Annotated in this window: 108 protein-coding genes and 2 riboswitches (1 of these 110 cut by a window edge); of the genes, 59 read left to right on the forward strand and 49 right to left on the reverse strand. The window is 69.3% G+C overall.

The window, feature by feature from the left end:
- From AWC24_RS21950 to AWC24_RS22245, 6 genes are all read left to right on the forward strand, one after another.
- Window positions 1-281: hypothetical protein (locus AWC24_RS21950; protein WP_207568336.1), on the forward strand; the 281-nt coding region annotated here is incomplete at its 5' end.
- A 68-nt stretch (window positions 282-349) separates the two neighbouring features.
- Window positions 350-1,972, forward strand: a complete 1,623-nt coding sequence (locus AWC24_RS18745) for a DUF7159 family protein (protein WP_207568337.1) — start codon at window positions 350-352, stop codon at window positions 1,970-1,972.
- 29 nt (window positions 1,973-2,001) lie between these two features.
- Window positions 2,002-2,763 carry a maleylpyruvate isomerase family mycothiol-dependent enzyme gene (locus tag AWC24_RS18750; RefSeq protein ID WP_085087912.1) on the forward strand — a complete coding sequence of 254 codons (762 nt, stop codon included), beginning with the start codon at window positions 2,002-2,004 and terminating at the stop codon, window positions 2,761-2,763.
- Window positions 2,764-2,792: 29 nt separating this feature from the next.
- Window positions 2,793-3,152, forward strand: a complete 360-nt coding sequence (locus AWC24_RS18755) for a nuclear transport factor 2 family protein (protein ID WP_085087915.1) — start codon at window positions 2,793-2,795, stop codon at window positions 3,150-3,152.
- Window positions 3,153-3,183: 31 nt separating this feature from the next.
- A complete protein-coding gene (gene rfbA, locus AWC24_RS18760) occupies window positions 3,184-4,050 on the forward strand; it encodes a glucose-1-phosphate thymidylyltransferase RfbA (RefSeq protein WP_085087917.1) in 867 nt (288 codons plus the stop codon).
- A 269-nt stretch (window positions 4,051-4,319) separates the two neighbouring features.
- Entirely contained in the window at window positions 4,320-4,601 is a 282-nt protein-coding gene (locus AWC24_RS22245; protein WP_133055737.1) for an Mtp family mycobacterial-type pilin, read from the forward strand.
- On the opposite strand, the gene AWC24_RS18770 is transcribed toward AWC24_RS22245, so the two are convergent.
- The 4 genes from AWC24_RS18770 to AWC24_RS18785 all read right to left on the reverse strand — a co-directional run bounded on the left by AWC24_RS18770 (window position 4,589) and on the right by AWC24_RS18785 (window position 10,110).
- Window positions 4,589-5,893 carry a pyridoxal phosphate-dependent aminotransferase gene (locus tag AWC24_RS18770; protein ID WP_085087920.1) on the reverse strand — a complete coding sequence of 435 codons (1,305 nt, stop codon included), beginning with the start codon at window positions 5,891-5,893 and terminating at the stop codon, window positions 4,589-4,591. The two genes, AWC24_RS22245 and AWC24_RS18770, sit on opposite strands and share 13 nt — an antisense overlap.
- 64 nt (window positions 5,894-5,957) lie before the next feature.
- A complete protein-coding gene (locus AWC24_RS18775) occupies window positions 5,958-8,855 on the reverse strand; it encodes a (Fe-S)-binding protein (RefSeq protein ID WP_085088171.1) in 2,898 nt (965 codons plus the stop codon).
- A 225-nt stretch (window positions 8,856-9,080) separates the two neighbouring features.
- On the reverse strand, window positions 9,081-9,671 hold the full coding sequence (locus AWC24_RS18780; protein WP_085087923.1) for a hypothetical protein: 591 nt from the start codon (window positions 9,669-9,671) through the stop codon (window positions 9,081-9,083).
- 67 nt (window positions 9,672-9,738) lie between these two features.
- Window positions 9,739-10,110: a DUF3054 domain-containing protein gene (locus AWC24_RS18785; RefSeq protein ID WP_085087926.1), complete on the reverse strand. Its 372-nt coding sequence runs from the start codon at window positions 10,108-10,110 to the stop codon at window positions 9,739-9,741.
- On the opposite strand from AWC24_RS18785, the gene AWC24_RS18790 reads away from it, so the two are divergent.
- On the forward strand, window positions 10,109-10,624 hold the full coding sequence (locus AWC24_RS18790; RefSeq protein ID WP_085087929.1) for a hypothetical protein: 516 nt from the start codon (window positions 10,109-10,111) through the stop codon (window positions 10,622-10,624). The genes AWC24_RS18785 and AWC24_RS18790 overlap by 2 nt on opposite strands.
- 237 nt (window positions 10,625-10,861) lie before the next feature.
- Here the strand turns inward: AWC24_RS18790 and AWC24_RS18795 are convergent, their stop codons facing one another.
- The 3 genes from AWC24_RS18795 to AWC24_RS18805 all read right to left on the reverse strand — a co-directional run bounded on the left by AWC24_RS18795 (window position 10,862) and on the right by AWC24_RS18805 (window position 13,232).
- On the reverse strand, window positions 10,862-11,419 hold the full coding sequence (locus AWC24_RS18795; protein WP_109560562.1) for a hypothetical protein: 558 nt from the start codon (window positions 11,417-11,419) through the stop codon (window positions 10,862-10,864).
- Window positions 11,420-11,553: 134 nt separating this feature from the next.
- Window positions 11,554-11,733, reverse strand: a complete 180-nt coding sequence (locus tag AWC24_RS18800) for a hypothetical protein (protein WP_085087931.1) — start codon at window positions 11,731-11,733, stop codon at window positions 11,554-11,556.
- Window positions 11,734-11,750: 17 nt separating this feature from the next.
- Window positions 11,751-13,232 (reverse strand): amino acid permease, encoded by a 1,482-nt coding sequence (locus tag AWC24_RS18805; protein ID WP_085087934.1) that lies wholly within the window; start codon window positions 13,230-13,232, stop codon window positions 11,751-11,753.
- Between the two features lie 133 nt (window positions 13,233-13,365).
- Here AWC24_RS18805 and AWC24_RS18810 point away from each other — a divergent pair, with 133 nt between their 5' ends.
- From AWC24_RS18810 to AWC24_RS18830, 5 genes are all read left to right on the forward strand, one after another.
- A complete protein-coding gene (locus AWC24_RS18810) occupies window positions 13,366-14,667 on the forward strand; it encodes a cytochrome P450 (RefSeq protein WP_085087937.1) in 1,302 nt (433 codons plus the stop codon).
- A 148-nt stretch (window positions 14,668-14,815) separates the two neighbouring features.
- A complete protein-coding gene (gene dnaK / locus AWC24_RS18815) occupies window positions 14,816-16,663 on the forward strand; it encodes a molecular chaperone DnaK (protein WP_085087940.1) in 1,848 nt (615 codons plus the stop codon).
- The gene (gene grpE / locus AWC24_RS18820) at window positions 16,660-17,292 is read left to right on the forward strand and encodes a nucleotide exchange factor GrpE (protein WP_085087943.1); all 633 of its coding nucleotides are present in this window, start codon (window positions 16,660-16,662) and stop codon (window positions 17,290-17,292) included. The genes dnaK and grpE overlap by 4 nt, the downstream gene beginning before the upstream one ends.
- 23 nt (window positions 17,293-17,315) lie before the next feature.
- The gene (dnaJ, locus tag AWC24_RS18825) at window positions 17,316-18,503 is read left to right on the forward strand and encodes a molecular chaperone DnaJ (protein WP_085087946.1); all 1,188 of its coding nucleotides are present in this window, start codon (window positions 17,316-17,318) and stop codon (window positions 18,501-18,503) included.
- Complete coding sequence (locus AWC24_RS18830; RefSeq protein WP_085087949.1) at window positions 18,500-18,877, forward strand: heat shock protein transcriptional repressor HspR; 378 nt, start codon at window positions 18,500-18,502, stop codon at window positions 18,875-18,877. The genes dnaJ and AWC24_RS18830 overlap by 4 nt, the downstream gene beginning before the upstream one ends.
- 20 nt (window positions 18,878-18,897) lie before the next feature.
- On the opposite strand, the gene AWC24_RS18835 is transcribed toward AWC24_RS18830, so the two are convergent.
- From AWC24_RS18835 to AWC24_RS18845, 3 genes are read right to left on the reverse strand one after another with little or no spacing between them, the layout of a single operon-like run.
- The gene (locus AWC24_RS18835) at window positions 18,898-19,800 is read right to left on the reverse strand and encodes an aldose 1-epimerase (protein WP_085088176.1); all 903 of its coding nucleotides are present in this window, start codon (window positions 19,798-19,800) and stop codon (window positions 18,898-18,900) included.
- Between the two features lie 2 nt (window positions 19,801-19,802).
- Window positions 19,803-20,963, reverse strand: coding sequence for an FAD-binding oxidoreductase (locus AWC24_RS18840; RefSeq protein WP_085087952.1), 1,161 nt, complete (start codon window positions 20,961-20,963; stop codon window positions 19,803-19,805).
- A gap of 35 nt (window positions 20,964-20,998) precedes the next feature.
- Window positions 20,999-21,670, reverse strand: a complete 672-nt coding sequence (locus tag AWC24_RS18845) for a GAP family protein (protein ID WP_085087954.1) — start codon at window positions 21,668-21,670, stop codon at window positions 20,999-21,001.
- A gap of 98 nt (window positions 21,671-21,768) precedes the next feature.
- On the opposite strand from AWC24_RS18845, the gene AWC24_RS18850 reads away from it, so the two are divergent.
- The 10 genes from AWC24_RS18850 to AWC24_RS18895 all read left to right on the forward strand — a co-directional run bounded on the left by AWC24_RS18850 (window position 21,769) and on the right by AWC24_RS18895 (window position 32,676).
- The gene (locus AWC24_RS18850) at window positions 21,769-22,233 is read left to right on the forward strand and encodes a hypothetical protein (protein ID WP_234807437.1); all 465 of its coding nucleotides are present in this window, start codon (window positions 21,769-21,771) and stop codon (window positions 22,231-22,233) included.
- Window positions 22,234-22,361: 128 nt separating this feature from the next.
- Window positions 22,362-24,908: an ATP-dependent chaperone ClpB gene (clpB, locus tag AWC24_RS18855; protein WP_085087957.1), complete on the forward strand. Its 2,547-nt coding sequence runs from the start codon at window positions 22,362-22,364 to the stop codon at window positions 24,906-24,908.
- A gap of 167 nt (window positions 24,909-25,075) precedes the next feature.
- Window positions 25,076-26,296 carry a PecA family PE domain-processing aspartic protease gene (locus AWC24_RS18860; protein ID WP_085087959.1) on the forward strand — a complete coding sequence of 407 codons (1,221 nt, stop codon included), beginning with the start codon at window positions 25,076-25,078 and terminating at the stop codon, window positions 26,294-26,296.
- A gap of 151 nt (window positions 26,297-26,447) precedes the next feature.
- Window positions 26,448-27,641: a PecA family PE domain-processing aspartic protease gene (locus AWC24_RS18865; RefSeq protein ID WP_165757767.1), complete on the forward strand. Its 1,194-nt coding sequence runs from the start codon at window positions 26,448-26,450 to the stop codon at window positions 27,639-27,641.
- Window positions 27,642-27,727: 86 nt separating this feature from the next.
- Window positions 27,728-28,624, forward strand: a complete 897-nt coding sequence (gene ttfA, locus AWC24_RS18870; protein WP_085087961.1) for a trehalose monomycolate transport factor TtfA — start codon at window positions 27,728-27,730, stop codon at window positions 28,622-28,624.
- Between the two features lie 38 nt (window positions 28,625-28,662).
- The gene (locus AWC24_RS18875) at window positions 28,663-29,448 is read left to right on the forward strand and encodes an SDR family NAD(P)-dependent oxidoreductase (protein WP_085087964.1); all 786 of its coding nucleotides are present in this window, start codon (window positions 28,663-28,665) and stop codon (window positions 29,446-29,448) included.
- Window positions 29,435-29,983 (forward strand): orotate phosphoribosyltransferase, encoded by a 549-nt coding sequence (gene pyrE, locus AWC24_RS18880; RefSeq protein WP_085087967.1) that lies wholly within the window; start codon window positions 29,435-29,437, stop codon window positions 29,981-29,983. Before AWC24_RS18875 ends, pyrE begins: the two co-directional genes overlap by 14 nt.
- An 8-nt stretch (window positions 29,984-29,991) precedes the next feature.
- Complete coding sequence (locus AWC24_RS18885; RefSeq protein WP_085087970.1) at window positions 29,992-30,885, forward strand: hypothetical protein; 894 nt, start codon at window positions 29,992-29,994, stop codon at window positions 30,883-30,885.
- Window positions 30,870-31,538 (forward strand): TrmH family RNA methyltransferase, encoded by a 669-nt coding sequence (locus tag AWC24_RS18890; protein WP_085087973.1) that lies wholly within the window; start codon window positions 30,870-30,872, stop codon window positions 31,536-31,538. Before AWC24_RS18885 ends, AWC24_RS18890 begins: the two co-directional genes overlap by 16 nt.
- A gap of 16 nt (window positions 31,539-31,554) precedes the next feature.
- Entirely contained in the window at window positions 31,555-32,676 is a 1,122-nt protein-coding gene (locus tag AWC24_RS18895; RefSeq protein ID WP_085087976.1) for a glycoside hydrolase family 76 protein, read from the forward strand.
- 9 nt (window positions 32,677-32,685) lie between these two features.
- Here the strand turns inward: AWC24_RS18895 and AWC24_RS18900 are convergent, their stop codons facing one another.
- A complete protein-coding gene (locus AWC24_RS18900) occupies window positions 32,686-33,384 on the reverse strand; it encodes a DedA family protein (RefSeq protein ID WP_085087979.1) in 699 nt (232 codons plus the stop codon).
- 84 nt (window positions 33,385-33,468) lie between these two features.
- Here AWC24_RS18900 and fbaA point away from each other — a divergent pair, with 84 nt between their 5' ends.
- Entirely contained in the window at window positions 33,469-34,500 is a 1,032-nt protein-coding gene (gene fbaA / locus AWC24_RS18905; protein ID WP_085087981.1) for a class II fructose-bisphosphate aldolase, read from the forward strand.
- Window positions 34,501-34,582: 82 nt separating this feature from the next.
- On the opposite strand, the gene AWC24_RS18910 is transcribed toward fbaA, so the two are convergent.
- Entirely contained in the window at window positions 34,583-35,464 is an 882-nt protein-coding gene (locus AWC24_RS18910; protein ID WP_109560563.1) for an Rv0361 family membrane protein, read from the reverse strand.
- A gap of 108 nt (window positions 35,465-35,572) precedes the next feature.
- Between AWC24_RS18910 and AWC24_RS18915 the strand changes: the two genes are divergently transcribed.
- On the forward strand, window positions 35,573-35,989 hold the full coding sequence (locus AWC24_RS18915) for a DUF3151 domain-containing protein (protein WP_085088186.1): 417 nt from the start codon (window positions 35,573-35,575) through the stop codon (window positions 35,987-35,989).
- Between the two features lie 21 nt (window positions 35,990-36,010).
- Here the strand turns inward: AWC24_RS18915 and AWC24_RS18920 are convergent, their stop codons facing one another.
- From AWC24_RS18920 to AWC24_RS18930, 3 genes are read right to left on the reverse strand one after another with little or no spacing between them, the layout of a single operon-like run.
- A complete protein-coding gene (locus AWC24_RS18920; RefSeq protein ID WP_085087984.1) occupies window positions 36,011-36,898 on the reverse strand; it encodes a cation diffusion facilitator family transporter in 888 nt (295 codons plus the stop codon).
- Between the two features lie 44 nt (window positions 36,899-36,942).
- Entirely contained in the window at window positions 36,943-37,728 is a 786-nt protein-coding gene (locus AWC24_RS18925) for a site-2 protease family protein (RefSeq protein WP_085087987.1), read from the reverse strand.
- A gap of 27 nt (window positions 37,729-37,755) precedes the next feature.
- Window positions 37,756-38,445, reverse strand: coding sequence for a peptidase M50 (locus AWC24_RS18930; protein ID WP_407663475.1), 690 nt, complete (start codon window positions 38,443-38,445; stop codon window positions 37,756-37,758).
- A 54-nt stretch (window positions 38,446-38,499) separates the two neighbouring features.
- On the opposite strand from AWC24_RS18930, the gene AWC24_RS18935 reads away from it, so the two are divergent.
- The gene (locus AWC24_RS18935; protein ID WP_085087992.1) at window positions 38,500-39,798 is read left to right on the forward strand and encodes an adenylosuccinate synthase; all 1,299 of its coding nucleotides are present in this window, start codon (window positions 38,500-38,502) and stop codon (window positions 39,796-39,798) included.
- Entirely contained in the window at window positions 39,795-40,433 is a 639-nt protein-coding gene (locus AWC24_RS18940; protein WP_085087995.1) for a PaaI family thioesterase, read from the forward strand. The genes AWC24_RS18935 and AWC24_RS18940 overlap by 4 nt, the downstream gene beginning before the upstream one ends.
- On the opposite strand, the gene AWC24_RS18945 is transcribed toward AWC24_RS18940, so the two are convergent.
- Entirely contained in the window at window positions 40,413-40,799 is a 387-nt protein-coding gene (locus tag AWC24_RS18945) for a DoxX family protein (protein WP_085087998.1), read from the reverse strand. The genes AWC24_RS18940 and AWC24_RS18945 overlap by 21 nt on opposite strands.
- 142 nt (window positions 40,800-40,941) lie before the next feature.
- Between AWC24_RS18945 and purT the strand changes: the two genes are divergently transcribed.
- Genes purT through AWC24_RS18960 form a run of 3 tightly spaced genes read left to right on the forward strand, consistent with a single transcriptional unit; the run spans window position 40,942 to window position 43,943 of the window.
- Window positions 40,942-42,207, forward strand: coding sequence for a formate-dependent phosphoribosylglycinamide formyltransferase (gene purT, locus AWC24_RS18950; RefSeq protein ID WP_085088001.1), 1,266 nt, complete (start codon window positions 40,942-40,944; stop codon window positions 42,205-42,207).
- A gap of 45 nt (window positions 42,208-42,252) precedes the next feature.
- On the forward strand, window positions 42,253-42,657 hold the full coding sequence (locus AWC24_RS18955; RefSeq protein ID WP_085088004.1) for a rhodanese-like domain-containing protein: 405 nt from the start codon (window positions 42,253-42,255) through the stop codon (window positions 42,655-42,657).
- The gene (locus AWC24_RS18960) at window positions 42,654-43,943 is read left to right on the forward strand and encodes an O-succinylhomoserine sulfhydrylase (RefSeq protein ID WP_272937720.1); all 1,290 of its coding nucleotides are present in this window, start codon (window positions 42,654-42,656) and stop codon (window positions 43,941-43,943) included. Before AWC24_RS18955 ends, AWC24_RS18960 begins: the two co-directional genes overlap by 4 nt.
- A gap of 7 nt (window positions 43,944-43,950) precedes the next feature.
- Here AWC24_RS18960 and AWC24_RS18965 read toward each other — a convergent pair whose 3' ends face one another.
- The 3 genes from AWC24_RS18965 to AWC24_RS18975 form a co-directional block, all read right to left on the reverse strand.
- Window positions 43,951-44,805: an SDR family oxidoreductase gene (locus tag AWC24_RS18965; RefSeq protein ID WP_085088010.1), complete on the reverse strand. Its 855-nt coding sequence runs from the start codon at window positions 44,803-44,805 to the stop codon at window positions 43,951-43,953.
- Window positions 44,806-44,877: 72 nt separating this feature from the next.
- Window positions 44,878-45,639 (reverse strand): isocitrate lyase/PEP mutase family protein, encoded by a 762-nt coding sequence (locus tag AWC24_RS18970; RefSeq protein WP_085088012.1) that lies wholly within the window; start codon window positions 45,637-45,639, stop codon window positions 44,878-44,880.
- A gap of 147 nt (window positions 45,640-45,786) precedes the next feature.
- Window positions 45,787-47,325, reverse strand: a complete 1,539-nt coding sequence (locus AWC24_RS18975; RefSeq protein ID WP_085088016.1) for an acyl-CoA synthetase — start codon at window positions 47,323-47,325, stop codon at window positions 45,787-45,789.
- 402 nt (window positions 47,326-47,727) lie between these two features.
- On the opposite strand from AWC24_RS18975, the gene AWC24_RS22250 reads away from it, so the two are divergent.
- Window positions 47,728-48,264, forward strand: a complete 537-nt coding sequence (locus tag AWC24_RS22250; protein WP_234807439.1) for a hypothetical protein — start codon at window positions 47,728-47,730, stop codon at window positions 48,262-48,264.
- A gap of 41 nt (window positions 48,265-48,305) precedes the next feature.
- Window positions 48,306-49,421 carry an alkaline phosphatase family protein gene (locus AWC24_RS18985; RefSeq protein WP_085088022.1) on the forward strand — a complete coding sequence of 372 codons (1,116 nt, stop codon included), beginning with the start codon at window positions 48,306-48,308 and terminating at the stop codon, window positions 49,419-49,421.
- Between the two features lie 51 nt (window positions 49,422-49,472).
- Here AWC24_RS18985 and AWC24_RS18990 read toward each other — a convergent pair whose 3' ends face one another.
- On the reverse strand, window positions 49,473-50,969 hold the full coding sequence (locus AWC24_RS18990) for a potassium/proton antiporter (protein ID WP_085088025.1): 1,497 nt from the start codon (window positions 50,967-50,969) through the stop codon (window positions 49,473-49,475).
- 157 nt (window positions 50,970-51,126) lie between these two features.
- Between AWC24_RS18990 and AWC24_RS18995 the strand changes: the two genes are divergently transcribed.
- Window positions 51,127-51,807, forward strand: a complete 681-nt coding sequence (locus tag AWC24_RS18995; RefSeq protein WP_085088028.1) for a potassium channel family protein — start codon at window positions 51,127-51,129, stop codon at window positions 51,805-51,807.
- A 26-nt stretch (window positions 51,808-51,833) separates the two neighbouring features.
- The gene (locus tag AWC24_RS19000) at window positions 51,834-52,757 is read left to right on the forward strand and encodes an SAM-dependent methyltransferase (protein ID WP_085088031.1); all 924 of its coding nucleotides are present in this window, start codon (window positions 51,834-51,836) and stop codon (window positions 52,755-52,757) included.
- 319 nt (window positions 52,758-53,076) lie between these two features.
- On the opposite strand, the gene AWC24_RS19005 is transcribed toward AWC24_RS19000, so the two are convergent.
- Complete coding sequence (locus AWC24_RS19005) at window positions 53,077-53,481, reverse strand: heme-binding protein (RefSeq protein ID WP_085088033.1); 405 nt, start codon at window positions 53,479-53,481, stop codon at window positions 53,077-53,079.
- Between the two features lie 217 nt (window positions 53,482-53,698).
- Window positions 53,699-54,442 carry an MBL fold metallo-hydrolase gene (locus AWC24_RS19010; RefSeq protein WP_174813689.1) on the reverse strand — a complete coding sequence of 248 codons (744 nt, stop codon included), beginning with the start codon at window positions 54,440-54,442 and terminating at the stop codon, window positions 53,699-53,701.
- A 56-nt stretch (window positions 54,443-54,498) separates the two neighbouring features.
- On the opposite strand from AWC24_RS19010, the gene fgd reads away from it, so the two are divergent.
- A complete protein-coding gene (gene fgd, locus AWC24_RS19015; RefSeq protein WP_085088041.1) occupies window positions 54,499-55,509 on the forward strand; it encodes a glucose-6-phosphate dehydrogenase (coenzyme-F420) in 1,011 nt (336 codons plus the stop codon).
- A 98-nt stretch (window positions 55,510-55,607) separates the two neighbouring features.
- Here fgd and AWC24_RS19020 read toward each other — a convergent pair whose 3' ends face one another.
- Genes AWC24_RS19020 through glnX form a run of 3 tightly spaced genes read right to left on the reverse strand, consistent with a single transcriptional unit; the run spans window position 55,608 to window position 60,189 of the window.
- Window positions 55,608-57,947, reverse strand: coding sequence for a serine/threonine-protein kinase PknG (locus tag AWC24_RS19020; protein WP_085088046.1), 2,340 nt, complete (start codon window positions 57,945-57,947; stop codon window positions 55,608-55,610).
- Window positions 57,890-58,870, reverse strand: a complete 981-nt coding sequence (locus tag AWC24_RS19025) for a glutamate ABC transporter substrate-binding protein (RefSeq protein ID WP_085088051.1) — start codon at window positions 58,868-58,870, stop codon at window positions 57,890-57,892. The genes AWC24_RS19020 and AWC24_RS19025 overlap by 58 nt, the downstream gene beginning before the upstream one ends.
- Complete coding sequence (gene glnX, locus AWC24_RS19030; protein WP_085088054.1) at window positions 58,870-60,189, reverse strand: protein kinase G-activating protein GlnX; 1,320 nt, start codon at window positions 60,187-60,189, stop codon at window positions 58,870-58,872. The genes AWC24_RS19025 and glnX overlap by 1 nt, the downstream gene beginning before the upstream one ends.
- 162 nt (window positions 60,190-60,351) lie before the next feature.
- Here glnX and AWC24_RS19035 point away from each other — a divergent pair, with 162 nt between their 5' ends.
- Window positions 60,352-60,825 (forward strand): NUDIX domain-containing protein, encoded by a 474-nt coding sequence (locus AWC24_RS19035; protein WP_085088057.1) that lies wholly within the window; start codon window positions 60,352-60,354, stop codon window positions 60,823-60,825.
- Window positions 60,826-60,865: 40 nt separating this feature from the next.
- Here the strand turns inward: AWC24_RS19035 and thiE are convergent, their stop codons facing one another.
- The gene (gene thiE, locus AWC24_RS19040; protein WP_085088060.1) at window positions 60,866-61,543 is read right to left on the reverse strand and encodes a thiamine phosphate synthase; all 678 of its coding nucleotides are present in this window, start codon (window positions 61,541-61,543) and stop codon (window positions 60,866-60,868) included.
- A 58-nt stretch (window positions 61,544-61,601) separates the two neighbouring features.
- Between thiE and thiO the strand changes: the two genes are divergently transcribed.
- The 7 genes from thiO to AWC24_RS19075 all read left to right on the forward strand — a co-directional run bounded on the left by thiO (window position 61,602) and on the right by AWC24_RS19075 (window position 70,400).
- Window positions 61,602-62,612, forward strand: a complete 1,011-nt coding sequence (thiO, locus tag AWC24_RS19045; RefSeq protein ID WP_085088062.1) for a glycine oxidase ThiO — start codon at window positions 61,602-61,604, stop codon at window positions 62,610-62,612.
- Window positions 62,609-62,806: a sulfur carrier protein ThiS gene (gene thiS, locus AWC24_RS19050; protein ID WP_085088065.1), complete on the forward strand. Its 198-nt coding sequence runs from the start codon at window positions 62,609-62,611 to the stop codon at window positions 62,804-62,806. Before thiO ends, thiS begins: the two co-directional genes overlap by 4 nt.
- Window positions 62,799-63,560, forward strand: coding sequence for a thiazole synthase (locus AWC24_RS19055; RefSeq protein ID WP_085088067.1), 762 nt, complete (start codon window positions 62,799-62,801; stop codon window positions 63,558-63,560). The genes thiS and AWC24_RS19055 overlap by 8 nt, the downstream gene beginning before the upstream one ends.
- 9 nt (window positions 63,561-63,569) lie before the next feature.
- A complete protein-coding gene (locus tag AWC24_RS19060; protein WP_085088070.1) occupies window positions 63,570-64,376 on the forward strand; it encodes an SGNH/GDSL hydrolase family protein in 807 nt (268 codons plus the stop codon).
- A gap of 402 nt (window positions 64,377-64,778) precedes the next feature.
- Window positions 64,779-67,268 carry a PGRS repeat-containing protein gene (locus AWC24_RS23390; protein WP_163705523.1) on the forward strand — a complete coding sequence of 830 codons (2,490 nt, stop codon included), beginning with the start codon at window positions 64,779-64,781 and terminating at the stop codon, window positions 67,266-67,268.
- A 160-nt stretch (window positions 67,269-67,428) separates the two neighbouring features.
- Entirely contained in the window at window positions 67,429-68,910 is a 1,482-nt protein-coding gene (locus AWC24_RS19070) for a M28 family metallopeptidase (protein ID WP_085088188.1), read from the forward strand.
- A gap of 209 nt (window positions 68,911-69,119) precedes the next feature.
- Window positions 69,120-70,400 carry a TetR/AcrR family transcriptional regulator gene (locus tag AWC24_RS19075; protein WP_085088072.1) on the forward strand — a complete coding sequence of 427 codons (1,281 nt, stop codon included), beginning with the start codon at window positions 69,120-69,122 and terminating at the stop codon, window positions 70,398-70,400.
- Window positions 70,401-70,428: 28 nt separating this feature from the next.
- Here AWC24_RS19075 and AWC24_RS19080 read toward each other — a convergent pair whose 3' ends face one another.
- From AWC24_RS19080 to thiC, 4 genes are all read right to left on the reverse strand, one after another.
- Window positions 70,429-71,913: a flavin-containing monooxygenase gene (locus tag AWC24_RS19080; RefSeq protein WP_085088076.1), complete on the reverse strand. Its 1,485-nt coding sequence runs from the start codon at window positions 71,911-71,913 to the stop codon at window positions 70,429-70,431.
- 52 nt (window positions 71,914-71,965) lie between these two features.
- A complete protein-coding gene (locus tag AWC24_RS19085) occupies window positions 71,966-72,583 on the reverse strand; it encodes an alpha/beta hydrolase family protein (protein ID WP_085088080.1) in 618 nt (205 codons plus the stop codon).
- The gene (gene thiD / locus AWC24_RS19090) at window positions 72,580-73,410 is read right to left on the reverse strand and encodes a bifunctional hydroxymethylpyrimidine kinase/phosphomethylpyrimidine kinase (protein ID WP_085088082.1); all 831 of its coding nucleotides are present in this window, start codon (window positions 73,408-73,410) and stop codon (window positions 72,580-72,582) included. The genes AWC24_RS19085 and thiD overlap by 4 nt, the downstream gene beginning before the upstream one ends.
- Complete coding sequence (thiC, locus tag AWC24_RS19095; RefSeq protein ID WP_085088085.1) at window positions 73,410-75,062, reverse strand: phosphomethylpyrimidine synthase ThiC; 1,653 nt, start codon at window positions 75,060-75,062, stop codon at window positions 73,410-73,412. The genes thiD and thiC overlap by 1 nt, the downstream gene beginning before the upstream one ends.
- Window positions 75,057-75,164: riboswitch (TPP riboswitch) on the reverse strand. (Overlaps the previous gene by 6 nt.)
- 148 nt (window positions 75,165-75,312) lie before the next feature.
- Between thiC and AWC24_RS19100 the strand changes: the two genes are divergently transcribed.
- The 4 genes from AWC24_RS19100 to AWC24_RS19115 all read left to right on the forward strand — a co-directional run bounded on the left by AWC24_RS19100 (window position 75,313) and on the right by AWC24_RS19115 (window position 82,021).
- Window positions 75,313-77,082 carry an MFS transporter gene (locus AWC24_RS19100; RefSeq protein ID WP_085088088.1) on the forward strand — a complete coding sequence of 590 codons (1,770 nt, stop codon included), beginning with the start codon at window positions 75,313-75,315 and terminating at the stop codon, window positions 77,080-77,082.
- Between the two features lie 73 nt (window positions 77,083-77,155).
- On the forward strand, window positions 77,156-77,569 hold the full coding sequence (locus AWC24_RS19105; RefSeq protein WP_308494607.1) for an STAS domain-containing protein: 414 nt from the start codon (window positions 77,156-77,158) through the stop codon (window positions 77,567-77,569).
- Between the two features lie 110 nt (window positions 77,570-77,679).
- Window positions 77,680-81,351: a SpoIIE family protein phosphatase gene (locus AWC24_RS19110; protein ID WP_234807440.1), complete on the forward strand. Its 3,672-nt coding sequence runs from the start codon at window positions 77,680-77,682 to the stop codon at window positions 81,349-81,351.
- Window positions 81,352-81,421: 70 nt separating this feature from the next.
- Window positions 81,422-81,590: riboswitch (M-box (ykoK) riboswitch) on the forward strand.
- A 227-nt stretch (window positions 81,591-81,817) separates the two neighbouring features.
- Window positions 81,818-82,021 carry an Rv1535 family protein gene (locus tag AWC24_RS19115; protein WP_085088094.1) on the forward strand — a complete coding sequence of 68 codons (204 nt, stop codon included), beginning with the start codon at window positions 81,818-81,820 and terminating at the stop codon, window positions 82,019-82,021.
- A gap of 57 nt (window positions 82,022-82,078) precedes the next feature.
- On the opposite strand, the gene AWC24_RS19120 is transcribed toward AWC24_RS19115, so the two are convergent.
- From AWC24_RS19120 to AWC24_RS19145, 6 genes are all read right to left on the reverse strand, one after another.
- Entirely contained in the window at window positions 82,079-82,354 is a 276-nt protein-coding gene (locus AWC24_RS19120) for a hypothetical protein (protein ID WP_085088096.1), read from the reverse strand.
- Window positions 82,351-86,832, reverse strand: coding sequence for a cation-translocating P-type ATPase (locus AWC24_RS19125; RefSeq protein ID WP_174813673.1), 4,482 nt, complete (start codon window positions 86,830-86,832; stop codon window positions 82,351-82,353). Before AWC24_RS19125 ends, AWC24_RS19120 begins: the two co-directional genes overlap by 4 nt.
- A 10-nt stretch (window positions 86,833-86,842) precedes the next feature.
- Window positions 86,843-87,355, reverse strand: coding sequence for a hypothetical protein (locus tag AWC24_RS19130; RefSeq protein WP_085088100.1), 513 nt, complete (start codon window positions 87,353-87,355; stop codon window positions 86,843-86,845).
- 90 nt (window positions 87,356-87,445) lie between these two features.
- The gene (locus AWC24_RS19135) at window positions 87,446-88,267 is read right to left on the reverse strand and encodes an exodeoxyribonuclease III (RefSeq protein ID WP_085088196.1); all 822 of its coding nucleotides are present in this window, start codon (window positions 88,265-88,267) and stop codon (window positions 87,446-87,448) included.
- A gap of 18 nt (window positions 88,268-88,285) precedes the next feature.
- Window positions 88,286-89,191 carry an N-acetylglutamate synthase, CG3035 family gene (locus AWC24_RS19140; protein ID WP_085088103.1) on the reverse strand — a complete coding sequence of 302 codons (906 nt, stop codon included), beginning with the start codon at window positions 89,189-89,191 and terminating at the stop codon, window positions 88,286-88,288.
- 10 nt (window positions 89,192-89,201) lie between these two features.
- Window positions 89,202-89,795, reverse strand: coding sequence for a peptide deformylase (locus tag AWC24_RS19145; RefSeq protein WP_085088106.1), 594 nt, complete (start codon window positions 89,793-89,795; stop codon window positions 89,202-89,204).
- Between the two features lie 174 nt (window positions 89,796-89,969).
- Here AWC24_RS19145 and napA point away from each other — a divergent pair, with 174 nt between their 5' ends.
- The 5 genes from napA to AWC24_RS19170 all read left to right on the forward strand — a co-directional run bounded on the left by napA (window position 89,970) and on the right by AWC24_RS19170 (window position 93,312).
- Window positions 89,970-90,278 (forward strand): nucleoid-associated protein NapA, encoded by a 309-nt coding sequence (napA, locus tag AWC24_RS19150; RefSeq protein WP_085088109.1) that lies wholly within the window; start codon window positions 89,970-89,972, stop codon window positions 90,276-90,278.
- A 67-nt stretch (window positions 90,279-90,345) separates the two neighbouring features.
- Window positions 90,346-90,816 (forward strand): LytR C-terminal domain-containing protein, encoded by a 471-nt coding sequence (locus AWC24_RS19155; protein WP_085088112.1) that lies wholly within the window; start codon window positions 90,346-90,348, stop codon window positions 90,814-90,816.
- 9 nt (window positions 90,817-90,825) lie between these two features.
- A complete protein-coding gene (gene sodC / locus AWC24_RS19160) occupies window positions 90,826-91,533 on the forward strand; it encodes a superoxide dismutase[Cu-Zn] (protein ID WP_085088114.1) in 708 nt (235 codons plus the stop codon).
- The gene (locus AWC24_RS19165; protein ID WP_085088199.1) at window positions 91,514-92,674 is read left to right on the forward strand and encodes a glutamate--cysteine ligase; all 1,161 of its coding nucleotides are present in this window, start codon (window positions 91,514-91,516) and stop codon (window positions 92,672-92,674) included. The genes sodC and AWC24_RS19165 overlap by 20 nt, the downstream gene beginning before the upstream one ends.
- Window positions 92,674-93,312, forward strand: coding sequence for an LON peptidase substrate-binding domain-containing protein (locus AWC24_RS19170; protein ID WP_085088117.1), 639 nt, complete (start codon window positions 92,674-92,676; stop codon window positions 93,310-93,312). Before AWC24_RS19165 ends, AWC24_RS19170 begins: the two co-directional genes overlap by 1 nt.
- A gap of 65 nt (window positions 93,313-93,377) precedes the next feature.
- Here AWC24_RS19170 and AWC24_RS19175 read toward each other — a convergent pair whose 3' ends face one another.
- A complete protein-coding gene (locus AWC24_RS19175) occupies window positions 93,378-94,217 on the reverse strand; it encodes a mycofactocin-coupled SDR family oxidoreductase (RefSeq protein ID WP_085088121.1) in 840 nt (279 codons plus the stop codon).
- 96 nt (window positions 94,218-94,313) lie between these two features.
- The gene (locus tag AWC24_RS19180) at window positions 94,314-94,898 is read right to left on the reverse strand and encodes a TetR/AcrR family transcriptional regulator (RefSeq protein WP_085088126.1); all 585 of its coding nucleotides are present in this window, start codon (window positions 94,896-94,898) and stop codon (window positions 94,314-94,316) included.
- Window positions 94,899-95,028: 130 nt separating this feature from the next.
- On the opposite strand from AWC24_RS19180, the gene AWC24_RS19185 reads away from it, so the two are divergent.
- Both AWC24_RS19185 and AWC24_RS19190 read left to right on the forward strand, forming a co-directional pair.
- Window positions 95,029-96,312 (forward strand): cytochrome P450, encoded by a 1,284-nt coding sequence (locus AWC24_RS19185; RefSeq protein ID WP_085088202.1) that lies wholly within the window; start codon window positions 95,029-95,031, stop codon window positions 96,310-96,312.
- Between the two features lie 38 nt (window positions 96,313-96,350).
- Complete coding sequence (locus tag AWC24_RS19190) at window positions 96,351-97,805, forward strand: aldehyde dehydrogenase family protein (protein WP_085088131.1); 1,455 nt, start codon at window positions 96,351-96,353, stop codon at window positions 97,803-97,805.
- 51 nt (window positions 97,806-97,856) lie between these two features.
- Here AWC24_RS19190 and AWC24_RS19195 read toward each other — a convergent pair whose 3' ends face one another.
- Genes AWC24_RS19195 through AWC24_RS19210 form a run of 4 tightly spaced genes read right to left on the reverse strand, consistent with a single transcriptional unit; the run spans window position 97,857 to window position 101,662 of the window.
- Window positions 97,857-99,254: an aldehyde dehydrogenase family protein gene (locus tag AWC24_RS19195; RefSeq protein WP_013827355.1), complete on the reverse strand. Its 1,398-nt coding sequence runs from the start codon at window positions 99,252-99,254 to the stop codon at window positions 97,857-97,859.
- The gene (locus tag AWC24_RS19200; RefSeq protein WP_041316870.1) at window positions 99,251-100,054 is read right to left on the reverse strand and encodes a carboxymuconolactone decarboxylase family protein; all 804 of its coding nucleotides are present in this window, start codon (window positions 100,052-100,054) and stop codon (window positions 99,251-99,253) included. The genes AWC24_RS19195 and AWC24_RS19200 overlap by 4 nt, the downstream gene beginning before the upstream one ends.
- Complete coding sequence (locus tag AWC24_RS19205) at window positions 100,032-100,835, reverse strand: mycofactocin-coupled SDR family oxidoreductase (protein WP_085088134.1); 804 nt, start codon at window positions 100,833-100,835, stop codon at window positions 100,032-100,034. Before AWC24_RS19205 ends, AWC24_RS19200 begins: the two co-directional genes overlap by 23 nt.
- Complete coding sequence (locus AWC24_RS19210) at window positions 100,832-101,662, reverse strand: mycofactocin-coupled SDR family oxidoreductase (protein WP_013827358.1); 831 nt, start codon at window positions 101,660-101,662, stop codon at window positions 100,832-100,834. The genes AWC24_RS19205 and AWC24_RS19210 overlap by 4 nt, the downstream gene beginning before the upstream one ends.
- A 47-nt stretch (window positions 101,663-101,709) precedes the next feature.
- On the opposite strand from AWC24_RS19210, the gene AWC24_RS19215 reads away from it, so the two are divergent.
- On the forward strand, window positions 101,710-102,294 hold the full coding sequence (locus tag AWC24_RS19215; RefSeq protein WP_085088137.1) for a TetR/AcrR family transcriptional regulator: 585 nt from the start codon (window positions 101,710-101,712) through the stop codon (window positions 102,292-102,294).
- Window positions 102,295-102,304: 10 nt separating this feature from the next.
- Window positions 102,305-103,120 carry a DUF8817 family protein gene (locus tag AWC24_RS23515; RefSeq protein WP_085088140.1) on the forward strand — a complete coding sequence of 272 codons (816 nt, stop codon included), beginning with the start codon at window positions 102,305-102,307 and terminating at the stop codon, window positions 103,118-103,120.
- 57 nt (window positions 103,121-103,177) lie between these two features.
- Here AWC24_RS23515 and AWC24_RS19225 read toward each other — a convergent pair whose 3' ends face one another.
- On the reverse strand, window positions 103,178-105,376 hold the full coding sequence (locus AWC24_RS19225) for an AAA family ATPase (RefSeq protein WP_083036423.1): 2,199 nt from the start codon (window positions 105,374-105,376) through the stop codon (window positions 103,178-103,180).
- Here AWC24_RS19225 and AWC24_RS19230 point away from each other — a divergent pair.
- A complete protein-coding gene (locus tag AWC24_RS19230) occupies window positions 105,375-105,950 on the forward strand; it encodes a chorismate mutase (protein WP_085088142.1) in 576 nt (191 codons plus the stop codon). The genes AWC24_RS19225 and AWC24_RS19230 overlap by 2 nt on opposite strands.
- Window position 105,951: 1 nt before the next feature.
- On the opposite strand, the gene pssA is transcribed toward AWC24_RS19230, so the two are convergent.
- From pssA to moeA, 3 genes are read right to left on the reverse strand one after another with little or no spacing between them, the layout of a single operon-like run.
- Window positions 105,952-106,857 carry a CDP-diacylglycerol--serine O-phosphatidyltransferase gene (pssA, locus tag AWC24_RS19235; protein WP_013827362.1) on the reverse strand — a complete coding sequence of 302 codons (906 nt, stop codon included), beginning with the start codon at window positions 106,855-106,857 and terminating at the stop codon, window positions 105,952-105,954.
- Window positions 106,854-107,561, reverse strand: coding sequence for a phosphatidylserine decarboxylase (locus AWC24_RS19240; protein WP_081465462.1), 708 nt, complete (start codon window positions 107,559-107,561; stop codon window positions 106,854-106,856). Before AWC24_RS19240 ends, pssA begins: the two co-directional genes overlap by 4 nt.
- 46 nt (window positions 107,562-107,607) lie before the next feature.
- Window positions 107,608-108,825, reverse strand: coding sequence for a molybdopterin molybdotransferase MoeA (moeA, locus tag AWC24_RS19245; protein ID WP_085088145.1), 1,218 nt, complete (start codon window positions 108,823-108,825; stop codon window positions 107,608-107,610).
- A 105-nt stretch (window positions 108,826-108,930) separates the two neighbouring features.
- Between moeA and AWC24_RS19250 the strand changes: the two genes are divergently transcribed.
- Window positions 108,931-109,443 (forward strand): PH domain-containing protein, encoded by a 513-nt coding sequence (locus tag AWC24_RS19250; RefSeq protein ID WP_234807441.1) that lies wholly within the window; start codon window positions 108,931-108,933, stop codon window positions 109,441-109,443.
- Between the two features lie 35 nt (window positions 109,444-109,478).
- Window positions 109,479-110,933 carry a PH domain-containing protein gene (locus AWC24_RS19255; RefSeq protein ID WP_085088209.1) on the forward strand — a complete coding sequence of 485 codons (1,455 nt, stop codon included), beginning with the start codon at window positions 109,479-109,481 and terminating at the stop codon, window positions 110,931-110,933.
- Here AWC24_RS19255 and AWC24_RS19260 read toward each other — a convergent pair.
- The 3 genes from AWC24_RS19260 to AWC24_RS19270 all read right to left on the reverse strand — a co-directional run bounded on the left by AWC24_RS19260 (window position 110,924) and on the right by AWC24_RS19270 (window position 113,492).
- The gene (locus AWC24_RS19260; protein WP_085088147.1) at window positions 110,924-111,175 is read right to left on the reverse strand and encodes a type II toxin-antitoxin system RelE family toxin; all 252 of its coding nucleotides are present in this window, start codon (window positions 111,173-111,175) and stop codon (window positions 110,924-110,926) included. The two genes, AWC24_RS19255 and AWC24_RS19260, sit on opposite strands and share 10 nt — an antisense overlap.
- Window positions 111,172-111,444 (reverse strand): type II toxin-antitoxin system Phd/YefM family antitoxin, encoded by a 273-nt coding sequence (locus tag AWC24_RS19265; protein WP_085088213.1) that lies wholly within the window; start codon window positions 111,442-111,444, stop codon window positions 111,172-111,174. Before AWC24_RS19265 ends, AWC24_RS19260 begins: the two co-directional genes overlap by 4 nt.
- A gap of 362 nt (window positions 111,445-111,806) precedes the next feature.
- Window positions 111,807-113,492 (reverse strand): DEAD/DEAH box helicase, encoded by a 1,686-nt coding sequence (locus AWC24_RS19270; RefSeq protein ID WP_085088149.1) that lies wholly within the window; start codon window positions 113,490-113,492, stop codon window positions 111,807-111,809.
- A gap of 55 nt (window positions 113,493-113,547) precedes the next feature.
- On the opposite strand from AWC24_RS19270, the gene AWC24_RS19275 reads away from it, so the two are divergent.
- Window positions 113,548-114,241, forward strand: the 5' portion of a protein-coding gene (locus tag AWC24_RS19275; RefSeq protein WP_085088152.1) for a M24 family metallopeptidase. The gene runs 8 nt beyond the window's last position; the window shows 694 of its 702 coding nt (coding positions 1-694); its start codon is at window positions 113,548-113,550; its stop codon lies beyond the right edge, outside the window.

Here is a 114,241-nt window from a genome sequence, read left to right on the forward strand (position 1 = left end):
CCCCGAAGGCCCCCGCTCCGGTACCGGCCCCGCGAGCGCCGGCGCCCCAGCCCGTGGCGCCGCCACCACCGGCGCCGCCGCCACCACCGGCGCTGCCGCCGCCGATCATCCCGAAACTGGAGATTCCCGGCCTGCCCGGTGGCCCGCCGATATTGGGCCCGCCCCGGGGCGGCTGGGGACCCGGCAAAGGCCACGGCAAAGGCCCTCGCCGCGGTGGCCACGGTCATGGCCGCGGTGGCGGGATCCCGATTCCGATCCCGATCCCGGGCCTGCACTTCTGAGGTGGGGATTTATCTCGCAAACCGATAAGATGGGCTAATCAATCGGCGGCCGAAGCGGAGGAGGTGCAGTGGACATCGTGCTCGGAGTGTCGACGGCACTGCCGTCGGTGCGCATGGTCCTCGTCGAGGGCGAGAGCGCCGGTGGCGTCACCGTCGACGAGGACGGCTTCGAGGTTGACACCGCCGACGCGGCATTTCCCGACCAGGTGGTGTCGGCCATCTTGGGCACCCAGGAGAGCGCCCAGCAGGGCGGCTACCGGCTGGCCTCGACGGGGGTGACCGTCGCCGATCAGGTGCAGGCCGGCCAGCTGCGCGACGCCCTGGCCGACCGCCGGGTCGAGAACGTGATGCTGGTGTCGGCCTTCCTGGCGGCGGCGGCGCTGGCCCAGGCGGTGGGCGGAACGATCGGCTACCAGCGGACCGCGCTGATGTTCATCGAACCGGAGGGCGCGACGCTGGCGGTCGTCGACTCGACCGACGGCTCGATCACCGAAGTGCGTCGGGTGGCGCTGCCGCCCGACGACGGCGCGGCGCTCGCCGAGTTGACCTTCCTGGCAGCGCAGGCCGGCCGCCTGGAGTCGCGGCCCGACGGCTTGTTCGTCGTCGGATCCGGAGTCAACGTCGGCCTGGTCAAGCCCGAGTTGGACGCGGTCAGCGCGATCCCGGTCAGCGTTCCCGAGGAACCGGAGACAGCGCTGGCGCGAGGAGCGGCGCTGGCCAGCGCGCATGCGCCGCTGTTCGATTCGTCGACGTCGGCATTGGCATGGGCGCGCGACCCGGGAACCGGCGTGATCGACCCCGGTCTGGTCGCGCTGGCCTATGCCCAGCAGGCCGACTACGACGCCACGATCGGTGAATATGCGCTGGCCTACAGTGCGATCCCGGACGCCACCGACAGCGGCTATCTGGCCTTCGCGGATGCGGAAAGCACCGCGAACATCATCGCCACCGACTACCCGCCGAGTTCCGGTGTGCACCCGGCCGATGACCTCGAGCCGGCTCGACGCCGCAATCCGTTCCTGCTGGCCGGTAGCGGTCTTGCAGCCTTCTTCGTCGTCGGGGTCGCTTCCTTGCTCGTGGCGCTGGCAGTCAGTATCCGGCCCACCGCATCCGAGCATCCCGCGCCGAGCCAACACATCGTCGTACCCACTCAGCAGGCGCCGGCGCCGGTTCCCGAGGTGGCGCCCAAGGTGCCCCCAGCGGCCCCGGCACCCGCGCCCCCGGCCCCGGCGGCACCTGCGCCGCCCGTTGCGAAGGCCCCGGCAGCCCCCGCACCGATGCCAGCAGCTCCGGCGCCGGAACCGGCCGCCCCGGCTCCGGCGGCACCTGCGCCGATACCGATCCCGGTCCCGATCCAGATTCCCACTCCGCCGGCGGTCGAGATTCCCGCACCAGCAGCACCGGCACCGAAGCAACCGGAGATGCCGCCGATCTTCAAGCCGCCCGCCCAGAGTCCTCCCAAAAACGACAACCCGTCGTGGTTGCCCGGCAACAACGGGGGCGGCAACAAGGGCGGCGGCAGCAAGGGCGGCAACCCGTCGCCGTGGCTGCCCGGGGTAGGCACCAACGGGGGCGGCAACAACCCCTGGCTGCCGGGTCTGGGTGGCGGGGGCAGCGGTGTTCGCGGCGGCGGTGGCGGCTCGTGGTTCCCCGACATCGGCGGTGGCGGCAAGGGCGGCTGGCCCTTCTGAGCGCCCCGACAATCCACTAGCCTGGCGGCGTGGATTACGCCGCAGCATTACTCGATGAGACCCGCGCCTTCGGTGAGCTGATCCGCTCCGGTGATCCCGGGCTGGCGGTCCCGAGCTGCCCGGAGTGGAATCTGACCCAGCTGTTCCGGCATGTCGGGCGAGGCCATCGCTGGGCCGCGCAGATCATCGCCGACCGCCTGGACCACGCCCTGGACCCCCGCGACGTCGTCGACGGCAAGCCGCCCGCAGACCCGGACGCGGCCATCGGCTGGCTGAACGACGGCGCCCAACGGGTGCTGGACGCCACCACGCAGGTCGGGCCGGACAACCCGGCGTGGACGTTCCTGGGTCCGCGCCCGGCGTCGTGGTGGGTGCGCCGCCGGCTGCACGAGGCGACCGTGCACCGGGCCGACGCCGCGCTGGCACTGGGCGGCGATTTCGCCCTGCCGCCGGAGTTGGCCGCCGACGGGATCTCGGAGTTTCTCGACCTGATCACGGCGCGCGTCGGGCGCGACGGGCCACCGCCCCTGCTGGCCGACGGCCAGACTGTGCACCTGCATGCCACCGACGACGGGCTGGGACAGGCGGGAGAGTGGACCATCAGCCGGTCTGCCGACACCGCCGCCCTGGTCTGGTCGCATGAGCACGGCAAAGGGTCGGTGGCACTGCGGGGTCCGGCCCGCGACCTCTTTCTGGCGATCATGCGCCGGGTTCCGGTGGCCCACACCGACATCGTGGTATTCGGCGACGCCGCGGTGTGGCAGCAGTGGGTCGAGCACACCGCCTTCTGAGGGCGAGCGCACACGGTAGTTTGCAGGGCATGAGCACATCGGAGATCGCGACCGTCCTCGCCTGGCACGACGCCTTGGCCGCCGGCGACCTGGACACCTTGGAGCAGCTGTCCAGCGACGGCGTCGAGGTGGCCGACGCGAACGGCGCCGCGCAAGGCCATCAGGCGTTGCGGCGATGGGCGGCCGAAGCCGATATCACCGCCGGCATCGGCCGGATGTATGTGCACGACGGCGTCGTGGTGGCCGAATTGACCCCCGTCGGCGCCGGGGCCGCCGAGGCGGTCGCGTTCCGGGTGGTGCGCGATCAGGTCGCGGCGGTGTTCCGCCACGACGGCCTCGACGCGGCGCTGGCCGCCACGGATCTCACCGAGGCCGACCGGGTCGACTGAGCCTGCGCTGACGGCGGTTAGGCTCGACGGCATGCGCGGGATCATCCTGGCCGGTGGCTCGGGCACCCGCTTGTATCCGATCACGATGGGCGTCAGCAAGCAGTTGCTGCCGGTTTATGACAAACCGCTGGTCTACTACCCGCTGAGCACCTTGATGCTGGCCGGTATCCGAGACATTCAGGTGATCACCACCGGCCACGACGCGGCGGCGTTTCAGCGATTGCTCGGCGACGGCAGCGCATTCGGGGTCGACATCAGTTACGCGGTCCAGGATCAGCCCGACGGGCTGGGACGGGCGTTCGTCATCGGCGCCGACCACATCGGCACCGAATCGGTCGCGCTGGTGTTGGGGGACAACATCTTCTACGGGCCCGGCCTCGGCACCAGCCTGCGTCGGCACCAAGCTGTCTCGGGCGCCGTCATTTTCGCCTACTGGATGGCCGACCCGTCGGCCTATGGCGTCGTCGAGTTCGACGCCGACGGAGCGGCGACGTCGGTGGAGGAGAAGCCGTCGGCCCCCAAATCCCATTACGCGATACCAGGACTGTACTTCTACGACAACGACGTCGTCGAGATCGCCAGGGGCTTAAAGCCTTCGGCGCGCGGCGAATACGAGATCACCGACATCAACCAGGCCTACCTCGAGCAGGGTCGGCTCAGTGTCCAGACCCTGGCCCGCGGTACCGCCTGGCTGGATACCGGAACGTTCGACTCGCTGCTGGACGCCGGCGACTACGTGCGCACCATCGAGCGTCGCCAAGGCCTCAAGATCGGCATTCCTGAGGAGGTGGCCTGGCGGATGGGGTTCATCGACGACGACCACCTCGCGGCCCGGGCTGATGCGCTGCGCAAGTCCGGGTACGGCGATTACCTGTCGGGGCTGCTGGAGCGCAAATAGGGAAGATCCGGACCGGTCGCCCTGAGCGGCGAGGTAAGCCTTCCCGGCGCTGTGTCAGCCCAACAGCGGCCATCCCTTGGCCACCGCGCCACCACCGACGCAGCAAGCGGTCGCCTGCCGCACGCTGATGATGCCAACCCGACGGCGCACCCGCGGCCAAGACCGCCGGGCAGCCATCAGTGCTGAGCGCGCGCTCAACCGCAGCAGGCCTCCGCCGACATAGGGCAACAGGTTCCACGAAGGCGGCGCCGGGTGGTAGAAAAATTCGCATGAGGAACACCACCGGGGTTGCACTAGCGGCAGGTATGGCGACGGCGGCTGTGGGGTTAGCCGCGTTGGGCGCGGCGGGGGTGGCGCAGGCCGAGCCCCGCTACCACTGGTGCCCGGGCGAGCAGTGGAGCGGGTGGATGGGCGTCAACTGGAACACGAACTACTGCCACGACAACCACTACCTCGACAATGTTCCGCACGACCCGGACCATTGGCAGAACGGCGGCACCTTCGACCCGAACTGGCCGCCGCCTCCGCAACCGCCCTACTACACCCGGTAGCCCGCCAGGAAGTTGCCCAGCCGTTCGATGGCGCCGGACAGGTCGCGGGCCCACGGCAGCGTCACGATGCGCAGATGGTCCGGCGCGGGCCAGTTGAACCCGGTGCCCTGGGTCACCAGGATCTTCTCCTGCAACAGCAGATCCAGGACCAACTGTTCGTCGTCCTGGATCGGGTAGACCTCGGGGTCCAGTCGCGGGAAGGCGTAGAGTGCGCCGCTCGGCTTGACGCAGGAGACGCCGGGAATCTCGTTGAGTTTGCTCCAGGCCACGTCTCGTTGTTCGAGTAGTCGACCGCCCGGCAGCACCAGGTCGTCGATGCTCTGATGACCGCCCAACGCCACCTGAATAGCGTGCTGCGCCGGCACATTCGGGCACAGCCGCATGTTGGCGAGCAGGTTGATGCCCTCCAGGAAACTGGTCGCGTGCTCCTTGGGGCCGGTGATGGCCAGCCAGCCGGCCCGGTAACCCGCCACCCGATAGGCCTTCGACAGCCCGTTGAAGGTCAGGCAGAGCAGATCCGGGGCCAGGGTGGCCAAATTCGTGTGCTCGGCGTCGTCGTAGAGGATCTTGTCGTAGATCTCGTCGGCCAGCAGCAGGAGCTGATGCTTGCGGGCCAACTCGGCGATCTGGCTGAGCACCTCGCGCCCGTAGACCGCACCGGTCGGGTTGTTCGGGTTGATCACCACCAGCGCCTTGGTCCGCTCGGTGATCTTCGATTCGATGTCGGCGATGTCGGGCTGCCAGCCCTGGGTCTCGTCGCACAGGTAGTGCACCGGCGTCCCACCGGCCAGCGACGTCGATGCCGTCCACAGCGGATAGTCCGGCGCCGGGATCAGCACCTGGTCGCCGTTGTCCAGCAGTGCCTGAAGTACCAGGCTGATCAGCTCGGAGACCCCGTTGCCCAGATACACGTCGTCGACGTCGAAGCGGGGGAACCCCTCGACCAGTTCATAGCGGGTGACCACCGCACGCCGCGCCGGCAGGATGCCCTGCGAGTCCGAATATCCCTGCGCGTGCGGCAACGCCTGGATCATGTCCCGCATGATCACGTCGGGCGCCTCGAACCCGAACGGGGCCGGGTTGCCGATGTTGAGCTTGAGGATGCGGTGCCCCTCGGCCTCCATCCGCGCGGCCTGGGCGTGGATCGGACCGCGGATCTCATAGAGGACGTCCTGCAGTTTGGTCGACTGCGCGAGCGTCCGCTGCCGCAGCTGGCTGCCGACGGCAGGCCAGGGCATCTGGTGAGGCAACTGGTGAGCGGTCACGTCGAATATGGTCGCATAGCTGTCCAATCAAAATTTGCCCGAGAAACAAATCGGGGCCGTATGTGCACCCACACGGCCCCAACTTGTTATCTCAGCGTTTGCCCGGGGGTCGCGCTCCGCGCTGGATTCCCAGTCCCTTCGCGGCGGGCTGTTCCTTGGGGGCCTCCGACGGCGTGCTCTCGGGAGCAGCCTCGGCAGCGGGAGCGCCGGCAGCCGGTGCTTCGTCGCCCTCGGCAGCCGGTTCCTCCTTGGCGGGCTCAGCGGCCCGGACGGGCTCAGCCGCCGGGGCCGCCTTCTTGGCGCCGGGCTTACGTGCTCCCGCCGCCATTCCGAGGCCCTTGACCGGTGCTGCCGGTGCCGCGGGAGCGGCAGGCTCGGCCGGCGCCGCGGTGTCGGCCGAGCTGGCCTCCGGCGCCGCCGCGGACTCGGTGGCCTCCGCGGCCGGGGCTGCCGGTGCCGCCGCCTTCTTGGCACCGGGACGCTTCGCCCCGCCGGCCATTCCCAACCCCTTGACCGGGGCTGCTGGAGCAGCGGGTGCCGCGGTGTCGGCCGCTGATGCCGCCGTGTCGGCCGCCGTGGCCTCTGCTGCCGGTGCCGCCGCCTTCTTGGCGCCCGGACGCTTCGCCCCGCCGGCCATTCCCAGCCCCTTGGCCGGAGCCGCGGTCTTGGCCTCGGCGGCCGGGGCGGCGGCCGGCTTCTCCGCCGTCGCGGTGGCCGCGGCAACAGGTGCCGGCGCCTCCTTCTTCGGCGCCGTCTTGGCGGTCGCAGCGGCCTGGCTGGCGGCGGTGCCCTTCGCCGGCAACGTCACCCCGGACATGTCCAGCGAATCCAGCAGCAGCTGGGCGATGTCGCGCACGTCCACGCCGGAACGTCCGGACGCATCGATCCGGTCGTCGACGCCGTCGCTGATCATCACCCGGCAGAACGGGCAGGCGGTGGCGATGGTGGTGGCGCCGGTGGCCAGCGCCTCGTCCACGCGGTCGTGATTCACCCGCTTGCCGATGTGCTCTTCCATCCACATCCGAGCGCCGCCGGCGCCGCAGCAGAACGAGCGATCGCGGTTACGCGGCATCTCGACCAGGTTGGCGCCCGCGGCGGTGACGAGCTCGCGCGGCGGTTCGTAAACCTTGTTGTGGCGGCCCAGGAAACACGGGTCGTGGTAGGTGACGTCGCGCGACATCGGCGTGACCGGTATCAGCTTCTTGTCCCGGACCAGGCGGTTGAGCACCTGGCTGTGGTGCAGCACCGTGTACTCGCTGCCCAGCTGCGGGTATTCCCGCGAGATCGTGTTGAAGCAGTGCGGACAGCTCGCGATGATCTTGCGGTCGGGCCTTTCCAGGCCGTCGAACAACTCGTTGAGCGTCTCGACGTTCTGAGTTGCCAACTGCTGGAAGAGGAACTCGTTGCCGGATCGCCGCGCCGGGTCACCGGTGCAGGTCTCGCCGGTGCCCAGCACCAGGAACTTCACCCCGGCGGCGGCCAGCAGTTCGGCGGTCGCCTTGGTGGTCTTCTTGGCGCGGTCCTCATAGGCGCCGGCGCATCCCACCCAGAACAGGTACTCGAACCCGTCGAAGCTCTCGACGTCCTGGCCGTAGACGGGGATGTCGAAGTTGAGTTCGTCGATCCAGGCGGTGCGCTCGCTGGCGTTCTGCCCCCACGGGTTGCCCTTGTTCTCCAGGTTCTTGAACAGCACGGCCAGCTCGGACGGGAACTCCGACTCCACCAGCACCTGGTAGCGGCGCATGTCCAGGATGTGGTCGATGTGCTCGATGTCCACCGGGCACTGCTCGACGCAGGCGCCGCAGTTGGTGCATGACCACAACACGTCCGGGTCGATCACGCCGCCCTGTTCCTCGGTACCGACCAGCGGCCGGACCGCCTGCTCCGGGCCCGAGCCGCCGATGCGCTCGAAGCCCTTCTCCGGCACGTGGTGGCCGGCCAGCGGCTTGGCGTCGGCGAGGTCGATGTCCATGGCCGGCGCTTCGGTGGTGCCCAGCAGGTAGGGCGCCTTGGCCATCCAGTGGTCGCGCAGGTCCATGATCAGCAACTTGGGGCTCAACGGCTTGCCGGTGTTCCACGCCGGGCACTGCGACTGGCAGCGGCCACATTCGGTACAGGTGGCGAAGTCGAGCATGCCCTTCCAGGAGAAGTCCTCGATCTTGCCGCGGCCGAACACCGCGTCCTCGGGCGGGTCGTCGAAGTTCAGCGCCTCGCCCTCGTACTCGATCGGCAGCAGCGGGCCCAGGCCGTCGGGCAACCGCTTGAAGGTGACGTTGATCGGGGCCAGGAAGATGTGCAGGTGCTTGGAGTGCAGCACGATGATCAGGAACGCCAGCATCACCAGGATGTGCAGCAGCAGTGCGGTGGTCTCGATGTACTCGTTGGCGGTGACGCCCAGCGGCTCCATGATCTTGCCCATCAACTGCGACAGGTAGGCGCCCTTGCCGTACGGCAGGTTGTCGGTGACGACCGCGGCGCCGCGTAGCAGCAGGAACGTCCAGACCACGTTGAGGATCATGACCAGGATCAGCCAGGCCCCGCCGTTGTGCGAGCCGTAGAACCGGGACTCCCGGCCGTGCTCGGCGGGGTTGCGGATGATGCGGATGATCATGAACGCGAATATCGACAGGGTGACCGCGGTGATGAAGAAGTCCTGCAGGAAGCCCAGCGCGTCCCAGTGGCCGATGATCGGCAGCGCGAAGTCCGCTTTGAACAGCTGACCGTAGGCCTCGATGTAGACCGTGAGCAGGACCAGGAACGCCCACATCGTGAAGAAGTGTGCGATGCCTGGAATCGACCACTTCAGCAGCTTGGACTGGGCGGCGACCTCTTTGAGCTGGGTCCAGACCCGGGCTCCTACGTCAGAGGTCCGCTCGGCGCCGACCTTCTGGCCGGACATGACCAGCCGGTACAGCCACAACACCCGGCGCGCGGAGAAGTAGACGACGATTGCCGTCATGGACAGGCCGACGACCAGCCTGATCATCATCTGGACATCCTCGGTCACGGAGCGCCTCTCTCATCCAGAAGCTACCGGTCAGTAACTTAACCGTAGTTACTGACGGGTAACTTACCGTCTACCTTGCGCAATACCTGCTCAAGCGCTGCTTGATGCTCGCCCATAGTGCCACCCCGTTCCCGCCCAGCGCGACGCAGGCTGGCCTAACTGTATCGGCTTGCGACTGTTCGGAAGGGTTTTCGCGGCGCGGCAGCGCTATTGACCGTCCGCCGCGGCAGTGGTGGTCGGCGGCGCTTCGGTCGTGGTCGGGGGCGCGGTGGTGGTGGGCTGCGTGGTCGGGGCCTGCGTGGTGGTGGGCTGGGTGGTTGTCGGCGCAGTGGTGGTCGTCGTCGGTTCGGTGGTGGTGGTCGGTGGTTCGGTGGTGGTCGTCGGCGGCTCCGTGGTGGTCGTATCCGGCGGCGGTGCTTCTTCTTCGCCACTGGGCGCCGGGGCGACCGGCCCCGGGTGCTGGGCGGGCGACTCGCCCGGAGGTGCCACGGTGGACGTGACCGACGTCGTGGCCGGCGTGGTGTCGCCGGAGTCCTTGTTCACCAGGCGGACCATGCTCCACACCAGGGTGGCGATCAGCAGTGCGGTGAGCACACCCCAGCCGATCAGCGCGAGCGGCCGCAGGTACCAGGGGGCCGGTGGCGGTTCGGGAGGTTCGGACCAGCCGGGCTGCGACCCGGTGGGGTCGCGGTACTCGCTGTAGTAACCGGCCGGCTCGTCATATCTGCCGGCCCCGCGATAGTCGTAGTCGGCCATCTGGGTCGGTTCGTCGTTCGGGTCGTCCGGCGTTCGTTCCACGCACACCGATGGTAGGTGCTGCGGCTGACGAAACCCCGCGCCGGTGGCTGACGACTCGCTGTGCCGGCTACCGGGTGACGCCGCGTCGCGCAACCAGCTCGAACACCGCCCGCCAGCCGAGCAGGAACACAGCGGTAACCGTTGCTGCGATTCCGACGAAAGACCACGTCACGCCTGCGCCGGTCGCTGCCCGCAACGCCATGCCGACCAGCACCGTCGATATCCAGACGATCACCCCGGTGGGCAGCACGGCGGTGGGCCGGCGCCAACCGCGGGACACCAGCCAGCCCAGCACCGTACCGCTCAGAAACGGCCAGGCCGTGGTCGCCAGACCGCTGACATCGACGCCCTCGTCGTGGCTGCGCCGCCCCAGCGCGCAGAACACCAGGACGGCCACCACATCGATGCCGAGCCAGGCCGGATCACGCTGCGATCGCATGCGGCGAGACTACCGAGCGACCGGGACACCGGCGCTGCCGACCGGGCCGGTCTACCGGTACGGCGGAATGGTGATCACCGTCGGCAGCTCAGGAACCTTGGGCACCGGCGGGATGGTGATCACCGAGGGCAGCGACGGCAGGCGCGGCCGGTGGCGATGCGTCTCACTGGGCGCCGGGGGCTGCCGCGGCGGCGCCTGCCGAGGCGGGGGCGGCGCGGCAGTGGTGCTCGAAGCGCCCGGCGGGGTGCTGGTCGGACTAGTCGTGCTGGACGAACTCGTCGTGCCGGCGGTGGTGCTGGTGCTCGACGAGGTGCTGGCCGGCACGGTACTGCTGTCTCCCGGGCCGCGGCTGGTCAGCTGGATGATGCCCCAGATCACCAGCGCGAGCATCAGCAGAATGAGTCCGAACCAGGCGATCAGCACCGATCGTCGGCGGAACCACGGGGTGGGCACCGCAGCGGCGAAGTCGTCGGTCTCCGGATCGCCGGGAAGCTGCTGTTCGAACGGGTTGTAGGCGGGGTTGTACTGGGTCGGTGCGTTGCCGGGGTGGTGGCCCGGGCCGCCGGGGTGCGGCCCGGGGCCGGGGGGCCGAACGGCGCGGGCTGGGGCCCGCGCGGTTGCGGCCCGCGTTGGCCGTACTGAGTGGATCGGGTTGGATCGTCTCCGGGTGTGCCGGAGCCGGGTGAAGATCCGAAGCGCGCCATTCCAGCGATCGTAACGGAAAGCGGTGGCTGCTGAGCTGGGCCAGAGGTCAGAACGTCTCGACGTTGTCGATGCTGACGAACATGCCGTGACCGGTGCGGTCATTGGTGAATCGGGTGCCCTCGACGTCGGCGTCGATCTTCCAGCCCTCGGCCTGGTAGGTCAGGTAGTCGATGGTGACGACCGGGATGTCACCGAGGTTGCCGAGCACCCACTGCACCGTGCCGTCGGAGCTGACGCTGACACCGTTGGCGTGCTCACCGCTTTTGAGCGGGCTGTTGGTGAACTCGGCTTCGCAGTCGACCTGCCGTGTCGAGATCTGGCATCGGGTCCGTCCGGACTTCGTCTCGATGAAGACGTATCCGTTCTCGTCCGGGGGCAGGGCGATGGCGTCGCCCGGCTTGCCGGGTGCGCCCGACGACGGCGGCGGGGTGGGTGTCGGGGTGCTCGGCGGTGCGGTGGTGGGGCGAGGTGTCCGCAATGACGGCTCCGGTGGCCCGCTGCCGCCGGGCGCCGCGGTCGGGTTGCCGTCGACGGTGGAGCTGCAGCCGGCCAGCAGCAGTGCGGCCGCCAGCGCCAGCTGCCGGCTGAACGCCCTGGTTCTCACTTGATCCGGTACCCGCACGCAGTCCCCCGCCGACGTCGATTGGGGCACAGCCTACGCATCCTGTGACGCGAGTGGCTGCAGTGACGCGCAGTTCCAGGCGCCGGACGCCGACCCGCCGGCGACCACAAATCCGACTACGAGAAATCCCGGAATGCCAGCACACCCCCGGCGACGGCCGTGACCGCGGCGAGCGCGTAGCCGAGCACCGACCACCAACCCGCGTGCAGGTAGGCGGTGATGGCGACGATCGCGATGGCGCAGAAGACCAGGGCCATCCCGTACAGCGGAGGCTTGGCTGCGTACCGGTTGGGCATGGGGTTTCGGTCTCCTCCTACTCGTCCGCTTCGGCCTGCGCGGCCACTGCGGGCGGTTGCTGCCCGGTGACCGTGGGGGGCACGGCCGCGGCCGTCACCCGCTTACGCACCAGGTACCAGCCGGCGACCAAGCCCGGTCCGCCGACCAGCGCCGCGGTGCGAATCCAGACGCCGTATTCGGGATCGAACATCATCAGCACCAGCACGGCGGCCAGGAAGGCCAGGGTGACGTACCCGCTGTAGGGCGCCAGCGGCATCCGGAAGGCCGGGCGCTGCAGGTCGCTTCGCTTCGTCAACGAGAAGAACCGCAGTTGGCAGGCGACGATCGTCGCCCACGCGGTCACAACGCCCAAGGCGGCGATGTTGAGCACGATCTCGAAGGCGTGCTCGGGGACGACGGCGTTCAGCGCGACCCCGAACAGGCCGATCGCGCCGGTCAGCAGGATGCCGCCGTAGGGCACACCATTACTGGACAGCGGTGCGGTGAACTTCGGGCCGCTGCCGTTGACCGCCATCGACCGCAGAATCCGCCCGGTGGAGTACAGGCCGGCGTTGAGGCTGGAGAACGCCGCGGTGAGCACCACCAGATTCATCAGGCCGCCGGCGCCGTTGAACCCGATCTTGGCGAAGAACGTGACGAACGGGCTCTCGCCGTGCTTGTAGGCGGTGTAGGGCAGCAGCAGCGCCAGCAGCACCACCGAGCCGACGTAGAAGATCGCGATCCGGGCCACCACCGAGTTGATCGCCCGCGGCATGATCTTCTCCGGCTCGGCGGTCTCGCCGGCGGCGGTGCCGACCAGTTCGACCGCGGCGTAGGAGAACACCACACCCGAGGTGACCAGCACCAGAGGGAGTAGTCCGGTCGGCAGGAAGCCGCCGTTGTCGACCCACAGGTGCAGGCCGGTGGATTCCCCGTCGACCTGGAAGCGCCCGCCCAGAAAGACGGTGCCGACGATCAGGAAGGTCACCAGGGCCACCACCTTGATCAGTGCGGCCCAGAACTCCAGTTCGCCGAAGAGCTTCACCGAGATCAGGTTCATCGACACCACCGCCACCAGTGCGATCAGTGCCAGCACCCACTGCGGGACGACGTGGAACGCGCCCCAGTAGTGGAAGTACGTCGCGATCGCGGTGGTATCGACGATCCCGGTCATCGACCAGTTGAGGAAGTACAACCAGCCCGCGACGAATGCCGTTTTCTCCCCGAAGAATTCGCGGGCATACGACACGAACGATCCCGAGGTGGGGCGGTGCACCACCAGTTCGCCGAGCGCCCGCAGGATGAAGAACACGAAGATGCCGCAGATCGCGTAGACCACGAACAGGGCGGGGCCTGCCTCGTGCAGTCGCCGGCCGGCCCCCAGGAACAGCCCGGTGCCGATCGCCCCGCCGATGGCGATCATCTGCACCTGACGAGGGTGGAGATCCTTGTGATAGCCCTCGTCTTCACGGGCCAATGCGGCCGGTGGGGCCAGGTGAGGGTCGGGGGCGGTAGGCATCGGTGCGAGGGTAACCCACCGCGACGCCGATCGTGGTTGGCGACGCCGAGCACCACTGCCCAGGCGAGGCGACCCACTAACCTTGGATTGTCTGCAGGTCAAGCGGCGGGCCCGAGTCGGCGGGAGGTCGATCATGCGGCCGGGAATCTGGCTTCGGTGGGCATTGCTGCACGGGATTCCGCGGGGAGTCCTGGCGGTGCAGGCGCGCCGTGGTGAACCCATGGCACGGCTGCTCGCCGGCCCGCTGCGCGGCGGTGAACCCGGGCCGCTGACCGAGCAGATTCGCGCCCGAGGCAGCCTGACTCGCACGCCGTTCGTCTCGGTGACCGCCGACCACGAGCTGTGCCGAACGATCCTGCGTGATGACCGGTTCGGAGTGACCAACCCGGCCAACATGAAACTTTCCAAACCGGTGCGCTGGTTGATCAGCCGAACGGATCCGCAGCTGCCGAATCCGGCCGAACCGCCCTCGATGCTCGCGGTCGATCCGCCCGATCACACGCGCTACCGGCGAGCCGTGGTGCGTGCGTTCACGCCTCGTGCGATCGAAAGACTGCGTTCCCGGATCGTCGACATCACCAATGAGCTGCTCGACCGGGTGGAATCGGCATCGCATCCGGACCTGATCACCGATTTCGCGGGTCCGTTGCCGGCAATGATCATCGCCGAGATCCTCGGAATGCCCGAAGAGATGCGGCCACAGCTGCTCGACCGGGGTGAACGAGGCGCACCGCTGCTTGATGTCGGCTTGTCTTGGACGACGTTTCGGGTTGCCATGCAATCGCTGCGGGAAGCCGACCGCGAGTTCGGCGACCACGTCGAACGGCTGCTGCGCGAACCCGGCGACGACATCTTCAGTCAGGTGGTCCACGACGGGGACCTTGACCGGCGCGAACTGGGCGTGACGGCGTTACTGGTCGCCGGCGCGGGATTCGAGACCACCGTCAATCTGATCGGCAACGCGATCGTGCTGTTGTTGCGTCACCCGCAACAGTTGGCGATGCTGCGCGAGGATCCCGCGTTGTGGCCGGGTGCGGTCGAGGAGGTGTTGCGCTTCGACAGCCCGGTGCAGATGACGTCTCGGAATCCGTTCTGCGACTTGGAGATCGACGGGCACCACCTCGCTGCAGGCGAAACGGTCGCGCTGCTGCTGGGCGGCGCCAACCACGACCCCAGCGTGTTCGACGAGCCCGGCCGGTTCGACATCATCAGGGCCAACGCCCACGAGCATCTGTCCTTCAGCAGCGGCGTACACGCCTGCCTCGGGGCCAACCTGGCCCGCATGGAAGCCACCATCGCGCTGCGCGCGCTGTTCGAGCGATTTCCCGACCTGGCGCTCGCCGGCGCCCCGACACCGCGGGGGTTGGCCACGTTGCACGGTTTCCGGTGCATACCGGCCACGACGGGCGCCTCGGCGCGCCCGGCGACGGCCTAGGGGAACAAACCGGGTACCCCTCCCGTTGACCAATTCGACAAGTTGAGTCACAAACACTCAAGTCTGAGTTGACAGCAGGGCGGCGGCAAGCGCATCCTTGAGCGCAGTCCGCTCAGACTAGGGAATCGTCTATCAGGGAGGAACCACAATGGCTCGTGCGGTCGGAATCGACCTCGGGACCACCAACTCTTGCGTCTCGGTGCTGGAGGGCGGCGATCCCGTCGTCGTAGCAAACTCGGAGGGCTCGCGCACCACCCCGTCGGTCGTCGCGTTCGCCCGCAACGGTGAGGTGCTGGTCGGCCAGCCCGCCAAGAACCAGGCGGTCACCAACGTCGACCGCACCATCCGCTCGGTCAAGCGCCACATGGGCACCGACTGGAACGTCGAGATCGACGACAAGGACTACACCGCGCAGGAGATCAGCGCCCGCGTGCTGATGAAGCTCAAGCGCGACGCGGAGGCCTACCTCGGTGAGGACATCACCGACGCGGTCATCACCGTGCCCGCCTACTTCAACGACGCCCAGCGCCAGTCCACCAAGGAAGCCGGCCAGATCGCCGGCCTGAACGTGCTGCGCATCGTCAACGAGCCCACCGCGGCCGCGCTGGCCTACGGGCTCGACAAGGGCCACAAGGAGCAGACCATCCTGGTGTTCGACCTCGGCGGCGGCACCTTCGACGTCTCGCTGCTGGAGATCGGCGAGGGCGTGGTCGAGGTACGGGCCACCTCGGGCGACAACCACCTTGGTGGCGACGACTGGGACGACCGCGTGGTGGAGTGGCTGGTCGACAAGTTCAAGGCCACGTCGGGTATCGACCTGACCAAGGACAAGATGGCGATGCAGCGGCTGCGGGAGGCGGCCGAGAAGGCCAAGATCGAGCTGTCGAGCTCGCAGAGCACCTCGATCAACCTGCCCTACATCACCGTCGACGCCGACAAGAACCCGCTGTTCCTCGACGAGCAGCTCACCCGCTCGGAGTTCCAGAAGATCACCCAGGACCTGCTGGACCGCGCCCGCAAGCCGTTCCAGTCGGTGATCAAGGACGCCGGCATCTCGGTGTCGGAGATCGACCACGTGGTGCTGGTGGGTGGTTCCACCCGGATGCCCGCGGTGACCGATCTGGTCAAGGAGCTGACCGGCGGCCAGGAGCCCAACAAGGGCGTCAACCCCGACGAGGTTGTCGCCGTGGGCGCCGCGCTGCAGGCCGGTGTGCTCAAGGGCGAGGTGAAAGACGTTCTGCTGCTTGACGTCACCCCGCTGTCGCTTGGTATCGAGACCAAGGGCGGCGTGATGACCAAGCTGATCGAGCGCAACACCACCATCCCGACCAAGCGCAGCGAGACCTTCACCACCGCCGACGACAACCAGCCGTCGGTGCAGATCCAGGTCTTCCAGGGTGAGCGCGAGATCGCCTCGCACAACAAGCTGCTCGGCTCCTTCGAGCTGACCGGTATCCCGCCGGCCCCGCGCGGTGTCCCGCAGATCGAGGTCACCTTCGACATCGACGCCAACGGCATCGTGCACGTCACCGCCAAGGACAAGGGCACCGGCAAGGAGAACACGATCAAGATCCAGGAGGGCTCCGGCCTGTCCCAGGAGGAGATCGACCGGATGATCAAGGACGCCGAGGCGCACGCCGACGAGGACCGCAAGCGTCGCGAAGAGGCCGACGTGCGCAACCAGGCCGAGTCGCTGGTCTACCAGACGGAGAAGTTCGTCACCGAACAGCGCGAGGCCGAGGGTGGTTCGAAGGTTCCCGAGGACACCCTGGCCAAGGTCGACGCGGCGATCGGCGAGGCGAAGAAGGCGCTGGAAGGCACCGACATCGGCGCCATCAAGTCGGCGATGGAGAAGTTGGGCGTCGAATCGCAGGCGCTCGGCCAGGCGATCTACGAGGCCACCCAGGCCGAGCAGTCCGCTGACGCCGGTGCAGCGCCCGGCGGTGACGACGATGTCGTCGACGCCGAAGTGGTCGACGATGGAGACACCAAGTGAGCGAAGGCGATTCACGCGAGCCGGCCCCGGAGAAGATCACCGTGACCGACAAGCGCCGCATCGACCCGGAAACCGGTGAGGTGCGGGCGGGTTCTGCCGGGCCGGCTCCAAGCGAGCCGGCACCGGCGGGTCCGGTCGCCGACGGTGGCGAGGTCGACCAGGTCGCGGAGCTGACCGCCGACCTGCAGCGGGTGCAAGCCGACTTCGCGAACTACCGCAAGCGGGCGCTGCGCGACCAGCAGGGCGTCGCGGATCGGGCCAAGGCCTCGGTGGTGACCGAGCTGCTGCCGATCCTCGACGACCTGGACCGCGCCCGTAGCCACGGCGACCTCGAGTCGGGGCCACTGAAGGCGTTGGGCGACAAGCTGACCGGTGTGCTCGACGGACTGGGATTGGCAGCGTTCGGCGTCGAGGGCGACGAGTTCGACCCGCTGCTGCACGAGGCCGTGCAGCACGAGGGCGACGGAACCCATTCGGTGATCGGCACCGTGCTGCGGCAGGGTTACAAACTCGGTGAGCAGGTGCTGCGCCACGCCATGGTCGGGGTGGTGGACACCGTCCCGGACGGTGACCAGGGCAGCGATGGGGCCGAAGCCGGAGCCGACGAAGACGCCGGCGACGAGAATTGATCTAGGTGAGGAGGTGAGGCGTCATGGCTCAGCGTGAATGGGTCGAGAAGGACTTCTACAAAGAGCTGGGCGTCTCCTCCGACGCCAGCGCCGAGGACGTCAAGCGGGCGGCCCGCCGGTTGCTCGCCGAGAATCACCCGGACCGCAACCCCGGTAACAAAGCGGCTGAGGATCGCTACAAGGCGGTGTCCGAGGCCAAGGAAGTACTCACCGATCCGGCCAAGCGCAAGGAGTACGACGAGACCCGCCGGCTGTTCGCCGGTGGCGGGTTCGGCCGGCGCTTCAACGGCGGCGGTGGCGGCAACTTCGATCGGTTCAGCACCGGCGGTGACGGCAGCGAGTTCAACCTGAACGACCTGTTCGGCGCCGCCGGTCAGACCGGCGGCGCCAACATCGGTGATCTCTTCGGCGGCTTATTCGGCCGCGGCGCGCAGCAGCGGCCCAGCCGGCCGCGGCGCGGCAACGACCTGGAAACCGACTCGGAGCTGAGCTTCCTGGAGGCCACCAAGGGCGTCGAGATGCCGTTGCGGCTGACCAGCGCGGCACCGTGCACCAACTGTCACGGCAGTGGCGCGCGGCCGGGCACCAGCCCGCGAGTGTGCACCTCCTGCAACGGCTCCGGGGTGATCAGCAGCAACCAGGGTGCGTTCGGATTCTCCGAGCCGTGTACCGACTGCCGTGGTAGCGGATCGATCATCGAGCATCCGTGCTCGGAGTGCAGGGGAACCGGGCGGGCGGCTCGCACCCGCACCATCAACGTGCGCATTCCACCCGGTGTCGAAGACGGCCAACGAATTCGGCTGGCCGGTCAGGGCGAGGCGGGACTGCGCGGTGCGCCGTCCGGCGACCTGTACGTGACGGTGCGGGTGCGTCCGGACAAGGTCTTCGGACGCGACGGCGACGACCTGACGGTCACCATCCCGGTCAGCTTCTCCGAACTCGCCCTGGGCACCACGCTTTCGGTGCCGACGCTGGACGGCAAGGTCGGCGTGCGGGTGCCCAAGGGCACCGCCGACGGCCGGATCCTGCGGGTGCGCGGACGCGGCGTTCCCAAGCGCGGTGGCGGCAACGGCGACCTGCTGGTCACCGTCAAGGTCGCGGTCCCGCCCAACCTGGAGGGCCACGCCCAGGACGCGTTGGAGGCGTACGCGGCAGCGGAGCGGTCCAGCGGGTTCGATCCGCGGGCCGGATGGGCGGGTAACCGATCATGAGTAGATCCGAAAAGAACTCCCGCACCTTCCTGATCTCGGTGGCCGCCGAGCTGGCCGGTATGCACGCGCAGACGCTGCGGACCTATGACCGCATCGGACTGGTCAGCCCACGCCGCAGCGCCGGCGGCGGGCGCCGTTACTCGGAGCGCGACGTCGACCTGCTGCGCGAGGTGCAGCGGCTCTCGCACGACGATGGCGTCAACCTGGCCGGTATCAAGCGGATCATCGAGTTGACCAACCAGGTCGAGGCGCTGCAGTCGCGGGTCAAGGAGATGGCGGCCGAGCTGGAGAGGTTGCGCGCCAACCAGCGCCGCGAGATCGCGGTGGTGCCCAAGAGCACCGCCGTGGTGGTGTGGAAGCCGCGTAGCTCCTAGCTCCCAACCGGCGCCAGGCTTTAGGTGACCCGGATGGAGAACTGCGCCACCCCGGGCTCTCCCGGGCGCGCCATCCGGTAGCCGCCGCGGCGCAGCGCGTCGGTCGGTGCGGCCATCGGTTCGAAGCAGATCACGTCCTCGGTTCCCGGCGCGTAGAGCTGTGCGGCGGGGTAGCCCGCCTCGAAATGCACTTCGATGCGCCGTCCACCGCCGGACAGCGCGAACACCGCGCCGGGGGCCACCTCGTCGAAGCCGTCATCAAACACCGTCTCGCCCAACAGCTCGGCGGCCGACGGGTAGGGCGCGCTCACCCCGGTGGGGAGGCCGCGGTCGTCGACGAGCCGGGAGCGCATCGGCGGCGTCGCGATGCGCCACTGGTGCCGGGGCACGCCGGGCAGCTGTAGATACGGGTGGAACCCGAAGCACAGCGGCACCTCCGCCCCGGTGGTGGCGGTGACCGTGGTGCGCACCGTCAGCCTGCGGTCGGCGATACCGATGGCCAAGCTCAGCAGATGCGGGAAAGGGAACGACGTCAACAGGTCGGGTCGCGAGCCGAAGTCGAGCTCGGCGGTCACCGTGGACGCCGACTGTTCGGTCACCCGCCAGCCTGGGTCGCCGGCGAGCGTGCCGTGGATCGGGGCGCCGTGTTCGTCGGTGTGCACGCCGCCGGAGCCGGGGGTGAGCGTGACCTCGGTGTCACCGACGCGGTAGCCGTTGCCGCTCAACCGGTTCGCCCACGGGTACAACAGCGGGATGCCCATGGTCTTGTGGCCGGAGACGTAAGCCTGCAGGCCCCGTCGTAGACCGAGCAACTCCACCGCGCCGTCGGACAGTGAGGTGCCGATCATGCCGGCGCTCGGGACGAATGTCGCCGTGAGCTCCGACGACGGATCACGAAGGGTGCAGGTTTGGAAGCGGGACACGTTCACTCCGACAGTGGGTCGTGTTGGATGCGTTGGGCTGGCGCGCCTTTGGCGAGCAGTGCCGCCTCGGTGGCTCGGGTCATCTCCGGGCCGCCGCAGATCAGGATCTGGCGATCGCTCCAGCTGCCGTAGCGGGTTGCCACGTCGGCCAGCTGCCCGGTCTGCCGCACGTGCAAACCCCGTGGCGGGTTCACGTCGGGGTAGTCGGCGGCCCAGCCGGGGTCGCGCGCGTACTCCGACACCGGGGTGACCGACAACCACGGGTTGTGCGCGGCGATCTGCCACAGCGTGGGCAGGTCGTAGAGCTCGCACGGGTACCGGCCGCCGAAGAACAGGTGCACGCGCGGATTGACACCCCACCGGGTCAGGTCCATGATGATCGCCCGCAGCGGCGCCAGCCCGGTGCTGCCGGCGATCATCAGCACGTCACCGGCGTCGCGATCGACCTGTAGCCCGCCGTGCGGGCTGGACAGTCGCCACCGGTCCCCGGGCCTGGTCTCGTTGACGATCGCGGGGCTGACCAGGCCGCCGGGTACCGCGCGCACGTGGAATTCGATGGCCCCGGTCTCGTCCGGTGGCATGCTCGGGCTCAGATACCGCCACGACCGTGGGCACTGCGGCACCTCGACTTTGACGTACTGGCCCGGGTGGTAGGGCAGCGGACGGTCCAGCTGGATCCGGACGACGGCCAGGTCCCGCGAGACCCGCAGCTGCTCGACGACGGTGCCGTCCCACCAGGCCGGGCCGTCTTCGGCGTCGGCGGCGCCGCCCATCACCCCGATGATCAGATTCAGCGACTCGCGGGCGGCGTCGTCGACAGCGGGACCCCAGTCGGCGGCCAGCTCGTCGCGGAGGGTGGCGTACAGCACCTCTCCGATGGTGCCGTAATGATGTTGTGTCACACCGTATTTGCGGTGGTCTCGGCCGAGCTGAGCGAGAAAAGCGACCGGCTCCTGGGCGCGCTGGGCGACGAGTTCGCCGTACACCCAGTTCATCGCCTGGGCGAAGGCGACGCGGGTGGCGGCCAGGTCGGCGGGGAAGAGGTCTCGTACCGACGGGTCGGTGCCGAACCAGCGAGTGAACAGGCGGCCGACGAAGCTGTCGCCGCCGTCGGCGAACGCGTTACGCAGCACCTGCAGTGCGTCACGGTCGTCAAGGCCCACGGCCGCGATCTTATGCTGGCCAGCGGCGATACCGGCTACAGCGCGTGAATACCGTTGTAGGTCACCATCGCACCGATGAGCACCAGGATGACCGCGAGCAGCGCGGCGTGTTGCTGTTCCATCCAGTCCTTGAGCCGGTTGAGTGCCGGATCGAGCCGTTCGGTGGCGGCCAGGTAGCCCAGGATCGGGACCACGACCGTGGATGCGGCAACGGCAACGAAGAGCGCGGCCGCCTGCCAGTCGCCGGTGGACGTCAGCCCGGCGCTGCCGATGGCCAGGCCGGCGGCCGCGCACATGAACAGCACCTCGGGCCGGATCACGGCGAGCGCCACGGCCGTCAGCCCGGCCCGCGGCGCGGTCATGGAGGTGAATGAGCGCATCCAGCGCGGCATCTCGCCGTGTCGGTGCCGGCTCGCCCACCGGTAGCCGCCGAAGGCGATCAGCGCCACGCCGACCACGATCCGCAGCCACGAGGCCCAGGCCGGCGGTGTGTCGTTCAAGCCGCCCAGCAGGCTGGATGCGGCGACGAAGGCCGCGGTGAGTGCGGCCAGGCCGGCCAGCCAGCCGATGAGGAATGACAGCCCGGTCTCGCGCGGGCGCGCGGTGTGCAGCACCAGCACCGCGGGGATGACGGTGATCGGGGAGAGCGCCACCACCAGCGCGAGCGGAATCAACGTGGTCAACAACGAACCCAGGCCGGACGTCATGGCAGCACCGTAGCCGTTGGGCCGGCGGGCATCGCCGATGACGGCGCCGAACCACCCGACACTTGCCAGATACCCCTACCGGGTATAGGTTCACAGCAATGTTTCGACGCAAGGCGGATATGCCACCCAGGCCGCAATCTCCTGACCGGCGCCGGCCCGACTCGGCGACGAGTCGCCGGTTCGGGGTGGCGGGGGTCATCGCCGCACTGGCCTGCACGCTGGGCTGCTGCCTGCCGGCAATCCTGGTGGCACTCGGGGTCGGCGCATCCGGCGCCGCGGGCATGGGCCATGCGGCGCACGGCGCCGGCGAATCCCGGGGCGCCCTGCTCGACCTGCTGCACCGGGCCAGCCCGGCGCTGCTGATCGCATCGATCGTGCTGGTCGCCGGCGCATTCGCGATGCGGCGTCGGGCGGCGGTGCTGCCGGCGCTGCTGGCCGGCATCGTGCTGTACCTCAGCGTCCACGGCCAGACCGATCCCGCCGTGATGTACGCCGGTATGGCCATCGGTTACGGCGTCTGGATCGGCCTCTATTTCTGGACGCGCCGGTCAGCCGAGGCCTGAGTCCGGGCAGCCCAAACCGGCAAAATAGGGTTGAGCGGAACAGACTCAACCTTGACGGCGTTGGACAACACGACAAGCATTTTTGGCGAGCCGTCCCAGGCCCGCTCTGACCCCGATATGGAGGTGTCGTGGACTCGTTCAACCCGACCACCAAGACGCAGGCGGCCCTGACCGCGGCGCTGCAGGCGGCCACCGCCGCCGGCAACCCGGAGATCCGGCCCGCACACCTGTTGCAGGCCCTGCTGACCCAGAATGACGGCATCGCCGCGCCGCTGCTGGAGGCGGTCGGCGTGAGCCCCGCGACGATCCGCACCGAGACCGAGAGTCTGCTGCACCGGCTGCCGCAGGCCAGCGGCGCCAGTGCGCAACCGCAGTTGTCCCGCGAATCGCTGGCGGCGATCACCGTCGGCCAGCAGTTGGCCACCGAGATGGACGACGAGTACGTCTCCACCGAACATCTGATGGTGGGGCTGGCCACCGGCGATTCCGACGTCGCCAAACTGCTCACCGGTCACGGTGCCTCGCCGCAGGCGCTGCGGGAGGCGTTCACCAAGGTGCGTGGCAGCGCCCGGGTCACCAGCCCCGACCCCGAGGCCAGCTACCAGGCGCTGGAGAAGTACTCCACCGACCTGACGGCCCGGGCCCGCGAGGGCAAGCTCGACCCGGTGATCGGCCGCGACACCGAGATCCGCCGGGTGGTGCAGGTTTTGAGCCGGCGCACCAAGAACAACCCGGTGCTCATCGGTGAACCCGGCGTCGGCAAGACCGCGATCGTCGAGGGCCTGGCCCAGCGCATCGTCGCCGGCGACGTTCCCGAGAGCCTGCGCGACAAGACCGTCGTCAGCCTGGACCTGGGTTCGATGGTGGCCGGCGCCAAGTATCGCGGCGAGTTCGAGGAACGGCTCAAGGCCGTCCTCGACGAGATCAAGAACGCCGCGGGGCAGATCATCACCTTCATCGATGAGCTGCACACCATCGTGGGCGCCGGCGCCACCGGCGAGGGCGCGATGGACGCCGGCAACATGATCAAGCCGATGCTGGCGCGCGGCGAGCTGCGGCTGGTCGGTGCCACCACGCTGGAGGAGTACCGCAAGTACATCGAGAAGGACGCCGCGCTGGAGCGTCGCTTCCAGCAGGTCTACGTCGGCGAGCCGTCGGCCGAGGACACCATCGGCATCCTGCGGGGCCTCAAGGAGCGCTACGAGGTGCACCACGGGGTGCGGATCACCGACTCGGCGCTGGTCGCCGCGGCCACCCTCTCCGATCGCTACATCACCGCCCGGTTCCTGCCGGACAAGGCCATCGACCTGGTCGACGAGGCCGCCTCCCGGCTGCGGATGGAGATCGACTCCCGGCCCGTCGAGATCGACGAGGTCGAGCGGCTGGTGCGCCGGCTGGAGATCGAAGAGATGGCGCTGAGCAAAGAAGAAGACGACGCGTCGAAGGATCGGCTCGAGAAGCTGCGCGCCGAACTGGCCGACCACAAGGAGAAGCTCGCGGAGCTGACCACCCGGTGGCACAACGAGAAGAACGCCATCGACGTCGTCCGCGAACTCAAGGAGCAGCTGGAAACCCTGCGCGGTGAATCCGACCGTGCCGAACGCGACGGCGACCTGGCCAAAGCGGCCGAGCTGCGCTACGGGCGCATCCCCGAGGTGGAGAAGAAGCTGGAGGCGGCGCTACCCAAGGCCGAGGCTCGTGAGCAGGTGATGCTCAAGGAGGAAGTCGGTCCCGACGACATCGCCGACGTGGTGAGTGCCTGGACCGGTATCCCGGCGGGGCGGTTGCTGGAAGGCGAGACCGCCAAGCTGCTGCGGATGGAAGACGAGCTCGCCAAGCGGGTCGTCGGGCAGCGCAAGCCGGTGCAGGCGGTCTCCGACGCGGTGCGGCGCAGCCGGGCCGGGGTCGCCGACCCCAACCGGCCGACCGGATCGTTCCTGTTCCTGGGACCGACCGGCGTGGGCAAGACCGAGCTGGCCAAGGCGCTGGCCGACTTCCTGTTCGACGACGAGCGGGCCATGGTGCGCATCGACATGAGCGAGTACGGCGAGAAGCACTCGGTGGCCCGGCTGGTCGGGGCACCCCCCGGCTACATCGGCTACGACCAGGGCGGTCAGCTGACCGAGGCGGTGCGCCGCCGGCCCTACACCGTGGTGCTCTTCGACGAGGTGGAAAAGGCGCACCCGGACGTGTTCGACGTGCTGCTGCAGGTGCTCGACGAGGGCCGGCTCACCGACGGGCAGGGCCGCACCGTCGACTTCCGCAACACCATCCTGATCCTGACCTCCAACCTGGGATCGGGTGGCAGCGACGAGCAGGTGATGGCGGCGGTACGGGCGGCGTTCAAGCCGGAGTTCATCAACCGGCTCGACGACGTGCTGATCTTCGAGGGCCTCAACCCCGAGGAACTGGTCCGGATCGTCGACATCCAGCTCGAACAGCTCGACAAGCGGCTGGCGCAGCGCCGGTTGGCCCTCGAGGTGTCGTTGCCGGCCAAGAAGTGGCTGGCCGAGCGTGGGTTCGACCCGATCTACGGGGCCCGGCCGCTGCGCCGGTTGATCCAGCACGCCATCGGCGACCAGTTGGCCAAGCTGCTGTTGGCCGGGGAGGTGCACGACGGTGACACGGTGCCGGTCAACATCAGTCCCGACGGTGACGCGCTGGTCCTGGGCTGACAACCGCGGGCGAGTAGAGACACAGGTCCCCCGAACCGGGTTCGGGGGACCTGTGTCTTTTGCGGAATGGGTTCTGCGGATGCGATGACGAAGCTGATCGGTTAGCCTAACGGTTACTGAGAAAGTCCAGCATTTTCCAATACTGTCGTTAATTCGGAGGGTTCGTCATGTCGGGTCGTCGTCATCGCCTGGTCGGGGCGGTCAGCGCCGCCGGGGCGTTCCTGGTGCTCAGCGCCCCTGCGCCCGCGGCGCAGGCCGATTGGGACGACCTGTTCCAGCCCATCATCGACGCCTTCAGCATGGTCGATCCCGGCGTTGCCGTCGACACCGACCCGGGCAGCGCTTTGGCCTCGTTGGACACCCTGTTCGACGGCTGGTACCACGACCTCGTCTACAACCCGCTCAACAGCATTGCGCCGTGGCTGTTCGGTTCGGACCTGCCGGGCAGCGCTGTCGCCTACGGCCCCGACACCCCGGTTGCGGACCTCCCGTCGAGCTTCACCGTCCCGATGGAGGTCAATCTGACCACCCAGCCGGTGATTGACGTCTCGATCGGCGGCGGCGCGCAGACGGAGGTGCTGGTCGACACCGGCGCGGCCGGGCTGGTCGTGCCGATCTGGAACATCAACCCGTTCGGCATCACCGGCCTGCCCACCGGTTTCAACATCGGCCAGTTCGGTGGTGCGCTGAACTACTTCTATGTGGAGTTGCCCACCACGGTTACGTTCACCGGCGTGGACGGGGACACCGTCACCGCCGACACCACGGTGGACGCCGTGCTCTTCGCCTTCCCGGCGGACCTGAACCCCTTCGGTTCCTGGTCGATCTACGACTACCTGGCCGGCAGCTCCACCGGCATCCTGGGTATCGGGCCCAACGCACTCGGACCCACTCCCGACCACATTCCGACCGCCGACCTGCCGGGCAGCCTGGGCAACGGCGTGCTGATCGACCAGCCCAACGGCCAGCTGATCTTTGGGGACAATCCGCTGGAAGGCGGGACGGCGATCCAGGGGGCGCCGTGGGCGGAGTTGTACGTCAGCCTCAACGGAGCGACGCCGCACAGCGTCGATGCGGTCATCGACTCCGGCGGTGTCTACGGCACCATGCCGTCCTCGGTGCTGGCGAACGCGGGCGTGACACCGGTCAACGGATCGCTGCCCAGCGGAACGACCATTGAGGTCTTCACCAAGGACGGAACGCCGCTGTACTCCTACACGGTGGGCTCACAGGCGGGTGAGGTGCGCAGCCCGGTCGTGGTTGGCGCCAACAGTGGCATGAACACCGGCAACTGGCTGTTCGCCCAGCAGCCGGTCTACATCTCCTACAGTCCCGAGGGCGTCGGACAGACCATCGTCGGCGGCACCCCCATCCAGGCGGGTGGCTGACAGCACCGAGCCGGACTCGGTTGGCCGGCTAGCGATTTTTTGCTGTTTCTTGGGTAAATCCCCTGGTGTTCTGCGCCTCTGAGTGGGTTAGCTGACCGCGTTGGTTGCGGGTAGGCCCGCTGTCCGCGACCTCGGCGCGGGGAGGTTTGCGATGGCAGTTCAGCGACGGCAGCTGGCGGGTGCGGCCGCGGCATTCGGGGTCTTCGTGGCGGCGGGGGCTGCTCCGGCCGCGCACGCCGACTTCGACGAGCTGTTCGAGCCGTTCCTCGACGCGCTCAGCGCGGCCGATCCCGGCGCGGCGGCCGACACCGACCCCGGTTCGGCGCTGGCGTCGTTGGACACCGCGTTCGACGGCTGGAACCAGAACCCGATCAACGACCTCGGGCAGGTGCTGGCGGGTGGGGCCGCCGACGCGGGCACGGCCGGCAGCGCCGTCGCATCCGACACCACCGTCCCGGACAGCTTCACCGTCCCATTGCAGGTCAACGCCGTCACCGAGCCCGTGGTGAGTGTGTCGGTGGGCGGCGGCGCGCAGTCCGACGTGCTGGTCGACACCGGTGCTGCCGGGCTGGTCATGCCGATCTGGAACATCAACCCGTTCGGGATCACCGGGCTGCCCACCGGTTTCAACATCGGGCAGTTCGGCGGCTCGCTGGACTACTTCTACGTCGAACTGCCCACCACCGTCACCTTCACCGACGCCGCCGGCGACACCGTCACCGCCGAGACCAGCGTCGATGCCGTGCTCTTCGCCTTCCCGGCGGACTTCAACATCTTCGGCCCCTGGTCCATCGCCGACTACCTGGGCCCGGCCAACGTCGTCGGCGTGCTCGGGGTCGGACCCAATGCGTACGGCCCGTCAGCTGACAGCATTCCGACCGCCGACCTGCCGGGTGAGCTGGGTAAGGGCTTGCTGATCGACCAGGCCGACAAGGAGTTGATCTTCGGTGCCAACCCGTTGGACGGCGGGACCTCGGTCGACGGGGCGCCGTGGACCACACTGGACCTCAGCATCAACGGCTCGGCGCCGCAGTCGGTCTCGGCGGTGGTCGACTCCGGCGGGGTGTACGGCACCATGCCGTCCTCGGTACTCAACGGGGTCGTACCGGAAAGCAACGGCGGATTGCCGGACGGGACAACCATCGCGGTCTACCAGCACGGCACCCACAACCTGCTCTACCAGTACACGGTGCACAACTCCGACGGGAGCTTTAATTCCCCGACCGTGAGCTCCGGCGACACCATGAACACCGGCAACATTCCGTTCGCCCAGCAGCCGGTCTACATCTCGTATGCGGGCAACGGGAGCACCGTCTTCGGTGGCTCCGACGCCCTCCAACTGTGACGTTGACCTCTTGGAATTGTCCTGATGCACGGTTGTGACCGACAAGCGTTCTCGCTTCCGGCCCGACAACAGATACGCTAGGCGCAATGGTCCCGCTCTGGTTCACGCTGTCCGCGCTGTGCTTCGTCGGCGCGGGCGTCTTGCTGTACGTGGACATCGACCAGCGTCGCGGCCGCAGCCGGCGCCGTAGGTCCTGGGCCCGTTCCCAGGGTTTCGACTTCGAACTGGAGTCCACCGAGATCCTGCAGCGCTGGAAGCGCGGCGTGATGTCGACGGTGGGCGATGCCCCGGTGCGCAATGTGGTGCTCGGTCAGATCCGCGGCGAGGCCGTCTACATCTTCGACCTGGACGAAGTCGCCACGGTGATCGCGCTGCATCGCAAGGTCAGCACCAATGTCGTCGTCGATGTGCGGCTCAAGGGCCTCAAGGAGCCGCGCGAGAACGACATCTGGCTGCTCGGCGCGATCGGCCCGCGGATGGTCTACTCCACCAACCTCGACGCGGCGCGCCGCGCGTGCGACCGGCGGATGGTCACCTTCGCCCACACGGCTCCCGACTGCGCGGAGGTGATGTGGAACGAGGCGAACTGGACGTTGGTGAGCATGCCCATCACCAGCACCCGCGCCCAGTGGGACGAAGGGCTGCGCAGCGTCCGCCAGTTCAACGACCTGCTGCGGGTGCTGCCCCCGGTGCCGCGCCGCCAGCCGGTCGAAGCGGCGGCCGGCTCGGCCAAGCCGGCGGGCCGGCGCAACGGACAGCCCAGCCGCCCGCTGGGTTCGGGCGGTGCGGTGGAGGCCGCCGAGGACAGCGCGGCCGATCAGGCGTCGTCCCAGGCGGCCGGTCCGCCGGCGAGCAATACCGCTGCGTCCGCCGAGCCGCGGTCACGGCGCCGTGCCGCCCGTGACGAGCCGTCGGGCATGCTGCACGTCCCGGGAACGGGCACCGGCCGCAACGGCCGGCAGACGGCGCACTATCAGCGCTGACGTCCGGCTCTGAATAACCGACAGTTACTCTGTGGGTCATGTCGCGTCCTGCTCGAGCTACGGCCCTGGTCACCGGGCCTACCTCGGGACTCGGCGAAGGCTATGCCCGCCGGTACGCCGCCGACGGCTATGACCTGATCCTGGTGGCCCGCGACGCCAAGCGGCTCAACGCGCTGGCGGCCGAACTGCGCGGCAGTCACGGTGGTGACGTCGAGGTGCTGCCGGCTGATCTGGCCGACGCCGACGACCGGGCCAAGGTTGCCGAACGGTTGCGCGTCGGCGTGCGGGTGCTGGTGAACAACGCTGGTTTCGGCACCTCCGGGGAGTTCTGGACCGCCGACCCCGCGCTGCTGCAGTCCCAGCTGGACGTCAACGTCACCGCGGTCATGCAGCTCACCCGCGCGGCATTGCCCGCGATGATCGAGGCCGGTGCCGGAACCGTCATCAACGTGGCAAGCGTCGCCGGGCTGCTGTCCGGTCGCGGCTCGACGTACTCGGCATCCAAGGCGTGGGTGGTGTCGTTCACCGAGGGGCTGGCCGGTGGGCTGGCGGGCACCGGGGTCGGCATCCACGTGGTCTGCCCGGGCTATGTGCACACCGAGTTCCATGAACGCGCCGGCATCGAGATGGGCACGCTGCCGTCGTTCATGTGGCTGGAGGTCGACGACGTCGTCGCGACCAGCCTGGCCGACATCGCCCGCGGCGACGTGATCAGCGTGCCGGGCCTGCAGTACAAGGCGATCACCACGGTCAGCCGGCTGATTCCGCGCGGCTTGTCGCGGACGCTGACCAAGACTTTCGGGCGGGGCAGTGGGCGAACTTGACGGTGCAGAGCGCGATGAGCTGGCCGCGCTGGTCCGCGAACTCTCGGTCGTGCACGGGCGGGTGACGCTGTCGTCGGGTGCCGAGGCCGACTACTACGTCGACCTGCGCCGCTCCACCCTGCACCACCGGGCCGGTGCGCTGATCGGCCGGCTGGTCCGACGGCTCACCGACGACTGGGACTACGTCGCGGTGGGCGGCCTGACGCTGGGCGCAGACCCGGTCGCGACCGCGGTCATGCACGCCCCGGGCCGGCCGATCGACGCGTTCGTGGTGCGTAAGTCGGTGAAAACCCATGGCATGCAACGTCTTATCGAAGGAGCAGACGTTGCGGGGCGGCCGGTTCTGGTGGTAGAGGACACCAGCACCACCGGCGGGTCGGCGCTGACCGCGGTGCGTGCGGTCCGCGACGCCGGTGGGCATGTCGTCGGTGTGGTGACCGTGGTGGACCGTGCCACCGGGGCGGCGGAGGCCATCGAGGCCGAAGGCGTGCCCTACCGCAGCGTGCTCGGCCTGGCCGAGCTGGGACTGGGCTGAGCCGGGTTGTGCGCAGACTGATCGCGGCGGTGCTGGCACTGGCCGTCGCGTGCGTGGCGGCCTGCTCGGGTTCGGCGGCGAGCGGCCCCTACGGCGCCCAGAGCGCGCGGATCGGCGAGGCTCTGCCGCTGTTGGGTTGGGAGGTGACGCTGACCAACCTGCGCTGGGAGGTCGATCATGTCCTCATCGACGTCAAGGCGCACGTCCCCGATCCGGACAGTCCGCACGCCGCGGCCGGTGAACTGCGGTTCGGGATCTACGGCACACCCGCTCGCTCGGTCGAGGCGACCGGCCTGGGCAGTTGCGATGCGCTGGGGGAGTTGACGCCGGCGCCGCTGTCGAACCGCGAACCCGAGCGGTTGGACGGCACCGTGTGCCTGGGGCCGCTCAAGGAGCGCAGCGCGGTGCGCGGCGTCTACGCCTACTCGCCGGCCGACCGGATCAAGGACACGACGGTGGCCTACCCCGCGGCGTTTCCGGTGGGGCTGCCGCCGATCAACCCCTACGACACCGGCTTGGTGCTCACCCCGCAGGGGGTTGCGGCCTACCGGGCCGACGGCGTCCCGCTGGCCCCGAGCGCCCTCGGTGACCCGAAAGCGTTCTCCGGCAACGGATACCTGGTGCTGAGCCTGACCGCCGACGCGGTCGCCGGACAGTACCGCGAGGACGCGGAGGCCCGCGGCGGGCCGCTGATGCTCATCGCCGGCCCGGCGACTCCGATGCCCGGGCTGGGGCCGGACTGCCTGGCCTCCGGGTCGTCGGTGCTGATCCTGCCCGAGGCGTCGCTGAACGCGGTGCACGTGCCGACGTCGCTGTGCACGCACGGGGAGATCAACGCCGCGGTGCTCTACGCCTCGGTGTCGGTGGTGGGCACCCACGCCGCCGTATGGACCACTTCGTGACCGAGCCGCCTCAAGATCCCGGCCCCACCGAGTGGTTCCCGCCGGCCAACGGCGTCGGGCCGTGGCAGGGTGAGCCGCCCACCGATCCCCGCTACGATCCGGAGCTGTTGCGCGACGGCGACCGCCGCAACGTCGTCGACACCTACCGCTACTGGACCCGCGAGGCGATCATCGCCGACATCGACTCCCGGCGGCACCGGCTGCACGTGGCGATCGAGAACTTCGGGCACGACGCCAACATCGGTTCGGTGGTGCGCACCGCCAACGCGTTCGCCGTGCACACCGTGCACATCGTCGGGCGGCGGCGGTGGAACCGGCGCGGCGCCATGGTCACCGACCGCTACCAGCGGCTGCGGCACCACGACGGGGCGGCCGGACTGCTGGAGTTCGCCGCCCAGCAGGGCCTGACCACCGTCGCGGTGGACAACGTCGCCGGGGCACAGCGTTTGGAGCAGACCGTGCTGCCGGCCGACTGCCTGCTGGTGTTCGGCAGCGAAGGCCCCGGCATCAGCGACGAGATGCGGGCGGGCGCCGATCTGCTGGTGTCCATCGCCCAGTTCGGCTCCACCCGCAGCATCAACGTCGGGGTGGCGGCCGGCATCGTGATGCACACCTGGATCGCCCGGCACGGGCACCTCGACCGCGCCTGGTAGGGCAGGATCTCAGGCTATGGATCTGCTCTGGGCGAATCGGGCCGAAAGCGCCGAGGCCGCTGTCAACGCGAGACATCTCAAACCGCTCTGGCATCTCCCGGGCACTCACCTCGGCGTGGTGGCCTGGCCGCCGATCCGCCGCGCGCCGCACTGGCACTACTGGTGGCAGGCGCACCTGCTGGACTGCCTGGTCGACGCGCAGCTGCGTGACCCGCAGCCCGACCGCGCGACGTCGATCAAGCGCCAGGTCCGCACCCACCGGTTGCGCAACATGTTCTGCTGGACCAACGCCTACTACGACGACATGGCATGGCTGGCGCTGGCCATCCAGCGCGCCTGCGTGGTCACCGGGATCGACCGGCATCGCGCGCTGCGCGCCCTGACCCGCGAGCTGACCGACTCCTGGATGCCCGAGGCCGGCGGCGGGATCCCCTGGCGGAAAGAGCGCCAGGAGACCGAGCCGCCCTTTTTTAATGCCCCGGCCAACGGACCGGCCGGGATCTTCCTGGCGCGTGAACCCGGCTGGCTGCAGCGGGCCCAGCAGATGGGCGACTGGATCGACGCCACCCTGATCGACCCGGAGACCCACCTGGTGTTCGACGGCATCCGGTCCGGGTCGCTGGTGCGCGCCGAATACACCTACTGCCAAGGCGTGGTGCTCGGCCTGGAGACCGAACTGGCGGTGCGCACCGGTGCGCCGCGGCATGCGGCGCGGGTGCAGCGACTGGTCACCGCGGTCGACAAGCAGATGGCCCCCGGCGGAGTGCTCAAGGGTGCCGGCGGCGGCGACGGCGGGCTGTTCGCCGGGATCACCGCCCGGTATCTGGCGTTGGTGGCCACCGATCTGCCGGGGGAGTCCGCCGCCGACGCCGAGGCGCGCCACACCGCCGCCGAACTGGTGCTGAGATCGGCGAGGTCGGCGTGGGACTACCGACAGTCGGTGGACGGCCTGCCGCTGTTCGGGGCGTTCTGGGACCGGCCCGCCGACCTGCCCCGGGCCGACGGTGCGGTGGCCGCCTCCGTCGCCGGTGCGGTGTACGAGTCCGAGGTGCCCGAACGCGACCTGTCGGTGCAGTTGTCGGGCTGGATGCTGATGGAGGCCGCGCACGTGGTGGCGGCGTCCCGCCCACCCGGCTGACCCGGAGGCCTACTCGGGGTTCTGGATGCTGAGCGCGGACTCGTCGCCCGGCGTTTCGGCCGAGCGCTTCTGCCGGCGCGCCAGGTAGGCCTTGGTCGCCGAGAAGATCGCCGGCAGCAGCGAGACGAACAGGATCCCGATGATGATCAGTTCCAGGTGGTCGGTGATGCCCGGCACCTTGGTGCCCAGCAGGTAGCCCGTCAGGGTCATCCCGGCGCCCCACAGGATGCCGCCGACGATGTCGAAGGCCAGGTAGACGGGGTAGCGCATATAGGACACGCCGGCGATCGGCGGGACGAAGGTCCGGGCGAACGGCACGAAGCGGGCCAGGATGATCGCCACCGGACCGTACTTCTCGAAGAAGGCATGCGAGTCGGTCACATAGTGCTTCTTGAAAAAGCGGGAGTCCTCCTTCTTGAACAGCGCCGGCCCGATGCGTCGGCCGATGAAATAGCCGCACTGGTCGCCCAGCACCGCCACGACCGCCACCGACGGCGCCAGCACCCAGATGTCGGGGTTGCCGGCGGCGGCCAGCAGGCCACCGGTGACCAACAGTGATTCGCCCGGCAGCAGCGGAAACAGCAGACCGGTCTCGATGAAGACGATCACCAGGATGGCCGGCAGCACGGCGTGCTCGAATACCCCGCCCTGCCCGATCCAGTACATCGGGTCCAAGATGTGGGGCATCGCCGCCACCGTCATGCTCATGACGCACCAACATACCGGGGGCCGCGAACGAAACCGGTCCTGAGATACTCGATGTCAGTTTCGGTCAGCCAGGAGGAGAGTTCCATGCCCATCGCCACCCCCGAGGTCTACGCCGAGATGCTGGGCCGCGCCAAGGAGAACGCGTACGCGTTCCCGGCGATCAACTGCACGTCATCGGAGACCATCAACGCGGCCATCAAGGGGTTCGCCGACGCCGGCAGTGACGGCATCATCCAGTTCTCCACCGGCGGCGCGGAGTTCGGCTCCGGTCTGGGCGTCAAGGACATGGTGGCCGGCGCGGTGGCGCTGGCCGAGTTCGCCCACGTGATCGCCGCCAGGTACCCGATCAACGTGGCGCTGCACACCGACCACTGCCCGAAGGACAAGCTGGACGGATTCGTGCGCCCGCTGCTGGAGATCTCCACGGAACGGGTCAAGGCCGGCCGGCACCCGCTGTTCCAGTCGCACATGTGGGACGGTTCGGCCGTGCCGATCGACGAGAACCTGACCATCGCCGAGGAACTGCTGGCCAAGGCGGCGGCCGCCAAGATCATCCTGGAGATCGAGATCGGCGTGGTCGGCGGCGAAGAAGACGGTGTGGAAGCCGAGATCAACGAGAAGCTCTACACCACCCCCGAAGACTTCGAGAAGACCATCGACGCCCTGGGGGTCGGAGACCACGGCGAGTATCTGCTGGCCGCCACCTTCGGCAACGTGCACGGCGTCTACAAGCCGGGCAATGTCAAACTGCGCCCCGACATCCTGGGTGAGGGCCAGAAGGTGGCGGCGGCCAAGCTGGGCCTGCCGGCCGGCTCCAAGCCGTTCAACTTCGTCTTCCACGGCGGCTCCGGTTCGCTGAAGTCGGAGATCGAAGAGGCGTTGCAGCACGGTGTGGTCAAGATGAACGTCGACACCGACACCCAGTACGCGTTCACCCGCCCGATCGCCGCGCACATGTTCACCAACTACGACGGCGTCTTCAAGATCGACGGCGAAGTGGGCAACAAGAAGGTCTACGACCCGCGCAGCTACCTCAAGAAGGCCGAGGCCGCCATGACCGAGCGGGTCATCGAGGCGTGCAACGACCTGCACAGCGCCGGCAAGACCCTGAGCTGAGGCGCTGAGGCGTTGACACTGCAGCCACGGCGGAAAAGTTCGAGAAGACGCCGCCGTAGACGCAGCGTCAACGTGGCTGGGTTCACCCGCCGTGCGACTGGCAGATCTTCCACTGGTCGTCGCGGAACTGCAGGTCGAAGCTGCGGGTTGAGCGGACGCGTGGCGCGTAGGCCATGAACGCGGTGACATTGGCTTCGGCGTGGCCGTCGTTGACCACGACCTCGTCGATGCTGGCGACCACCGGGTACTGCTTGGCCGCCGCGATCCGCCGGTAGGTCTCGTCCCACGCCTTCTGGTCGTAGTTGACGTAGCGGTCGCGGATGTCGCCGCAGGTCAGACTGCGCAGCGCAGCCAGGTCGCCGTTCTGCATGGCGATGTCGAAGTTCGAGATGGTGCCGCGGACCCGCTCCTCCTGCGAGGCGGCCTGCCGGTCTTCGCGGGTCAGCCACAGCGTGCCCAGCACCGCGACCACCGCCAGCACCACGATGACCAGGATGAGCGCCAGCACCCAACCCCAGCTGCGTGACACGGTGGCGGGCAGTCTGCCGCCCAACCGCGGTGGAATCTGTTGCGGTATCGCCTTTCCCGCATCACCGGACTGCCGGGCGATGAGCTCGGTGTCGGCGTCACCCACCGACGGCATGACCTCGGTCGCCCCGTCGAACCCGGGCGCGGTGAACCGTCGCTCCGGCGGTCCATCCGGGCCGGAACCGGTGGCGGTGGGCGCTGTCTCGGTGCTGATCACCTCGGTGACGGCATCGGCATCCACATCCGCCGGTGCGGCGTCAGCAGCCTCGGGAATGACCGTGGTGGCGGTGTCGTCACCGGCAGGGACGGCCGGCGGCACCTCGGCGGCCTGATCGGGCTCGGCGGGTTGGATCGGGGGGCCATCGGGCTCGGGTTCGTGACCGGATGCGGGCGGAGCGGGGATGTCGTCGCGGTCGGGACCCGATGGGTTCGGCATAAGCTACTGCTGTCCTCCCGCTAGCGAATCTGCTGGCCGCCAGTTTACTGAGCGGGGCGGCGGATTGCCGGAGTGGCTGGCCATGGACGGCACGGCAGAATGGATGATGTGACTCTCACCGGTGATCTCCTCAGCCCCGATCCGATCTTGCTGCCCGGCGACCCCGACGCCGAGGCCGGCCTGCGTGCCAACCAGGACCCCGCCATTGTCGCGGCCGGGCATCCGTCGGCCTCGGTGGCGTGGGCGGCGCTGGCGGAAGCGGCATTGACCGACGACAAGGCGGTCACCGCCTACGCGTACGCGCGCACCGGTTACCACCGGGGTCTGGACCAGCTACGCCGCAACGGGTGGAAGGGCTACGGCCCGGTGCCCTACGCGCATGAACCCAACCGGGGCTTTTTGCGGTGTGTGGCCGCGCTGGCGCGTGCCGCCGATTCCATCGGGGAGACCGACGAGCTGGCGCGTTGTCTGGCTCTGCTCGACGATTGCGACCCCGGCGCCCGCTCGGAACTGGGGCTGAGCTGACCCTGCGATGACGCGCACCGGTCAGCACCGGATGGGGCAATCGCCGCCCTGCCCGGGCGGTTCCACCTGGACGGTGGCGTGGGTCAGCCCGCGGGCGGCCAGCACCGCCCGCGCCTCGCCGAGCACCCGCCCGGGGTCGGCACTGGTGCGCAGATGCGCGGTGGCCATGTCCTGGCCGGGAACCAGCGTCCAGACGTGGAGGTCGTGGACGTCGGTGACCCCCTCGACGGCGCTCAGCGCCGCGCGCAGCTCGGCGACGTCGATGTGGCCGGGTGAGGCCTCGGACAGGATTCGCAGCGCGTCCCGGGCCAGCGCGAAGGCGCGCGGCAGCACCCACAGCGCGACGAACACGGCGACCACCACGTCGGCGTAGGGCCATTCGGTGGTCACGGTGACGACACCTGCGATCAGCACCGCGACGTTTCCGACCGTGTCGGCGACCACTTCCATGTAGGCGCCGCGCACCGCCAGGCTGGCCTCGGTGTGCGACCGCAGCAGCAGGATCACCACGATGTTGACCGCCACGCCGGCCAGCGCGATGACGATCAGCGGCAGGCCCGGCACGTCCGGCGCGGTTCCGATGCGCCGGATCGCCTCGGTGAGGATGAACGTCGCCACGCCGACCAGCAGCACCGCGTTGGCGACCGCGGTGAACACCTCGGCGCGGTGCCAGCCGTAGGTGCGTGACGGTGAGGTGCTGCCGCGCCGGGCCAGCATCACCGCGGCCACCCCCATGAACAGCGCGGCCAGGTCGGTGAGCAGGTGGCCGGCGTCAGCCAGCAGGGCGATCGAGTTGATGGAGATCGCGGTGCCCAGCTCGATGACGAAGAACGCGCTCAGGATCGCCGCCCCGATGACCATCCGGGACAGCCGGGAGTCGGTGTGATGGTGATCGTGACCGGTGGCCATGGCTAGCAAATATATGTCGCGGCGCCGTCGTGGGGGCTGCGCGATCAGAACCAGGCGTTCCAGAACTGCGTCAGGCTCATCCCCCACGACACCAGCAGGCGCGGTACGGCGAACAGGTCGACGAACCAGAGCACCAGCCCGAAGAACTTCTGGTTCAGCATCGGCGAGGAGATCAGCAGCACCAGCAGCACCAGCAGGCCCCACTGCGCGAACGGCGCCACTGCCCGCTGGGTGGCCGGGCTCAGGTGCGGCTCCAACGCGCCGTAGCCGTCCAGTCCGGGCACCGGTAGCAGGTTCAGCACCACCGCGGTGACCTGCAGGAAACCCAAGAACGCCAGCCCGGAGAAAAACACCGGATGCGCCGGGTCGTAGCACACCCGGGTGGCGCTGAGCAGCAGCCCGGCCAGCACCAGGTTGGCCGTCGGCCCGGCCAGGCTGACCAGGGTGCGCCGCAGCGGCGTCATGAACGACGTCTGCACGTACACCGCCCCGCCCGGCAGGCCGATACCACCCAGGGCGATGAACAGCATCGGCAGCACCAGCGATAGCCCCGGATGGGTGTAGCGCAGCGGGTTGAGCGTCAGGTAGCCGCGCATCTCCACACCGCGGTCACCGAACCGCCAAGCGGTGAAGGCGTGACCGAATTCGTGCAGGCACAACGACACCAGCCAGCCGGCGATCACGAACACGAAGACCCCGGCGTAGGCCATCGGCCCGATCTCGCCGGCCGCCCGCCAGGCCAGCACGCCGCCGAGCGCGGTCACGGCCAGCAGCGCCAGGAAGACCGGGCTGGGCCGTACCGCCTGGCCACGCAGCGGGCGGACGTTCACCGCACGAACCTATCGGACCCCTCGGAGCTATCGGACGAGCAGCCAGTCCTCGATGTGCCGATAGAAGGTGGATCGTTTCACCGTCCGGGTGCCGTAGACCCCGTCGCGCACCACCAGCGCCCCCGTGGTGCCCAGCTGCGCGGCCCGCCCGGTCACCCAGCGGCGCACCCGCCCGCGCCGTCCCGGGATCCCGGCCCGCAACCCCGGCGCGGCGGCGATCGGCTCGATCAGCACCTCGGCCACGTCGCCGTCGAAAAGCGCGGTGTCGTCGACGATCCCCTCACCGCGCAGCGTTTCGGCGCCGTCGACCGGGAGCCAACGGCCCACGCCGGTCAGGGCGGTCCCGGCGTCGTCGCGGATCAGCGGCACCGGGCCGGCGGTGCCGTGTCGGGCACGCCGCGCCGCCCGCCGGCCGGCCGGCAGCCGGTTGGCGCGGGTGGCGGGGGTGCGTCGCGGTGGCGCGTAGCCCAGCTCGACGTCCAGCCGGTCGGAGCGCAGCAGCCGGGTCAGCACCCAGGCCAGGTCGGGGTCATCACCGACCACCACCAAGCGGTGAGAGTTTTCGATCGCCGCGGCTACCGCACCCTCGGCGTCGTCGCTGACGGGCACGGCCGTGAGCCCCCGTAACGGGCGGGGTAACGACCGCCCGGCAAACAACAGAACGACGGCGTCAGGGGCGTTAGTAGTGTTCAACGCGCTCCTTGGGAATCGCTTCAGATAGGCTCAGTCACCGGCTGGACCACAGTAAGCCAAGACAGTTAGCGAGGATCCATGCCGGCAATCGTCGTCATCGGCGCCCAGTGGGGTGACGAGGGCAAAGGGAAGGCCACCGACCTACTCGGCGAACGAGTGCAGTGGGTGGTGCGCTACCAGGGCGGCAACAATGCCGGCCACACCGTGGTGCTGCCCACCGGGGAGAACTTCGCGTTGCACCTGATCCCGTCGGGGGTGCTGACGCCGCACGTCACCAACATCATCGGCAACGGTGTGGTGGTCGACCCCGGGGTGCTGCTCGACGAGCTGGCCGGGCTGGAGCGGCGCGGGGTGGACACCTCGCGACTGCTGATCTCGGCCGACGCGCACCTGCTGATGCCCTATCACGTCGCCATCGACAAGGTGACCGAGCGCTACATGGGCTCCAAGAAGATCGGCACCACCGGCCGCGGCATCGGGCCCTGCTATCAGGACAAGATCGCCCGGATCGGGATCCGCGTCGCCGATGTGCTCGACGAGGAGTCGCTCGCCCAGAAGATCGAGGCCGCCCTGGAGTTCAAGAACCAGGTGCTGGTCAAGATCTACAACCGCAAGGCGCTGGAGCCGCAGCAGGTGCTCGAGGACCTGCTGGTGCAGGCCGAGGGGTTCAAGCACCGCATCGCCGACACCGCGCTGGTGCTGGGCGGCGCGCTGGACCGTGGCGAGCACGTGCTGCTGGAAGGCTCGCAGGGCACCCTGCTCGACGTCGACCACGGCACCTATCCGTTCGTGACGTCGAGCAACCCCACCGCGGGCGGCGCCGCCGTGGGCTCCGGTGTCGGGCCCACCCGCATCACCACGGTGCTGGGCATCCTGAAGGCCTACACCACCCGGGTCGGCTCGGGGCCGTTCCCCACCGAACTGTTCGACGCCAACGGTGAGTACCTGTCCAAGGCCGGCGGCGAGGTCGGGGTGACCACCGGCCGGCAACGGCGCTGCGGCTGGTTCGATGCGGTGATCGCCCGCTATGCGACCCGGGTCAACGGCATCACCGACTATTTCCTGACCAAGCTCGACGTGTTGTCCACGCTGGAAACCGTGCCGGTCTGCGTTGGTTACACCGTCGACGGCAAGCGTACCGACGAGCTGCCGATGACCCAGGAGGAGTTTGCCCGCGCCGTGCCGGTCTACGAGGAACTTCCCGGCTGGTGGGAGGACATCTCCGGCGCCCGCACCTATGAGGAGTTGCCGGCCAATGCGCGGGACTACGTGTCGCGGCTGGAAGAGATCGCCGGGGCCCAGGTTTCGTGCATCGGGGTGGGGCCCGGCCGGGAGCAGACCATCGTGCGCCGCGATGTGGTGCGGGACCACTCGTGAGTGAGCAGCGGCCGGAGGAACTCGACCCCGACTACGCCAGCCACGGCGGGTTCCCGGACTTCGCGGTCGTGGACCCGAGCCCGGGCTTCGCGCGATTCGTCACCACGATGCGGCGGCTGCAGGACCTGGCGGTGTCCACCGCCCCCGACGACGCCACCTGGGACGACGCCGCCGACCGGGCCGAAGCGCTGGTAGGGCTGCTGGAGAAGTTCCCGGTGCCGCAGGCTGTCGCCCCCGCCGGGCGGGCGCCGTCGCTGCCGGGCATGGGCAGCCTGTTGATGCCACCGTGGCGGATCACCCGCTTCGAACCCGACGGGGTGTCGATGGCGGGGCGGTTCAGCCGGTTCCACGTCGGCGGCAACTCCGCGGTGCACGGCGGCGTGCTGCCGCTGCTGTTCGACTGGATGTTCGGGATGGTGGTGCACGCCGCGAACCGCCCGATCAGCAGGACGGCGTTCTTGCACGTCGACTACCGCAACGTCACCCCGATCGACGCCCCGCTGGTGGCCCACGGCCGGATCGACAAGGCCGAGGGACGCAAAGCGTTCATCAGCGCCGAACTGACCGACAGCGACGGCACGCTGCTGGCCGAGTCGCAGGGGCTGATGGTGCGGCTACTGCCGGGACAGCCCTAACTGGCCGGCACCGCTGCGGCTCGGGCCCGCGATGGTCATCGCGGCGAACAGCGCCAGGAACGACACGGCCGGAACCGTGTTGGGGATGCTGTCGCGGACCCGGATGTGGGAGCCCACCGCGAGGACGAAGTACAGCGTCAACGCCGCCGTGGTCAGCCGGGCCAGCACCGGGAAGCGGCCCGCCGACAGCAGGCCGACCGCCGAGGCGACCTTGACGATCGGCAGGATCGGGCGGATCTGCTCGGGGCACTCCACGGTGTCGAGCGCCTTGGCGATGTAGGGCACCGGGATGGCGCAGAGCACGGCGTCGACGGCCTGGAAGGCGGCCAGCCCGTTGTAGGTCTTCGGCGAGGTGAGGGCACTCATGGGATCGACTCTAGGCGCGGCAGACCCGAACCGCCCGCGCGGTCAAGCAGCACCGCGTTCACCGTCGTCACACCCCCCTGCCGTTTTCACCCTTATCCTTGAGCACCATGCAACATTGCCTTGGCGCGGGAGGGTAGGGCAGTTGAACGGGGAGGCCGAGGAGGACCGGGCGTCCGAGACCGGGCGGTTGACCGCTGACGGCCCCGGGCGCACCAGGGTGGCGTTGCTCGGCTCCGGTGAGCTCAGCCGCGAACTGGTGACGGCGCTGCAGCGGCTGGGTGCCGAGGTGATCGCCGTCGACCGTTACGCCGACGCGGCGTTGCACCGGATCGCCGATCGTTCGATGGTGGTCGACCTGAGCGACAACGACGAACTCGCCGCGGCGATCAGGTGGTTGCAGCCGAAGTTCGTGGTGGTCGGCTCCGATGTGGTGGCCACCGATGCGCTGACGGCCGTTGTCGACACGGGTTTCACCGAATTGGTGCCGGGCATCCGCGGCGCACGGCTGGCCGCGAACCCGGAGGGGCTGCGGCGCCTGGCGGCCGACGAGCTCGGGCTGCCCACCGCGCCGTTCTGGTTCGCCGGCTCGGTCGAGGAACTTCGGGCGGTGGCAGGGCATGCCGGGTTTCCGATGGTGGTCAAGCCGGTGGTGGGAGCGCTCGGCGAGGGCCGCTCGGTGATGGTGCGCGACAGCGACATCGAACCCGCCTGGCAACGCGCGGTCTCGGCCGCCGGCCCGGGCGCGCACCCGCGGGTGCTGGCCGAGCGGGTGGTGGAGTTCGACAGCGAGGTCACGTTGCTGGCCGCGCATCGCGACGGGGCCGACGGTCCGGCACTGGATTTCTGTGCACCGATCGGGCATCGCAGCGAAGAGGACCCGAATGGTCAACTGACGGTGGAGCTTTGGCAGCCCTATCCGATGACCGCGGTAGCGCTGGACGCGGCCAAATCGGTCGCCGCGCGGGTCGCGCGGGCGCTCGGCGGACGCGGCCTGTTCGGGGTGCAACTGCTGGTTCACGGTGACGAGGTGTACTTCACCGGCGTCGACGTGCGCCCCTACGACGCGGCCCTATTGACGCTGCGCACCCAGCGGCTTTCCGGCTTCGAACTGCAGGCACGAGCGATCCTCGGGCTGGCGATCGACCCCATCATGATCTCGCCCGGCGCGGCACGGCTGATCTACTCGCGGCGGCCGCCGGGAGCGCCCGCCCCCGAGGCCGCGCCCGACAGTGTGGCCGTGGTGGCCGACGCGCTCCGGGTGGCCGAAAGCGATGCGGTGGTGTTCTCCCACCACGAGGGCCACCCTCGCCGGAGGCTGGGTTTGGCACTGGCCACCGGCCCGGATGTGGCGGTCGCCCGCGACCGGGCCGGGCAGGTCGCGGCCGTTCTGGGCAAGCTGTGGCCGTGACCCCCGCGGTGGCGTGAGCCCGCCGCGGGTGCGACACTTCGGCAGGTGAGCTACGCAGGAGACATCACACCCGAGCAGGCCTGGGCGATGCTGCGCGACGACCCCACAGCGACGCTCGTCGACGTGCGCACCGACGCCGAATGGCGCTTCGTGGGTCTGCCGGATCTGGCCGGCCTGGGCCGCGAGGTGGTCTGCGTCGAATGGGTGCACTCCGACGGCAGCCCCAATCTGGACTTCGCTCAAGAGCTGACCGCCCGGGTACCGGCCGGGCCGGCGGTGTTTTTGTGCCGCTCCGGAAACCGCTCCATTCCCGCCGCCGAACTCGCGACCGCGGCCGGTATCGCCCCGTCCTACAACGTGCTGGACGGTTTCGAGGGCCACCTCGACGCGCAGTCCCACCGCGGCGGAACCGGTTGGCGCGCACTGGGACTGCCCTGGAAACAGTCGTGAGCGATCGGCAGCGTTCGGGCTCATGCGCCGGTCCCGGCGTCGGCTCTCCTTCGCCGAGCCTCGCTGAACCGTCGGTCCGCGTCCCGAAACCGCTGCCGGACGGCGTCAGCCAGGCGACCATCGGGGTGCGCGGCGGGTTGCTGCGCTCGCAGTTCGACGAGACCACCGAGGCACTGTTCCTCAGTTCCGGCTACATCTACGATTCCGCGGCCGCCGCCGAGCAGGCGTTCACCGGTGAGGTCGACCGGTTCGTCTACTCGCGGTACGGCAATCCGACCGTGTCGATGTTCGAGGAGCGGCTGCGGCTGATCGAGGGCGCCCCGGCGGCGTTCGCGACCGCCAGTGGCATGGCGGCGGTGTTCGTGGCGCTCGGTGCGCTGCTGGGCGCGGGCGACCGATTGGTGGCCGCGCGCAGCCTGTTCGGTTCGTGTTTCGTGGTCTGCAACGAGATCCTGCCCCGCTGGGGGGTCGAGACCGTCTTCGTCGACGGCGACGACATGGCGCAGTGGGAGCAGGCGCTGACCGACCCCGCCAAGCCCACTAAAGCGGTGTTCTTCGAGACGCCGTCCAACCCGATGCAGGCGCTGGTCGACATCGCCGCGGTCACCGAGCTGGCGCATGCTGCCGGCGCGAAAGTGGTGCTGGACAACGTGTTCGCCACCCCGCTGCTGCAGCAGGGCTTTCCGCTCGGAGTGGATGTGGTGGTGTACTCGGGCACCAAGCACCTCGACGGGCAGGGCAGGGTGCTCGGCGGGGCGATCCTGGGCGACCAGGAGTACATCGACGGTCCGGTGCAGAACCTGATGCGTCACACCGGCCCGGCGATCAGCGCGTTCAACGCCTGGTTGCTGTTGAAAGGTCTTGAAACACTGGCTGTTCGGGTCGACTACGCCAATGCCGCGGCGTTGCGGATCGCGGAGTACCTGGAACAGCATCGCGCGGTGCGCTGGGTGCGGTATCCGTTTCTGTCATCGCATCCGCAGTACGACCTGGCGCGCCGGCAGATGTCGGGCGGGGGAACCGTCGTCACCTTCGAGCTCGACGCGCCCGAGAGTACGGCCAAGCAGCGGGCATTCGAGCTGTTGGACAAGCTGAGGCTGATCGACATCTCCAACAATCTGGGGGATGTGAAGTCACTGGTCACCCACCCGGCGACCACCACTCACCGGGCGATGGGGCCCGACGGGCGGGCCGCGATCGGGCTCGGTGACGGGGTGGTGCGGATCTCGGTGGGGCTGGAAGGCGTTGACGACCTGATCGCCGATCTGGACCAGGCGCTGGGATAGTTGCCGGTCAGTCGTTTTCGATGACGCCGGTGGCGTGTTGCGCACGGTCTTCGTAGGCTCGCCGGGCCTCGTTGTCCAACTGCAGGAACACCGTGTTGTTGCCGGTTTTCTTGTTCAGCCAGCGGCGACCGCGATCCGGTAGCAGGGTCGCCAGGATCGCGGTGCGGCGCCCGAAGCCGGGCACCGACACCAATGTCTTCGGCTTGTCGAGCACCTTGACCACCGCGGCCGCGACGTCTTGGGGCTCGACCGGCTTCTGCGCGGCCGACGGCGTGGTGCCCGAGATCAATTCGGTGTTGGTGAACGTCGGCAGCACCGCGCTGACCGCTACGCCCTGCGGGGCGAACTCGTCGGCCATCGCGGTGGTCAGGCCCACCACCGCGAATTTCGTTCCGGCGTAGAGCACTTGGCCGGGTACGGCCACGATCCCGGCCATCGAGGCGATATTGATGATGTGGCCGCTGCGGCGTTTGATCATCTCCGGAAGAACCAGTTGGCAGCCGTTGAGCACGCCGTAGAAGTTGACCTCGGTGGCCGACCGGAAGGTCTCCGGCGTCTGCTTGAGGAAGGGGCCGACCGGCATCACGCCGGCATTGTTGATCAGCACGTCGATGTGGCCGTCCCCGTCGGCGCGGGCCTTGTCCAGGAACATCGAGAACGACTCGCGGTCGGTGACGTCGAGGGGGTGGCCGCTGACCGGGCTGCCGGCGCCGAGTTGCTTTACCGCCTCGTTGAGCGCATGGGTGTCGCGGTCGCCGATGACGACGCGGGCGCCGCGGCGCAGCAGGGCGGTGGCGGTCGCCAGCCCGATGCCACGGGCGGCGCCGGTGATGGCGATGGTCTTACCGCGGATGTTGTCCACACCGAGGAATTTAACAGGTGTCAAGTTCTTCCGTCGACGATCTCCCGCTGCGGACCGCGGACCGGCGGGTTCTCAGGTCCAGCGGCCCAGGATCTCGCCGGCGTGCTTACCCAGGCTGACCTGCAACAGCGGACCGAAGCTGACCCGCCCGATGCCGAGCCGGCCGAACGAGGCGGGCTCGTCCTGGTCAGGCGCGGCGAGCGCGTTGACCGGCTTGGGCAGCCCGGCGGCCAGGGCGCGCAAGGTGTCCGCGTCGTGGCGGCCCACCGGGTAGAGCACGTCGGCGCCCGACTCGGCGCAGGCGGTGAGCCGGGCGATGGCGCGGTCGATGCGATCGGCGTCATCGCCGTCCTTGCGCAGGAACAGATCGGTGCGGGCGTTGATCACGAGGTGGGTGCCCGCGTCATCGGCCGCCTCGCGCAGTGCGGAGACGTACTCGGCGTGCTCGGCCGCGGACCGCAGCCGCTTGTCCTCGCTGTGCACCGAGTCCTCGATATTGGCGCCGACGACGCCGGCATCCAATAGGCCCTCGACCAGCCGCTGGGGGGATTCGGCGTAGCCGGATTCGATGTCGAGCGACACCGGCACGTCGACGGCGGCGGTGATCTGGCGGACCCTGCCCAGCACCTCGGCGAACGACATCCCTTCGCCGTCGCTGCGGCCCATCGATTCGGCCACCGGCTTGCTGCCGACCGTCAACGCGGTGAAACCGGCACCCACGGCCAGCTTCGCCGACCACACATCCCACACGGTGGGCAGGATCACCGGGTTGCCCGGCTGGTGCATCGCCAGGAACGCCGCCGCCCGCTGCCCAAGAACCTCGTGACTCGTCATTTCTCCAACTCTTCCATGTGGTATTTGCTGCCCGGCTGTCGGGGCGGGCTTTTTCGGTGAACTTTCGACCGAAACCGGCCAACGGGTCTGTCGAGGCCCGGTTTGCCCGGGCGGCCCGCGCCGCGCAGCAGCCGAGCCTGACGGCTCTCACTCGTTTCGCTGTTCCGAGACCACCTCGCGCAGCTGGTATTTCACGACCTTGCCGGACTGGGTTCGGGGGAGGGCGTCGACGACCTCCAGCCGGATCGGCAGTTTGAACGCCGCCAGCTTGTCGCGGGCGAACTCGCGCAGTTCCTCCAGCGCCAACGTCGCACCCGGGCGCAGCACCACCACCGCGGTCACCGCCTCGCCCCACTTCTCGTGCGGGGTGCCCAGCACGGCGACCTCGGCCACCGCCGGATGTCCGTAGAGCACGTCTTCGACCTCGGCCGGGTAGACGTTCTCGCCGCCGGAGATCACCATGTCCTTCACCCGGTCGATCACCCAGACGTAGCCCTCGTCATCGGCCTGGCCGATGTCGCCGGTGTGGAACCATCCCTCGGCGTCGATCACCGCGGCGGTGGCCTCGGGATTGCGCCAGTAGCCGGCCATCACCTGCGGCCCGCGCACGCAGATCTCCCCGCGCGTCCCGGCCGGCACCGGGACGTTGTTGGCGTCGACCAGGCGCACATCCGACAGCGGCAAGACCTGATTGCCCGCGGCGCCGATCTTCACGCCGACCTCGTCGGTGCGCAGTACCAACGCCAGCGGCGCCGTCTCGGTGAGTCCGTAGCCCTGTGCGAACGGGATGCCCCGCTCGCCGTAGCGGTGGATCAGCGCCTCGGGCACCGGGGCGCCGCCGCAGACGAAGTGCCGCACGCTGGACAGGTCGGCTTCGGCGAACTGCGGCAACTGGCTCATGAACAGGAACATTGCCGGTACCCCGAACATGGTGGTGACCCGGTGCTCGGCGATGAGCTTCAGCGCCTCGGCCGGGTCGAAGGCCGGCATCAGCACGATCCGACCCCCCTTCTGCAGGGTCAGCAGCGTGGTGACGTTGAGTCCGCCGATGTGAAACAACGGTGCGCACACGAGCGACACATCCTGCTGGCTGGTGTCGAACGACAACAGCGCATTGATGTTGTTCCAGAACAGGTTTGCGTGGGTGAGCATGGCGCCCTTGGGTCGCCCGGTGGTGCCCGAGGTGTACATGATCACCGCCACGTCGTCGGGCGCGGCATGCACCGGTTCGGCCAGCGGAGCACGGCCGGCGAGCAATGTGTCGGCGACTTCCCAGTCGGACACCGGGCTCAGCGCGATCGTGCGTCGCAGGCCGGCCTCGGTGCGCACCGGGTCGATCGCGGTGGCGCGCTCGGCGTCGGCCAGCAGGGTGTGCACCTGCGCGTTGCCCAGGATGTAGCAGAGCTCGTCGGCGGTGAGTCGCCAGTTCAGCGGTACGAATGCGGCGCCGATCCGGGCGGCGGCGAACAGCGTGACCAGAAAGTCGGGATGGTTGAGGCCGACATAGCCGACCCGGTCGCCGCGGCGCATCCCGCCGGTGACCAGTTCGGCCGCCAAGCGGTCGATGCGGTCCGCGAAATCCCCATAGGTCCAAGTGTTTTCGCCGAAGGTGATCGCCGTCAGCCGCGGTGTTGCCGCCGCCCGCCGAGCGATCCAGGAGCCGAGGTCGATCGGAGCTGTGGTCACTCGATGAACGCTAGCTGCGCAGGCTTGCGCCGGGGCACGATTCGGCGGGGCCGACTTCATCGCCGACGGTCGCGGCAATTAACGCTCGACCTGATTTTTTGTGGCGCCGGCACACCGGCAATTCAAATAAAGATGAGAACGGCGAGCGCTTTTATGTGGGCAATGGAATTGTTCGCGTTGATTTTAACTGTGAGCCATTGTGACGGGGGTCTCAATTAGCACTCTCACCTGGGGAAATGTTGGGTCGATGTGTGGCCGGTGGCTTGCTGGGTGACGGTAGGTGAACGGCCATTGAACATTGCTATTCGGCGTACTTTTCGGCTCGCGCATTTGGACTTCAAAGCGCTAGGTTCATGCTCGCCGCGCTGACCATTGCCCGGCAGGTGAGGAAGGGCTTCACAGATGAGCGGTCGCCGGGGTGGCGGTTCAGGTCGCCGGGTAGTCACGGCGTTGTTGGCGGTGAGCTGTTGCCTGTTGGCCGCACCGGCCGCGCATGCCGACTTCGACGACCTGCTCGACCCCCTGCTGGGCGCTGGAGCCGATCCGGACTGGGGTGGTCTGCCGCCAGATTCGGCGGATATCGGTGACCTCGGTGTCCTGCAGGACCCGCTGAGCCAGCTCGACCAGTTGTTCCACGACTCGTCGAGCCCCGCCGACGGTCCTGCCGAGTCGGCCCCCGGCGCGCCGACCAACGATCCGTCCGACTCGACCGAGGGTGACGAACACAGCAGTGCGAGCGGCGGTTCCAACAACCTGCCGAGCCTGCCGAAGTTCGGCATGCCCGGCAGCGGCTCCGGTGGCAGCGGTGGCGGGCCCGGCGGTGGCAGCGGTGGCGGCCCCGGCGGTTCCGGCGGCTCCAACCCGGGCGCCGCGAAGACCAAGGCCAACACCAGCAGCGCCGGCGGCGCCGCGGTGGTGCCGCCGGCCCCGCAGCCGTAGCCGGGCAGCGGCGGTAGCCGGGCAGCTGGCAGGCTGGCCGGGTGCCCGGTTCGATCTGCGACATCCTGCCGTCGGTGGCGGCCGCGCTCGGGGCTCCCGACGCAACCGACCTGCTCGGGCTGGGCGAACGGATCGGCGATGTGCGGCGGGTGGCGGTGGTGTTGGTCGACGGGCTGGGCCATCACCTGTTGCCACAGTTGGCCGAGGACGCCCCGCTGCTGGCCTCGGTGCTGGCCGGCACCACCGGCCAGCTGACCGAGCTGTCCTGCACCTTCCCGTCCACTACCCCGACCAGCCTGGTCTCGTTGGGGACCGGTGTGCGGCCGGGAGAACACGGGGTGCTGGGCTTCACGCTCAACGTTCCCGACACCGACCGGGTGCTCACCCACATCTTCTGGCGAGACGACCCGCCACCGGCTGCCTGGCAACCGGTGCCGACTTGGTTCGAGCGACTCCGTGACGCCGGCATCGCCGCCCGCGCGGTGCTGCCGGAGATGTTCGTCGGCAGCGGGCTCACGGAGGCCGCCTACCGCGGCGCGGAGTTTCGCCCGACCGTCAAGGGCGAGCACTACGCTGCGCGGGTCGCCGCGGAACTGGCGGCGGCACCCGGCCTGGTCTATGGCTACACCGCGGCGCTCGACCACGCCGCGCACGTCTCGGGCATCGGCTCGCCGCACTGGCACAGCGCGGCAGCGAAGGTGGATGCCCTGCTGCGTCATCTCGTCGAGCGGTTGCCCGGCGATGCGGCGCTGGTGGTGACCGCGGATCACGGTGGGCTCAACGTGCCCGACCCGGCCCGTATCGACCTGGACGCGGATCCGCGGCTACGCGCGGGCATTCGGGTGGTGGCCGGCGAGCCGCGGGTGCGTTACCTGCACACCGAGGCCGGCGCGACGGCCGACGTGCTGGCGGCCTGGACTGAACTGCTGGCCGGGCGGGCGACGGTGCACAGCCGCGACGATGCGGTGGCCGCCGGCGTCTTCGGGCCGGTGCGCGAGGAGCACCTGGCGCGCATCGGCGACATCTTGGTGACCTGCACCGGCGACACCGCGATCCTGGCGACCGAACACGAGCCGCCCCAGACGGCGCAACTGGTGGGCTTCCACGGCGGTCTCAATCCGGTCGAGACCGCGATCCCGCTGATCACCCTGCGTTGATGCGATGAAGGAGCGGAGGCCCCGCCCCTTCATCGCATCAACGCCAGGGGCTCACTCCGAGTCGCCGTACTCGTCGAACCAGTGCGCAAGTTTGCCGCGCCGGCTGACCGCGCGCAGCCGGCGTTCGGCCGACAAGCGGGTCTTGGTGGTGGTGACGATGAGCAGTTCGTCTCCGACGGTGATCCGGGTGTCGGGCTGCGGGACGAAGGTTTCGCCCTTGCGGATGATCAGCGTGATGACGCTCGGGTCGGGCAGCCGCAACTCGAGCACCGAGACGTTGTGCAGCCTCGATTCCGGCTGCACCGTCATCGTCAACAGCTCGGCCTCCAGGACGTCCAGTGGTGCCGCCTCCACCTGGATCTCGCGGGTGGCGTCCCGCGAGATCAGCCCCAGCCAATGCGCGAACAGTCCCAGACTCGGTCCCTGGACCACGGTGTACACCACCACCAGGATGAACACGATGTTGAGCAGTCGGTAGCTGTCCGGCACGCCCTCGACGATCGGGAACGTCGCGAGCACGATCGGAACCGCGCCGCGCAGGCCCGCCCAGGACAGGAAGATCTGTTCGCGCCACGGCACCTTGAACCAGATCAGCGATGCCACCACCGACAGCGGCCGGCTCAGCAACAGCAGCACCGCCCCGATCAGCAGCGCCGGGACCAGCTCCCCGCGCAGCTGGCTGGGGCTCACCAATAGGCCGAGCAACACGAACAGGCCGATCTGCGCCAGCCAGCCCAGCCCCTCGGCGAACGAGCGGATGGCCGCGCGATGCGGCAGGCCGGAGTTCGCCAGCACCACCCCGGCGAGGTAGGCGGCGATGAACCCGCTGCCGTGCACCCACGCGGCCGCCGCGAACGCCACCATGCCCAGCCCGAACGTCGCCAACGGGTACAGGCCGGAGGCCGGAAGGGCGGCACGGCGCAGCGTCATCGCCCCGAGCAGCCCGGCGACCAAGCCGATCGCCGACCCCACCGCCAACTCGAAGACCACGTCGGCGATGGCGTGCACCGGCGCGATGGTCAGCGGCGTGGTGCTCAGCATCAGCACCACGATCGCCGCTGGCGCGTCGTTGAAACCGGACTCGGCCTCCAGCAGGCCGGCCACCCGCCGCGGCAGCGGCAAGACGCGCAGGATGGAGAAGACCGCGGCCGCGTCGGTGGGCGAGACGATCGCGCCCAGCAGGAAGGCCAGCTGCCAGCTGATCCCCAGCAGCAGGTGCGCGGCCACCGCGATCACCCCCATGCTGACCACCACGCCGACGGTGGCCAGCACCGCCGCCGGGGCGAGGAGCTTGCGAATGTTGGCGAACTTCGTCGTCAAGCCGCCTTCGACCAGGATCACCGCCAACGCGGTGGTGCCCAGGTCGCTGGCCAGTTGCACGTCGGAGAAGTCCAGCCCCAGCCCGTCATTGCCGATCGCCACCCCGACGAACAGGAACAGCAGCAGGCTGGGCAGACCCACCCGGTCCGCGGCGCGGGTCGCGATGATGCTGGCGAGCAGAACCAGGCCCCCGATCAGCAGGGCCAGGTAGAGCTGCTCCAGGGTCATCTGATTCCCATTCGAACCGGCGGTGGTGGCCGAACCCGCTCGTGTGATTCGCTCAAGGACAGCGGGTTCGTGTTATCTGTCAGTAAATCAGTACGGCTGTCACGACTGTGGTACACCCGGAGCAGCCGGGAGCGATGCGGGGATGAGGTGAGCGATCATGCGGGTCGGGATCGCCGGCGCCGGCGCGGTCGGGAGATCGGTGGCGCGAGAACTGATCGGTGACGGCCACCGGGTGCTGCTCATCGAGCGCAACCCGGCGCACTACGATCCCCACTCCGTCCCGGAAGCCGAGTGGCTGCTGGCCGACGCCTGTGAGTTGTCCGCGCTGCAGGAATGCGGCATCGAGATCTGTGATGTGGTGATCGCCGCCACCGGCGACGACAAGGCGAACCTGGCCACCGCGCTGCTGGCCAAGGCCGAGTTCGGGGTGGCCCGGGTGGTGGCCCGGGTCAACAACGCGCGCAACGAGCGGTTGTTCACCGAGGAGTGGGGCATCGACGTGGCGGTCTCCACACCCCGCGCGATGGTCGCCGCAGTGGAGGGCGCCATCGACGTCGGCCACCTGGTGCCGTTGATGGGCTTGCGGCGCGGTCAGGCCAGCCTGACCAAACTGACACTGCCCGAAGACAATCCACTGATCGGCCGGCAGATCTGCGATATCGCGCTGCCGGAGGGCGCCGCCCTGCTCGCGGTGCTGCGTGGCGACGCGGTCATCCTGCCGCGAACCGCCGATGCGCTGCGGGCCGGCGACGAGATGCTGTTCGCGTCGGTCAGCGGGATGGACGATCAGGTCCGAGCGGTCGTGCATGGGGTGCCGGCCGGCAGAAGAACGCTTTGACCGCCGTGCCGCCGCGGTGGACAGCGATGAACACGGCAGCTGCTTCCGGGGATGACACGGCGAGCCTGGCGACCGGCGCCGGCGTGATCGCGACGGTGCTGGCCGCGGCGCGGGCCGCGGCGACATCGCGCGAATTGATCAACGACCCGTTCGCCGCGCCGTTGGTGCACAAGGTGGGCCTGGAGTTCTGCGTCCGGGTGGCCGACGGGGACCTCGACATCAGCCGGCTGGGCAAGGACGGCGGATTTCCGCGGCTGGCGGAGTTCTCCGCGGCGCGCACCAACTTCTTCGACGCGTTTCTGACCGACGCCGCGCGCGGCGGGATCCGCCAGGCGGTGATGCTGGGGTCGGGGCTGGACACCCGCGCCTATCGGTTGTGGTGGCCGGCCGAGACCACCGTCTACGAGGTGGATCATCCTGCGGTGGTCGACTTCAAGGCCACCACCATGCGCGACTGGGGCTGCGTGCCCAGCGTCAACCGTCGCGCGGTCGGTGTCGATCTGCGCGGCGACTGGCTGACCGCACTGCGGCGAGTGGGTTTCGACGCCGCCGCACCCACCGCGTGGATCATCGAGGGTCTGCTGGTCTGGTATGTGCCGTCGGATGCCCAGAATCGGCTGCTCGACGGCGTCACCGCGCTCAGCGCCCCGGGCAGCCGGCTCGCCGCCGACCACGCGGTGCCGCCGAGTCGGCCGCAGGCGGTGCATCACGAGTCGCTCGTCGAGCGCTGGCGGCGACGCGGCCTGAGTCTGACCGGGCCCGGGCCGTTCTATTCCGGAGAGCACACCGATGTGGTGCGGCACCTGAAGGAAAGCGGATGGGCGACGGTTGAATCCGGGATCGCCGAGTTGTTCTCCGCGGCACGGCTGCCACGGCTGAGCGATCGCGAACTCGACGGCGCCCCGGCGGTGATCCGTTACGTCGCCGCCACCCGTACCTCTGATCGCTGATTCCCTCTGTAGGCGCGGGAAGTATTGCGGGAGAATTTATCTCAGATCACGTGGCAACTTGTGCGAACCTCGTCACTGCGCAGGGCGGTCGCTGCCACTCGGTTTGTCCAAGAGCGGCTTTCGAAAACTACCTTGCAGTCAACACACAGCGAATTCTCGGAGGGCGTCCCTGGTTTGAAGGGCCAAGTAGTGACTGCGGCAGGAGGAGCACCGCCCGCCCGGCCGACCGACCCGCGACAGACCGGGGCCCCGGCGGGGCTGGAGGGCTCGCCCTCGGCCGCACCGGGGCCCGGTTGCACCGTCAGTTTCGCAGCAGGGTTTATCCAGCCATGAATTCGGCGTAGGCCGAAGCCAATTCGGGCGGAAGCACCGTCGTCTGGCACTGCCGTTGCTTCTCACCGATCGGCGCGAGGATGCCACGCAACTCGTAGTACTCCTGCGGGTTAGCGGTGAAATAGCTGCGCACGTCCGCCGCAGCCTGCGGCCGCGGTGCGCTGATCGCCTGGTTCACCACCGCGTTGGCGCCGGGGTGAGTGCTCAGGTACTGCCGAGCCGAACCGGTGACCGAGTCGACGGTGCTCGTCACCGCCGCGTGACTGCAGTCCGGCGCCGCTGATGCCGACGGTGCGGCGATCAGGGTGGCCATCAAGAATCCAGTGGCGCCCAGCAATCCGGCGCCGGGGCCGAGTCGCCGAATCATGGTGACGCCGAGGGGTTTCGACATGGATGTTTCCTTCCGGGTGAGTGAATGCAATTCCCGTCCGGAGCCCAAGGTACGCGCGGTCGTTAGCAGCGCTGTGTGTCGTGGAGCACACCCGAATGCGCTCTGCGCCAACCGGTCCAGCAGTCGCCGGTCGATTGGGGAAAGCGCGCCGCAGATGCGGAACCGGTCGGTAAGGGCGCTCTTAAACTCCGGGATCAGCGCTTATCGGATCGTGACCTTAGGGTTTGCCTGCACGGCCGATTGCGGCCTCGGCGGCCTCCCGGATCGGGCCCCGCCATACGTCGCCGTGACCCGGCGCGAGCACCTCGGTCTCCAGCAATGCCAAGGCCGACAGGCTGCGGATGCAGTCTCGCTGGCTGTGGCTGAACAGTGCCGGCAGCAACTGCGGTCCGGTATGCGCCAGCACCGGGTGGCCGGTGATCAGCGCGTCCCCGCTGGCCAGCACGCCATCGACCAGATACGAGCAGTGGCCGCGAGTGTGACCCGGGGTGGGGATGGCGGCCGGCTGGCCGGGCAGACCGGCGGCGACCTCCCCGGTCAGCGGCTGGGCGGATGGGATGCCCTCGCGGTTCAGGCCACCGTTGCGCAGCACGTGCAGGCTCCACCGCGCCCAACTCGGCCGCCACAGCTGCGGGGCCACCGCCAGCGGCGAAGCCTGCTCCAGATACTCCCGCTTGGCGTGTCCCACTTCGTCGGCGTGGCAGTAGACCGGTGTTCCGTAGGTCTTGGCGAGCCAGATCGCCGCGCCGAAATGGTCGACGTGGGCGTGGGTGAGCAGTACCGCGCGCACCTCGGCCGCGCTGTACCCCAGTGCGCCCAGCGACGCCAGCACGTCGGTGCGGTCGCCGGGGTAACCTGCGTCGATGAGCAGTACGCCGGTGTCGTCGGTCACCAACAACCAGTTGACCGCCTCGCCGCGGGCCAAGTAGACCCGCTCGGTCACCGGAACCACCTCGACCAGCCTCGCACCCATGCCCGTGAGTCTAGGAAGATCACGGGAGAGTAGAAAAGGTGGATATGGCGGAACTGAAACTCGGATACAAGGCATCGGCGGAGCAGTTTGGACCGCGGGAACTGGTGGAACTCGGCGTGGCCGCCGAGTCGCACGGCATGGACAGCGCCACCGTCAGCGACCACTTCCAACCCTGGCGCCACGAAGGCGGGCACGCCCCGTTCTCACTGGCCTGGATGACCGCGGTCGGCGAGCGCACCAAGAAGCTCCAGCTGGGGACCTCGGTGCTGACCCCGACGTTCCGGTACAACCCGGCCGTCGTCGCGCAGGCCTTCGCCACGATGAGCTGCCTGTACCCCCAGCGGGTCTTCCTGGGAGTGGGCACCGGCGAGGCGCTGAACGAGATCGCCACCGGCTTCATCGGCGAGTGGCCCGCGTTCAAGGAGCGGTTCGCCCGGCTGCGCGAGTCGGTGCGGCTGATGCGCGAGCTGTGGCGAGGCGAGCGGGTCGATTTCGACGGCGACTACTACAGCCTCAAGGGCGCCTCGATCTACGACGTGCCCGACGGCGGTGTGCCGGTCTACATCGCGGCGGGCGGTCCGGCGGTGGCGAAATACGCCGGCCGGGCCGGTGACGGCTTCATCTGCACCTCCGGCAAGGGCGAAGAGCTCTACACCGAGAAGCTGATGCCGGCCGTGCACGAAGGTGCGGCGGCCGCCGAGCGGGACGTCGACGGGATCGACAAGATGATCGAGATCAAGATCTCCTACGATCCGGATCCCGAGTTGGCGCTGAACAACACCCGGTTCTGGGCGCCGCTGTCGCTGAGCGCCGAACAGAAGCACTCCATCGACGACCCGATCGAGATGGAGAAGGCCGCCGATGCGCTGCCGATCGAACAGATCGCCAAGCGCTGGATCGTCGCGTCGGACCCCGACGAGGCGGTGGAGCAGGTCGGACAGTACGTGAAGTGGGGCCTGAACCACCTGGTATTCCACGCCCCCGGACACGACCAGCGGCGCTTCCTGGAGCTGTTCAAAACCGACCTGGAGCCGCGGTTGCGCCGGCTGGGTTGATCGACCAGCGACCTCTATGCCGAGTGTGCGGGATTGGTACGCGCCACGCCGACACTGCCGTACCAGACCGCACACTCGACGGACGGGTGCAGCAACTTTCAGAAGGTCGACATCGGCCGCACCGCGTTGGCCATGTCGACCAGCGCGTAGCGATGCTCCTGTGTCGGCGCCAGCCGGGCCAGTGCGCGCAGCGCCATCTCCACACCCAGCCGCAGCCCGTGTTCGGTGAACGGGAACCCGAGAATGTGGTTCGTGCTCGCCTCGTGCTCGGTCAGCCAGTCCATCGCCGCGCCCAGCACCAGCGCCCGGATCTGCAGCACCCGCGGCTCGGTGTCCGGCAGCACCTCCACGCGGCGGGCGGCGTCGCGGATCTGTGCCTCGGTTATCTCATTCTTCGACGGCCCGGACAGCAGCGTCACCGCGCTGGTCAAGCGTGCGGTGGTGAAATGCCTTGAAGTGGCCGATACTTCGTCGAGTGTCCGAACCGCTGCGGTGCGGTCACCCTCGACCGAAAGGGCGCGGGCCAGCCCGAAGGCGGCCGAGATCACGCTGTCGTCGGTGCGCCACACGCTCTCGTAGAACGCGCGTTCGTCCTCGGTGCCGGCCAGCTCGGCGGTGGCGGCCAGCGCCATCTTCGGCGCCAGCTCGCCGGGGAACATGTCGAGCACCTCGGTGAAATCCTTGCGGGCCGCCTCGTAGTCACCGGTGAGAAGCTCGGCCACACCGCGGAACCACACCAGCCGCCACCGCCAGCCGACCTGCTCGGCGAGGTCGTCGAGCTTGCCGGTCGCCTTGGTGACATTGCCCAGATCCAGCAGCGCGCGCACCTCCATCAGCGGCAGTCCGATGGACTCCGACAGGTCGATGCCCTCCGATTCCAGCGCGCTGTTGCGCACCGCGCGCAGCGAATCCAACGTCTGGACCGGTTCGCTCAGCTCCATCGACGACAGCAGCGGCGCGGCGACGTCGCCCGGGTCGATGAGCGGCACCTGCAAGGCGGTGATGATCTCGCGCGCGGTCAGGTTCTGGGAGTGCACATGCCCGTCGAGGTAGACGTCGGTGTGTGCGACCAGCAGGTGCTCGCCGAACGTGGACCGCGATCGGGTGAACACCGACGACAACCCGGGCCGGGGGATCCCGCTGTCCCTGGCGACCACCTCACGCAGCACACCCATCAGCTGTGCGGACATCTCCTCTGCGGAGGTGAACCGCCGGCGCGGGTCCGGGTCGATGGCACGTCGCAGCAGCCGGTGGTAAGAGTCGTACTTCGTCAGGATCGGGTCGTCGTCGGGCAGGCCGTCGACGTAGCGGCCCTCCCGGGTGCGCAACTTCAGCGTCAGCGCCGCCAGGGTGCGGCCCACCGTGTAGATGTCGGTGGCCACGGTCGGCCCGGTCCGGACGATGTCCGGTGCCTGGTAGCCGGGGGTGCCGTAGAGGTATCCGAACGAGTTGATGCGCGACACCGCGCCGAGGTCGATCAGCTTGAGCTGCTCGGCGGTCAGCACGATGTTCTCCGGCTTCAGGTCGTTGTAGACCAGGCCCAGCGAATGCAGGTAACCCAACGCCGGGAGGATCTCCAGCATGTAGGCGATGGCCTGTGCCACCGGCAGCCGGCTGCCGCCGCGTTGCTTGAGCGATTGCCCGCCGACGTACTCCATCACGATGTAGCCGACCGGGTCGCCGTGCGAATCCGGGTGCTGGACGAAGTTGAAGATCTTGACGATCGACGGGTGAGTCACCTCGGCGAGGAACTGACGCTCGGCCATCGCGATGGCCTGCGCCTCGGCGTCGCCGGAGTGCACCAGACCCTTGAGCACCACCGGGCGTTCGTTGACGTTGTGGTCGACCGCCAGGTAGACCCAGCCCAGGCCACCGTGTGCCACACAGCCCTTGATCTCGTACTGCCCGGCCACCATGTCGCCGGGTTTGAGTTGCGGCAGAAAGGAATACGGGCTCCCGCAATGCGGGCACCAGCCCTCCGAGGCGCCCTTTGCCTCGCCGGTGGACCGGCCCACCGGCCGACCGCAGTTCCAGCAGAAGCGCTTGGCCTCGGCCACCACCGGGTCGGCCATCAGCGCCTCGAGGGGATTGATCTCGGGAACCCGCGGGATCTCCACCAGGCCGCCGCCGAGCCGCCGTCGCGGCGCCACGGTGCGCACCACCGCCGCGACGCGCGAGTCGTCGTCGGCCGATATCGCAGCATTCGAACCCTCGCGGGGGCGGAAGATCGCCTGGGTGGACATCGGCCGGCGCACCGACGACGATTCGGCCAGCACGTCCGCCCGCTGGGTGGCCGGGCCATCGTCGTCGAAGTCGTCGAAGTCGTCGAACTCGGCGGCCGAGTGCTCGTCGGCGCCGGGGTCCGAATCGTCGCTTGCCATCAGTCCGAATACCTCGGCGTAGGTGGCGCCGGTGCCGGGCCGAGCACCGTCAACCACTTGCGGTACAAGGTGTTCCAGGTGCCGTCGCGGCGGATGCGTTCCAGCGTGCCGTTGACGAAGCGGACCAGCCCGGTGTTGTCCAGGTTGATCCCGATGCCGTAGGGCTCCTCGTCCATGGACGGCCCGACGATGTGCAGATACGGGTCCTGCGACATCAAACCCGCCAGGATCGAGTCGTCGGTGCTGACCGCGTCGACCTGACGCTGCTGCAGTGCCACCAGGCAGTCGGCCCAGTTCACCACCGAGACGATGATCGGCGCCGGGCTGATCTGGCGGATGCGGCGCAACGAGGTGGTGCCCTGCGCGACGCAGACCCGTCTGCCGGACAGGTCCCCGGCCTGGCGGATCGAGGAGTCGCGCGGCACCAGAAGTCGCTGGTTGGCGACGAGGTAGACCGTCGAGAAGTTCACCAGCTTCCGGCGGCCGCAGGTGATGCTCATGGTCTTGACAACGATATCGACTTCGGACTTCTGCAGCGCCTCAATGCGTTCGGCGGACGCCAGGATCCGGTACTCGACCTGCGACGGGGTGCCGAAGATGTCGCGGGCCACCTCGCCGGCGATGTCGACGTCGAAGCCGGTGATCTCGCCGGTGATCGGATCGCGGAAGCTGAACAGGTTGCTGCCGATGTCCAACCCGACGATCAGCCGGCCTCGGTGACGGATCTTGGCCACGGCGGCGTCGGCCTCGGCCTTGCTGCGGAACGGGTGCAGGCTGGCGGTGGCGTCGCAGTTCTCGGCCGGCTCGGGCTGCCGCGGCGGCTCGGGCGGCAACTCCTGCATTCCGGCCGGCGTGGGCGGCGGCAGCGTCGGCACCGCGGTCGGCACCACGAACTCGGTGCGGCCGCACCCGGACAACCCGGATAGCACCAGCACCGCGCTCACTGCGCACACCAGCAGTCGGGGCCTTCGCCGGCTCATCATTTGTACTCGTTCAGTCGAGGCCACAGTCCGAGCGCGACCGCGATCGCCGCCCCCATGCTGAGCACCGCGCCGCCGACCGGGGCCACCGACAGCACCCGGCGGGCGTTCAGGACGTCGTTGCGCAACTGGTTGCGGCTGTGCTGCAGCGCCTTGTCCAGCGCCGCGTCGAGTTGGTCGAACGCCGGAGTGGAGTCATCGCCGCTACCTCCCAGCGCCACCTGGGTAGCGGCCCGGTAGTTGCCGACGCCGATGTAGGCGTTCATCCGGTCGTTGGCCTGCCGCCATCGGGCCAACAGCTGTCCGGCGTTGGCCAGGTCGGCGTTGTCGACGGCGTCGCCGCGGTCCAGGTAGCCCTCCAGTTGCTGCTGCATCGTGTCGATGCGCTGGTAAAAGGTCTGCTTGCGGGCTTCCTCGTCGCCGCGGCGGATCAGCGACAGGGTCTCGTCGGCGCGCGCCTGCTGCGCGGTGATCGCCAGGTTGGTGATCGCCTTGAGGGACTCGGCGCCGGTGTCCTTGGCGTTGCGGCTGCCCGCGGTGGAGATCACCAGCACGGTGCCGACCCAGATCACCATCAGCAGGATCGCCATCCCGCCGGCGACCAGGCCCGGGTTGATCCGGCGCCGGGTATGCCGGGCCAGCCAGCGGTGTGCGAACGCACCGAACAGCACGGTGGCCGCCACCACCAGGATCACCGGCGCGGGCACCCGGGTCGACGCGGTGGTCTGGCTGTCCACCGCCGTCGAGGTGGCCTGGTAGAGGCGCTGGGCGTCGGGCAGGATCGTGTGCTGCATCAGTTCGGAGGCTTCCGACAGGTAGGACGAACCGACCGGATCACCCGACCGGTTGTTGGTCCGCGCGGTTTCGATCAGACCGGTGTAGACGGCCAGTCCGTCATTGATCCGCCCCAGCAGCTGCAGCAGCGGCTCGTCGCTCAGGCCCCCGGAGGCCCGGGTCACCGCCACCGCGGCATCGGTGATGGCGTGCTCGTAGCGCTCCCGGACGGCTCGCGGCTCGCCCTGGGCGATGAACGCGGTGGCCGCCGCCGCGTCGGCGACCGACAGGGTGATGTAGAGCCGTCCCGCCGCGTAGGCCAGCGGTTCGGTGTGGTCGAGCACCGTGGTCAGGGTGTTCTGCCGGTTGTTGATCGTGGTGGCCGTGGCGAAGGCGCTGATGCCGCCGAGGGTGGCCAGGATGATGCCGATGGCCAGAATCCGCCCCGGGGTGGTGGTGAAGAACCACCAGCGGGGTCGGGCGGATTCGATCGGCGACCGCAAACCCGCCGGCTCGGTTGACGGATGCGCCAACTCAACGGTCACGTCTATTCAGGCTCCATCCTGCGGTTGTTCGCGCCCCCAACGATAGTAAAGGGATTCTAAGAGCGCGGGCGTCATCCGTGCCGACCTGCGCGGCGGTTGTTGCCGAAATAGTCGCGCGATCTCACTACAACCGAGACATTGCTCGCCGGATACGCTTCCAGCGTGCGTGGTGACGGAGATGGCTGGGCGGTTTCCGACGCCGGCGTCCGCTTCTGGGGCCGGCACGGCGCAGCGGGCCTGCTGGTGCGGGCACCCAGGACCGACGGGACCCGCACCGTGCTGCTGCAGCATCGCGCCTGGTGGAGTCACCAGGGCGGCACTTGGGCGTTGCCCGGCGGTGCCCGCGACAGTCACGAGACCGCCGAACAGGCCGCGATCCGCGAAGCGGAGGAGGAAGCCGGGCTGCCCGCCGACCGCATCGTCGTCCGCGCGGCCATCGTCACCGCGTCGGCCAGCGGCACCACCTGGACCTACACCACCGTCGTCGCCGACGCCGAGGAACTGCTCCCGGTGGTGCCCAATCGGGAGAGCACCGAGCTGCGCTGGGTGGCCGAGCACGAGGTGGCCGGCCTGCCGCTGCACCCCGGATTCGCCGCCAGCTGGCAGTCGCTGCGGGGGCTGCACCTACCGGGCTGAGCCGAGTGTGCGGTTCGGCAGGGACAGCCGCGTCACTCCGCTAGGCCCCGGTAAGCGCCGCAAGCAGCGCCGTGGCCGCCGCCTGCGGATCCTCGGCGGCGGTGATCGCGCGCACCACCACCACCCGGCCGGCGCCGGCCGCCGTTACCTGCGGCAGCCGCTCGGCATCGATCCCGCCGATGGCGAACCACGGCTTGTCGGAGCGCTGGTCCACGGCGAACCTCAGCAGCTCCAGACCCGCAGCGGACCGGCCGGGCTTGGTGGGGGTCGGCCAGCACGGCCCGACGCAGAAGTAGTCGACCGGTTCGGTCAGCGCCGCCTTGACCTGCTGGCCGTCGTGGGTGGACCGGCCGATCAGCACGTCGGGCCCGACGATCTCACGCGCGATCGGCAGCGGCAGATCGTCCTGGCCCAGGTGCAGCACGTCGACGCCGGCGGCACGGGCGATGTCGGCGCGGTCGTTGACCGCCAGCAGCGCACCGTGCCGGCGGGCGGCGGCGGCCAGGGTCTCCAACGCCGCCAACTCGTCGCGGGCCTCCAGCGGACCGAACTGCTGCTCGCCGGGCGAACCCTTGTCGCGCAGCTGGATGATGTCCACCCCGCCGGCCAGCGCGGCCTCGGCGAATTCGGCCAGGTCCCCCTTTTCCCGGCGGGCGTCGGTGCACAGGTAGAGCCGGGCGTCAAGGAGGCGGGTCAGACGATCTGAGCGTTCGTGCATCCCTCGACGCTAGCGGCTAGCTTGGTGAGTTGACACCGAGGCGGAAGGGAGCAGCAACATGCCCGGACCCTCGCTCGGGTCGCTGGCCGTGATCGGCGGCGGTGTCATCGGTCTGTCGGTGGCCCGGCAGGCCGCCCGGGCCGGGTGGTCGGTGCGGGTGCATCGCACCGGTGACCACGGCGCCTCCTGGGTGGCCGGCGGAATGTTGGCCCCGCACAGTGAGGGCTGGCCGGGTGAGGATCGGCAGCTGCGGCTGGGGCTGCGCTCACTGGAGCTGTGGCACGAGTTCCTCGAGGGGCTGCCGGCCGGCGTGGTCACCGCACGCGAATCGCTGGTGGTGGCCGCCGACCGCGCCGATGTCGCCGACCTGCGCACCGTCGCCGACTGGCTGACCGGACAGGGTCATCCGGTGATCTGGGAATCGGCCGCGCGTGAGGTCGAACCGCTGTTGGCCGCCGGTATCCGGCACGGTTTCCGGGCGCCCACCGAGCTGGCGGTCGACAACCGCGCGGTGGTCACCGCTTTGAACACCGCGTGCGAGGAACTCGAGGTGGCGTGGGCGGGCCCCGTGCACGATCTCGCCGAGGTGGCAGCCGACGCGGTGGTGATCGCCAACGGCATCGACGCCCCGGCGCTGTGGCCCGGCTTGGCGATTCGGCCGGTCAAGGGCGAGGTGCTGCGGCTGCGGTGGCGCAAAGGATGTTTGCCGGTGCCGCAGCGGGTCATTCGGGCCCGGGTGCACGGCCGGCAGGTCTATCTGGTGCCGCGCCCCGACGGCGTGGTGGTCGGAGCCACCCAGTACGAGCACGGCCGCGACACCGCCCCGGTGGTCTCCGGGGTGCGTGACCTGCTCGACGACGCCTGCGCACTGGTGCCGGCGCTGGGGGAGTACGAGCTGGCAGAATGCGGAGCCGGTCTGCGACCGATGACACCGGACAACCTGCCGCTGGTGCGCCGGCTCGACGAGCGTACGGTCGTCGCCGCCGGTCATGGCCGCAACGGTTTTCTGTTGGCACCATGGACCGCCGAACAGGTGGTGTCCGAACTACTTCCGGTTGGAGTGCAATGATCATCAACGTCAACGAGAAACAGGTCGAAGTGGCCGAGGCGACGACGGTTGCGGCGCTGCTGGCTTCGATGGGCTACCCGGACCGCGGTATTGCGGTGGCGGTGGATCAGGCGGTGCTGCCGCGATCGCGGTGGGCCACCACGCTGGTCGACGGCGCCCGACTCGAGGTGGTGACGGCGGTGCAAGGTGGTTGATGACGCGAAGCTGACCATCGCCGGGCGCGAGTTCAGCTCCCGGCTCATCATGGGAACCGGTGGGGCGCAGAGCCTGACCGCACTCGAAGCGGCGCTGGTGGCCTCCGGCACCGAGCTGACCACCGTCGCGATGCGCCGCGTCGACGCCGAGGGCGGGACCGGCATGCTGGATCTGCTCAGCCGGTTGGGCATCACGCCGCTGCCCAACACCGCCGGTTGCCGCAGCGCCGCCGAGGCGGTGTTGACCGCGCAGTTGGCCCGCGAGGCGCTGGGCACCGAATGGGTCAAGCTGGAGGTGATCGGAGACGAGCGCACTCTGCTGCCCGACGCCGTCGAATTGGTCCGCGCCGCTGAGCAATTGGTGGACGACGGGTTCGTCGTGCTGCCGTACACCAACGATGACCCGGTGCTGGCCCGCCGCCTCGAGGACGCCGGGTGCGCCGCGGTGATGCCATTGGGTTCGCCGATCGGCACCGGGCTGGGGATCGCCAACCCGCACAGCATCGAGATGATCGTGGCCGGTGCCGGGGTGCCGGTGGTGCTGGACGCCGGTATCGGCACCGCCAGCGATGCCGCGCTGGCGATGGAGTTGGGCTGCGATGCGGTGCTGCTGGCCACCGCAGTCACCCGGGCCGCTGATCCGGCCGCCATGGCCGCCGCGATGGCGGGTGCTGTCACCGCCGGCTATCTGGCGCGCCGAGCCGGGCGTATCCCCAAGCGGTTCTGGGCCCAGGCGTCCTCGCCGGTGCTGTGATCGGGCGCGATGAAACGCTATGTCGCCCTGGGCAGTTCGATGGCGGCCGGCCCGGGAATCCGGCCCGTGGTCCCCGGCGCCCCACGGCCGGCGGGGCGCTCGGTGCGGAACTACCCGCATTTGGTCGCCCGCGCACTGAATCTCGACCTGGTCGATGTCACGTTCTCGGGCGCGACCACGGCCCATCTGCTGACCGACCGCCAGCACGGTGCACCGCCGCAGCTCGAGGCGCTCGACGGCTCGGAGACCCTGGTGACGATCACGATCGGCGGCAATGACGTCGGCTATGTGCCGCTGCTGATGGCCGCGGCGTTGCTACCCCGGGCCGCCCGGCTGCTGGCGCCGGTCGGCACCCTCTTCGACCACCGCGAGCGCCAGCGGGCGCTGGACGGCGTCGAATCCTCGCTAAGGGCGGTCGGCGCGGCGGTGCGGAACCGGGCGCCGCAGGCGCGGGTGTTCTTCGTCGACTACCTGACTTTGCTGCCACCGGCCGGGTCACGGGCGGGGCGGCTGTCTGAACACGTCGTCGAGTTGGCCCGTCACATCGCCGGTGCGTTGGAGCGGCACACCGCCGACGCCGCGGCCGCCACCGGCTGCGAGATCGTGCGCGCCGGGAAGGCCAGCCGCGAACACCACCCGTGGTCGGCGCAGCCGTGGACCGTGGGTGCGCGACTGCCGCTGCCGTGGCGGCCATGGCCGTTTCACCCCAATGCCGCGGGCATGGCCGCGGTCGCCGAGCTGGTGGTCGCCCGCTGGGCCGCGGCCGGCCGGGACGCCCCGGAAAGCCAGGACGGCCAGGACGGCCAGGACGGCTAGGACAGCACGGCGACGCCGGGTGCGCCCGGTGCGCCGGGTCGGTCTGTGCCACGGTGGCCGCCATGCCGGCGCGCCGAGGCGCCTCGGGCAGTGCCCGAGCATCCGAGCTGTGGAAAACGTCAGGCCAGACCGGCCTGCCCTCAGGTCACCACGCCGCCACGGCACGGCGGATCGAATTCGCCGCCGTGATTAATGGGAGCCTGGACCGCTGCTGGTTGCCGACGCGGTTCGTCGCGACCGGGTCGACTGCCCTCGTTGAACCCCCCGATGGAACCGCGCCGGCATGACAGAAAAGACTGAATTCCCCAAACCGCCGCTCTTACTGAAACTACTGTGATATTGCTGAAGAGCGTGTAAACAGCGTGTTACAACACTCAGGGTCTATGGGAAGGTGGGGCAATCATGGTTGGTGGTCGCGGCGTCACGGGCAGCGGAGGTTCAGCCAGGGGTGGTTCGGGGCGTCGGGCCCGGCGACTAGTCGCCGCGTCCTCGGCGATGGGGGCGTTTTTGGCGTTCGGGATGGCGCCGTTGGCGTCGGCGCCGGCGGCGAGTGCCGACTTCGATGACTTGCTTGCTGATCTGTTCGATCCGAGTGCGTGGGGCAACCTGTCGGATCACTTCGATAACCTATTCACCTCCGATTGGGAGGTGCCGGGTTCAGCCGATGCGGCTGACGTGGCGCAGCTGTGGGACACCTACTTCTATATGCCGTTGCACGACAGTTTGCAGGACTGGATCAACTCTGATTTCGGGGCGAGCGTCAATGGTGTGATCAACCAGATGTTCGCGCCGTTCACCGAAGGCTTTTGCGGGATGATCTGCAACGGCGCTGACGGAACGGCCGAGAGTATCGACGGCCAGGCCGGCGGCCTGTTCTTCGGCGATGGCGGTGATGGCTGGTCGTCGAACCTTGAAAGTATCGCCGGCGGTAACGGTGGGCATGCCGGTGGCATCGGCAATGGTGGTGATGGTGGTGCCGGTGGCCTGGGCGCTGATGGTGGTAACGGCGGCCATGGTGGCGAGTGGTGGGGCAACGGCGGTGATGGCGGCGCCGGCGGGGCTGCCACGGCGACGTTGGCCGCCGGTAATGGCGGCAATGGTGGGTCCTCGGGTCAGGCGCAGGACTTCTTCGGCATGGGCGCGGTGGGCAACGGGGGTGACGGCGGGGTCGGCGGCGCCGGCTGGAACGGCACCAACGGCACCTCGGGCACCACGCCGGGCGGCAATGGCGGTAACGGGGTGGCCGGTACCAACGGCGGCAACGGCGGTGTCGGCGGAAATGGCTCGTCGATCCTGGGTGTCGGCGGGAATGGTGGCGCCGGCGGTGTCGGCGGTAACGGTGGCAACGGTGGAACCGGGGCGACCGGGGCGGCCGGCACCTTCGATGACGACGGCGATGGTAACGGCGGCAACGGCGGCAGCGGTGGTGACGGGGCGATCGGCGGTAACGGTGGCACGGGCGGGGCGGCCGGCACCGGCGCGGCGTTCTTCGGTGGCGATGGCATTCAGGGTGCCGGTGGCAATGCCGGCAACGGTGGTTCGGCGGGCGTAGCCGGTGACGGCGGCGCCGGTGCGGCCGGTAGCGCTGCCAACCCTGACGGCGGCAACGGCGGCAACGGCGGCGACGCCGGCACCGCTGCTGCCGCAGGCACTGCGGGCACCGGCTCAGCTGCCGGCCAGGCGGGCACCGACGGTGACGCGCCGACGGCTCCGCAGGGCAACGGTGGCGCCGGCGGCGACGGCTACGACCCAGCAGCTGACCCCGATGCGCTCGCCGGTGCCACCGGCGGCAACGGCGGTGCCGGCGGTGACGGCGGGGCTTACGGCAATGGCGGCGACGGTGGTACCGGCGGCAACGGCGTCGACGGCGGAGTCGGCCAGGACGGCGGCAACGGTGGCAACGGCGGCGCCGGCGGCCTAGGTGGTGCGCTGGCCGGCAACGGCGGCAACGGCGGTAATGCCGGTCAAGCCGGCAACGGTGGCGACGGTCAGATCGGCGTGCCGCCGGCAGACGGCGACGTCACCGGCACCGACGGCGGCGCGGGCGGCACCGGCGGCAACGGCGGTGCCGGTGGCAACGCCCAAGCCGCCACCGGCAACGGTGGCAACGCCGGCCAGGCCGGCAATGGTGGCAACGGCGGCACCGCCGGTGCTCTTCAGCACACCGACAGCGCCCACGACTACTCGCAGCACGGTTTGATCGGCGGTGACGGCGGCAACGGCGGTGACGGTGGCGCCGGCGGCCTCGGCGGCGCCGACGGCCAGGACGGCGCCGGCACCGACGGCGGCAACGGCGGCAACGGCGGTGACACCTTCACCACCACACCCAACGACTACAACGGCGGCCGCGCCGATGTGGCCGGGTCTGCCGGCAACGGCGGCAACGGCGGTGCCGGTGGTGCCGGCACCAACCCGGGTGACGGGGGCGCCGGTGGCAACGGTGGCAACGGCAACACCGTGGTGGTCAACGGTCCCGGTGGCACCGGCGACACCGGCGTCACGGGCAGCGGCGGTCTGGCCGGCACCGGCGGCAACGGCGGAGCCGGTGGTGCGGGTCTCGACGGCGCCACCGGAGGCGCGGGCGGTACCGGCGGCGACGGCGGTGTCGCCGGCGGCGACGTCAGCGGCTTGCCGGCCAGCACCGGAGGCAGTGGTGGCACCGGCGGCGCAGGCGGGGCCAGCGACACCGGCTCCGGTGGGCAGGGCGGCAGCGGTGGCACCGGTGGTGCCGGCGGGACCGCCACCGCTGAGGGTGGTACCGGCGGCGACGGCGGCCAGGGCGGTGCCTCCGGGGACACGGCAGGCGACGCCGGGGAATCGGGCGAGGCGGGCGCGGGCGCAACGGGCGGTGCCGGTGGCACCGGCGGCGCCGGCGCCCAGCCCGCCCCCTAGGAGCCGGTCGGCACGAACGAGCGCAGGGAGCCCCGCACGGCACCGCCGTGCGGGGCTCCTGCATTCGTCTTGGGCGCCCGGCACCGGCCCGGCAGGCCGCCCGAACTCGCCCGCGATGCTCCTCCACTAACGTGGACGCGTGGATTACAAGTCGAAGTTGATGCCTGTCCTCGGCGCCGCGCTGGCCGCCGCGCTGTTCACCGGCGGGTGCAGCAGCGGCACACCGGTACACACCGACCAGGCACCGGATGCTGCCGCGGCTGCCGAGTTCGCCGACACCCTGAGCGACAAGGTCACCATCGACGCGATGATGGGGCACCTGCAGAAGCTGCAGGACATCGCCAACGCCAACAAGGACACCCGCGCCGTCGGCACCCCGGGTTACGACGCCAGCGTCGACTACGTGGTCAACACGTTGCGCGAGCGCGGTTTCGACGTGGAGACCCCGGAGTTCATCGCCCGGGTGTTCAAGGCCGAGACGGGATCGGTGCAACTGGGCGACAAGACCGTCGAGGCCCGAGCGCTGCAGTACAGCCTCGGCACCCCGCCCGAGGGCGTCACCGGGCCGCTGGTCGCCGCGCCGGCCGACGACAGCCCGGGCTGCAGTGTCGAGGATTACGAGGGCCTGACGGTCAAGGACGCCGTCGTGCTGGTGGACCGCGGAACCTGCCCGTTCAAGGAGAAGATGGCGATCGCCGTCGAACAGGGAGCGGTGGCGATGGTGATTGCCGACAGCATCGACGAAGAGAAGATGGGCGGGACCCTGGGGGAGAAGACCGAGGTCAAGATCCCCGTCGTGAGTGTGACCAAGGCCGACGGCGCGATGCTGCGCGGTGGCCGCGGCACCATGACCGTCAAACTCGACGCGCACACCGACGACATCCCCGCCCGCAACGTGATCGCCCAGACCAAGACCGGATCGACCGAGAACGTGGTCATGCTCGGCGCCCACCTGGACAGCGTCCCGGAGGGGCCCGGCATCAACGACAACGGCTCCGGGGTGGCAGCGGTACTGGAGACCGCCCTGCAACTGGGAGATTCACCCGAGGTGCACAACGCAGTGCGGTTCGGGTTCTGGGGCGCCGAAGAGTTCGGCCTGATCGGCTCGCGGAAGTACGTCGAGTCACTCGACGTCGAGCAGCTCAAGAACATCGCGCTCTACCTCAACTTCGACATGCTCGGTTCGCCGAACCCGGGCTACTTCACCTACGACGGCGACCAGTCGCTGGACCCGGCCAAGCGCGGCCAACCGGTGGTCCCGGAGGGCTCGGCCGGCATCGAGCGGACTCTGGTGGCCTACCTGAAGTCAGCAGGCAAGGAACCGCGCGACACCTCATTCGACGGTCGCTCCGACTACGACGGATTCACCCAGGCCGGCATCCCGTCCGGCGGCCTGTTCACCGGGGCCGAGGTGAAGAAATCGGAAGAGGAGGCCAAGCTGTGGGGCGGTGCCGCCGATGAGCCGTTCGACCCGAACTATCACCAGAAGGGCGACACCATCGACAACATCGACCGCGACGCACTGGCCGTCAACGGCCGGGGCGTGCCCTACGCGGTCGGGATCTACGCCCAGGATCTCAGCGGCCGCAACGGAGTTCCGATCCGCGACGACCGCACCCGTCACGTCGTCACCACGCCGTGATCCCTCCGGCGGGCGCCCTGCCGGCGGTGGCCCGTCGGGCCTTCGACGCCGGCGCGGACCGCCCGCCGTCCATGGCGGACCCCGAATGGGTTCGGCTCCGGCCGTCGAGACCAGGAGGGCACGCGGGCGGAGCACCTCGTGCCGCGCTGTTCACCTAGGTGTGTTAATAATGCTCTGAAAGTGACAGAGCTGGCCTGAGTTGTTAAGAGGTGGTTATCACGCTCGGTGCTACGAATGGCCCGGCCGGAAGCTCGGGCGGCCGCATCAGACGGCGTCCCAAAGACCGCAAAGCGCAGATCACGCGCGCGGCTGCGGAGGCGTTCAGCGCTCAGGGATACCACGCGACCAGCATGGAGGCGATCGCCACCAGAGTTGGCATCTCGGCGCCGGCGTTGTACCGGCACTATCCGAGCAAGTACCACATGTTCGCCGTCGTCGTCGGTGCGCTCGGTCAGCAGTTGGAGGACTGTACCGCCTTCGTCGACGAGGTTCCCGACGCCGAATTGCAACAGGATCCCGGGGCGGTCCTGGACCGGATCATCGACACGCTGATCTCGTCAGCACTCAGCAACCGCGAGGCCGGCGGGCTCTACCGGTGGCAGGGTCGCTACCTGCAGCCCGACGACAAGACCACGCTGATGGCGCACATCCATCAGGTCAACCGGCGGGTGCAACGCCCGCTCAACGTGCTGCGTCCGGATTTGACCTCCATTGAACGGTGGACCCTGTCCGCGGGCCTGCTCAGTATCGCGGGCAGCGTCGTCGGGCACCGGTTGCCGATCTCGGACGACGAGATCAGGCCGCTGATGCTGGACACGGCGCGGGCGCTGGCCGGCGCCAAACTTCCTGAACAGGGTGACGTCCGGGTCAATCGCCCGTCGGTGTGGCGCATTTTCACCCCGGACGCCGGGCCGTATGAGGCGCTGCTGCATTCGGCGGTGCTGCTGTTCGGTACCAAGGGCTACGCCGAGACCAGCGTCACCGAGATCGCCGACGCCGTGGGAGTCCCCGCGTCCGGTGTCTATCGGTACTTCTCCAGCAAGAGCGATATCTTGACGACGGGCTTGCAGCGTGCCGTCGACCGGATCGGCGGGGAGATGTCGGCTATCGCAGGAGTATTCGCCGATCCGCGCGAGGTGGTGGCTCGCCTGGTCGAGGCGTTCGTGGCCACCATCTTCGCCAATCCCGAGCTGGCAGCGGTCTACGACACCGAGCGGGTCAACCTCGGAGCTTCGGAGCGGGACCTGTTGCGGGATTCCGAGCGTGCCTTCATCGACACCTGGGTAGGGCCACTGACGGCGGTGCGGCCGGAACTGGACGCCCTGCACGCGAGGTTCCTGGTGCACGCCTTGGCGGCGCTGGTGGACGACCTGGGCCGGCTGGACCGGGAAGGACGGTCGTACGGCGATGTGACGGCCACCGTGCCGGCGGGTTATGCACAGGCCGCGCTGCGCAAACTCCTGGAGGCCGTCGCGATCGGCGACAACTGACCGACCTGTTGCCGGATGGGCTTCCGGCTCAGGCGATCTGGTAGTCCTCCAGCGGGAACTTGGATCCCTCGCGCACCGCGTTGCGCACCGTGGTCGGTCGCAGCAGCGTCGCTTCGCCGCTCGGGTTGAAGTAGTAGGACCGTGAGCCGGCGCAGTCGCCGGCGTAGAACACCGAGCGGTCCAGCCGCTTGGTCATCTCGTCGAGGAAGCGGGTGTTGGCGGCCTCGGTGACCTCGAAGGTGGTCGCGCCGCGGCGCTGCAGTTCTCCGAAGAGCCGGCCCATGTGGCGCATCTGGTATTCCATCGTGTTGAAGAACGACAGGCCACAGAATGCGTACGGGCTGGCCAGGCTGAGGAAATTCGGGAACGCCGGGATCGAGACACCCTGGTAGGCCTGGAATCGGTTCTCCCGCCACCACTTTCCCAGGTTGCGTCCGTCGCGGCCGACGATCTCGATCGCCGGGAAGTTGGCCTCCCACATGTCGAATCCGGTGGCCAGCACCAACGTGTCGATCTCGCTCTTGCGTCCGTCGAGGGTCACGATGCCGTCCGGCTCGATGCGCTCGATTCCCGCCGTCTCCAGGTGTACGTGCTCCTTGTTGAACGTGCGGTAGTAATCGTTGGACCAGCTGGGCCGTTTGCAGCCGATGTCGTAGCTCGGGGTCAGCTTGGCCCGCAGCTCCTTGTCGCGGATCGAGATGAACCGGTGGATCTTGCACAGGTCCATCGCGCCGATCGAAAGCCGGCGGAAGTAGGGGAAGTTGAGGATCCCGACGAACGTCATGAATCCCAGCAGACCGTCGGTCACATACCGCAGCGCCCGCTGGGCCAGCGGCAGCCGGGCGAACAGGCGCCGCACGGCCGGGGAGATGCCGAAGTCCAGTTTGGGCGCCACCCAGATCGGGGTGCGCTGGTAGACGGTGAGGTCGCCGACCGTCTTGGCCAGCTCCGGGATCAGCTGCACCGCAGTGGCGCCGGTGCCGATCAGGCCGACCCGGCGGCCGTTGAAGTCGTGGCTGTCATCCCACGCGGTGGTGTGCACCACCTTGCCGGCGAAATCGGCGATGCCCGGGATGTCCGGGGTGTGCGGCTGCGACAGGAAACCGGTCGCGGTGATCAGGTAGCGGGCGCTCAGCGTGGCGCCGTCGGCCAGGCTCACCTGCCAGCGCTGGGCTTCCTCGTCCCAGCGGGCGCTCTCGACGGTGGTGTTGAACCGCATGTGGCGGCGCACGTCGTACTTGTCGGCGACGTGCTCGGCGTAGCTCTTGAGCTCCGACCCGGTGGCGAACAGCCGTGTCCAGTGCGGGTTCGGCTCGAACCAGTACGAGTAGGTGGTCGACGGAATGTCCACGGCCAACCCGGGGTAGCGATTGACGTGCCACGTTCCGCCCAGGTCGTCCTCGCGCTCGAGCAGGACGATGTTGTCGTAGCCGAGCTTCTTCAGCTCGATCGCCGCGCCCATCCCGCCGAAACCCGCACCCACGATGACCACGTCGAACAGCTCGGCACTCATGAAAAGCACGGTACCTGACTCACCGGTAACCAGCGAAGCTCGCCGGCGGGCCTCAGCCCAGCAGTCGCAGGGCGGCGTCGACGGCCAGCGCCGGCACGTCCAGGGCCTTGGATGCCAGGTCATGGCGGGCGCCGCTGATCTCGACGACCTCGTGTGGAGCCGGGATCAACGCGGCCGCCGCGTGGACCTCGGGCAGCGTCCCGAACGGATCCGAACTGCCGTGGGTGAACACGGTGGGCACGCCGATCTCGGGCAGGTGTTCGGTACGGCTGCGCTCCGGCTTACCGGGCGGATGCAGCGGGTAGGAGAACAGCGCCAGCAGGTCTACCGGCACCCCCGCGCCGGCCACCACCATCGAGGTCTGCCGACCGCCGTAGGAGTGACCGCCGGCGATCAGCGGACCGTCGGCCAGGCCACGCGCGTACCCGACCGCCGCGACGATGCCGTCCCGGTCGCCGGCCCCCGATCCCGACGGCGGGCCCTTCGGGCGGCGGCGGCGAAACGGCAGGTCGTAACGGATCGCCAGAAATCCGCGGCGCGCCCATGCGTCGCAAATCCGCTGCAGCACCCCCGAATCCCGGTTTCCGCCGGCGCCATGGGTCAGTAGTACGACGCCGGCTGGGGCGCCCGCGGGGGTATGGGCCACCCCGGCGATCTCGTCGAGGCTCATCGCGTCAACCGGAACAGCGGCGAAACCGGGCCGTGCCCGTGGCCCAGCGGGTAGGCGGCGCGCAGGCACTCGGTGACCCAGCCCTTGGCGAACGCCACCGCAGCGGGGACGGTGAACCCGTGCGCGAGCGCGCATGCGGCGGCCGCGGCCAGCGTGTCACCGGCGCCGTGGTCGTCGGCGGTGGCCACCCGAGGCCCGGGGAACTCCTGGAATTCGGTGCCGTCGAAAAGAAGATCGGGGCTGTGCTGCGCCGACGGCAGATGCCCGCCCTTGACCAGTACCCACTGCGGACCGAGGGCGTGCAGCGCCCGGGCGGCCGCCCGCTGGGTCTCGGCGTCGACCACCTCGACACCGACCAGCAGTCGCACCTCATGCAGGTTGGGCGTCACCAGCGTCGCCAGCGGAAACAGGTTGTCGCGCATCGCATCCAGCGCTGACGACGCCAACAGCGCATCGCCGTGCATGGATGCCGACACCGGATCGACCACCAGGGGCACGGTCAGCGCGAGTTCCCGCCAGGTCGCCGACACGGTGGTGATGATCGGTGCCGACGCCAGCATCCCGGTCTTGGCGGCCTGGATCCCGATGTCGGGCACCACCGTTTCGATCTGGGCGGCGACTGTATCGGCGGGAACCTCGTGAAAGCTCTTGACGCCGGTGGTGTTCTGCACCGTCACCGCCGTCACCGCGACACAGGCGTGGACACCGAGCAGTGCGCAGGTGCGCATGTCGGCCTGAATGCCGGCACCGCCGCCGGAATCCGACCCGGCGATGGTCAAGACGCGCGCCGGGGTCGATCCGGGCGGTGCCGGCGGCAGGAACTCCACTAGGTGGAGATGGGAAGGTACACCCGGTTGCCGTGCTCGGCGAACTCGGCTGACTTCTCCTCCATGCCCTTGACGATGGCGGCGTCGATGTCCTCCTGGGTGTGCAACCCGTGTTCGTCTGCGTAGTCGCGAACGTCCTGGCTGATCCGCATCGAGCAGAACTTGGGCCCGCACATCGAGCAGAAGTGCGCGGACTTGGCCGGCTCGGCGGGCAGCGTCTCGTCGTGGTACTCGCGGGCGGTGTCCGGGTCCAGCGACAACGCGAACTGGTCGTACCAGCGGAACTCGAAGCGCGCCTTGGACAGTGCGTTGTCGCGGTCCTGCGCATGCGGGTGGCCCTTGGCCAGGTCGGCGGCGTGCGCGGCGATCTTGTAGGCGATCACGCCGTCCTTGACGTCCTTGCGGTCGGGCAGGCCAAGGTGCTCCTTGGGGGTCACGTAGCACAGCATCGCGGTGCCGGCCTGGGCGATGATCGCCGCGCCGATCGCCGAGGTGATGTGGTCGTAGGCCGGTGCAATGTCGGTGGCCAGCGGCCCGAGGGTGTAGAACGGCGCCTCGTCGCACCACTCCTCCTCCAACCGCACGTTCTCCACGATCTTGTGCATCGGGACGTGCCCCGGCCCTTCGATCATCACCTGGGCGCCACGGGATTTGGCGATCTTGGTCAACTCGCCCAAGGTGCGCAATTCGGCGAACTGGGCCTCGTCATTGGCGTCGGCGATCGAACCGGGCCGCAGCCCGTCGCCGAGGGAGAACGTGACGTCGTAGCTGGCCAGGATGTCGGCGAGCTCTTCGAAGTTGGTGTAGAGGAACGATTCCTGGTGTCGCGACAGGCACCACGACGCCATGATCGAGCCGCCGCGGGACACGATGCCGGTGACCCGCTTGGCGGTCAGCGGCACATAGCGCAACAGCACCCCGGCGTGCACGGTCATGTAGTCCACGCCCTGCTCGCACTGTTCGATCACGGTGTCGCGGTAGAGCTCCCAGGTCAGCTTGGTCGGGTCGCCGTTGACCTTCTCCAGCGCCTGGTAGATCGGCACCGTGCCGACCGGCACCGGGGAGTTGCGCAGGATCCACTCCCGGGTCTCGTGGATGTCCTTGCCGGTGGACAGGTCCATGATGTTGTCGGCGCCCCAGCGGGTGGCCCACACCATCTTGTCGACCTCTTCGCCGATCGAGCTGGTCACCGCGGAGTTGCCGATGTTGGCGTTGATCTTCACCTTGAACGCCTTGCCGATGATCATCGGCTCCAGCTCGGGGTGGTTGTGGTTGGCGGGAATCACCGCGCGGCCACGGGCCACCTCGTCGCGCACCAGCTCGGCGGGGAAACCTTCGCGGGCGGCGATGAACGCCATTTCGGCGGTGATCTCACCGGCCTGTGCGCGCTGCAGCTGGGTGCCGCGGTCGCGCACCACGCCGGGGCGGGCCGGCAGGCCGCGGTGCAGGTCGATCACCGCGTCGGTGTCGGTGTAGGGGCCGGAGGTGTCGTAGAGGTCGAAGTGCTCGCCGTTGGTCAGATTCACCCGGCGCACCGGCACCTTCATCGCCACGCCGCCGGGGGCTTCGATCTCGCGGTAGATCTTCTCGCTGTAGGGGATGGGCCCGGTGGTCACCTGCGGCTCGATATGGACGTTCGAGACGTCGGTCATGTAAATTTCCTCTCCCTTGCCGGAATTACCCGGTCAGGTTCGTACGGTCGACGGCCCCGGCCGTCCTCTCAGCGCACTGGTTGCGCTCCCGCGGTATGGATTTCTGCACTGCTATTCCTGCACTGCCACGCTAGCGCAGTGTGGCGGTCGGCGTAAGGCGCCGACCAGTGTGCCGGCGCCGCCGATTAGGCATCCGATCCTTTGCATAGCTAATATATGCGCTTTGGGCCGGAGAACCGCGGGAGAAACGATGACGGCGCACGCCGAGGGGGTGACCGTCGACTCCGGTGCTGTTGCGACCGCCGGCCGCCGGTTGCGCTACGGCCGCGATCACCCGCGCTACAAGTGGATCGCACTGTCCAACACCACCCTGGGCGTGCTGCTGGCCACCATCAACGGCTCGATCGTGCTGATCTCGTTGCCGGCGATCTTCCGCGGCATCGGACTGAACCCGCTGGATCCGGCGAACGTCAGCTACCTGCTCTGGATGCTGATGGGCTACCTGCTGGTGTCGGCGGTGCTGGTGGTGTTCTTCGGCCGGCTCGGCGACATGTTCGGCCGGGTACGCATCTACAACGCCGGCTTCGTGGTGTTCACGGTCGCGGCGATCGCGCTGTCGATCGACCCGTTCGACCTCGGCGCCGGCGCCCAGTGGCTGATCGGCTGGCGGGTGGTGCAAGGTGTCGGCGGGGCGATGCTGTTCGCGTCGTCGGCGGCGATCATCACCGACGCCTTCCCGGCCAATCAGCGTGGCATGGCGCTGGGGGTCAACCAGGTGGCGGCGGTCGCCGGGTCCTTCGTCGGCCTGCTGATCGGCGGGCTGCTCTCGGAGTGGGATTGGCGGGCGGTGTTCTGGGTCGGGGTGCCGATCGGGGTGCTGGGCACCGTCTGGTCGATGCGGTCGCTGCACGAGCTCGGCGAGCGCGCACCGGCCAAGCTGGACTGGGCGGGAACGGTGACGCTGGGCCTGGGGCTGACGGTGGTGCTGACCGCGATCACCTACAGCATTCAGCCGCATGGTGATTCGCCGACGAGTTGGACAAGTCCGGTGGTGCTGGGTTCGCTGGCGCTGGGGGTGGCGCTGCTGGCGGGATTCTGCGTCATCGAACTGCGGGTAGCCGCACCGCTGCTCGATATCCGGCTGTTCAGGATCCCGGCGTTCGGATTGGCCAATGTGGCCGGCCTGTTGGCCGCGATCGGGCGCGGCGGCATGCAATTCATGCTGATCATCTGGCTGCAGGGGATCTGGCTGCCGCTGCACGGCTACAGCTTCGAATCCACCCCGCTGTGGTCGGGCATCTACCTGCTGCCGATGACGGTGGGCTTCCTGTTGGCCGGGCCGGTGGCCGGGTCGCTGTCCGACCGGCACGGCGCCCGCCCGTTCGCCGTCGGCGGCATGGTGCTGATGGCGGCGACGTTCGTGGCGCTGGTGATGCTTCCGGTCGACTTCGACTACCGGGTCTTCGCGGCGCTGGTCTTCCTCAACGGACTCGGCGGCGGGATCTTCACCGCGCCCAACACCGCCGTGGTCATGTCCAGTGTCCCGGCCGCTCAGCGCGGGGCGGCCTCGGGTGTGCGGGCCACGTTCTTCAACGCCGGCACATCGTTGTCGATCGGTATCTTCTTCTCCCTCATGGTGATCGGCCTGGCTAACACGCTGCCGGAGGCGATGGGCGCCGGGTTGCAGCAGCGGGGCGTGCCCACCGAGGTCGCCGAACAGGTGGCCAACACCCCACCGGTGGGCAGCCTGTTCGCGGCGTTTCTGGGTTACAACCCGATCGGCGAGCTGCTGGGGCCCTCCGGTGCGCTGGATCAGCCCGGCGTCGATGCGCAGATACTGACCGGACACAGCTTCTTCCCGCAATTGATCTCCGGGCCGTTCCACACCGGTTTGGCGGTGGTGTTCGCCGCCGCGGCGTTGATGATGGTGCTCGGCGCACTGACGTCGTGGGCGGCGCCGGGGCATTACGCCGGCGAGTCGGTGAACCGCTCCGACGGCGCGCGGGCCGCCACCGGCTGACGCCGGCCACCGCGGCCGGTTTGCGGAGTTTTACGTTGCGCAGCCCGCACGCCGGGCAACATTCTGGTTAGGCTTGACACCGCTGGGCGGGAGCGGCGGCGGCAACTACGAGGTGGATGCAGTGGACGGGTCGATGGTCGAGTGCGATGACCAGGCTGATGCGGTCGTGGTGCGCGCCAAGGGTGAAATCGATTCCAGCAACGTCGACGCACTCGCCACGCAGCTGGCGGCGGCGGTGAAGTTGGCGATGGTCCAACCGTGCCGGCCCATCCTCGTCGACCTGCAGCAGCTCACTTTCTTCGGAAGCGCCGCGTTGAGCGCGCTGCTCGATTGCCGGCAGGCGGCTGCCGAGGCGGGAACGTCACTGCGGGTGGTGGCCGAGGATGCGGTGGTCGTCCGGCCCATCCAGGTGACCAACCTCGATCAGGTGCTGGAGATCTATCCGACGTTGTCGGCTGCGCTGCGGGGGGCCGAGAATCAACCGTGACCCGGCCGCAGCCTCTTCCGCCCGACCTCACGACAGCGGTCGAGCTCGGCGGTGAGGTGGGCCGCTTGTTCGGCGAATACGACTGGGCGGCACATCCTTTGGGTGATCCCGTGGCATGGCCGGCGGAGCTGCGCGGCGCGGTGAGCGTTGCCCTGACGTCCCGCTTCCCCATCGTGTTGTGGTTGGGCTCCGATGATCTGTTCCTGGTGTACAACGACGCCTATCTGCAGATTCTGGGCGACAAACACCCCGATGCGCTGGGCCGGCGCGGCCGGGAGGTGTGGTGGGACATCTGGGATCCGATCAGCCCGATGCTGAACAGGGTGCTGACCACCGGCCTGGCAACCTGGGCCGATGATCTGATGTTGCCGGTGAGCACCGCCGGACAGGCGCAGGAACGCTACTTCACCTTCACCTACAGCCCGCTGATCGGCGGTGGCGGCGCCGTGAACGGGATCTTCTGCGCCGTCGCCGAGACCACCCAGCGCGTGCTCAGCGATCGCCGGCTGCACCTGCTCAACGCGGTCTCGTCGGCGGTGATGCAGTCGCGCACGGTCGGCGACGCCGTCAATGCCGCCATCGCGGTATGTGACGGGCAGCCCGCGGACCTGCCCTTCGTGGCGGTCTATGCCGAGGACGCCGACGACGGTCACCTCAGGTTGCGGGGCGCCACGCCGGCCGTGTCGCCGGTGTTGCCGCCGGTGTGGACCGAGCCGGTCCCCGGCATCAGCGACAGCCTGCCGGTCGATGCCGTGGAACAGGCGCTGGTGCTACGACTGGGCTACGGCGCCGCGGCAGGCGCACTGGTGATCGGCCTCAGCCCGCGCCGCCCGCTGGACGTGCAATACCGGGCGTTCTGTCAACTGCTCGCCGACCAACTGTCCTCGGCGCTGTCGTCGGCGACCTCCTACGCGCAGCAGCGGCAGCGCGCCGATGCCCTCGCCGCCATCGACCGGTCCAAGACCGCCTTTCTGACCAATGTCAGCCATGAATTCCGCACCCCGCTGACCCTGCTGCAGGGACCGCTCGACGAGGCACTGGCCGAGGTGAGTCCGGGCAGTCCGCTGGCCGACCGGCTGACCACCGCGCGGCGTAACGCGGGCCGGCTGCTGCGGCTGGTCGACTCGCTGCTGGACTTCGCCCGCGTCGAAGCCGGACGTGTGGACCCGGCACTTGTCTGCACCGATGTCGGTGCGCTGACGGCGCATATCGCATCGTCGTTCAGCGAACTGTGCCGGCGCGCCGGCCTGGAACTGGTGCTTGAATGCCGGCCGTCGCTGGCCGACATCGATGCCACGATGTGGGAGACCATCGTGCTCAACCTGGTGTCCAACGCGGTCAAATACACCCTCGACGGCGCGATCACCGTGACGGTGGAGGACGACGAGGCAGGCTGCCGGATCGCCGTCCGCGACACCGGTGTCGGGATAGCGCAGGACGACCTGGAACGGCTGGGGGAGAGGTTCTTTCGCGCCGATGACGCTCGCGGCCGCAGCGTCGAAGGCACCGGGATCGGGTTGTCGCTGGTGCGCGGCCTCGTCGAGTTGCAAGGCGGGACGATCGCATTCGACAGCGTGGTCGACCGGGGCACCGTCGTCACGATCACGCTGCCGGGGTCGTCCGCGACGACGCCGGTCGAGCATCAACCCACGGTGCTGGCGGAGAATCCGTATGTCGTCGAGGCCGGCCAATGGGTCGACCGTGCCGCCGCGCCGGCCCCCGTCCCCGCCGACCGCCGTTCCCTGGTGCTGATCGTCGACGACAACGCCGACATGCGAGAGCATCTGGACCGCCTGCTCTCGACGCGCTGGCGCACGGCACGGGCGGCCGACGGCGAAGCCGCTCTGGCGGCCACCCGCGAGCTGCGGCCCGATGCGGTGGTCAGCGACGTCGTGATGCCCCGGATGGACGGATTCGACTACGTCGCTGCCGTCCGGGCCGATCCCGACGTCGCCGCCACGCCGATCCTGATGCTGTCCGCCCGGGCCGGCGCGGCGGCGGCCAGCGAAGGCTATGCCGGCGGCGCCGACGACTATCTGCTCAAGCCGTTTCGCTCCGAGGACCTCATCGACCGGGTGGCGGCGCGGATGTCTGCAGCGGCACGGGAGCGGGACAAGCGCCGATCCAACGACGAACAAGCCCGTCGCTCGCTCGACGTCGCACACCTGGATGGCGCGCTGCAGTCCGCGGAGTCGGTGGACGCCGTCACCAAGGCGCTCAAGGATTTTCCGCTGTTCGACACCGACGCGACCGTCATCTCGCTGGGCCTGCTGGATCCCGACGGACGAAGCGTCCGATTCCATTTCGCCGGCCCGCTCCCGCCCGAGCTGCGCGATCGTTTCCACATTGCCGCGATGGACACCCCGCTGGTGCCCATCGACGTCATCCAGAGCGGCTCTCCGATGATCGTCACCGACACCGCCGACCTGGGCCGGCGCTATGAACACGTCGTGCAACAGAGCGCCGGAAGCGTCGGCGCGTGCGTCACCCAGCCGCTGCGGGGACCCGATGGCCGCGTCATCGGATCGCTCGGGCTGTTGTTTCCGGAGCCGCGGGACTTCGATCCGGTAGAGCTGGGCATGTACGCCAGCTTCGCGGCGATGACGCAGGCGGCCCTCGACCGGATTCAGTTGGCCGACCGCGAACACCGGATCGCCGTCGAGTTCCAGGAACACCTGCTGGACCTGGACCGCGGTTCCACCACCGCGGCGGTGGCGGCGGTGTATCGGGCCGCCGGGGAGACGATGCGGGTCGGTGGCGACTGGTACCTGGCCGTGCCGCTGGAACGTGCGGGCCGAATCGCGGTCTCGGTCGGCGACGTGGTCGGGCACGGCCTGTCGGCGGCCACCGTGATGAGCCGGTTGCGTGCCGCCGCGGCAGCCAGCGCGCTCTCCGATGCCGAGCCGACGGCGGTGCTCGACGCATTGGACCGCTACGCGGGGACCGTCGCCGGGGCGCGCTGCGCGACGGTCAGCTACGCAGTCGTCGACGCCGCCCCGGCGGACGGCGCCGCGCACGCCCTGGTCAGCTACGCCTGCGCCGGGCATCCCTATCCACTGCTGATCACGCGCGACCGGCCTGCCGTCTTCTTGGAATCCGGCCGGCGCCCGCCGATGGCCGCGGGCGACGACGTCCCCGACGGCGATGCCGCTGCGATCGCGGAGCTGCCACCCGGGAGTCTGCTGTTGCTCTACACCGACGGGCTCATCGAGCGGCCCGGTGAGGCCATCGACGACGGATTCGACCGGCTGCGCAGGGCCGCCGAGGTATGCGCGGACCTTCCCGTCGACGACGTCTGCACCGAGTTGCTGGACCGCATGCGCCCTGCCGGCGGGTACGTCGACGACGTGGTGCTGTTGGCGCTGCGACCCAGCCACGGCGCCGCCGGCAGTTTCACCTACCTGCTGCCGGCTGAGCTGCCCGAACTGTCGGCGGCGCGGCACCGGCTGCGCCGGTGGCTGGCCGGCACCGCAGTGGACCAGCAGCGGCAAGCCGAGATGGTGGTGGCGATCGACGAGGCCGTCACCAATGCGATCGAGCACGGCAGCCGATGCGACCCGTGTCAGACGGTGGCCGTCGAGGCGTTCGTGCGCGACGGCACCGTCGCCGTCACCGTCAGCGATTCCGGGCGGTGGTCGGGTGACTCCTCGGCCAGTCGGCGCAGTGACCGGCGCGGACGCGGTTTGACCTTGATAAACGGCCTGGCAGACCGGGTCGACACCGTGCGGGCCGCCACCGGAACCCGTGTCACGTTGTACTTCGACGATGTCGTCGGGTCGTGACCGAACCGGGTGGGAACCGTTGGGTGAGTTGAATTGACCCGAGCGCGTTCCTGATGCACTATGGAGCATGCAAGCACCTCGTTAGGTGAGGCGGCTGCACGGACACAGGCCACTGACCCCGAACGTCGAAAGACGCCCCGGGTCAGGACAGCTCCTCCCGGCTTAAGGGTTGAGCCCAAGTGGCTTCCGATCTACGGACACGCCGTGCAGTGTCGAAGCTCTGACGAGAGGGGTGCGGTCTTCCGACGGTTGTCGGAGCTGCCTCCAAAGCCTGCGGTGAAACCGGCACGCTCCCGCGTGCCCGCGACCGAGAGGAGGTGAGGGACGCATGAGTTCCGGTGATAGTCCGAGCCGATATCTGACTTCTGTTCCGTCCCCATCCGAACGGTCGCATACCGCCTCCAGCTGAGCCACGATCCGGTTTCCAGCTGAGCGCGTAGCGGCGTTACGCGACTAGGAGGCCATCATGGTTGCAATCGCCTACACCGACATCCAGGCGCCGGCTCCGCGTGCCATCAGCACGGCGAAGAAGGTTGACACCCGCCGCGCTGCGCCGGCCGCGCCCGCCTCAGACCCGGTGGTCGACATGGCCACCCGGCTGCTCAGTGGCCCCCTGCACCAGATGTATGCACTCTTGTGGCGCGTCGGGGTGCTGACCGTCGACCACTGAGTCGACCGAGGCCAACGGTCTTCGCTAAGCGTCCGCTAGGCGTCCGCTAGGCGTCCGCTAGGCGTCCTCCATGGCCTCACCGAGTTGCTCGAGTACCTCGCTGCGGTGGTTGTTGGCCAGAATGTGGCCGGCGGCCACCGCAGCGGCTACCGGCCAATCGATGATCTCGAACGCCGCCAGCAGCGCGAGCCCGCCGTAGTAGGCCAGCTGCTCGGGTCGCGGCACCGTCACCTTGCCGAACAGCGGCAATTCGACCGCGAAGCCCTCGGCATCCCGGATGTGGGCGACCGCTTCCCGCTGGGATGCGCTGCGCCGCGTCTTCTCCGCCATCATGAGCCTCCTGGTGGCGACGGGTCGCCGGATGATCGGGCCGCGGCCGTTCCGCGACGAGAGCCGGTGTCCCCATTGTGCACAAGCCGCAACCGCGGCGCCGGGTGGTCCTCGGACGTCGGGGTGCCGTCCGGTTGGCGCGGCACGGGCACCATGAATTGGGTGGGCTTGTCCGCAGATTCCCGCAATCCGGACAGCACCCTGGGCACCACGGCCGCGCCGGCGGTGGCCACCGTCGCCGTCCCCAGCGCCTGAGCCCAGCCCAGCGGACCCAGCGGCGTGCAGCCCAACAGTTGGCTGATACCCGGAATGGAGATCAACGTCCCCATCGCCGCGAGCGAGCCGACCGCGGTCGCCACCACCAGCGGGTCGTGCGAGTCCAGCAGCGTCTGGCCCAGCTGGGCGGCGACCAGCGACACCAGCGCGACCGTGGAGGCCCGCTGTTGGCGCCCGGTCACCGAGGCCAGACCCCAGGCGCCCACCGCGGCCGACGCCGTCGTCACGCCGCGCACCGCCACCGCGCGCCACAGCGCGTCCGGGTCGGGGCCACGTGCCGTGGAGGCCGCCGAGTCGTTCAGCTCACTGACTGCCAGCGCGGTCGCCGGCAGCGCGTCGGTGAGCATGTTCACCAGCAGCAGCTGACGAGCGTTCAGCGGCGAGCGCCCGGTGAGCGCGCTGCCGATGATCGCGAACGCCACCTCGCCGGCGTTGCCGCCCAGCAGCACCCCGACCGCTGCCTGCACCCGCTGCCACAGTTCCCGGCCCTCGTCCAACGCATCGAGCAGGGCGTGGATCCGGCCATCGAGCAACACCACGTCGGCGGCGGTGCTGGCGGCCTCGCTGCCGTGCGCGACCACCGCGATACCGACGGTGGCGGCACGGATGGCCGCCGCATCGTTGGCGCCGTCGCCGACCATCGCCGACACCTTGCCGGTGCGCTCCAGGGTCTGCACGATCTGCACCTTGTTCTCCGGTGACATCCGGGCGAACACCACCCGCTCGGCTACCGCGACTTCCTGGCCCTTGCGGGACAACGCATCCCACTCCGCGCCGCTGATCACCTGATCGGCGCTGATCTCCAGGCCGAGCTCCCGGGCGATCGCGGTGGCGGTGACCGGGTGGTCTCCGGTGATCAGCCGCACCGGGATCTGCCAGCGGTCCAGTTCGGCCAGCAGGGCGGCGGCCTCGGGCCGCGGCGTGTCGGCGATCCCGATCAGTCCGACGAACGTCAGCCCGTCGCCACAGAATTGACCGATGTCCTCCGGATCCGGGTCCTCACCCAGGGCGGCGACCTGTGCCGGGGTGAGTTCTCGCCGGGCGACGGCGATCACCCGCAGCCCCTCGCCGGCCATACCCAGCACTGTCTTGCGGATCGTCGGGTTCCCACCGCAGGCGGGCCCGACCACCTCCGGCGCGCCCTTGACCGTCAGTTCGGCGCCGACGACCGACGCCGAATAGCTGCGGCCGGACCGGAACGGCAGGTGGGCGATCTCGCCGCGACCGGGATCCACCACCTCGGCTGCGGTCGCGGCATCGATGATCGCGGCATCGGTGGCGTGCACCTGCCGGCCGTTGGTGGTCGGCGCGGCCTGCGCCGCGAACGCCAGCACCTCATCGGTGGTGTAACCCGGCGCCGGCTTCAGCTGTGTGACCCGCAGCCGGTTCTGGCTCAGCGTTCCGGTCTTGTCGAAGCACACCACGTCGACGCGGCCGAGGGCCTCCACCGAGCGCGGCACGCGAACCAGCACACCGAATTTGGTCAGCCGCCTGGCGGACGCCTGCTGCGCCAGGGTGGCGACCAGCGGCAGGCCCTCCGGGATCGCCGCGACGGCGATGGCGATGCCGGAGGCCACCGACTGTCGCAACCCGATCCGCCGGAGAACGCCCAAACCGGTCACCAGGGTGCCCCCGGCCAGACTGATCCGCCACGCTTTGCTGGTCAGCATGCTCAGCTGGTGCTGCAATCCGACCGCCGACTGCTCGCCGGCGACCAGGTCGGCGGCCCGGCGACTGTAGGTGTCGGCGCCGACCGCGGTCACCAACGCCAGGGCGGTGCCGGTGATGACCGTGGTGCCCGCATAGATCATGCATTCGCGCTCGGCCAGGTCCGCTCCCGGCGTGGCCTCGACCTGCTTGACCACCGACAGCGACTCGCCGGTCAGCGACGACTCGTCGACCTCGAGGTCGTCGGCGTCGATCAATCGCCCGTCGGCGGGGACCACCTCGTGGGCCCGCACCTCGATCACGTCACCGAGACGCAACTCCTCGGCGGGGACCTCGCAGTAGCCGCCATCGGGCAGCAGCCGCCGTGCCGGCGGAACCTGTTCATTCAGCAGCACATTGAGCCGGCGCTCGGCCACCAGGCGCTGCGCGGCGGCCAGCATCGCGTTGCCGCCCAGCACCGAACCGACCAGTACCGCGTCGACCGGTGAACCCAACACCGCGCTGGCCGCCGCTCCCAGCGCCAGCACCGGCGTGATCGGGTCGGACAACTCGCTGCGGACGGCCTGGGCGAATTGCCAGATCACCCGGGGCGGTGCGCTGCGCTTACCGCCGCGGCGGGCCAGGTCGACCGCCGCGAGCGCTGCCGCTGCCGCAGGGGCGTGCTGGTCCCCGGCCGGAATCTCCGACTCCGGGGGCGGAAGCATCGCGCGCACCTGGTCCACCGACATGGCGTGCCACTCGTGCACCGCCGCCGGACGTGGCGTCGGGGCGTCCACGGCACGCCGGGCCAGCCAGTAGCCGGACAGTGCGCCGGCCGCCGCGCCGGTGGTCACCGGGCCCGGCCCCTGGCCGCGCACCCCGGGCAGCATCAGCAGCGCGCCCAATGTCGAAGCCCCGGTGGCGATCTCGACGCCACGGCGGCTGGCCGATCGGGCCGCCGGCAAAGCATGCAGCACCCGCCACGCCGCGGCCAGGTCGCTCAGTAACACATCGGCGCACCACGGCGGGGAACCCTGCCCCGGCAGCACGCCCAGCGCCACGTCGGCCGCCGCCAGGGCCCCGACGGCCGCCGTCGACAGCACCGCGACGTCGTGACCGTCGGCCTGGTAGGCGGTCACCGCGGCGGTGAGCGCCTCGTCCAACGCCGCACCGTCGAGCGGGCGGATGTCGTCGAAGATCGGTCGCAGCTCACCGAGTGCCTCGGCTTCGACGGTGACCACCTCGACGTCGGCGTGCCGGGCCTCGGTCACCACCGCGGCGGCCAGCGGCAGCAGTGCCGGCTGGAACGACGCCTGCACGCCGAGGCGCCGACCGATCCGGTGCCAGCCCGGTTCGAGTCCGGCCTCGCCCAGCCGGGCCTGGGCCTGGGCCCACACCGCCCGGAGTTCGTCGTCGTCGGCGCCACGCACCTGCATCACCCGCAGCGTTTCGCCGCACAGCACCCGCGGGTCGATGACCACGGTGTCCACCCGGTCGAGCTCGCGCAGACTGCTCGGGCGCAGCACCACCGCGCCGTGCTGGTCGGCCAACCCGCGACCGAAGGTGGCGGCGAACGACTCGCGGGCGGTGCGGGTGCCCTTGGGCGCGGCCACCGTCGCGGCGGTGCCGGCCAGGTCGGGGCTGCTGGTCGCGGCGCCGACCACCCCCGCCCCGATGGCCTGCACCAAGGCGCTGCGGTCCAGGTGACGTTCGACCGGACCCGGCGGCCGGGGCGCCGGCCGTGGCGGGATGAGCACCGGCGGATGGTCGGCGTAGTCGGCGAGCTCCGGTTCGCGCCGACGCCAAGCGCGTTCGGCGGCACGTTCTTCGCCGGCGCGCATCGCCTCCATCGACAGGTCCACCGCCAGCGCGGTCGGGGCCTGGTTGAGGGTGTGCACGCCCGCGCCGGCCAGCGACAGCAGGGCGTCGGTCGCCTGCTTGCCGAGGTTGTCCTCGAGCAGCCGTCGCAGCCGCGGCTGGTAGTCGACGACGATGACACCGGCTTCTAAGCCCAGCGGCAGCACCGGCAACCGCAGCAGCCGGCCGAGCGTCGCCAGGCCCAGGCCGGCGACGTTGGCGCTGAGGGTGAGGGCGCGCAACGCCTGCGTCGTGCCGTCACCGGGCAGGGTGGCCGGCGGCCGCCCGCGGTGGGCCGGCCGACGGTGCTGGGCTTCGGTGTCACCGACCACCCGGCACAGCTCACGCAACGACACGACGTCGCCGCCGGCGTCCGCGGCGAGCCCGACCACCAGCCGGGACAGCGGGTGGTTCAAACGGACCGAGCTGACCCCGGGCAACGCCCGGGCAGCGCCGAGCACAGCGGTCGCCAGTTCGTCGCCGGCCGGCCCGTCGAGCCCACGGACCTCGACCCAGGCCCGGCCCTCGCCGCGGAAGCACCGGCGGGACAACGCCCAGCCGTTGTCGCTGGTCGGGAGGGCGGCGCCGGCGATGCCGGTCGCGGTCTGAACAGATGCGTCGATCAACGCGGACGTGAGTTGGACACCGAAATTTGCCGCACGCAGCGGAAGAGAGTGCCTGACGGCACGAGCTAAATCCACGCGGGCCCGTTCAGTGGCGCGCGCGAGCGCTGCTGCCGCCGCTACGGGCCGGCCGCGCTGCGGTCTTCTTCGGCTGCGGGCTGCGCCGGGTGGTCGACGAGCCCGACGACTTCGTCGACTTGGCCGATTTCACCGACGTCAACGGCCGGGCCGCCGCCGTCGAAGCGGCCGGCGCTTTCGCTGAAGACTTCGCTGAAGACTTCGCCGAAGGCTGCCCCGGGGGCGCGCCGTCACCGGAGCGGTTCAGTTGCTTGAGCACCAGGGCGGTGCCGCCCACCGCCACCAGCAGTGGCCACTCGACCAATCCGGTGGCGCCGAGGGCGCCCAGGGTCAGTGCGGCCGCGGGGGTCGAGTGGCTGCCGGAGCTCAGGCCGCGCTGCGCGCCGCTTGCCGCCCCCTTCAAGCCACCGATTACCCCGTTGAGTGCGGCCCCGCCGACTGCGCCGGCCGCCTCGGTTGTCATGGTCGCCGCGCGAGTTGCCGCTCCGGCGACCTTCCGTACCGTCCCTGCGACGGCGTTCATGGGTATTCCCTGCCCTTCAAACGAGGCAAATTGGTTAACCAGATCCATCCTATGCGAATTTCTGGTGAACCCGCGGAATCCACAACGAATTCATATAACCGGTCGTGTCGGAGCCGGCTGGATGTCCACCAACACCGGCGCGTGATCGCTGGGCGACTTGCCCTTGCGTTCCTCCCGGACGATCTCGCCGTGCGAGATGCGGGCGGCCAGCGCGGGCGAGCCCAGGATGAAGTCGATTCGCATGCCCTGCTTCTTCGGGAACCGCAGCTGGGTGTAGTCCCAATAGGTGTAGACACCGGGGCCCGGCGTGAACGGTCGCACCACATCGAGGTACTTCGCCTCGGTCAGCGCACGAAACGCCCTGCGCTCCGGCTCCGAGACGTGGGTCGCACCGTCGAAGAACGCCATGCTCCACACGTCGTCGTCCTGCGGGGCGATGTTCCAGTCGCCCACCAACGCGATCGGTGCAGACGGCTCGTCACGCAACCAGCCTTCGGCGGTATTACGCAACGCGGCAAGCCATTCCAGCTTGTAGGTGTAGTGCGGGTCGGTCAGGGCGCGGCCGTTGGGCACATACAGGCTCCATACCCGAACGCCGCCGCAGGTGGCGCCCAGCGCGCGCGCCTCCACCGTCGGGTCGGCATCCGCCTTGGCCCAAGTGGGTTGCCCGGGAAACCCGATCTCGACGGCGTCCAGACCGACCCGGGAGGCGATCGCCACCCCGTTCCACTGGTTCAGGCCGACATGCGCTACCTCGTAGCCGAGTTCGTGAAACGGCAGGGTGGGAAACTGCGCGTCGGTGCACTTGGTCTCCTGCATCGCCAGCACGTCGACGTCGGCGCGGGCCAGCCAGTCGGTCACCCGGCCCACCCGCGTGCGGATCGAGTTGACGTTCCAGGTGGCCAGTCGCAGCGCAGTCACGCAGTCACCTTAGACGCGCAGTAGCAGGCCGGCGTCGAGGTAGCGGGTGCGGTGCTGACCGGCGAATCCGATCGCTTCGCAGAACGCGAACGCGCCGGCGTCATCGCTCGGTACCTGCGCGTAACCGCGGGTGGCTCCCCGCTCGGCGCCCCAGGCCTGCAGTGCGGTGCCGATCGCCCGCCCGTGGCCCCGCCGGCGGCTGCCCTCGGCCACCCGCAGGGCGGTCACGCCCAGCCAGCGGGTGCCGTCCGGGGCTTCGGTCACCGCGCCGCGCCCGACCGCCACCCCGGGTATCGAGGCGAACACCAGCTCACCGTCGACCACCGCGGTCAGCGGCCCCGCCGGGTCGTCGACGGGCCAGTCAGGGCCGGGCCGGTCGGTCAGCGTCACCTGCTCCGGGGTCGGTCCGGCGGCCAACTCGCGCACCAAGGTGCGGATCTCCAACCGTGCGGGAATGTCCTCCGGCAGTCGCAGCAGCCGCTCCGGGACCGCCAGGGTCGGGGCCAGATCCCGTCGCGCATACCAGTCGATGATCTCCGGGATGGAGCTGGTGTGGGCGAACATGTCTAGGGGCACAGCCGAATTCGTCGCCAACTCGGCACCGGGTCCGGCCCGCAGCAGCCAGCCGTCGAGCCACTGGTGTTCGCTGCCCGGCCAGGCCAGCGCGGCAGCGTGTTCCACGGCGCGGATCGCGGAGTTCTTCACCGGCCGATCGGTGAGCCGGCGCACGTACAGCACGTCGGCGTGCCGGCAATCGTGGACCACCCCGTCGGCCGAGCGAACCCGCACCACCGTCCCGGCCTGCTCCAGGTGTCCCACCACGTCGCCCATCGGCGGCTCCGAACCGGGCGGCCGCAGGTAGCGCAGGCTCACCCGGGTGCCGACAGGCGGCAGCTCAACAGGCGGCCGGTTCATCACCGGCCCCTCAGTGCCCGAACGGGTCGGGCACGTCGCCCGGCATCCAAGACAGGCCGGGCACACCCCAGCCGTTGGACTTCACCGTCCGCTTCGCCGCCCGGGCGTGGCGGCCCACCAGCATGTCCAGATACAGCAGGCCATCCAGATGCCCGGTTTCGTGCTGCAGCATCCGGGCGAACAGACCGCTGCCCTCCAGCGTGAGCGGGTTGCCGTCGGCGTCCAGCCCGGTGACCCGAGCCCATTCCGCGCGGCCGGTCGGGAATGACTCACCGGGCACCGACAGGCAGCCTTCGTCGTCGTCATCGGGGTCGGGCATGGTCTCGGGCCGCTCGGAGGTCTCCAACACCGGGTTGACCACCACACCGCGGCGCCGAGTGGTCGAGCGGCGGTCGTCGGCGCAGTCGTAGACGAAGACCCGCAACCCGACACCGATCTGATTGGCCGCCAGGCCGACTCCGTTGGCGGCATCCATCGTCTCGTACATCGTGGCGATCAACTCGGCCAGGTCGGCCGGCAGCGAGCCGTCCTCGGCGACGGGCACCGGGCTGGTCGGGGTGTGCAGGACGGGATCGCCCACAATGCGGATGGGTACGACGGCCATGACCGAAAATCTTAAGTGCCCGCCATCGGCACGGTGCAGCGGCCACGGCGACTCGCGGGCCCGGCTCCCGGTTCAACACCGCGTGCCGTGATTGAATATTTGCTCAGGACAAGCCGCCGAAAGACGCAACGAACGTTCAACCACAGAACTTTCCGGAAGGGTCCAGGAAACGATATGGACGGCGCTATGGCGCAAGCGAATCGATCAGGGGACGATTCGGAGCCCGCTGACGGCCTGAGCCGTCGCGAACACGACATCTTGTCCTTCGAGCGGGACTGGTGGAAGTACGCCGGCGCCAAGGAAGAGGCCATCAAGGAGCGGTTCTCGCTGTCGGCGACCCGCTACTACCAGGTGCTCAACGCCCTCGTGGACCGACCCGAGGCGCTGGCCGCCGACCCGATGCTGGTCAAACGACTGCGCAGGCTGCGGTCCAGCCGGCAGAAGGCGCGCGCCGCGCGGCGTCTCGGTTTCGATATCACTTGAGTCACCCGGAACCCGTCATTGCTGGGGGTTTAGAGGTCACGGCCTGCTCGTCGATACAGTGGGCGCAATGAACGACCACGTTCCCGATTCCTCCAGACTCCCGCTGCGGGCCATGGTGATGGTGCTGCTGTTCTTGGGCACCATCTTCCTGCTGGTCGGGTTTCAGGCGCTCGGGTCGTCGGGCGACGACGATGACACCGGCCATGCGCCGGCGTCGAAACCTGTGACCACCACCTCGGCGGCGGCCACCACCGACCGCCCCGCCCACAAGCCCGACGTACAGGTCTACAACATCTCTGAGCAGGCGGGCCTGGCCGGACACACCGCGGAGGTGCTGCGGGAAGCCGGCTGGAATGTGACCATCGTCGACAACCTCGAGCTGCCGGAGGTCACCGAGACCACCGTCTACTTCGGCGATGCCCAGGGCGAGCACGAGGCGGCGAATGCTGTGGCCGAGCTGCTGCACGCCGCCGTACACCCGCGCATCCCCGACGTGGCCGAGCAGCCACCGGGCGTCATCGTGGTGGTCGCGGGTTAAGCTCCTCGCATGGTCAAAGGTCACCGCACAGTTCTTGCCGCCGCTGTCTTCGCCACCCCGGTTGTGCTGCTGGCGGCGTGCAGTCCCAACGAGCCGGCCTCCGACGTGCCCGGCACCACGCCGGCCATCTGGACCGGGTCGCCGGCACCGTCCGGTGCGGTGAGCGAGCCGGGTGAATCGAGCGGCTCCGACAACCTGGTGGCGCGCCTGACGACCGTCGACGGCGGTCAGGTCGCCACCGCGACGTTCGAGTTCAGCAAGGTCGGCGGGAAGGAATTCGCCACGATCACCGTGCAGACCACCAGCACCGGCGTCCTGACGCCGGGCTTCCACGGCATGCACATCCACGGCGTGGGTAAATGCGAAGCCGACTCCGTCGCCCCCGGCGGCGGGGCGCCCGGTGCCTTCCTGTCGGCCGGCGGGCACTTCCAGGCGCCCGGCCACAACGAGCACCCGCAGAGCGGCGACCTGACCTCGCTGCAGGTGCGCTCCGACGGCAGCGCGCTGCTGGTCACCACCACCGATGCGTTCACCCGGCAGGAATTGCTGGACGGCGAGGGGACGTCGCTGATCGTCCACGCCGACGACGACAATTTCGCCAACATCCCGGCGGACCGCTACACCCAGGTCAACGGCACACCCGGCCCGGACCAGACCACGCTGACCACCGGAGACGCCGGCAAACGAGTTGCGTGTGGTGTTATCGGCGCCGGATAGCCCGCCGAACAACAGGGCTTCGTCGCAGGCCCGAATCGAGTTCGCCCACTGCGCCCGGCCCACCCTCGGTGTGGAGTGGGAGTTCGCACTCGTCGACGCCGCGACCCGAGACCTGAGCAACGAAGCCAGCGCGGTGCTGGCAGAGCTCGGCGAAAATCCGCGCGTGCACAACGAATTGCTGCGCAACACCGTCGAGCTCGTCACCGGCATCTGTGACAACACCGGCGAGGCGATCGAGGATCTGCGCCAAACCCTGGCCACCACCCGGCCCATCGTGCACAACCGGGGAATGGAACTGTTCGGCGCCGGCACCCATCCCTTCGCGCAGTGGTCGGCGCAGAAGCTGACCGACGCGCCGCGCTACGCCGAGCTGATCAAGCGCACCCAGTGGTGGGGCCGGCAGATGATGATCTGGGGAGTGCACGTCCACGTCGGAATCTCCTCGGCGTACAAGGTCATGCCGATCATCTCGTCGCTGCTGCTGTACTACCCGCACCTGCTGGCGCTGTCGGCGTCGTCGCCGTGGTGGGCCGGCGAGGACACCGGCTACGCCAGCAACCGGGCGATGATGTTCCAGCAGCTGCCCACCGCGGGGTTGCCGTTCCAGTTCCAGACCTGGCCGGAGTTCGAGGGTTTCGTCTACGACCAGAAGAAGACCGGGATTATCGACCACATCAACGAGATCCGTTGGGACATCAGGCCTTCCCCGCACCTGGGCACCATCGAGGTACGGGTCTGCGACGGGGTGTCCAACCTGCGCGAGCTGGGTTCGCTGGTGGCGCTGACCCATTGCCTGATCGTCGACTTGGACCGGCGCCTCGACGCCGACCAGTCGCTGCCCACCATGCCGCCGTGGCACGTGCAGGAGAACAAGTGGCGCGCGGCGCGCTACGGGCTGGACGCGGAGATCATCCTCGACGCCGACAGCAACGAGCGCCTGGTCACCGAGGATCTCGACGAGCTGCTCAATCGGCTGGAGCCGATCGCGGCGCGGCTGCACTGTGCCGACGAACTGGCGGGCGTCGCCGACATCTATCGAACCGGGGCGTCCTACCAGCGCCAGCGCCGGGTCGCCGAGGAACACGACGGCGATCTGCGCGCGGTCGTCGACGCGTTGGTCGCCGAACTGGACATCGAGTGATGGAACTGCCGATGTTTCCGTTGGAATGGGTGCTGCTGCCCGGCGAGGAACTGTCTTTGCGGATCTTCGAGAGGCGCTACACCGTGCTGGTCGGGGATCTGATGCACAGCGGCGATCCCCGGTTCGGGGTGGTACTCATCGCCAAGGGCCGCGAGGTGGGCGGTGGTGAGCAGCGCAACGACATCGGCGCGATGGCGGCCATCACCGACTGCACCGATCTCGGCGGTGGCCGGTATGCGCTGCGGTGCCTGACCGGCGAGCGGATCCGGGTCCGCGAATGGTTGCCTGATGACCCCTACCCGCGGGCGGACACCGAGGTATGGCCCGACGAGCCGGGGGAACCGGTGAGCGACAAGCAATTCGGAGAATTGGAAGAACGCATCGTCGCGCTGCACAAGCGGATGGCGATGGCCCGGCGGAAGTGGGTGATGCCCGGGCGCGAAGCCATGCTGGGTGGCCGCCGGTTGCGTTCGCTCGACCCGGTGCAGCGGCTGTACTCGCTGGCCTGCCGGGTTCCGATGGGTGAGGCCGACCGCTACGCGGTGCTGGCGGCGCCGTCGCTGTCCGAGCGGATGGCGGCGCTGCACGAGGCGATCGAGACCGTCTCGGCCCGAGTGGAGTTCGATATCCCTCGTTGACTCTGCGGCCACCAGACAAAAGTGCGAGCGAGGTGCCTGGTAGGCGCAGAGTCAACTCCGGCGGGTTACTTCAGGCAGCTGCCGGCGTCGACGGTCATTGGCAGCCCGGTGATGTAGCGGGCCTCGTCGGAGGCCAGGAACAACACGGCGTTGCTGATATCGACCGGGTCCACCCAGCCGATCGGCAGCACGTGCATCAGCTGTGCCACCACGGCCATGTCATCAGGACCGGGGTTCTCCAGATCCGGACGGAACAGCTTCATCGTGCCCTCGTTCATGAACAGCGGGGTGTTCACGTTGGTGGGGTGCACCGAGTTGACCCGGATGAAGTGCTGGCCCAGTTCGACGGCGAAGGTGCGCATCAGCCCCACCACACCGTGCTTGGCCGCGATGTAGTGACCGGTATGCGGGTAAGCCTTGAGGCCGCCCACCGAGCTGGTCAGGATGATGGAGCCACCGTTGCCGCCGGCGATCAGATGTGGCACACCGGCTTTGACGGTCTTCCAAACACCGGACAGGTTGACGTCGATCATCTCCTGCCAGTCGGCTTCGCTGGTCTTGTCCAGGGTGTCGCCGCCATTGCCGATCCCGGCGTTGGCCGCGATGATGTCCAGCCGGCCCAACTGCTCGACACCGCTGTCGACCGCGGCCTTGAGCGCGTCGAAGTCGCGCACGTCGACCTGTGCCGTCACGATACGGCGGTCCAAGCCCTTGACCAGGTCGGCGGTCTCCGCCAGGTCATCGGGTGTGGCCGCGGGGATCTCCTTGCTGCTGCTGATCCGGGCGCAGACATCGACGGCGATGATGTCGGCACCTTCCTGCGCGAGTCGCACCGCGTGGCTGCGGCCCTGCCCGCGTGCCGCGCCGGTGATGAGCGCGACCTTTCCTTCGACTCGTCCACCCATGTCTGCACCTCCGTCTGTTATTGGTCGATCGATCAGCAAGGCTGGCATCAAGCCGCGACGTTGTCAACAGTGGGTTCACCGGGTGGGGCCGGCGGCTCAGGCGGGATCGGTCAGCCGGCCGAACTGTCGCTCGACGAGGGCGCGCAGCTCGTGGTGGCCGTAGGTGACGTCGACGGCCGCCTCGTTGCACAGGCTGCGTGCGGTCTGCGCGATCAGCATGGCGATCGCCACAGGTGGATACTCGTCGAGGTCGACACCCCTGGCGCGCAGTGCCACCGTGACCGCGGCGGTCTCGATGTCGCGGACCCGCTCGGCGTAGGCCTTGAGTTCGGTCCGGATCGCCTTGCGATGGTTGGCCAGCGCCATGAACTCGGTATTCAGACTGGTCACGCGGGCATCGCTGTTGATGGCCCACAGCGTCTGGAGCGGGTCGTCATCGGTGAGCGCGGCGCGCATCCGCTCGAGTGCGACGTCTGCGCCGGCGCGCAGCACCTCGACGAAAAGGTCATCCATGGTGGGGAAGTAGTAGTAGACCAGGGCCTGTTTCACCCCGGCCTCGGCGGCCACCCGCCGGGACGTCGCAGCGGCATAGCCGTCGTTCCGCATGATGCGGGCGGTCGCTTCGATCAGTCGCCGCCGGCTGGCGCCGTCGGTCGATTTGGCCTTGCGCGGGGCCGCCATTCACAACGTCCCGGGGCCGTGGTCGCTTGACCGCCCGTCGTCGCACATGGTAGGCATGAGGCATTCTAACAATTTGATCGATCGATCAGCGCGACGAGGTCGTGATACGAGCGAAAGGGCGCATCGCGTGGTGACGGATCTCGCGGCGGTGGACTACTTCTCCGACGAAGGCGTAACTCAGGATCCCTATCCCTATTACGAATACCTCCGCTCGAACGGGCCCGTCTTCGCCGAGCCGCATCACGGCGTCGTCGCCGTCACCGGCTACGAGGAGGTGCACGCCGCGTTCAAGGACCACGACTCCTTCTCGGCTGTCAACGCGATCGGCGGGCCGTTCCCGCCGCTGCCGTTCGAACCCGAGGGCGACGACATCACCGAGCAGATCGAGGCGCATCGGCATCTGTTCCCGATCTTCGAGCACGTCGTCGTGCAGGACCCGCCGGCCCACGAGCGGACCCGCGCGCTGCTGGGCCGGATCCTGACCCCGGTTCGGCTCAAGGAGAACGAGGACTTCATCTGGCGGCTCGCCGACCTGCAGCTCGATGAGTTCATCGCCACCGGCCGCTGCGAGTTCCTGATGGACTACGCCAAACCCTTTGCGACGCTGGCGATCGCCGACCTGCTCGGCGTCCCCGATAACGATCGCGCCGAGTTCCGCCGCGCTCTCGGAGCCGGTGAGCGCCCGGGTGCCCGAGTCGGCGCCCTCGATGGCGAGCCGGTGGGCCTGAACCCACTGGAATACCTCGACGACAAGTTCAACGGCTACATCTCCGACCGGCGGCGCAATCCCCGGGCCGACGTGCTGACGATGCTCGCCGAGGCCACCTATCCCGACGGGACGATACCGGAGGTGATGGAGGTGGTGCGTCCGGCGACCTTCCTGTTCGGCGCCGGGCAGGAGACCGTCACCAAACTGCTCGGGACGATGGTGCAGGTGATCGGCGAGCAGCCCGAGCTGCAGCAGCGGCTGCGCGAGAACCGCGACCTGATCCCGCGGTTCATCGAGGAATCCCTGCGCATCCAGAGCCCGACCAAGATCGACTTCCGGCTGGCGCGTAAGACCACCACGCTGGCCGGCGTGCCGATCAAGGCCGGCACCGTGCTGATGTTGTGCCTGGGGGCGGCCAACCGGGACCCGCGCAAGTTCGAGAACCCGGATGAATTCAACTTGGACCGCAAGAACGTTCGCGAGCACATCGCCTTCGGCCGCGGCATTCACACCTGCCCCGGGGCACCGCTGGTCCGGGTCGAGGGGCGGATCACCGCCAACCGGATGCTGGACCGGATGCGCGACATCAGGATCAGCGAGGAGCACCACGGCCCGGCCGGCGACCGGCATTACACCTATGAGCCCACGTTCCTGCTGCGCGGGCTGACCGCGCTGCACATCGAGTTCGACCCGGTCGAACAGTAGGCCGTCCTCGCCGCAACGCGTCATCGGAAAGGTCAGCAATGACTCTCAGCTCTGTGTTGGATGAAGTGCGTCTGCGTCCCGGCGCGGGCGAGGTGATCCCGATCGTCGATCCGGCAACCGAGGAGCAGATCGGCGAATTCAACGACGGCGGCGCCGAGGCCGTCAACGACGCGGTTGCTCGGGCCCGGGCCTCCTTTGATTCGGGTGTCTGGAGCGCGATGCCGGCCCGCGACCGCGCCAAGATCCTGTGGCGCATCGCGGATCTGATCGATGAACATGCCGATGAGCTGGCCCAGATCGATTCGATCAACACCGGGATGCCGCTGATGCAGGCGCAGATGATCGTGCCAACCTGCGCCGAGATCTTCCGCTACTACGCCGGCTGGTGCACCAAACTCAACGGTGAGGCGCACCAGGTGCAGATGAGCGGTGGCATCTCCGGCGCGCATGCCGACCTGCACGCCTACACCCTCAAGGAGCCCTACGGGGTGGTCGGCCTGATCTTCCCTTGGAACGGCCCGGTCTTCAACGCCTGTACCAAGCTGGCGCCGGCGCTGGCCGCCGGGTGTAGCAGTGTGGCCAAACCTGCTGAGGAGACGCCACTTTCGGCGCTGGTCCTGGTACGGCTGCTCAGCGAGGCCGGGGTTCCCGACGGCGTCGTCAACCTGGTCACCGGTTACGGGCACACCGCGGGAGCAGCGCTGGTCGATCACCCCGGCGTGCAGAAAATCGCGTTCACCGGTTCCACCGAAGTCGGCAAGCGGATCGTGGCGGCGTCGGCCGGAAACCTCAAGCGGGTCAGCCTCGAGCTGGGCGGCAAGTCGCCGGTGCTGATCTATGACGACGCGGACCTGGACACCGCCATCACGATGGCCGCAATGGGCATCTTCATCCACTCCGGGCAGGGGTGCATCTGCGGGTCACGGATTTTCGTGCAGCGCGGTGTCTACGACCAGGTGGTCGACGGTATTGCCATGGTGGCCAACAACCTTCAGCTGGGTGGTCCGCGAGATGAGGGCGCCATGATCGGCCCGCTGATCAGCGAGAAGCAGCTCAACCGGGTGATGGGATTCATCGACGAAGGCAAGCGCGACCACGTCGACGTCATCACCGGTGGGCACCGGCTGGATCGCCGTGGCTTTTTCGTGCACCCGACCGTGCTGGCCAATGTGGATCCCGGGATGCGGCTCTACCAGCAGGAGATCTTCGGGCCGGTGGTCACGGTGCTGCCCTTCGACGACGACGACGAAGCCGTCGCGCTGGCGAACGACTCCGAGTACGGCCTGGCCGCCACCGCCTGGACCCGCGACCTGAGCCGCGCCCACCGGCTGGCCAAGCGGCTGGAGGCCGGAACCGTCTCGCTGAACTGCCAGATGGTCTTCGACCACTCGGTGCCGTTCGGCGGCTACAAACAGTCCGGCTGGGGTCACGAGTGGGGCCGAGACGGCGTTGAAAGCTTCCTGCAGACCAAGTCGGTGTACACGCAGCTGTGAGTGCTGCCCGAGCCCCTGCCCACCCCGAGAGTGAACTCGGTGGGCAGGGCCTCAGTTCATGCCGATGCGAATGTTCTTAATCTGCAGAAATTCGTGGAGCCCGTCGGCGCCTCCGGTGCGCCCGAATCCACTCTGCTTGTAACCGCCGTAGGGGCCCTGCGGTGAGATACTGCTGATGGTATTGATCCAGACCGAGCCGGCTTCCAGCTGCCGGGAGATCCGGTGGGCGCGCAGCAGATCGCGGGTGTGGACGAACGCGTTGAGTCCGTAGCGGGTGCCGTTGGCCAGTGCGACGGCTTCGGCGTCGTCGCGGAACCTCATCACTGACACGACGGGACCAAACGTTTCGGTCTGGGCCAGCGGCGAGGAGTTGTCGACGCCGCCGAATACCGTCGGCTCGATGTAGTAGCCCGATGAGAGCTCACCGCCGAGCCGCCGGCCGCCGGCAAGAAGTTCGCCACTGCCATCAGTGGCTGCCCGCCCGATCACGTCCAGGATGCGGTCGGTGGCGGCCTGGCTGATCACCGGACCGAACATCACCGTGGGATCGAGCGGATCGCCCACCTTGGCACGGCCGACCGCGGCCAGGAACTTCTCGACGAAGGTGTCGTAGACCGACTCGTGCACCAGCACTCGGCTGGCGCAGGCGCAGCTCTGGCCGGACTGCATCAAGGGGCCCTGATGCGCGGCAAGCTGTGCCGCAGCGTCGAGGTCGGCGTCGGCGAAGACGATACTGGCCGACTTGCCGCCGAGTTCGGTGACGACCGGAGTGAGGTTGACGGCGGCGGCCTGCAGCACGCTGCGGGCGGTGTTTTCGCCTCCCGTGAAATGGATCTTGCGAATGCCGGGATGGCGCACCAGCGCGTCACCGCCCGCTGCGGCGGCGGGCATCACGCTGACCAGCCCGGGCGGCAGGCCCGCCTCCAGACACAGCTCACCGAAGCGCAGCGCGGCTAGCGGCGCGAGCTCGGAGGGCTTGAACACCACCGCGTTGCCTGCTGCAAGCGCGGGTGCAACGCACGATCCGGCGACCACCAGCGCGCCGTTCCAAGGGGCGATAACACCCACCACACCGTATGGTTCGCGTTCGATCAGGTTGACGTCGAAGGATTCGCTCACCGGCGTGCTGGAGCCGTGCGGCTTGTCGGCGTAGCCCGCGAAGTGGCGTAGGAATCGCTCGAGCAGAATTGCGTTCCCGGCGAACGAGATCGGTACCGCATAGTCTTGGACGTTCAGCGCGGCCAATTCGCCGAGATGCTGGTGCACCACGTCGGCCAGGTCGATCAGCAGGTCGCGGCGTCGGTCGACGGTCAGCGCAATCCATTCTCGCTGCGCCTCTTGCGCTGCGGCCACGGCCTGGTGAATCTCCGCTGCGCCGGCCAGTGTCACAGTGGCGTTCGGTCGGCCGGTGGCCGGATAGATGTGGTCGTGCGTGACGGGAGGCGTCATGCATTGCCTTCCTCAGCCCACTCCTGCGTGACGCGCTGCTTCTGCTCCTCGATCACGTCGATCAGTCGCGACGCCTTGGGCCAGCCGTAGTAGGCACCGAACTGCAAAGCGGCCTCGTCGATTTCGTCGAAGGACACGTCGCGGCTCTTCAGCGCGGCGTAGACGTGACTGAGGATCGGATACGGCGCGTCCTGGAACGCGACACAGGCGACCGTGATCAGCCGCCGCTGCTTCATGCCCAGCCCGGGCCGTAGCCACATCTCGCCGAAGACGAAGTTCAAGATCCCCGCACCCGAGTACGGGTCGTCGCGGGTCGGCACGTAGGGCAGGCAGTTGACGTCGCGGAAGGCCTGCTCGCCGGCGAGCAGCCGGGACTCAGGATCGCTCGGGGTGGTCAGCGGCAGCAGCGGTGTCGGGGGCGGTACCGGCTCACCGCGCTCGGTGTGGATGCGCTGCCACTGCTCGTCGACGATCATGTTGAACAGTGACGCCTTCGGCCAGCCGGAGTACACCGCGAAATGCAATACAGCTTCCCGCATTTCGTCGATGGTGACGTCGCCGCTGTGCAATGCCGCGTAGATGTGTTCGCGCAGCGGCTCCTCGGTGTCGGCTGCGGCCAGGCAGGGCAGCGCGATGAACCATCGGTCGCGGCGACTCAATCCCGGACGCTGCCAGATCTCGCCGAACACGAAGTCGAGCAGGGTAGCGGCGGGGGCGGCGGTGGCTGGGATCGGGAGGGTCATCAACTCGGCGAATGCGCGCGCTCCGCGCCCCGCCTCACCGGAGGGTGGCACCGGCATCCACCTTGAACTCCAGCCCGGTCACGTGCCGGGACTCGTCGGAGACCAGAAACAGCACCGCGTTGCTGACATCGCGGGCCTCGGTCATGATGATCGGCAACGCGTTGGCGAAGATCGGGCCGAGGTCGGCGCGCTCGCCGTGCAGCAGGGCGTGCAGCGCATCCGGCCGCATCCCGGTCTCAACCCCGGTGGGATGCACCGTGTTGACCCGGACATTCACCGCCGCAAGCTCATTGGCCAGTGCACGGCTCATGCCGACCACCCCGTGTTTGGATGCGGTGTAGGGCGTGTGCAGCGGGCTGCCCTTCAGTCCGGCCACCGAACTGACGTTGATCAGGCTGCCGCCGTGGGAGACCAGGTGCGGCAGCGCCGCAGCGCAGGTGTTCCACGCCCCGATCAGATTGACGTCGACTACCGTGCGCCACTGCTCGGAGGTGGTGGTGTCCCAGGTCCCACCGGTGATCACCCCGGCGTTGGCGACCGAGGCGTCCAGACCGCCCAGCTCCGCCACCCCGTCGTCGACCGCGGTCCGCAGCGCGGCGGCATCGCGGACATCCACCACGCGCGTGACCGCACGGCGACCCTGTTGTTCGACCAGCCGGGCGGTCTCCTCGAGGTCTTCGGCTGCGGCCAGCGGATAGTCGATCTCCGGCAGCGACGCGCAGATGTCGACCAGGATAAGGTCGGCGCCCTCCTCGGCCAGCCGCACGGCGTGGCTGCGACCCATGCCTCGCGCGGCGCCGGTGACCAGCACCCGCTTGCCCGCTACCCGCCCGCTCATAGCTTGTTGCAGAAGCCGGCGTCGACGGGGAAGGTGACCCCGGTGACGTAGCGGGCAGCGTCGGAGACCAGGTAGGCGATCGCGGCGCTGATGTCTTCGGGTTCGAGCATGCCGACCGGCATCGGATTCTGCAGATGCGGGCCGCCGTCGGGGTAGTTCTCCAGGAACGAGGTCATGGCCGGGTTCACCGCCATCATGGTGTTGACCGCGGTCGGGTGCACGGTGTTGACCCGGATGCTGTGCGGGGCAAGGGCGTTGGCCAGTGTTCGCATCAAACCGACTATGCCGTGCTTGGACGCCGCGTAGCCCAGGCCGCCGCCTTGCAGCCCGCCGAAACCCTTGAGCCCGGCGGTCGAGCTGGTGAACACGATCGACCCGCCCCGGTCACCGGCGATCAAGTGGCCAATGGCGGCTTTGGCGGTGTGGAACGAGCCGACCAGGTTGACGTCGAGCACGTCGGTCCACATCTGCAGGTCTTCCTCGTCGGTCAGCTCGCGAAACGCCATGGCGGCGATGCCGGCGTTGGCGCAGACGATGTCGAGCCGGCCGAAGTGCTCGACACCGGCGTCCAGTGCCGCCTTCAGCGCTGCGAAATCGCGGACGTCGGCGACCGAGCCGATCATCTTGCCGCCCTGCGCCTCCACCAAGGCGACCGTCTCGTCCAGCTCGTCGCGGGAGCCCATCGGATAGCCGTTGGAGGCGATGTCGGCGCAGATGTCCACGCCGATGATGTCGGCGCCGTCGGCGGCCAGGCGCACCGCGTGGCTGCGGCCCTGCCCGCGCGCCGCCCCGGTGATGAATGCGACTTTTCCGTCCAGAGAACCCATGCCAGTACGGTAACCTGGTTACTCAACGACGGCAAGGGGGTGAATCGATGTCCGGTCCGGAGGATCGGATCCTCGGCATCGTCGTCGAGATCCTCGAAACGCAGGGCTACGACGCGGTTCAACTCCGCGAAGTCGCCCGCCGCGCCCGGGTGTCGCTGGCCACCATCTACAAGCGGTATGTCACCCGCGACGAGCTCATTCTCGCCGCGCTGGACAGCTGGATGGCGGAGAACCGTTACTCCGGCGTCGACGCGTATGCGCCAGAGCCCGCCGAGCCGTTGTACCCGGCGCTGATGCGGTTGTACCGCACCATCTTCGAGCCGTGGGAGCGCCACCCGGCCATGCTGACGGCCTATGTGCGGGCCCGGTCCGCGCCTGGCGGTGACGCGTTGGTACGCCGCGGGCTCGACGTCGTGGGGCCGGCGATGCGGGCGGCGCTCTCCGAGGTCGACGAAGCCTTCATCGCCGACCTGGATGTCATCATCTCCAACCTGGTGTACGGCCTGTCGGCGCGCTTCGCCGCCGGCGAGCTTGCGATCACCGATATCCTGCCCACCCTGGACCGGGCGGTCTACCGGCTCACCAGCGGATACGAGGCGGACCGAGGCGCTCGGCGCCGGCCGGCGACGTAGGCTGCTACCAATGCCGGATGTCGTGTTCACCGCCGTCGCACCCGTCATTCCGGTGCGCGATCTCGATGCGGCCCTCGACCGCTACCGCCGCCTCGGATTCACCGCCCGCGCCTACGCCGGGCCGGCCCGCTACGGATTCGTCGACCGCGGCGCGGTGTCGCTGCACCTGACCGAATGGGCTGAGCACGACCCGCTGCGCACCGCGGCCGCGGTGTACCTGTACGTCGACGACGCCGACGCGCTCTACGCGCAATGGACGGCATCGGGTGTTCCGGGTCGGTTCATCGCACCGGCCGACACCGACTACCGGCTTCGGGAGTTCGCCTACGTCGACCCGGAGGGCACTTTGCATCGCGTCGGTTCGCCACGTCGGATCGTCAGCGCCGCCCGCGACATCGCCGCACCGGCCGAGCGGATCTTCGAGCTGATCGCCGATCCGGCTCGCCAGCCGCACTGGGACGGCAACGACAACCTGGCCGAAGCGGGTCCCGGGCAGCGGGTGCGGGCCGCCGGCAGCCTGTTCACCGTGACGCTGACGTCCGGCGCCGTCCGGGAGAACCATGTGGTGGAGTTCGAAGAAGGACGCCGGATCGCCTGGCTACCAGCCGAACCCGACACCCCGCCGCCGGGACACCTATGGCGGTGGGAACTCGAACCGCTGGACGCGGTCCACACCCGCGTCACCCACACCTATGACTGGTCGTCACTGAGCGACCCGAACCGCCTGCAGCGCGCGCGGCTGACCACCGCGGACAACCTGGCGGCCTCGCTCGCCCGGCTCGCATGGTTGGTCGAGGGTCCTGACGCCACCGATCAGCGTGCGTAAACCCGGTGATTCGCATGGTGTGTCGGCCGGGGACACGCACGCTGGGGCATGGACGGGCTAGCGGTTGTCGGCGAAGGAGCGCAGCGCCTCGATCTGCGCGGGATCCAGGGATGGTCGCACGGTTTCGCGGGCGGCGGCCACGTCGGCCTTCGTGACGTCGGCGGCGTCGATGGACCGGCGCATCGCGGTCAGCGCCGCCTCGCGCAGCAGCGCCACACAGTCCGCGGCGCTATAGCCGTCCAAGTCGGCGGCCAGCGCGTCAAGGTCGACGTCGTCGTGCAGCGGCACGGATTTGCCGGCCACCCGCAGGATCTGGCGGCGGGCGTCGGCGTCCGGCGGCTCGACGAACACCAGCTTCTCCAGCCGGCCCGGCCGGGTCAGCGCCGGATCGATCAGCTCCGGCCGGTTGGTGGCCCCGACCACCACCACGTCGCGCAGTGGGTTGACGCCGTCGAGTTCGGTCAGCAGCGCGGCCACCACCCGGTCGGTCACCCCGGAATCGAAGCTCTGTCCCCGCCGTGGCGCCAGCGCGTCGATCTCGTCGAGGAACACCAGTGACGGCGCGGAATCACGGGCGCGCTGGAACAGGTCCCGCACCGCCCGCTCGCTGCTGCCCACCCACTTGTCCATCAGCTCGGCGCCCTTGACCGCGTGCACGCTGACCCGCCCGGAACCGGCCAGGGCGCGCACCACGAACGTCTTGCCGCACCCCGGCGGGCCGTAGAGCAGCACGCCGTGCGGGGGATCGACACCGAGCCGGGTGAAGGTGTCCGGGTGCTGCAACGGCCACAGGATCGCCTCGGTCAGCGCCTGTTTGGTGGCCGCCATGTCTCCCACGTCATCGAGGGTGATCGAGCCGACCGAGACCTCCGCGGCCGCCGAACGCGACAGCGGACGGATCACACTGAGTGCCCCGATCAGGTCCTGCTGGGTGAGCGTGGGCGTCTCGTCGTTGTCACTAGCCCGCGACGCCGCCCGGAGCGCCGCCTCCCGGACCAGCGCGGCAAGATCAGCCGCCACGAAACCCGGTGTGCGGTCAGCGATCTCACTCAGTGTCAGGTCCGTCGTGGGAACCGAGATCAGCAGGGTGGCCAGCAGCGCGGCCCGGGTCGCGCCGTCGGGCAGGCTCAGCCGGATCTCCCGGTCGCACAGCTCCGGCGCCCGCAGTCGCGGATCGACCCGGTCGGGAAGCGCCGAGGTGGCGATGAACGCCACTCCCTCGGTGGCCACGGCGGTGCGCAGTTCAGCCAGGATCAACGTCGCGACCGGCTCCGGCGGTTCGGGCAGCAGGGTGTCCACGTCGGCGATCAGCAGCACGCCGCCGCCGTCGCGGACCTTCGCCACCGCCGAGCGCACCGCGGCCAGCCGGTCGTCGGCGGCCAGCGCACCGATCTCCGGCCCGTCCAGTTCGAGCAGCCGTCGGCCCTCGCACACCGCCCGCACCAGCGTCGTCTTGCCGACCCCGGCCGGCCCCGAGACCAGCACCCCGAGGTTGGTTCCGGCGTTGAGTGTCTTGAGCAGCTGCGGCTCGTCGAGGGCCAGCTTGAGCCATTCGGCGAGTTTGGCGGCCTGGGCCTCGCAGCCCTTGAGTTCGTCGATGGCGATCCGGGCCGGACGCACCCGCGCGGCGGCCGACGGCTTCGCCGTGACCGCGGTGCCGTTGCCCCAGGTCACCAGTGAATTCGGTTGCACGCTCACCGGTCCGGCGGGATCGACACCGGTCACGGTGAGCAGCTCGGAGGTCCAGCTGATCCCGACCGCCGACGCCAGCGCGGTGGTCGCTGCCGAGGTCGAGGTGCCCGGTCCCAGGTCGCGGGGCAGCAGCGACACCGCGTCGCCGACGGTGAGCACCTTGCCCAGCAGCGCCTGGCGCAGCGTGTTCGGTGACAGACTCTGCGAGGCCAGTGCCGAGCCGCTCAACGTCACCGATCGGGCGCCGTAAACGGTCACCGCGGCCACCACCACCTCGGTGCCGTCGCGCAGCCCGGCATTGGACAGCGTGACGTCGTCGAGCAGCACCACCCCGGTTGGGGCATCCGGCCCGGCCAGCCCCGCCACCGCCGACGTCGTGCGAGAACCGGTCAGCGACACCGCGTCCCACTCCCGGATGCCCAGGGCGGCAATCGCTTCGGCGTGCAGCCGGACCACACCACGGCGGGCGTCGACCGCGGAGGTGTTGAGCCGGGCGATCAGCGTCAGGTGGCGGGAGGAGGTCCGGGAGCCATCGCCGTCCCGATGCTCTTCAATAGAACCCATGCGGTCATTATCGGCATACCGCCGCTCACTGTTGCCGGCGATCGGCGCGGTCACGCTGCTGGCGATACCGGTGCCGTCTCGCGCCGATACGGCGAACCCGCTGGCCGAGCTGGTTGACGCCGCCGCCGGCCGCCTCCAGGTCGCCGACGATGTGGCGGCGGTCAAATGGCGGACCGGCGGTGCCATCGAGGACCCGGTCCGGGTGCAGCAGCAACTGACGAAGCTGGCCGACGATGCCGCCCGTAACGACCTCGACCCCGCCTACGTGCAGCGGATCTTCGGCGACCAGATCGCCGCCACCGAAGCCGTCGAGCACCACCGGTTCGCGCAGTGGAAACTGGACCCGGCCACCGCGCCGGCGAGCGCCCCCGAGCTGGCGGAATCACGTGCCCGCATCGACGGATTCAACCGCGAGATGCTCACCCAGATCGGGCTGCGGCGGCAGCAGCTGCATTCTCCGGAGTGCGCCGCCCGGCTCGATGAGGCGCTCCGGGAGGTCAGCGCCGCGCGCCGACTAGGCGAGTTCGAACACGGCGCACTGACATCGGCGACCCGCGAGTACTGCTCCGAATAGCTCAGCGACCCGGTTTGCGCAACCGCAGCCGGGCCATCGATTGCCCGCTGGGCCGGCGGATGCCCAACGGGCGGCGTCCCGGCTGCGACCGGCGGATCTCCCGGCGCGCGGCCCGGCGTTCCCGGGGAGCGTGCTCCCAGGCTTCCGGATGCGCAGCCACCCAGCGCTGGCTGCGGACCGAAAACGGAATGGTGCACAGGTAGGCCACGATCAGCACCAGCACCAGCACATACGGGAACAGGAACGCCGCGGCGGCCACCAGCGCCAGCACCGCCAGCAGCACCGCCGCCAGATGCGGCGGCACCGACACGGCATGCATCTTGCGCATCGGGATCCGGCTGACCAGCAGCATCGACGTGCCCACCACCCAGGCGCAGGTGAACCACTGCGACGTCCACCAGCCGTCGCCGAACTGCAGTTTCGCGGCCAGCAGGCCCATCAGCGTGATCGCTCCGGCCGGGGCGGGCATCCCGACGAAGAACTCGCGGGTGTAGGCCGGCAGGGTGGCGTCGTCGAGCAACGCGTTGAACCGGGCCAGCCGCAGCACCACGCACACCGCATACAGCAGCACCACGATCCAGCCCGCCGGCTGCGTCGACAGCAGCGACACGTAGATCACGATCGCGGGCGCCACCCCGAAGTCGACGGCGTCGGCCAGCGAATCGATCTCGGCGCCCATCCGCGACTCGGCGTCGAGGATGCGGGCCACCCGGCCGTCCAGACCGTCGAGGATGGCGGCCGCGGCGATCAGTGCCATCGCGACGTGCACCTGGCCGTCCAGTGCGTACTTGATCGAGGTCAGGCCGGCGCAGATGGCCAGCACCGTCATCGAACTGGGCAGGATGTGCAGGCCGACCGGGCCCCGGGTGCGGGTCGTCGGGTGGACCGGACGGGCGGAACTCGTCATGGCAGCTGGGCCAGCACCGTCTCACCGGCGACCATGCGCTGCCCGACGCCGACCAGCGGCTGCGTCCCGACCGGCAGGTAGGTGTCCAGCCGCGACCCGAACCGGATCAGCCCGTAGGTGTCACCGATCGCCAGATGGTCACCGGGCCGGGCGTCGCAGACGATGCGCCGTGCCAGCAGCCCGGCGATCTGCACGGCGATCACCTCGGCGCCCTCGGCGGTGCGGATCCGCACACTGTTGCGCTCGTTGTCCTCGCTGGCCTCGGTGCGGTCCGCAGACCCGAACCGGCCGGCCCGGTGCAGCACGTCGAGCACCTCACCGCCGACCGGAGCCCGCTGCACGTGCGCGTCGAACACCGACATGAAGATGCTGACCCGCGGCAGTGGGGTGTCGGGCAGATCCAGTTCCGGCGGCGGGGTCGCGGTGTCGACCAGGCAGACCATGCCGTCTGCGGGTGCCACCACCACACCGGGGCGCGTCGGCGGTACCCGGCGGGGATGCCGGAAGAACCCGGCGCTGGCACCCGCGGCCAGCAGCCCGGCGCCGCGAACCCAGCGCTGCTTGCGGCCCACCGCCGCCACACCCAGGCCGCCGGCGACGAACGGCAAGCCGGCGTGGTGCATCGGCGGCACCGTTGAGCGCACGAGATCGATCAGGTGTCGCAGACCGCCGGGATCATCTGCTGCGCGGGGTCGTCTGGCCATCCGGCCATCTTAGAAGCTGCCGCGTTCGGGGGGCCGAATCGCCGGCTCACCCGGTCAGGTCCCAAACTTCCACCGAGGTCCCCGCCGGCAATTCGGTCACCTCGTCGGCGATGTCGAGCAGGCAGTTCGCCGACGCCAGGTAGCGCAGATGATGGGAGGCCGGCGGGCCGTAGTTGGTGACCGTGCCGGTTTCGTGGTCGAGCAGGCCGCGCCGGAACTGCCGCCGGCCCGGCGGTGAGGTCAGCGTCTCGCTGAGCACGGCGGTGCGGCGCGGCCGCTCCGGGGTGGGCAGGTCCATCGCGCGGCGCAACACAGGGCGGACGAACACCTCGAAGGACACCTGCGCACTGACCGGGTTGCCCGGCAGCGTGATGATGGCCGCCTGCCCGACCCGGCCGATCCCCTGCGGCATGCCCGGCTGCATCGCGACCTTGACGAAATCCACGCCCTGGTCGCCGTCGCGGCCGAAGACGTCCTTGACCACCTCGTAGGCGCCCGCGCTGACCCCGCCACTGGTGATGATCAGATCCACCGCACCGTCGGCCACGCCGTACCGGTCGAGCACCGCGGTGAACTCGGCGGTGTCGTCGGCGACGGTGACCGCGGCCACCACCTCGGCCCCGGCCTCGCGCACCGCGGCGGCCAGCATCACCCCGTTGGACTCGTAGATCTGTCCGGGCTCCAGCGGGATGCCGGGTTTGATCAGTTCGGTACCGGTGGAGATCACCAGCACCCGTTGGCGGGGCCGCACCGTCAACTCGGCCAAGCCCAGGGCCGCCGCCAGACCGACCGCCGGCGGAGTGACGACCTGCCCAGCCCACAGCACGGTGGCGCCCTCCGCGACGTCCCCGCCGGCGCGGCGGATGTGGCGGCCCCGGGCGGTGGCGGCACTGATCTCCACCACGTCGACGCCGCCGTCGGTGGCCTCGACGGGAACCACCCCGTCGGCGCCGAACGGAACGGGTGCACCGGTCATGATGCGGTGTGCGGTACCGGGCTGCAGCGACGGGATGTCGGTGCGCCCGGCCGGAATGTCCTCGGCCACCGGCAACCGCACCGGGTTCTCCGGTGTCGCCGCGGCCACGTCGTCGGCAAGCACCGCATAACCGTCCATGCCGGAGTTGTCGAAGACCGGCAACGAGATCGGCGCGGTCACCTCCGCGGCCAGCACCAGCCCCTCGGCGTCGGCGAGCGCGACGGTGACCGGCGGGCGGGCCCGGATCAGCTCGGCGACGGCCCGCTGGTGCTCCTCGACAGATCGCATGCCGACAGTCTGACTCAGACCGCGACGGTGATTCCTGTCAGTTCCTCGGAGACCGGTTCTGCCCGGGAGGTGACAGCGCCGCTGCGCTGGGTCATTCTCTGTTGCATGGCGCCCCACCCAAACCGTCCCGCGCAGATCACCATGGTCGATCCCGCCAACCCGCCCAGCCGCCGTGCTCCACTGGTGTGGGCGCTGGTCGGCGCGGTGCCTTGGCTGATGCTGGCCGTGCTGCAACTGGGCTGGGCGGTCGCCGATGAGCGGCTGGCCTGGCTGCACGCCGCAGTCTTGGCGGTCACGGTGCTGGGGCTGCTGGTGTCGGCGGTCATCGCCCCGCTGTGGCGCTATCGCGTACACCGGTGGGACATCAGCGATCAGGCGGTGTACACCCGCACCGGCTGGCTGGTGCAGGAGCGCCGGATCGCCCCGATCTCCCGGATCCAGACCGTCGACACCTACCGTGGGCCGCTGGATCGGCTGCTCGGACTGGCCAATGTCCGGGTCACCACCGCTTCGTCGGCGGGGGCGGTGCACATCGTGGCGCTCGATGCCCCCGTCGCCGACCGCGTGGTGGCGCAACTGACCGACATCGCCGCGCTGGGCGCCGGGGACGCCACGTGAGTGCCGAACCGGCGTGGCAGCGGCTGAGCCCGCGGATGCTGCTGGTGCATCCGCTGCACGAGGTGCTGCGCGAGCTGCCGCTGCTGGTCGCGGTCGTGGTGTTCGGGTCGGCCACCTCCAACACGGTCTGGGTGATCGCGGTGGTGTGGGTGATCGCCGCGGTGGGGGTGGCGCGCTGGTTCACCACCACCTATCGCATCGAACCTGATCCCGAGGCCGGCCGGGTACAGCTGCGCTCTGGGCTGTTGCGCCGCAAGATGCTTTCGGTGCCGCGCAACCGGATTCGCTCGGTGGAGACCGACGCCCGGCTGCTGCACCGGCTGCTCGGGCTCACGGTGCTGCGGGTCAGCACCGGCCAGCAGGCGGCCGGGGACGCCGTGTTCGAGCTGGACGCGGTGGAGAGCAGCGAAGTGCCGCGGCTGCGGGCGACGTTGTTAGCGCACACCGGCCAGCCGTCGGCGGCTCCGGCTCCGGCTCCGCCCGCTCCGGCGACGGTGCTGGCGCGGTGGAGCCCGTCGTGGCTGCGCTACAGCCCGCTGAGCCTGTCCGGGCTGGTGATGATCGGCGCCGCGGTCGGGGTGGCCTACCAGACCGGCGTCTGGGCGGCGCTGGAGGACTCCCCGCTGGGCCGGTCCTGGCTGGAGGCCGCCGAGCGGTCCGCTGCGGCGCAGACCGCGGCGCTGATCGCGGGACTGGTGTCGGCGGCGGCGGTCTTGCTGGCGGTGCTGCGGTCGCTGGTGACGTACGGAAACCTGGTGTTGTCGCGCCATTCCGGGGCGGCTGGCGACGTGCTGGAATTGCGCTACGGGCTGCTGCGGGTGCGTGAGCACAGCTACGACATGCGCCGGCTGCGCGGCGGGACGCTGCGACGGCCGCTATTGGTACGGCTGTTCGGCGGTGCCCGGCTGGACGCGGCGATGACCGGGGTCACCGGGGAAGGCGAATCCTCGATCCTGCTGCCGCCGTGTCCCCGGGCCACCGCCGAGCAGGTGCTGACCGGGCTGGTCGGCGACCCCGTGGTGGTGACCGGGCCGCTGCGCCGGCATGGTCCGGCGGCTGATCGCCGACGCCGGACCCGGGCGATGCTGCTGCCGGTGGCCGCCGGGATCGGCCTGGCGGTGGCGACGGGCTTTGTGGGACTGCCGGTGTGGTGCTGGCCGGCGTGGGCGGCGCTGACAATCGGTGCGGCGCTGCTGGCCGCCGACCGGGTGCGCGCCCTGGGGCACCGCGTCGATGCGCACTGGCTGTCGGCGCGCACCGGCAGCTTCGAGCAGCGTCGCTATGCCATCGCCACCGCGGGCATCATCGGCTGGACGGTGCGCCAAAGCTGGTTTCAGCGCCGCGCCGGGGTGGCCACGCTGATCGCGGCGACCGCCGCCGGGGTCAAGGCCTACCGGGTGATCGACGTGCCAGAGGCCATGGCGTGGTCGGTGGCCGCGCAGGCGTCGCCGTGGGTGGCACACAGCAAGTGGACGGTGGGTCAGCGGTAGGCGTCGCTGCGTTTGGCGACGGTGAAGATGACGATCACGTCGCCGCGGTCATCGATCTGATAGACGATGCGATACTGCCCGAACCTGATCCGCCAGTCGTTCTGGGCGCCGACAAGTTTCTTGGCGCCGGTCGGGCGAGCGTCGTGCGTGAGGCCGATGATCGCCTGCAATGCCGTCTCGAACGCATCGCGAGGCAATCGCTGGAGCTGCTTGAGGACGTCGGAGTGAAAGACAACCCTCACGAGATGGTGATCATCTGCGCGTCGACGCCCAACGCGTCGAGCATCTCCGACATCGACATAGTGGTGAAGTCACTGGACCGCATGGCCCGCAGGCGCATCGCGTCGGCGACATCGGCGTGCTCGTGCAGCCGCTCGTAGTCCGCCATGGAGATCATGACTGCGACCTCGGTGCCGCTATCGGTGATGATGACTTCTTCGCCGGTCGTGGCAACCCCGCGGACCACGGCGCCGAGCCGGCTCCGCAAATCCCGGAGGCTGTGTGTACTCATGTTCAACATCTTATAACCGCGCATCGTCGGCCCGCTGGCCTCGCACTGAGTACACGCTCGGCGTACAGGAGCGGGCCGCCGCTACCGGCGGCCGTGCGATCAGGGCGTTCCGTCCGGCCCCGGGCTGCCCGGAGTGGCCGTCCCCGTCCCGGCGGTGTACGCGTTGCCGCCGTCGCCGTCGCCGTCGCCGCCGTTGCCGGCGCCACCGTCAGCGCCGGCCGCCCCGCCGGTGCCGGCCGCACCGCCGTCACCGCCAACGGCTTCCTGCGTCGAGGCGCTGGAGTCACCGCCGTTGCCGCCGATTCCGGTACCATCGCCGCTCGAGCTTGGCGGTGGATCCTTGAGTGCAGGCCGGCGAAGCCTTACAACCCCCGCACGGCCTCGATGCGCGCCCGCAGCTGATCCGACGTCGCCGCCGCCACCGGCGGGCCACCGCAGATCCGGCGCAGCTCGTTGTGAATCCAGCCGTGCGGTTTGCCCAGGCGATGATGCGCCGCCGACACCAGCGCGTTGAGCTCATGCCGCAGCGCACGCAGCTGCCCGTGCGTCGTGACCGGCACCGGGGTGGCTCCGCCGGCCACCTTGCTGCGCCGGTCCAGCTGCTCCTCCTGGCGCTGGCGCAGCAGGTCGCGCATCTGGCTGGCATCCAGCAGGCCCGGGATGCCCAGGTAATCGGCCTCTTCGTCGCTGCCGGCCGGGGTGGCGGTGCCGAACGAGGCGCCGTCGAAGATCACCTGATCCAGTTCGGCGTCGGCCCCCAGCGACTCGAAGCTGTTCTCCAGCTCGGAGGGCTCGTCACGCCGGCGTTCGGCCTCGGCGAACTCGTCGCGTTCGGACTCCCGGTGCGGTTTGCCCAGCACATGATTGCGTTGCTGCTCGAGTTCGCTGGCGAGCCCCAACAGCGAGGGCACCGACGGCAGGAAGATGCTGGCGGTCTCACCCGGGCGCCGCGACCGCACGAACCGACCGATCGCCTGCGCGAAGAACAGCGGGGTGGACGCACTGGTGGCGTAGACGCCGACCGCCAACCGCGGCACGTCGACACCCTCGGAGACCATCCGCACCGCAACCAGCCAGCGAGAAGTAGCCGTGGTGAACTGCGCGATCTTGTCCGAGGCGCCTGCGTCGTCGGAGAGCACCACGGTGGGGGCCTCACCGGTCAACGTGGTCAGCAGCTTGGCGTAGGCGCGGGCCGCCTTCTGATCCGAGGCGATCACCATGCCGCCGGCATCGGGCACATGCTGACGCTTCTGCAGCAGCCGCTTGTCCGCGGCCGCGATCACCGCCGGCATCCACTCGCCCGCCGGATCCAGCGCGGTACGCCACGCCCGGGCAGTGTGTTCCGCGGTCAGCGGTTCGCCGAGCCGCGCCGAGTACTCCTCACCGGCGCTGTCACGCCAGCGGGCCTCGCCCGAGTAGGCCATGAACACCACCGGGCGCACCACACCGTCGGCCAGCGCCTCGGGGTAGCCGTAGCTGTCGTCGGCCACCGATCGCAGATGGCCGCTGCCGTCGGGCTCGTAATTGACGAACGGGATGGGACTGTCGTCGCTGCGGAACGGGGTGCCGGTCAGCGCCAGTCGGCGGGCGGCATCGGAGAACGCCTCCCGGATGCCGTCGCCCCAGCTCTTGGCGTCGCCGCCATGGTGGATCTCGTCGAAGATCACCAGGGTTTTCGCGGCCTCGGTGCGCACCCGGTGCCGGGTGGGATGGCTGGCGACCTGGGCGTAGGTGACCACGACCCCGTGGTACTCCGAGCTGGTCTGCGCATCGGAGTTGCTGAAGCGCGGATCCAGCGCGAGGCCGTGTTCGGCGGCGGCGGTGGCCCACTGCACCTTGAGGTGGTCGGTGGGCACCACGATCGTGATGCGCTCGACGGTGCGGTCGGCCAGCAGCTCGGCGACGATCCGCAACGCGAACGTCGTCTTGCCGGCGCCGGGGGTGGCCACCATCAGAAAATCCCGGGGCTTGGCGGTCAGATACCGCACCAGAGCCCGGCGTTGCCAGCCCCGCAACGCACGGGTGCTGGGCGCTGCGTCAGCCCGCACCCGGTCTCCTATCTGATCGAGATGCAGTCTAGGGCAAGCCGATAGCATCGCTGACGTGTCCACCCCGGGCGAGCCGGAACCCGTCCGCGTCGAGCGACTACTCGACGCGCAGACCAAAGCCGCCGCACTGTTCGACGAAATCGCGCGCCGCAATCTGGTGCGCGCCGGCGTCGGCGAGCGGCAACTCTCCGATGAGATCCGGGATCTGGCCGCCGACATGTTCGGGGTCACGCGGCACTGGCATAAGCGGGTGGTGCGCGCCGGGGAGAACACCTTGCAGCCGTTCCACGCCGACCCGCCGGACCGCGTCATGGCCGACGACGACATCGCCTACCTCGATCTGGGCCCGATCTTCGAAGAATGGGAAGCCGATTTCGGCCGCACCTTCGTGCTCGGCGACGACCCGGACAAGCACGCACTGCGCGACGCCCTGCCCGGGGTGTGGCAGGCCGGGCGGGCCTACTTCGACGACCACACCGAGATCACCGGGTCCCAGCTCTACGCCCATGTCGTCGGGTTGGCCCGCGCCGCCGGCTTCGAGTTCGGCGCCCCGATCGCCGGGCATCTGGTGGGCGAGTTCCCGCACAAGAAGATCTCCGGTGACGACGCGCAGTTTTACATCACCGCGGGTTCGGATCAGCCGATGCGCCGCACCGACCGCACCGGCCGGGTCTGCCACTGGATCCTGGAGGTACACCTGGTGAATCCGTCCCGCGGGTTCGGCGGGTTCTACGAGCAGTTGCTCGACC

It is taken from the genome of Mycolicibacter senuensis (genome assembly GCF_002101885.1).
Lineage (GTDB): Bacteria > Actinomycetota > Actinomycetes > Mycobacteriales > Mycobacteriaceae > Mycobacterium > Mycobacterium senuense.

Coding starts and splice junctions, on each gene's coding strand:
- AWC24_RS19005 (WP_085088033.1), bottom strand. CDS start 53,481: ATGTCGAAACCCCTCGGCGTCACCATGATTCGGCGACTCGGCCCCGGC.
- AWC24_RS18790 (WP_085087929.1), top strand. CDS start 10,109: ATGCGGCGAGACTACCGAGCGACCGGGACACCGGCGCTGCCGACCGGG.
- AWC24_RS19085 (WP_085088080.1), bottom strand. CDS start 72,583: ATGAGCCTCGACGAGATCGCCGGGGTGGCCCATACCCCCGCGGGCGCC.
- AWC24_RS18845 (WP_085087954.1), bottom strand. CDS start 21,670: ATGACGTCCGGCCTGGGTTCGTTGTTGACCACGTTGATTCCGCTCGCG.
- AWC24_RS19155 (WP_085088112.1), top strand. CDS start 90,346: ATGAACGACCACGTTCCCGATTCCTCCAGACTCCCGCTGCGGGCCATG.
- moeA (WP_085088145.1), bottom strand. CDS start 108,825: ATGCGATCTGTCGAGGAGCACCAGCGGGCCGTCGCCGAGCTGATCCGG.
- AWC24_RS19195 (WP_013827355.1), bottom strand. CDS start 99,254: ATGACGCCTCCCGTCACGCACGACCACATCTATCCGGCCACCGGCCGA.
- AWC24_RS19130 (WP_085088100.1), bottom strand. CDS start 87,355: ATGAACGCCGTCGCAGGGACGGTACGGAAGGTCGCCGGAGCGGCAACT.
- AWC24_RS19145 (WP_085088106.1), bottom strand. CDS start 89,795: ATGGCCGTCGTACCCATCCGCATTGTGGGCGATCCCGTCCTGCACACC.
- AWC24_RS19025 (WP_085088051.1), bottom strand. CDS start 58,870: ATGAGCCGGCGAAGGCCCCGACTGCTGGTGTGCGCAGTGAGCGCGGTG.
- AWC24_RS18755 (WP_085087915.1), top strand. CDS start 2,793: ATGAGCACATCGGAGATCGCGACCGTCCTCGCCTGGCACGACGCCTTG.
- AWC24_RS18995 (WP_085088028.1), top strand. CDS start 51,127: ATGCGGGTCGGGATCGCCGGCGCCGGCGCGGTCGGGAGATCGGTGGCG.
- AWC24_RS18830 (WP_085087949.1), top strand. CDS start 18,500: ATGAGTAGATCCGAAAAGAACTCCCGCACCTTCCTGATCTCGGTGGCC.
- AWC24_RS18895 (WP_085087976.1), top strand. CDS start 31,555: ATGGATCTGCTCTGGGCGAATCGGGCCGAAAGCGCCGAGGCCGCTGTC.
- AWC24_RS19175 (WP_085088121.1), bottom strand. CDS start 94,217: ATGGGTGGACGAGTCGAAGGAAAGGTCGCGCTCATCACCGGCGCGGCA.
- dnaJ (WP_085087946.1), top strand. CDS start 17,316: ATGGCTCAGCGTGAATGGGTCGAGAAGGACTTCTACAAAGAGCTGGGC.
- sodC (WP_085088114.1), top strand. CDS start 90,826: ATGGTCAAAGGTCACCGCACAGTTCTTGCCGCCGCTGTCTTCGCCACC.
- AWC24_RS22250 (WP_234807439.1), top strand. CDS start 47,728: ATGAGCGGTCGCCGGGGTGGCGGTTCAGGTCGCCGGGTAGTCACGGCG.
- AWC24_RS19115 (WP_085088094.1), top strand. CDS start 81,818: ATGGTTGCAATCGCCTACACCGACATCCAGGCGCCGGCTCCGCGTGCC.
- AWC24_RS23515 (WP_085088140.1), top strand. CDS start 102,305: ATGCCGGATGTCGTGTTCACCGCCGTCGCACCCGTCATTCCGGTGCGC.
- AWC24_RS19230 (WP_085088142.1), top strand. CDS start 105,375: ATGCGGTCATTATCGGCATACCGCCGCTCACTGTTGCCGGCGATCGGC.
- AWC24_RS18970 (WP_085088012.1), bottom strand. CDS start 45,639: ATGACGAGTCACGAGGTTCTTGGGCAGCGGGCGGCGGCGTTCCTGGCG.
- thiO (WP_085088062.1), top strand. CDS start 61,602: ATGCCCGGACCCTCGCTCGGGTCGCTGGCCGTGATCGGCGGCGGTGTC.
- AWC24_RS19000 (WP_085088031.1), top strand. CDS start 51,834: ATGAACACGGCAGCTGCTTCCGGGGATGACACGGCGAGCCTGGCGACC.
- AWC24_RS19080 (WP_085088076.1), bottom strand. CDS start 71,913: ATGAGTGCCGAGCTGTTCGACGTGGTCATCGTGGGTGCGGGTTTCGGC.
- AWC24_RS19225 (WP_083036423.1), bottom strand. CDS start 105,376: ATGGGTTCTATTGAAGAGCATCGGGACGGCGATGGCTCCCGGACCTCC.
- AWC24_RS18920 (WP_085087984.1), bottom strand. CDS start 36,898: ATGGCCACCGGTCACGATCACCATCACACCGACTCCCGGCTGTCCCGG.
- AWC24_RS19060 (WP_085088070.1), top strand. CDS start 63,570: ATGAAACGCTATGTCGCCCTGGGCAGTTCGATGGCGGCCGGCCCGGGA.
- AWC24_RS19215 (WP_085088137.1), top strand. CDS start 101,710: ATGTCCGGTCCGGAGGATCGGATCCTCGGCATCGTCGTCGAGATCCTC.
- AWC24_RS19205 (WP_085088134.1), bottom strand. CDS start 100,835: ATGAGCGGGCGGGTAGCGGGCAAGCGGGTGCTGGTCACCGGCGCCGCG.
- AWC24_RS18910 (WP_109560563.1), bottom strand. CDS start 35,464: ATGCCGAACCCATCGGGTCCCGACCGCGACGACATCCCCGCTCCGCCC.
- AWC24_RS18865 (WP_165757767.1), top strand. CDS start 26,448: ATGGCAGTTCAGCGACGGCAGCTGGCGGGTGCGGCCGCGGCATTCGGG.
- AWC24_RS18850 (WP_234807437.1), top strand. CDS start 21,769: ATGTTTCGACGCAAGGCGGATATGCCACCCAGGCCGCAATCTCCTGAC.
- thiC (WP_085088085.1), bottom strand. CDS start 75,062: ATGACCGACGTCTCGAACGTCCATATCGAGCCGCAGGTGACCACCGGG.
- dnaK (WP_085087940.1), top strand. CDS start 14,816: ATGGCTCGTGCGGTCGGAATCGACCTCGGGACCACCAACTCTTGCGTC.
- AWC24_RS19140 (WP_085088103.1), bottom strand. CDS start 89,191: ATGAACCGGCCGCCTGTTGAGCTGCCGCCTGTCGGCACCCGGGTGAGC.
- AWC24_RS19180 (WP_085088126.1), bottom strand. CDS start 94,898: ATGGCGGCCCCGCGCAAGGCCAAATCGACCGACGGCGCCAGCCGGCGG.
- AWC24_RS19100 (WP_085088088.1), top strand. CDS start 75,313: ATGACGGCGCACGCCGAGGGGGTGACCGTCGACTCCGGTGCTGTTGCG.
- AWC24_RS18775 (WP_085088171.1), bottom strand. CDS start 8,855: ATGATGATCAGGCTGGTCGTCGGCCTGTCCATGACGGCAATCGTCGTC.
- AWC24_RS19240 (WP_081465462.1), bottom strand. CDS start 107,561: ATGGCCAGACGACCCCGCGCAGCAGATGATCCCGGCGGTCTGCGACAC.
- AWC24_RS18785 (WP_085087926.1), bottom strand. CDS start 10,110: ATGCGATCGCAGCGTGATCCGGCCTGGCTCGGCATCGATGTGGTGGCC.
- pssA (WP_013827362.1), bottom strand. CDS start 106,857: ATGACGAGTTCCGCCCGTCCGGTCCACCCGACGACCCGCACCCGGGGC.
- fgd (WP_085088041.1), top strand. CDS start 54,499: ATGGCGGAACTGAAACTCGGATACAAGGCATCGGCGGAGCAGTTTGGA.
- AWC24_RS18875 (WP_085087964.1), top strand. CDS start 28,663: ATGTCGCGTCCTGCTCGAGCTACGGCCCTGGTCACCGGGCCTACCTCG.
- AWC24_RS19255 (WP_085088209.1), top strand. CDS start 109,479: ATGCTGCTGGTGCATCCGCTGCACGAGGTGCTGCGCGAGCTGCCGCTG.
- thiE (WP_085088060.1), bottom strand. CDS start 61,543: ATGCACGAACGCTCAGATCGTCTGACCCGCCTCCTTGACGCCCGGCTC.
- AWC24_RS18800 (WP_085087931.1), bottom strand. CDS start 11,733: ATGCCCAACCGGTACGCAGCCAAGCCTCCGCTGTACGGGATGGCCCTG.
- ttfA (WP_085087961.1), top strand. CDS start 27,728: ATGGTCCCGCTCTGGTTCACGCTGTCCGCGCTGTGCTTCGTCGGCGCG.
- AWC24_RS18810 (WP_085087937.1), top strand. CDS start 13,366: ATGCGGCCGGGAATCTGGCTTCGGTGGGCATTGCTGCACGGGATTCCG.
- AWC24_RS23390 (WP_163705523.1), top strand. CDS start 64,779: ATGGTTGGTGGTCGCGGCGTCACGGGCAGCGGAGGTTCAGCCAGGGGT.
- AWC24_RS18890 (WP_085087973.1), top strand. CDS start 30,870: ATGGACCACTTCGTGACCGAGCCGCCTCAAGATCCCGGCCCCACCGAG.
- AWC24_RS19170 (WP_085088117.1), top strand. CDS start 92,674: ATGGAACTGCCGATGTTTCCGTTGGAATGGGTGCTGCTGCCCGGCGAG.
- AWC24_RS19250 (WP_234807441.1), top strand. CDS start 108,931: ATGGCGCCCCACCCAAACCGTCCCGCGCAGATCACCATGGTCGATCCC.
- AWC24_RS18805 (WP_085087934.1), bottom strand. CDS start 13,232: ATGCCTACCGCCCCCGACCCTCACCTGGCCCCACCGGCCGCATTGGCC.
- AWC24_RS18860 (WP_085087959.1), top strand. CDS start 25,076: ATGTCGGGTCGTCGTCATCGCCTGGTCGGGGCGGTCAGCGCCGCCGGG.
- thiS (WP_085088065.1), top strand. CDS start 62,609: ATGATCATCAACGTCAACGAGAAACAGGTCGAAGTGGCCGAGGCGACG.
- AWC24_RS19070 (WP_085088188.1), top strand. CDS start 67,429: ATGCCTGTCCTCGGCGCCGCGCTGGCCGCCGCGCTGTTCACCGGCGGG.
- AWC24_RS22245 (WP_133055737.1), top strand. CDS start 4,320: ATGAGGAACACCACCGGGGTTGCACTAGCGGCAGGTATGGCGACGGCG.
- AWC24_RS18990 (WP_085088025.1), bottom strand. CDS start 50,969: ATGACCCTGGAGCAGCTCTACCTGGCCCTGCTGATCGGGGGCCTGGTT.
- AWC24_RS19200 (WP_041316870.1), bottom strand. CDS start 100,054: ATGCCGGTGCCACCCTCCGGTGAGGCGGGGCGCGGAGCGCGCGCATTC.
- AWC24_RS19120 (WP_085088096.1), bottom strand. CDS start 82,354: ATGATGGCGGAGAAGACGCGGCGCAGCGCATCCCAGCGGGAAGCGGTC.
- rfbA (WP_085087917.1), top strand. CDS start 3,184: ATGCGCGGGATCATCCTGGCCGGTGGCTCGGGCACCCGCTTGTATCCG.
- AWC24_RS18935 (WP_085087992.1), top strand. CDS start 38,500: ATGCCGGCAATCGTCGTCATCGGCGCCCAGTGGGGTGACGAGGGCAAA.
- AWC24_RS18900 (WP_085087979.1), bottom strand. CDS start 33,384: ATGAGCATGACGGTGGCGGCGATGCCCCACATCTTGGACCCGATGTAC.
- fbaA (WP_085087981.1), top strand. CDS start 33,469: ATGCCCATCGCCACCCCCGAGGTCTACGCCGAGATGCTGGGCCGCGCC.
- AWC24_RS19210 (WP_013827358.1), bottom strand. CDS start 101,662: ATGGGTTCTCTGGACGGAAAAGTCGCATTCATCACCGGGGCGGCGCGC.
- AWC24_RS18945 (WP_085087998.1), bottom strand. CDS start 40,799: ATGAGTGCCCTCACCTCGCCGAAGACCTACAACGGGCTGGCCGCCTTC.
- AWC24_RS19190 (WP_085088131.1), top strand. CDS start 96,351: ATGACTCTCAGCTCTGTGTTGGATGAAGTGCGTCTGCGTCCCGGCGCG.
- napA (WP_085088109.1), top strand. CDS start 89,970: ATGGACGGCGCTATGGCGCAAGCGAATCGATCAGGGGACGATTCGGAG.
- AWC24_RS19265 (WP_085088213.1), bottom strand. CDS start 111,444: ATGAGTACACACAGCCTCCGGGATTTGCGGAGCCGGCTCGGCGCCGTG.